General features: G+C 72.4%; 100 protein-coding genes, 3 pseudogenes and 2 riboswitches (1 of these 105 running past the window's edge). Of the genes and pseudogenes, 56 read left to right on the top strand and 47 right to left on the bottom strand.

The window, feature by feature from the left end; all coding sequences use genetic code 11:
* The 5 genes from AQJ64_RS11120 to AQJ64_RS11140 all read right to left on the bottom strand — a co-directional run.
* Positions 1-779: the 5' portion of a phosphatidylinositol-specific phospholipase C/glycerophosphodiester phosphodiesterase family protein gene (locus AQJ64_RS11120; RefSeq protein ID WP_055632976.1), read on the bottom strand. Its footprint begins 76 nt before the window's first position; the window shows 779 of its 855 coding nt (coding positions 1-779); it begins with the start codon at positions 777-779; its stop codon lies off the left edge, out of view.
* Between the two features lie 182 nt (positions 780-961).
* A complete protein-coding gene (locus AQJ64_RS11125) occupies positions 962-2,053 on the bottom strand; it encodes an acyl-CoA dehydrogenase family protein (protein WP_055632975.1) in 1,092 nt (363 codons plus the stop codon).
* Positions 2,050-3,231 (bottom strand): acyl-CoA dehydrogenase family protein, encoded by a 1,182-nt coding sequence (locus AQJ64_RS11130; protein WP_055632974.1) that lies wholly within the window; start codon positions 3,229-3,231, stop codon positions 2,050-2,052. Before AQJ64_RS11130 ends, AQJ64_RS11125 begins: the two co-directional genes overlap by 4 nt.
* On the bottom strand, positions 3,228-4,205 hold the full coding sequence (locus AQJ64_RS11135) for an NADPH:quinone oxidoreductase family protein (protein ID WP_055632973.1): 978 nt from the start codon (positions 4,203-4,205) through the stop codon (positions 3,228-3,230). Before AQJ64_RS11135 ends, AQJ64_RS11130 begins: the two co-directional genes overlap by 4 nt.
* Positions 4,206-4,293: 88 nt before the next feature.
* On the bottom strand, positions 4,294-4,869 hold the full coding sequence (locus tag AQJ64_RS11140) for a helix-turn-helix domain-containing protein (RefSeq protein ID WP_055632972.1): 576 nt from the start codon (positions 4,867-4,869) through the stop codon (positions 4,294-4,296).
* Between the two features lie 78 nt (positions 4,870-4,947).
* Between AQJ64_RS11140 and AQJ64_RS11145 the strand changes: the two genes are divergently transcribed.
* The 5 genes from AQJ64_RS11145 (at position 4,948) to AQJ64_RS11165 (ending at position 9,632) form a co-directional block, all read left to right on the top strand.
* Entirely contained in the window at positions 4,948-5,889 is a 942-nt protein-coding gene (locus AQJ64_RS11145) for an NAD(P)/FAD-dependent oxidoreductase (protein ID WP_055632971.1), read from the top strand.
* A gap of 29 nt (positions 5,890-5,918) precedes the next feature.
* Positions 5,919-7,457 carry an ATP-dependent DNA ligase gene (locus AQJ64_RS11150; protein WP_055632970.1) on the top strand — a complete coding sequence of 513 codons (1,539 nt, stop codon included), beginning with the start codon at positions 5,919-5,921 and terminating at the stop codon, positions 7,455-7,457.
* Positions 7,454-7,918: an NUDIX hydrolase gene (locus tag AQJ64_RS11155; RefSeq protein ID WP_055632969.1), complete on the top strand. Its 465-nt coding sequence runs from the start codon at positions 7,454-7,456 to the stop codon at positions 7,916-7,918. Before AQJ64_RS11150 ends, AQJ64_RS11155 begins: the two co-directional genes overlap by 4 nt.
* A gap of 69 nt (positions 7,919-7,987) precedes the next feature.
* Positions 7,988-9,373, top strand: coding sequence for an NADP-dependent succinic semialdehyde dehydrogenase (locus tag AQJ64_RS11160; RefSeq protein ID WP_055632968.1), 1,386 nt, complete (start codon positions 7,988-7,990; stop codon positions 9,371-9,373).
* Between the two features lie 25 nt (positions 9,374-9,398).
* Positions 9,399-9,632, top strand: a complete 234-nt coding sequence (locus AQJ64_RS11165) for a DUF6213 family protein (RefSeq protein WP_055632967.1) — start codon at positions 9,399-9,401, stop codon at positions 9,630-9,632.
* 65 nt (positions 9,633-9,697) lie between these two features.
* Here the strand turns inward: AQJ64_RS11165 and AQJ64_RS11170 are convergent, their stop codons facing one another.
* Positions 9,698-10,924 carry an acyl-CoA dehydrogenase family protein gene (locus AQJ64_RS11170; protein WP_055632966.1) on the bottom strand — a complete coding sequence of 409 codons (1,227 nt, stop codon included), beginning with the start codon at positions 10,922-10,924 and terminating at the stop codon, positions 9,698-9,700.
* Positions 10,925-11,102: 178 nt separating this feature from the next.
* On the opposite strand from AQJ64_RS11170, the gene AQJ64_RS11175 reads away from it, so the two are divergent.
* The gene (locus AQJ64_RS11175; RefSeq protein WP_055632965.1) at positions 11,103-11,747 is read left to right on the top strand and encodes a TetR/AcrR family transcriptional regulator; all 645 of its coding nucleotides are present in this window, start codon (positions 11,103-11,105) and stop codon (positions 11,745-11,747) included.
* 53 nt (positions 11,748-11,800) lie between these two features.
* On the opposite strand, the gene def is transcribed toward AQJ64_RS11175, so the two are convergent.
* Positions 11,801-12,346 (bottom strand): peptide deformylase, encoded by a 546-nt coding sequence (gene def, locus AQJ64_RS11180; RefSeq protein ID WP_055632964.1) that lies wholly within the window; start codon positions 12,344-12,346, stop codon positions 11,801-11,803.
* 156 nt (positions 12,347-12,502) lie between these two features.
* Between def and AQJ64_RS11185 the strand changes: the two genes are divergently transcribed.
* The 5 genes from AQJ64_RS11185 to AQJ64_RS47910 all read left to right on the top strand — a co-directional run bounded on the left by AQJ64_RS11185 (position 12,503) and on the right by AQJ64_RS47910 (position 17,052).
* On the top strand, positions 12,503-13,741 hold the full coding sequence (locus AQJ64_RS11185) for a MurT ligase domain-containing protein (RefSeq protein WP_055632963.1): 1,239 nt from the start codon (positions 12,503-12,505) through the stop codon (positions 13,739-13,741).
* Positions 13,742-13,761: 20 nt separating this feature from the next.
* Positions 13,762-14,490, top strand: a complete 729-nt coding sequence (locus AQJ64_RS11190; RefSeq protein WP_055632962.1) for a type 1 glutamine amidotransferase — start codon at positions 13,762-13,764, stop codon at positions 14,488-14,490.
* Positions 14,491-14,679: 189 nt separating this feature from the next.
* Positions 14,680-15,705 carry a 6-phosphofructokinase gene (locus tag AQJ64_RS11195; RefSeq protein WP_055632961.1) on the top strand — a complete coding sequence of 342 codons (1,026 nt, stop codon included), beginning with the start codon at positions 14,680-14,682 and terminating at the stop codon, positions 15,703-15,705.
* Positions 15,706-15,829: 124 nt separating this feature from the next.
* Positions 15,830-16,780 carry a cytochrome c oxidase assembly protein gene (locus AQJ64_RS11200; RefSeq protein WP_059202591.1) on the top strand — a complete coding sequence of 317 codons (951 nt, stop codon included), beginning with the start codon at positions 15,830-15,832 and terminating at the stop codon, positions 16,778-16,780.
* 101 nt (positions 16,781-16,881) lie between these two features.
* A complete protein-coding gene (locus AQJ64_RS47910) occupies positions 16,882-17,052 on the top strand; it encodes a hypothetical protein (RefSeq protein WP_107103440.1) in 171 nt (56 codons plus the stop codon).
* Here AQJ64_RS47910 and AQJ64_RS11205 read toward each other — a convergent pair whose 3' ends face one another.
* Genes AQJ64_RS11205 through AQJ64_RS11220 form a run of 4 tightly spaced genes read right to left on the bottom strand, consistent with a single transcriptional unit; the run spans position 17,053 to position 21,264 of the window.
* A complete protein-coding gene (locus AQJ64_RS11205) occupies positions 17,053-18,258 on the bottom strand; it encodes a sensor histidine kinase (RefSeq protein WP_055638738.1) in 1,206 nt (401 codons plus the stop codon).
* Complete coding sequence (locus AQJ64_RS11210; protein ID WP_079061586.1) at positions 18,255-20,090, bottom strand: sodium/solute symporter; 1,836 nt, start codon at positions 20,088-20,090, stop codon at positions 18,255-18,257. The genes AQJ64_RS11205 and AQJ64_RS11210 overlap by 4 nt, the downstream gene beginning before the upstream one ends.
* 11 nt (positions 20,091-20,101) lie before the next feature.
* On the bottom strand, positions 20,102-20,506 hold the full coding sequence (locus tag AQJ64_RS11215) for a hypothetical protein (RefSeq protein WP_059202592.1): 405 nt from the start codon (positions 20,504-20,506) through the stop codon (positions 20,102-20,104).
* A 2-nt stretch (positions 20,507-20,508) separates the two neighbouring features.
* Positions 20,509-21,264, bottom strand: a complete 756-nt coding sequence (locus tag AQJ64_RS11220) for a LytR/AlgR family response regulator transcription factor (RefSeq protein WP_055637307.1) — start codon at positions 21,262-21,264, stop codon at positions 20,509-20,511.
* A gap of 78 nt (positions 21,265-21,342) precedes the next feature.
* Here AQJ64_RS11220 and AQJ64_RS11225 point away from each other — a divergent pair, with 78 nt between their 5' ends.
* The 6 genes from AQJ64_RS11225 to AQJ64_RS11250 all read left to right on the top strand — a co-directional run bounded on the left by AQJ64_RS11225 (position 21,343) and on the right by AQJ64_RS11250 (position 28,840).
* Positions 21,343-21,855: an Lrp/AsnC family transcriptional regulator gene (locus AQJ64_RS11225; RefSeq protein ID WP_055637308.1), complete on the top strand. Its 513-nt coding sequence runs from the start codon at positions 21,343-21,345 to the stop codon at positions 21,853-21,855.
* A 75-nt stretch (positions 21,856-21,930) separates the two neighbouring features.
* The gene (gene ddaH, locus AQJ64_RS11230; RefSeq protein WP_099054088.1) at positions 21,931-22,755 is read left to right on the top strand and encodes a dimethylargininase; all 825 of its coding nucleotides are present in this window, start codon (positions 21,931-21,933) and stop codon (positions 22,753-22,755) included.
* Positions 22,752-24,029 (top strand): ornithine--oxo-acid transaminase, encoded by a 1,278-nt coding sequence (rocD, locus tag AQJ64_RS11235; RefSeq protein ID WP_240512873.1) that lies wholly within the window; start codon positions 22,752-22,754, stop codon positions 24,027-24,029. Before ddaH ends, rocD begins: the two co-directional genes overlap by 4 nt.
* A 146-nt stretch (positions 24,030-24,175) precedes the next feature.
* A complete protein-coding gene (locus tag AQJ64_RS11240) occupies positions 24,176-26,668 on the top strand; it encodes a SpoIIE family protein phosphatase (protein ID WP_059202593.1) in 2,493 nt (830 codons plus the stop codon).
* Between the two features lie 101 nt (positions 26,669-26,769).
* On the top strand, positions 26,770-28,011 hold the full coding sequence (locus AQJ64_RS11245; protein ID WP_055633922.1) for a PP2C family protein-serine/threonine phosphatase: 1,242 nt from the start codon (positions 26,770-26,772) through the stop codon (positions 28,009-28,011).
* Between the two features lie 106 nt (positions 28,012-28,117).
* Positions 28,118-28,840: a lysophospholipid acyltransferase family protein gene (locus tag AQJ64_RS11250; protein WP_055633921.1), complete on the top strand. Its 723-nt coding sequence runs from the start codon at positions 28,118-28,120 to the stop codon at positions 28,838-28,840.
* 93 nt (positions 28,841-28,933) lie between these two features.
* Here the strand turns inward: AQJ64_RS11250 and AQJ64_RS11255 are convergent, their stop codons facing one another.
* From AQJ64_RS11255 to AQJ64_RS11290, 8 genes are all read right to left on the bottom strand, one after another.
* Entirely contained in the window at positions 28,934-30,532 is a 1,599-nt protein-coding gene (locus tag AQJ64_RS11255) for an alpha/beta hydrolase (RefSeq protein ID WP_055633920.1), read from the bottom strand.
* 134 nt (positions 30,533-30,666) lie between these two features.
* Entirely contained in the window at positions 30,667-31,425 is a 759-nt protein-coding gene (locus AQJ64_RS11260; protein WP_055633919.1) for an urease accessory protein UreD, read from the bottom strand.
* 1 nt (position 31,426) lies between these two features.
* Positions 31,427-32,104, bottom strand: a complete 678-nt coding sequence (ureG, locus tag AQJ64_RS11265) for an urease accessory protein UreG (RefSeq protein WP_055633918.1) — start codon at positions 32,102-32,104, stop codon at positions 31,427-31,429.
* A 48-nt stretch (positions 32,105-32,152) separates the two neighbouring features.
* On the bottom strand, positions 32,153-32,827 hold the full coding sequence (locus AQJ64_RS11270) for an urease accessory protein UreF (RefSeq protein WP_055633917.1): 675 nt from the start codon (positions 32,825-32,827) through the stop codon (positions 32,153-32,155).
* 27 nt (positions 32,828-32,854) lie between these two features.
* Positions 32,855-34,576 carry an urease subunit alpha gene (locus tag AQJ64_RS11275; RefSeq protein ID WP_055633916.1) on the bottom strand — a complete coding sequence of 574 codons (1,722 nt, stop codon included), beginning with the start codon at positions 34,574-34,576 and terminating at the stop codon, positions 32,855-32,857.
* The gene (locus tag AQJ64_RS11280; protein ID WP_055633915.1) at positions 34,569-34,880 is read right to left on the bottom strand and encodes an urease subunit beta; all 312 of its coding nucleotides are present in this window, start codon (positions 34,878-34,880) and stop codon (positions 34,569-34,571) included. The genes AQJ64_RS11275 and AQJ64_RS11280 overlap by 8 nt, the downstream gene beginning before the upstream one ends.
* Before the next feature lie 14 nt (positions 34,881-34,894).
* Complete coding sequence (locus AQJ64_RS11285) at positions 34,895-35,197, bottom strand: urease subunit gamma (RefSeq protein WP_048819736.1); 303 nt, start codon at positions 35,195-35,197, stop codon at positions 34,895-34,897.
* A gap of 111 nt (positions 35,198-35,308) precedes the next feature.
* Complete coding sequence (locus tag AQJ64_RS11290; RefSeq protein WP_398683823.1) at positions 35,309-35,611, bottom strand: TetR family transcriptional regulator C-terminal domain-containing protein; 303 nt, start codon at positions 35,609-35,611, stop codon at positions 35,309-35,311.
* 248 nt (positions 35,612-35,859) lie between these two features.
* On the opposite strand from AQJ64_RS11290, the pseudogene AQJ64_RS50685 reads away from it, so the two are divergent.
* Positions 35,860-36,723, top strand: a pseudogene (locus AQJ64_RS50685) (ABC transporter permease); the annotation flags it as partial.
* 6 nt (positions 36,724-36,729) lie between these two features.
* Here the strand turns inward: AQJ64_RS50685 and AQJ64_RS11305 are convergent.
* Entirely contained in the window at positions 36,730-37,032 is a 303-nt protein-coding gene (locus tag AQJ64_RS11305; RefSeq protein ID WP_055633912.1) for a type II toxin-antitoxin system Phd/YefM family antitoxin, read from the bottom strand.
* Between the two features lie 73 nt (positions 37,033-37,105).
* Here AQJ64_RS11305 and AQJ64_RS11310 point away from each other — a divergent pair, with 73 nt between their 5' ends.
* The 3 genes from AQJ64_RS11310 to AQJ64_RS11320 all read left to right on the top strand — a co-directional run bounded on the left by AQJ64_RS11310 (position 37,106) and on the right by AQJ64_RS11320 (position 39,073).
* A complete protein-coding gene (locus tag AQJ64_RS11310) occupies positions 37,106-37,732 on the top strand; it encodes an ATP-dependent Clp protease proteolytic subunit (RefSeq protein WP_055633911.1) in 627 nt (208 codons plus the stop codon).
* A gap of 6 nt (positions 37,733-37,738) precedes the next feature.
* Positions 37,739-38,044, top strand: coding sequence for a hypothetical protein (locus tag AQJ64_RS11315; RefSeq protein WP_055633910.1), 306 nt, complete (start codon positions 37,739-37,741; stop codon positions 38,042-38,044).
* 372 nt (positions 38,045-38,416) lie between these two features.
* Positions 38,417-38,596, top strand: a riboswitch (cyclic di-AMP (ydaO/yuaA leader).
* A 3-nt stretch (positions 38,597-38,599) separates the two neighbouring features.
* The gene (locus AQJ64_RS11320) at positions 38,600-39,073 is read left to right on the top strand and encodes a C40 family peptidase (RefSeq protein WP_055633909.1); all 474 of its coding nucleotides are present in this window, start codon (positions 38,600-38,602) and stop codon (positions 39,071-39,073) included.
* Positions 39,074-39,132: 59 nt separating this feature from the next.
* On the opposite strand, the gene AQJ64_RS11325 is transcribed toward AQJ64_RS11320, so the two are convergent.
* Positions 39,133-39,612 carry an ATP-binding protein gene (locus tag AQJ64_RS11325; protein WP_055633908.1) on the bottom strand — a complete coding sequence of 160 codons (480 nt, stop codon included), beginning with the start codon at positions 39,610-39,612 and terminating at the stop codon, positions 39,133-39,135.
* Positions 39,613-39,825: 213 nt separating this feature from the next.
* On the opposite strand from AQJ64_RS11325, the gene AQJ64_RS11330 reads away from it, so the two are divergent.
* Both AQJ64_RS11330 and AQJ64_RS11335 read left to right on the top strand, forming a co-directional pair.
* Entirely contained in the window at positions 39,826-40,686 is an 861-nt protein-coding gene (locus AQJ64_RS11330) for a helix-turn-helix domain-containing protein (RefSeq protein ID WP_055633907.1), read from the top strand.
* 9 nt (positions 40,687-40,695) lie between these two features.
* Positions 40,696-40,929, top strand: coding sequence for a DUF397 domain-containing protein (locus tag AQJ64_RS11335; RefSeq protein ID WP_055633906.1), 234 nt, complete (start codon positions 40,696-40,698; stop codon positions 40,927-40,929).
* Between the two features lie 35 nt (positions 40,930-40,964).
* On the opposite strand, the gene AQJ64_RS11340 is transcribed toward AQJ64_RS11335, so the two are convergent.
* Positions 40,965-42,092 carry an 8-amino-7-oxononanoate synthase gene (locus AQJ64_RS11340; protein WP_055633905.1) on the bottom strand — a complete coding sequence of 376 codons (1,128 nt, stop codon included), beginning with the start codon at positions 42,090-42,092 and terminating at the stop codon, positions 40,965-40,967.
* A gap of 148 nt (positions 42,093-42,240) precedes the next feature.
* Between AQJ64_RS11340 and bioB the strand changes: the two genes are divergently transcribed.
* The 3 genes from bioB to bioD are packed head-to-tail and all read left to right on the top strand — an operon-like array spanning position 42,241 to position 45,459.
* A complete protein-coding gene (bioB, locus tag AQJ64_RS11345; RefSeq protein ID WP_055633904.1) occupies positions 42,241-43,452 on the top strand; it encodes a biotin synthase BioB in 1,212 nt (403 codons plus the stop codon).
* Positions 43,445-44,734: an adenosylmethionine--8-amino-7-oxononanoate transaminase gene (locus AQJ64_RS11350; protein WP_055633903.1), complete on the top strand. Its 1,290-nt coding sequence runs from the start codon at positions 43,445-43,447 to the stop codon at positions 44,732-44,734. The genes bioB and AQJ64_RS11350 overlap by 8 nt, the downstream gene beginning before the upstream one ends.
* A 2-nt stretch (positions 44,735-44,736) precedes the next feature.
* Positions 44,737-45,459, top strand: a complete 723-nt coding sequence (gene bioD / locus AQJ64_RS11355; protein WP_055633902.1) for a dethiobiotin synthase — start codon at positions 44,737-44,739, stop codon at positions 45,457-45,459.
* Between the two features lie 62 nt (positions 45,460-45,521).
* On the opposite strand, the gene AQJ64_RS11360 is transcribed toward bioD, so the two are convergent.
* Entirely contained in the window at positions 45,522-47,612 is a 2,091-nt protein-coding gene (locus AQJ64_RS11360; protein ID WP_059202594.1) for a helix-turn-helix transcriptional regulator, read from the bottom strand.
* Positions 47,613-47,808: 196 nt separating this feature from the next.
* Here AQJ64_RS11360 and AQJ64_RS11365 point away from each other — a divergent pair, with 196 nt between their 5' ends.
* Entirely contained in the window at positions 47,809-48,495 is a 687-nt protein-coding gene (locus tag AQJ64_RS11365; RefSeq protein WP_055636088.1) for an esterase/lipase family protein, read from the top strand.
* Positions 48,496-48,607: 112 nt separating this feature from the next.
* The gene (locus AQJ64_RS11370; protein WP_055636089.1) at positions 48,608-49,282 is read left to right on the top strand and encodes a class I SAM-dependent methyltransferase; all 675 of its coding nucleotides are present in this window, start codon (positions 48,608-48,610) and stop codon (positions 49,280-49,282) included.
* Between the two features lie 13 nt (positions 49,283-49,295).
* Here the strand turns inward: AQJ64_RS11370 and AQJ64_RS11375 are convergent, their stop codons facing one another.
* Together AQJ64_RS11375 and AQJ64_RS11380 are read right to left on the bottom strand one after the other, a co-directional pair.
* A complete protein-coding gene (locus AQJ64_RS11375) occupies positions 49,296-49,670 on the bottom strand; it encodes a hypothetical protein (protein ID WP_055636090.1) in 375 nt (124 codons plus the stop codon).
* A gap of 4 nt (positions 49,671-49,674) precedes the next feature.
* Positions 49,675-49,917: a hypothetical protein gene (locus tag AQJ64_RS11380; protein ID WP_055636091.1), complete on the bottom strand. Its 243-nt coding sequence runs from the start codon at positions 49,915-49,917 to the stop codon at positions 49,675-49,677.
* A gap of 121 nt (positions 49,918-50,038) precedes the next feature.
* Between AQJ64_RS11380 and AQJ64_RS11385 the strand changes: the two genes are divergently transcribed.
* The 9 genes and pseudogenes from AQJ64_RS11385 to AQJ64_RS11420 all read left to right on the top strand — a co-directional run bounded on the left by AQJ64_RS11385 (position 50,039) and on the right by AQJ64_RS11420 (position 60,295).
* On the top strand, positions 50,039-50,830 hold the full coding sequence (locus AQJ64_RS11385; RefSeq protein WP_055636092.1) for an ABC transporter ATP-binding protein: 792 nt from the start codon (positions 50,039-50,041) through the stop codon (positions 50,828-50,830).
* 4 nt (positions 50,831-50,834) lie between these two features.
* Positions 50,835-53,402 (top strand): ABC transporter permease, encoded by a 2,568-nt coding sequence (locus tag AQJ64_RS11390; protein WP_055636093.1) that lies wholly within the window; start codon positions 50,835-50,837, stop codon positions 53,400-53,402.
* 203 nt (positions 53,403-53,605) lie between these two features.
* Positions 53,606-54,031, top strand: a complete 426-nt coding sequence (locus AQJ64_RS11395; protein WP_055636094.1) for a GNAT family N-acetyltransferase — start codon at positions 53,606-53,608, stop codon at positions 54,029-54,031.
* A gap of 197 nt (positions 54,032-54,228) precedes the next feature.
* Entirely contained in the window at positions 54,229-55,563 is a 1,335-nt protein-coding gene (locus AQJ64_RS11400; protein ID WP_055636095.1) for a hemolysin family protein, read from the top strand.
* Positions 55,560-56,573: a hemolysin family protein gene (locus tag AQJ64_RS11405; RefSeq protein ID WP_055636096.1), complete on the top strand. Its 1,014-nt coding sequence runs from the start codon at positions 55,560-55,562 to the stop codon at positions 56,571-56,573. The genes AQJ64_RS11400 and AQJ64_RS11405 overlap by 4 nt, the downstream gene beginning before the upstream one ends.
* Before the next feature lie 81 nt (positions 56,574-56,654).
* Positions 56,655-57,434: an SGNH/GDSL hydrolase family protein gene (locus AQJ64_RS11410; RefSeq protein ID WP_055636097.1), complete on the top strand. Its 780-nt coding sequence runs from the start codon at positions 56,655-56,657 to the stop codon at positions 57,432-57,434.
* A gap of 124 nt (positions 57,435-57,558) precedes the next feature.
* The gene (gene purB / locus AQJ64_RS11415; protein WP_055636098.1) at positions 57,559-59,001 is read left to right on the top strand and encodes an adenylosuccinate lyase; all 1,443 of its coding nucleotides are present in this window, start codon (positions 57,559-57,561) and stop codon (positions 58,999-59,001) included.
* Positions 58,998-59,174: pseudogene (locus AQJ64_RS50690) on the top strand (uracil-DNA glycosylase family protein); the annotation flags it as partial. The gene purB and the pseudogene AQJ64_RS50690, both read left to right, overlap by 4 nt.
* Positions 59,175-59,455: 281 nt before the next feature.
* On the top strand, positions 59,456-60,295 hold the full coding sequence (locus AQJ64_RS11420; protein ID WP_055636099.1) for a class I SAM-dependent methyltransferase: 840 nt from the start codon (positions 59,456-59,458) through the stop codon (positions 60,293-60,295).
* Positions 60,296-60,413: 118 nt separating this feature from the next.
* Here the strand turns inward: AQJ64_RS11420 and AQJ64_RS11425 are convergent, their stop codons facing one another.
* The gene (locus AQJ64_RS11425) at positions 60,414-60,620 is read right to left on the bottom strand and encodes a hypothetical protein (RefSeq protein WP_055636100.1); all 207 of its coding nucleotides are present in this window, start codon (positions 60,618-60,620) and stop codon (positions 60,414-60,416) included.
* 191 nt (positions 60,621-60,811) lie between these two features.
* A riboswitch (ZMP/ZTP riboswitch) is annotated at positions 60,812-60,897 on the top strand.
* A gap of 22 nt (positions 60,898-60,919) precedes the next feature.
* Here AQJ64_RS11425 and AQJ64_RS11430 point away from each other — a divergent pair.
* A complete protein-coding gene (locus AQJ64_RS11430; RefSeq protein WP_055636101.1) occupies positions 60,920-61,786 on the top strand; it encodes a bifunctional 5,10-methylenetetrahydrofolate dehydrogenase/5,10-methenyltetrahydrofolate cyclohydrolase in 867 nt (288 codons plus the stop codon).
* A 62-nt stretch (positions 61,787-61,848) separates the two neighbouring features.
* A complete protein-coding gene (locus tag AQJ64_RS49605) occupies positions 61,849-62,286 on the top strand; it encodes a hypothetical protein (protein WP_055636102.1) in 438 nt (145 codons plus the stop codon).
* Between the two features lie 72 nt (positions 62,287-62,358).
* On the opposite strand, the gene AQJ64_RS11440 is transcribed toward AQJ64_RS49605, so the two are convergent.
* From AQJ64_RS11440 to AQJ64_RS11470, 7 genes are all read right to left on the bottom strand, one after another.
* Positions 62,359-62,862 (bottom strand): hypothetical protein, encoded by a 504-nt coding sequence (locus AQJ64_RS11440; RefSeq protein ID WP_059202595.1) that lies wholly within the window; start codon positions 62,860-62,862, stop codon positions 62,359-62,361.
* Positions 62,859-65,315, bottom strand: a complete 2,457-nt coding sequence (locus tag AQJ64_RS11445; protein ID WP_059202596.1) for a site-specific integrase — start codon at positions 65,313-65,315, stop codon at positions 62,859-62,861. The genes AQJ64_RS11440 and AQJ64_RS11445 overlap by 4 nt, the downstream gene beginning before the upstream one ends.
* Positions 65,312-65,656 carry a helix-turn-helix domain-containing protein gene (locus AQJ64_RS11450; protein WP_055633898.1) on the bottom strand — a complete coding sequence of 115 codons (345 nt, stop codon included), beginning with the start codon at positions 65,654-65,656 and terminating at the stop codon, positions 65,312-65,314. Before AQJ64_RS11450 ends, AQJ64_RS11445 begins: the two co-directional genes overlap by 4 nt.
* 394 nt (positions 65,657-66,050) lie before the next feature.
* Positions 66,051-66,596, bottom strand: coding sequence for a helix-turn-helix domain-containing protein (locus AQJ64_RS11455; protein WP_055633896.1), 546 nt, complete (start codon positions 66,594-66,596; stop codon positions 66,051-66,053).
* A 31-nt stretch (positions 66,597-66,627) separates the two neighbouring features.
* Positions 66,628-67,716 carry a phage integrase N-terminal SAM-like domain-containing protein gene (locus tag AQJ64_RS50695; RefSeq protein ID WP_240512607.1) on the bottom strand — a complete coding sequence of 363 codons (1,089 nt, stop codon included), beginning with the start codon at positions 67,714-67,716 and terminating at the stop codon, positions 66,628-66,630.
* A gap of 116 nt (positions 67,717-67,832) precedes the next feature.
* Positions 67,833-69,698, bottom strand: a complete 1,866-nt coding sequence (locus AQJ64_RS11465; RefSeq protein WP_079061587.1) for a site-specific integrase — start codon at positions 69,696-69,698, stop codon at positions 67,833-67,835.
* Between the two features lie 193 nt (positions 69,699-69,891).
* A complete protein-coding gene (locus AQJ64_RS11470; protein ID WP_055633895.1) occupies positions 69,892-71,088 on the bottom strand; it encodes a tyrosine-type recombinase/integrase in 1,197 nt (398 codons plus the stop codon).
* Positions 71,089-71,155: 67 nt separating this feature from the next.
* Between AQJ64_RS11470 and AQJ64_RS11475 the strand changes: the two are divergent.
* Positions 71,156-71,566, top strand: a pseudogene (locus AQJ64_RS11475) (mismatch-specific DNA-glycosylase); the annotation flags it as partial.
* Positions 71,567-71,573: 7 nt separating this feature from the next.
* On the opposite strand, the gene AQJ64_RS11480 reads toward AQJ64_RS11475, so the two are convergent.
* The 3 genes from AQJ64_RS11480 to AQJ64_RS11490 are packed head-to-tail and all read right to left on the bottom strand — an operon-like array spanning position 71,574 to position 73,663.
* Entirely contained in the window at positions 71,574-71,948 is a 375-nt protein-coding gene (locus tag AQJ64_RS11480) for a hypothetical protein (RefSeq protein WP_055633894.1), read from the bottom strand.
* Positions 71,949-72,005: 57 nt separating this feature from the next.
* Positions 72,006-72,728 (bottom strand): ABC transporter permease, encoded by a 723-nt coding sequence (locus tag AQJ64_RS11485; protein ID WP_055633893.1) that lies wholly within the window; start codon positions 72,726-72,728, stop codon positions 72,006-72,008.
* Between the two features lie 2 nt (positions 72,729-72,730).
* Complete coding sequence (locus tag AQJ64_RS11490; RefSeq protein WP_055633901.1) at positions 72,731-73,663, bottom strand: ABC transporter ATP-binding protein; 933 nt, start codon at positions 73,661-73,663, stop codon at positions 72,731-72,733.
* 110 nt (positions 73,664-73,773) lie between these two features.
* Here AQJ64_RS11490 and AQJ64_RS11495 point away from each other — a divergent pair, with 110 nt between their 5' ends.
* The 3 genes from AQJ64_RS11495 (at position 73,774) to AQJ64_RS11505 (ending at position 76,861) form a co-directional block, all read left to right on the top strand.
* Positions 73,774-74,928, top strand: a complete 1,155-nt coding sequence (locus tag AQJ64_RS11495) for a sensor histidine kinase (protein ID WP_055633892.1) — start codon at positions 73,774-73,776, stop codon at positions 74,926-74,928.
* A 14-nt stretch (positions 74,929-74,942) separates the two neighbouring features.
* On the top strand, positions 74,943-75,605 hold the full coding sequence (locus tag AQJ64_RS11500) for a response regulator transcription factor (RefSeq protein ID WP_055633891.1): 663 nt from the start codon (positions 74,943-74,945) through the stop codon (positions 75,603-75,605).
* 98 nt (positions 75,606-75,703) lie between these two features.
* Entirely contained in the window at positions 75,704-76,861 is a 1,158-nt protein-coding gene (locus AQJ64_RS11505; RefSeq protein ID WP_055633890.1) for an ROK family transcriptional regulator, read from the top strand.
* A 105-nt stretch (positions 76,862-76,966) separates the two neighbouring features.
* On the opposite strand, the gene AQJ64_RS11510 is transcribed toward AQJ64_RS11505, so the two are convergent.
* Positions 76,967-77,734, bottom strand: a complete 768-nt coding sequence (locus AQJ64_RS11510) for a GntR family transcriptional regulator (RefSeq protein WP_055633889.1) — start codon at positions 77,732-77,734, stop codon at positions 76,967-76,969.
* A gap of 195 nt (positions 77,735-77,929) precedes the next feature.
* Between AQJ64_RS11510 and AQJ64_RS11515 the strand changes: the two genes are divergently transcribed.
* The 5 genes from AQJ64_RS11515 (at position 77,930) to AQJ64_RS11535 (ending at position 83,961) form a co-directional block, all read left to right on the top strand.
* Positions 77,930-78,577, top strand: a complete 648-nt coding sequence (locus tag AQJ64_RS11515; RefSeq protein ID WP_055633900.1) for an NADPH-dependent F420 reductase — start codon at positions 77,930-77,932, stop codon at positions 78,575-78,577.
* Positions 78,578-78,679: 102 nt separating this feature from the next.
* Complete coding sequence (locus tag AQJ64_RS11520) at positions 78,680-79,510, top strand: alpha/beta fold hydrolase (RefSeq protein ID WP_055633888.1); 831 nt, start codon at positions 78,680-78,682, stop codon at positions 79,508-79,510.
* Between the two features lie 464 nt (positions 79,511-79,974).
* Positions 79,975-81,561, top strand: a complete 1,587-nt coding sequence (locus AQJ64_RS11525) for an alkaline phosphatase D family protein (RefSeq protein ID WP_059202597.1) — start codon at positions 79,975-79,977, stop codon at positions 81,559-81,561.
* Positions 81,562-81,670: 109 nt separating this feature from the next.
* Complete coding sequence (locus tag AQJ64_RS11530) at positions 81,671-82,939, top strand: GNAT family N-acetyltransferase (protein WP_079061589.1); 1,269 nt, start codon at positions 81,671-81,673, stop codon at positions 82,937-82,939.
* 365 nt (positions 82,940-83,304) lie between these two features.
* Entirely contained in the window at positions 83,305-83,961 is a 657-nt protein-coding gene (locus AQJ64_RS11535; protein WP_055638405.1) for a hypothetical protein, read from the top strand.
* Here the strand turns inward: AQJ64_RS11535 and AQJ64_RS11540 are convergent.
* Entirely contained in the window at positions 83,933-85,153 is a 1,221-nt protein-coding gene (locus tag AQJ64_RS11540; RefSeq protein ID WP_055638415.1) for a trans-sulfuration enzyme family protein, read from the bottom strand. The two genes, AQJ64_RS11535 and AQJ64_RS11540, sit on opposite strands and share 29 nt — an antisense overlap.
* Positions 85,154-85,213: 60 nt before the next feature.
* Between AQJ64_RS11540 and AQJ64_RS11545 the strand changes: the two genes are divergently transcribed.
* Both AQJ64_RS11545 and AQJ64_RS11550 read left to right on the top strand, forming a co-directional pair.
* On the top strand, positions 85,214-85,717 hold the full coding sequence (locus tag AQJ64_RS11545; RefSeq protein WP_055638406.1) for an Lrp/AsnC family transcriptional regulator: 504 nt from the start codon (positions 85,214-85,216) through the stop codon (positions 85,715-85,717).
* 121 nt (positions 85,718-85,838) lie between these two features.
* Entirely contained in the window at positions 85,839-87,542 is a 1,704-nt protein-coding gene (locus AQJ64_RS11550; protein WP_055638407.1) for a DUF885 domain-containing protein, read from the top strand.
* A 176-nt stretch (positions 87,543-87,718) separates the two neighbouring features.
* On the opposite strand, the gene AQJ64_RS11555 is transcribed toward AQJ64_RS11550, so the two are convergent.
* The 3 genes from AQJ64_RS11555 to AQJ64_RS11565 form a co-directional block, all read right to left on the bottom strand.
* Positions 87,719-88,201, bottom strand: coding sequence for a rhodanese-like domain-containing protein (locus tag AQJ64_RS11555; protein ID WP_055638408.1), 483 nt, complete (start codon positions 88,199-88,201; stop codon positions 87,719-87,721).
* Positions 88,202-88,350: 149 nt separating this feature from the next.
* A complete protein-coding gene (locus AQJ64_RS11560) occupies positions 88,351-91,395 on the bottom strand; it encodes an AAA family ATPase (RefSeq protein ID WP_055638409.1) in 3,045 nt (1,014 codons plus the stop codon).
* Positions 91,392-92,555: an exonuclease SbcCD subunit D gene (locus tag AQJ64_RS11565; RefSeq protein ID WP_055638410.1), complete on the bottom strand. Its 1,164-nt coding sequence runs from the start codon at positions 92,553-92,555 to the stop codon at positions 91,392-91,394. The genes AQJ64_RS11560 and AQJ64_RS11565 overlap by 4 nt, the downstream gene beginning before the upstream one ends.
* Before the next feature lie 187 nt (positions 92,556-92,742).
* Between AQJ64_RS11565 and AQJ64_RS11570 the strand changes: the two genes are divergently transcribed.
* Positions 92,743-93,483 carry a class I SAM-dependent methyltransferase gene (locus tag AQJ64_RS11570; protein ID WP_055638411.1) on the top strand — a complete coding sequence of 247 codons (741 nt, stop codon included), beginning with the start codon at positions 92,743-92,745 and terminating at the stop codon, positions 93,481-93,483.
* Positions 93,484-93,492: 9 nt separating this feature from the next.
* On the opposite strand, the gene AQJ64_RS11575 is transcribed toward AQJ64_RS11570, so the two are convergent.
* Genes AQJ64_RS11575 through AQJ64_RS11585 form a run of 3 tightly spaced genes read right to left on the bottom strand, consistent with a single transcriptional unit; the run spans position 93,493 to position 95,422 of the window.
* The gene (locus AQJ64_RS11575) at positions 93,493-94,119 is read right to left on the bottom strand and encodes a YigZ family protein (RefSeq protein ID WP_055638412.1); all 627 of its coding nucleotides are present in this window, start codon (positions 94,117-94,119) and stop codon (positions 93,493-93,495) included.
* 32 nt (positions 94,120-94,151) lie between these two features.
* A complete protein-coding gene (locus tag AQJ64_RS11580; protein ID WP_059202598.1) occupies positions 94,152-94,712 on the bottom strand; it encodes a SixA phosphatase family protein in 561 nt (186 codons plus the stop codon).
* On the bottom strand, positions 94,709-95,422 hold the full coding sequence (locus tag AQJ64_RS11585; RefSeq protein ID WP_059202599.1) for a hypothetical protein: 714 nt from the start codon (positions 95,420-95,422) through the stop codon (positions 94,709-94,711). Before AQJ64_RS11585 ends, AQJ64_RS11580 begins: the two co-directional genes overlap by 4 nt.
* A gap of 116 nt (positions 95,423-95,538) precedes the next feature.
* Between AQJ64_RS11585 and AQJ64_RS11590 the strand changes: the two genes are divergently transcribed.
* From AQJ64_RS11590 to AQJ64_RS11600, 3 genes are read left to right on the top strand one after another with little or no spacing between them, the layout of a single operon-like run.
* The gene (locus AQJ64_RS11590; protein WP_055638114.1) at positions 95,539-95,946 is read left to right on the top strand and encodes a CoA-binding protein; all 408 of its coding nucleotides are present in this window, start codon (positions 95,539-95,541) and stop codon (positions 95,944-95,946) included.
* Between the two features lie 55 nt (positions 95,947-96,001).
* Positions 96,002-96,988, top strand: a complete 987-nt coding sequence (locus AQJ64_RS11595) for a formylglycine-generating enzyme family protein (RefSeq protein WP_420876580.1) — start codon at positions 96,002-96,004, stop codon at positions 96,986-96,988.
* A complete protein-coding gene (locus AQJ64_RS11600) occupies positions 96,985-98,196 on the top strand; it encodes a 4-hydroxybenzoate 3-monooxygenase (protein WP_055638113.1) in 1,212 nt (403 codons plus the stop codon). Before AQJ64_RS11595 ends, AQJ64_RS11600 begins: the two co-directional genes overlap by 4 nt.
* A 15-nt stretch (positions 98,197-98,211) precedes the next feature.
* Here AQJ64_RS11600 and AQJ64_RS11605 read toward each other — a convergent pair whose 3' ends face one another.
* A complete protein-coding gene (locus AQJ64_RS11605; protein ID WP_055638112.1) occupies positions 98,212-98,571 on the bottom strand; it encodes an ArsR/SmtB family transcription factor in 360 nt (119 codons plus the stop codon).
* A gap of 62 nt (positions 98,572-98,633) precedes the next feature.
* On the opposite strand from AQJ64_RS11605, the gene AQJ64_RS11610 reads away from it, so the two are divergent.
* Positions 98,634-99,707: a cation diffusion facilitator family transporter gene (locus AQJ64_RS11610; protein ID WP_055638111.1), complete on the top strand. Its 1,074-nt coding sequence runs from the start codon at positions 98,634-98,636 to the stop codon at positions 99,705-99,707.
* A 6-nt stretch (positions 99,708-99,713) separates the two neighbouring features.
* On the opposite strand, the gene AQJ64_RS11615 is transcribed toward AQJ64_RS11610, so the two are convergent.
* Complete coding sequence (locus AQJ64_RS11615; RefSeq protein WP_055638110.1) at positions 99,714-100,268, bottom strand: YbaK/EbsC family protein; 555 nt, start codon at positions 100,266-100,268, stop codon at positions 99,714-99,716.
* Positions 100,269-100,311: 43 nt separating this feature from the next.
* Entirely contained in the window at positions 100,312-100,884 is a 573-nt protein-coding gene (locus AQJ64_RS11620; RefSeq protein WP_055638109.1) for a helix-turn-helix domain-containing protein, read from the bottom strand.
* 105 nt (positions 100,885-100,989) lie between these two features.
* On the opposite strand from AQJ64_RS11620, the gene AQJ64_RS11625 reads away from it, so the two are divergent.
* Positions 100,990-101,781 (top strand): EamA family transporter (locus tag AQJ64_RS11625; RefSeq protein ID WP_059202600.1); only part of this gene is annotated, 792 nt, incomplete at its 3' end.

The raw sequence follows: 101,781 nt of genomic DNA on the forward strand, positions 1-101,781 counted from the left end.
AGTTCCGTCCACAGGGCGTCGCGCTCGGGTCCGGCCACGTCGGGGGTGGCCCAGAAGCGGACCTGCTGTCCGCGCGCGTGGGCCGTGTCCACCATCGCGCGCAGCCTGGTCCGCTCCGCCCCGGGGAAGGCGCCGGCACCGAGCCAGGTGAAGTTGAGGGTCCAGTTGTCGCTGATCAACGAGGCGAAGGAGGCCTCGCTGGTGCCGAGGTCGCCGAGGCGGCCGTCGTAGAAGGCGCGGCGGACGGTCTGCGCCTCCATGGGGATGCGGGCGGCCCGGTCGCCGGAGATGACGGCCGTGACGGGGCCGCGGCGGATCCGGCCGTGGGAGTACGTCGTGAACAGGTGCCGGTAGCGCCTGAGCAGCTCGTCCAGGGCGAGGTAGGTGGCGGAGCCCTCGGTCTTGATGTCGATGAGCAGCTGGAGCGGCTGGCGGTAACCCCGGTAGACGGAACCGCGGTTGGCCTTGACACGGGCGGCGAGCGGGGCGAGGTAGAGGCCTTCGAGGGTGCGGGTGGGATCGAGTTCGTCCGCCGAGTGGGCGATGAGGAGTGCGCCGTCGACGAGGAAGATGTCGGCCTCGACGCTGCCGAAGCGGTGGTCGAGCGCGTCGAAGAGGGGGCGGGGGTGCTCGTAGTCGTTGTGGGCGTGGGCGCGCCACAGCGGGCGGGGGCCGCGGTGCCGTCCGTCGGCGAACGCGCTTCCGGCGGGCGGCGCGAGGACCGCGGCGGTGGTCGCGGCGAGACCGGTGAGCACTCTGCGGCGGGTGACGTGGGCCATGGTGTTCCTCCCTGTGGGGCGGGTCCGGACCACAGGGAGTATGGAGCCGAGCGGCCCCCAAGGAACCTGTACATGCCAGGAGTTGGCCGGACCGCCGCGGTCCGTTCACTCCTTCCGCCCAGCGGCACGGAAAAGCCCGCCCCAGGTGGGGCGGGCTTCACCGGAGGGACGGCGACGGGGGGTCAGGGGGCCTGCAGATCGACCAGTTCGGCCACGGCCGACCGGTGGGCACCGGCCGTGCCGTAGGCGATCGCGTCGGACTTGGCCCGCTTGAGGTACAGGTGGATGGGGTGTTCCCAGGTCATGCCGATCCCGGCGTGCAGTTGCAGCGCCTCCTCGGCGGTGTGTACGGCGACACCCGCCGCGTAGGCCTGGGCGACGGCCACCGTGAGGTCGGCGTCCTCGCCGGTCGCGAGGGCGTCGGCGGCGCCCCGGGCGGCGGCGCGGAGGTTGACGACCTCCAGCCACAGCTGGGCCAGCCGGTGCTTGAGTGCCTGGAAGCCGCCGACGGGCCGGTTGAACTGCTTGCGCTCCTTGAGGTAGCGCACGGTCTCGGTCAACAGCCAGTCCGCGAGGCCCAGTTGCTCGGAGGCGAGCAGTCCGGCACCGGCACGCAGGGCCCGGCGGACGGCGGGTCCGGCGTCACCGATCCGGCGGCCGGGGGCACCGGTGAGGGTGACGGTGGCGAGGGGGCGGGTGAGGTCGAAGGCGATCTGCGGGGTGACGGTCACCGCGTCGGTGTCCGCGACGGAGACTGCGTACAGCCCGCCGTCCTCGGCCGGCACCAGCAGCACATCGGCGGCCGTCGCATCCGCGACACCGCTCAACTCCCCGTACAGGGCGCCCTCTTCGACGCGTACGGCGGTGAAGGCGGCGCCGGGCGCGAGGTGCAGCCCGACGGCGAGCGCGCCGATCGTGCGGCCGGACGCCAGCTTGCCGAGCAGCTCCTCGTCGCCGCAGGCCAGCAGTGCCTCGGTGGCGACCACGGCACTGGTCAGATAGGGCACGGGGGCGACCGCGCGGCCCAGCTCCTCCAGGACGACGGCGACTTCGCGGTGGGTGGCGCCCTGGCCGCCCTGTGCCTCCGGGACCAGCAGGCCCGCGAGGCCCATGCCGTCGGCGAGGGCCTTCCAGGCGGCCAGGTCGTGCGGGGCGTCCGACTCGGTGCGGGCGATCACGCCCGGCGCGTCGCAGTGGTCGGCGAGCAGGTCCCGTACGGCCGCCCTGAGCGCCTCTTCCTCCTCCGAGTACAGCAGGTCGGGCGCTTTCGTCATCGGGCCAGGTCCTTCCATGCGACGTCCTTGTCGGTGCGCGGCTCGGCGGGCAGGCCCAGGACGCGCTCGGCGACGATGTTCAGCAGGACCTCGCTGGTCCCGCCCTCGATGCTGTTGCCCTTGGAGCGCAGATAGCGGTATCCGGCGTCCCGTCCGGTGAAGTCCACCAGCTCCGGGCGGCGCATGGTCCAGTCGTCGTACAACAGGCCTTCCTCGCCCCGGAGTTCGACCTCGAGGCCGCTGATCTCCTGGTTGAGGCGGGCGAAGGCGAGCTTCATGCCGGCGCCCTCGGGGCCGGGCTGTCCGGCGACGAGCTGCTGGCGCAGCCGCTCGGCGGTGAGGCGGGCGACCTCGGACTCCACCCACAGCTTGAGCAGCCGCTGATGGAGGTCGTGGGTGCGCAGTCCGGGGCGTTCGCGCCAGGTCTTCGAGACCGGGCCGATCATGCCGCCCTCGCGGGGCAACCGCATGCCGCCGATGGCGACGCGCTCGTTGTTGAGGGTGGTCTGCGCGACGCGCCAGCCGTCGCCGATCTCGCCGAGGCGGCGGGAGTCGGGGATGCGGACGTCGGTGAGGAAGACCTCGTTGAACTCGGCCTCGCCCGTGATCTGCCGCAGCGGGCGGACGTCGACGCCGGGGTCGGTCATGTCACAGATGAAGTAGGTGATGCCGGCGTGCTTGGGCACGTCCGGGTCGGTGCGGGCGATGAGGATGGCCCAGCGCGAGTTGTGCGCCCCGGACGTCCACACCTTCTGCCCGTTGACGACCCAGTCGTCACCTTCGCGGACGGCCCGGGTGCCGAGGGCGGCCAGGTCCGAGCCGGCGCCGGGCTCGCTGAAGAGCTGGCACCAGACCTCCTCACCGATCCACAGGGGCCGCAGATAGCGCTGCTTCTGCTCCTCGGTGCCGTACTTGAGGATCGTCGGGGCGGCCATGCCGAGCCCGATGCCGTTGCGGCGCGCGTCGTTGTCGGGGGCGCCGGCCGCCTCCAGCGTGGCGTCCACGACGACCTGGAGGGAGCGCGGGACGCCGAGGCCGCCGAGGCCCTCCGGGTAGTGCACCCAGGCCAGTCCCGCGTCGAAGCGGGCCTTGAGGAAGTCGAGGCGATCGGTCGTGGCGGGCGGGTGCGCGGCCAGCAACTCGGCGGTGCGGCGCTTCAGTTCGGCTGCGTCGGTCATGCCGCGGCTCCGTTCTCCAGGGCCGGCACGACGGCGACCCGGCCGGTGGTGACCCCGTCGCCGACCCGCTGCACGGCGGCCGCCGCCCCGGCCAGCGGCACGCGCTCGCTCACCAGCGGCTTGATCGCGCCCCGGGCGGCGAGGTCGGTGAGCTGCTCGTGGCAGTGCTGGACCAGCTTCGGGTTCTTGGTGTGGTACAGGCCCCAGTGCAGGCCGAGGATCGAGTAGTTCTTGACCAGGGCGTGGTTGAGGCCCGGGCTGGGGATCGCGCCGCTCGCGAAGCCGACGACCACGATCCGGCCCTCGAAGGCGACGACCTTGGTGGACTGGGTGTAGGCGTCGCCGCCGACCGGGTCGTAGATCACGTCGGCGCCCCGGCCGCCGGTGGCCTCCTTCACGGCGGCGACGACGTCCTCGGCGCGCCGGTCGACGACCACGTCACAGCCCAGCTCACGGGCGACGGCGGCCTTGTCGGCGCCGCCCACGACACCGATGACCCGGGCGCCCGCCGCTTTGCCGAGCTGCACGGCCGCGCTGCCGACCCCTCCTGCGGCAGCGTGGACGAGCAGGGTCTCGCCGGCTTCGAGCCCGGCCCGGCGGTGCAGTCCGAACCAGCCCGTCTGGTAGCCGATGTGCAGCGCCGCGGCCTCGGCGTCGTCGAGCGCGTCCGGGGCAGGAAGCAGGGCGGCGGCGTCCGCGACGGCGTACTCGGCGAAACCGCCGTACGGCAGGGCCGGGTTGGCGATCACCCGGCGGCCGTCCTCGGTCTCGCCGCAGATCTCCACACCGGGGGTGAACGGCAGCGGCGGCCGGACCTGGTAGTGGCCGCGGCACATCAGCACGTCCGGGAAGTTGATGTTCGCGGCGCGCACCCTGAGCAGGACCTGGCCGTCGCCGGGCGTGGGCCGCTCCACCTCCTGGAGCCGCATCACCTCGCTCGGCTCACCGTTCTCGTGCACTTGCCATGCCAGCATGCGGTGCCTCCACAGACTGCTTCGTCGGGGTCCACCGCATACTAAGCGGTCGCTTGCCGCCGAGGGAACCGTGTCCGGGGTAACAGCGTCACGCCTTCCCGCGAGGCCGCGCCCGTACGTGCATCCGCTCACCCTGCGGACCGAACAGGCTGAGGAACTCCACCGGCCCCTCCCCCGTCGACCCGAACCAGTGCGGCACACGCGTGTCGAACTCGGCGGCCTCCCCCGCCGCCAGCACCACGTCGTGCTCCCCGATCACCATCCGCAGCCGCCCGGACAGCACGTACAGCCACTCGTAGCCCTCGTGGGTGCGCGGCTCCGGCTCCTCGACGCCCACCGGCACCAGCACCTTGAACGCCTGGAGACCGCCGGGCTGCCGGGTCAGCGGCCAGAAGGTGCGCCCGTGCCGGACCAGCGGCTTGGCCCGCACCCGGGGATCGGTCACCGGCGGCGCGCCGACCAGCTCGTCCAGCGGCACCTGATGGGCCTGGGCGATCGGCAGCAGCAGCTCCAGGCTGGGCTTGCGCAGCCCCGACTCCAGCCGGGACAGGGTGCTGACCGAGATCCCGGTCGCCTCGGACAGCGCCGCCAGGGTCACCTCCCGTTCCTTCCGGATCCGGCGCAGCCGGGGGCCCACTTCCGCGAGAACGTCTTCGGCACTCATACCCCGTATTGCAGAATCGGCAAAGCCGTTTGTCAATCCGGTGCCGTCCGGGTCACCTTGCCCGTGGAGGTGGTCACCATGACCGAGAAGCACCCCGCGCGGTACGAAGTGATCGTCGTCGGCGGCGGTGCCGCGGGCCTGTCCGCGGCGCTCGTCCTGGGCCGGGCCCGGCGCCGCACGCTGGTCGTCGACGCCGGCGAGCCGCGCAACGCGCCCGCCGCACATCTGCAGGGCTACCTGACCCGGGACGGCATGCCGCCCGCCGAGTTCCTCGCGAAGGGGCGGGAGGAGATCGCCCGGTACGGCGTGGAACTGGTCCGGGACCGGGCGGACGCGGCCGTCCGCAAGGAAGAGGGGTTCGCCGTGGAACTCGCGTCCGGCCGGACCGCGCACGCCCGGCAGCTGGTCCTCGCGACCGGCCTGAAGGACGAGCTGCCCCCGGTGGAGGGACTCGCGGAGCGCTTCGGCCGGGATGTGCTGCACTGCCCGTACTGCCACGGCTGGGAGGTCCGCGACCAGGCGTTCGGCGTGCTCGCCACCGGCCCGATGAGCGCGCACCAGGCACTGATGGTCACCCAGTGGTCCAAGGACGTGACGCTCTTCCTGCACCGGGTCGCCGAGGAGGAGCTGACCGAGGACGACCTGCGGCGGCTGGCGGCCGCCGGGGTCCGGGTGGTGCCGGGCGAGGTGGCGGGACTGCGGATCGAGGACGACCGGCTGACCGGGGTACGGCTCCGGGACGGGAGCACGCACGCGCGGGAGACGCTGTTCGTCGCCCCGCGCCCGGTCCCGCGCAACGACCTGCTGATCCAGCTCGGCGCGGAGCTGAAGGAGACGCCCTTCGGCGCCTACCCGGTGATCGACGAGCGGGGCCTGACGACCGTGCCGGGCCTGTGGGCCGCGGGCAACGCGAGCGGGTTCGCCGAGCAGGTCGTGAACGCGGCGAGCCGCGGGTACCGGGCCGGGGCGGCGATCAACGGCGAGCTGCTCTTCGCGGACCTGGACGCGGCCGGGGTGTAGTCCCGGGGCCGCCGTTGCACCATGGCTGCATGCTGCTGACCCGGCTCGCCGATGTGTCCCGGGAGGTCGCGGCCACCTCGGCGCGCTCCCGCAAGATCGCTCTGCTCGCCGGACTGTTCCGGGAGGCGGCGGCGGACGACGTCCCGATCGTCATCCCCTATCTGGCCGGACGGCTTCCGCAGGGCCGGCTCGGCGTCGGCTGGAAGGTGCTGAGCCACCCGGTCGACCCGGCCGGTGCCCCGGCGCTCACGGTGCGCGAGGTCGACGCGCTGCTGACGAGGCTGGGCAAGGTGTCCGGGCCCGGCTCCCAGGCCGAACGGCTGCGGCTGGTGGGCGAGTTGATGGGTGCGGCCACGGCGGACGAGCAGCGGTTCCTGCTCGGGCTGATCACCGGCGAGGTCCGCCAGGGCGCCCTGGACGCGGTGGCGGTGGAGGGCCTGGCGCAGGCGACCGGGGCACCCCCGGCACACGTACGGCGGGCCGTGATGCTCGCGGGGTCCCTCCAGACGGTCGCCGCGTCCCTCCTCAGGGACGGCCCCAGGGCACTGGAGGCGTTCCGGCTGACCGTGGGCCGCCCGGTCCTGCCGATGCTGGCGCACTCCGCGTCCTCCGTCGCCGAGGCGGTCGGCAAGCTGGGCTGCTGCGCGGTGGAGGAGAAGCTGGACGGCATCCGGGTCCAGGTGCACCGGGACTGCGAGGACATCCGCCTGTACACCCGCACGCTCGACGACATCACCGACCGGCTGCCCGAAGTGACGGCGGCGGCGAGGGAGTTGACGGGCGGGCGGTTCGTCCTGGACGGCGAGGTCATCGCCTTCGACGAGGACGGCCGGCCCCGCTCCTTCCAGGAGACGGCCGGACGGGTCGGTTCCCGGGTGGACGTGGCGGCGGCCGCCGAAGCCGTCCCCGTCTCCCCGGTCTTCTTCGACGCGCTGTCCGTGGCGGACCGGGACCTGCTGGACCTGCCCTTCGCCGAACGGCACGCGGAGCTGGCCCGGCTGGTGCCGGAGCCGATGCGGGTGCGGCGGACGGTGGTGGCCGGCCCGCGGGACCTCCCGGCCGCCGAGGAGTTCCTGGCGCGGTCCCTCGGACGCGGTCATGAGGGCGTGGTCGTGAAGTCCCTCGACGCCCCCTACAGCGCGGGCCGGCGCGGGGCGTCCTGGCTGAAGGTCAAGCCCGTGCACACCCTCGACCTGGTGGTGCTGGCCGCCGAGTGGGGCCACGGCCGCCGCACCGGCAAGCTCTCCAACCTCCACCTCGGCGCCGTGACCGCCGACGGCGGCTTCGCCATGCTCGGCAAGACCTTCAAGGGCATGACCGACGCGATGCTCGGCTGGCAGACGGAACGCCTCCGGCGGCTCGCCGTGGGGGACGACGGCCGGGTGGTGACCGTACGCCCCGAACTCGTCGTCGAGATCGCCTACGACGGCCTCCAGCGCTCCACCCGCTACCCGGCCGGAGTCACCCTGCGCTTCGCCCGCGTGGTCCGCTACCGCGAGGACAAACGGCCCGCGGAGGCCGATACCGTGGAGACCCTGCTCGCCGCCCACCCGGAGGTGCACCCGTGACCCAGAAGCGCAGCGCGGGCCTGCTGCTGTTCCGGCACACCGCGGACGGCACCGAGGTGTTGCTCGGCCACATGGGCGGCCCCTACTTCGCGAAGAAGGACGCCGGGGCCTGGTCCGTCCCCAAGGGCGAGTACGAGCCCGACGAGCCCGCCTGGGACGCGGCCCGCCGCGAGTTCCGCGAGGAGCTGGGGCTGGAACCGCCCGACGGCGAGGCGATCGGGCTCGGGGAGGTCCGGCAGACCAACGGCAAGATCGTCACCGTATGGGCGATCGAGGCGGACCTGGACCCGGCGGCCGTCGAGCCGGGCACCTTCACCATGGAGTGGCCGCCGCGCTCCGGGCGGATCCAGGAGTTCCCGGAGCTGGACCGGGTGGCCTGGTACACCCTGGCGCGCGCCCGCGCACTGATCGTCCCGGCCCAGGCCGCGTTTCTCGACCGCCTGCCGGAGCACTCGCCCTGACGTGCACGCGTTGCGCGGTCCGGTGCGGCGCGGGAAGGTCGAAGCAGGCAGCTCTCCAGGAGGTCGGCCATGCCCATCGCGACGGTGAACCCGGCGGACGGCGAGACGCTCAAGACGTACGAGCCCATGGGCGAGGAGGAGCTGGAACGCCGGCTCCAGCTCGCGGAGGCCACCTTCCGTACGTACCGGCTGAGCAGCTTCACCGACCGCTCACGCCTGCTGCTCCAGGCGGCGAACCTGCTGGAGGAGGACCAGCGGGACATCGCGCGGGTGATGACCACCGAGATGGGCAAGCCGATCAGGCAGGCACGCGCCGAGGCCGCGAAGTGCGCCAGGGCGATGCGCTGGTACGCCGAGCGCGCGGAGGAGCTGCTGGCCGACGAGCGGCCGGCCGACGCCGACGTGGCGGACTCCGGGGGCACACGGGCCCTGGTCCGCTACCGCCCGCTGGGCCCGGTGCTCGCCGTGATGCCGTGGAACTTCCCCCTCTGGCAGGTCATCCGGTTCGCCGCGCCCGCGCTGATGGCGGGCAACGTGGGCCTGCTCAAGCACGCCTCCAACGTCCCGCAGACCGCCCTGTACCTGGAGGACCTCTTCCACCGCGCGGGCTTCACCGAGGGCTGCTTCCAGACCCTGCTGGTCGGGTCGGGCGCGGTGGACGAGATCCTGCGCGACGAGCGGGTGAAGGCCGCGACCCTGACGGGCAGCGAACCGGCCGGCCGGGCCGTCGCCTCCACCTCCGGGGAGATGGTCAAGAAGACGGTCCTGGAGCTGGGCGGCAGCGACCCGTTCGTCGTCATGCCCTCCGCCGACCTCGACCGGGCCGCGCGGGTCGCGGTGACGGCCCGGGTGCAGAACAACGGCCAGTCCTGCATCGCCGCCAAGCGGTTCATCGTCCACTCGGACGTGTACGACGTCTTCGCGGAGCGCTTCACCGAAGGGATGAAGGCGCTGAAGGTCGGCGACCCGCTGGAGGAGGACACCGACGTCGGCCCGCTGGCGAGCGAACAGGGCCGGGCCGACCTCGAGGAGCTGGTCGACGACGCGCGGCGCGGCGGCGCCGGGGTGCTGTGCGGCGGCGAACGCCCCGACGGGCCCGGCTGGTACTACCCGCCGACCGTCCTCACGGGCCTCACCCGCGAGATGCGCATCCACCGCGAGGAGGCGTTCGGCCCGGTCGCGACGCTGTACCGGGCGGCCGACCTGGACGAGGCGGTGCTCATCGCCAACGACTCGCCGTTCGGCCTGAGTTCGAACGTATGGACGCAGGACGAGGCCGAAGTGGACCGTTTCGCCCGGGACCTGGAGGCCGGCGGTGTGTTCGTGAACGGGATGACCGCGTCCCATCCGGCGTTCCCGTTCGGCGGGGTGAAGCGGTCCGGGTACGGACGTGAGCTGTCCGGGCACGGAATCCGCGAGTTCTGCAACATCACCACGGTTTGGCACGGTGCCTGAGCGCCGCGCGGTTACGATCCCGGATGTGAACCGCGAAGTGACCCTGCCCCTGATCGTCGACGACCGCGGGACCCTGCACGTGGCTGCCGCCGAGGTGAGCAAGCTGCTCCGCACCTTGGGCGGCAGGTGGCTGCACCTCGTCGAGGCGGGGGCGGAGGATCTCGACGAGGACACGGTGGCCGCGCTGACCATCGAGCTGGCCAAGCTGGCGGACAGGATCGACGTGGCGTGCATCGCGCACAGCAGCGGGACGCCGTAGGGGTTCGCCCCTGAAGGGGCGCGGGGAACCGCGCGACCAGCCCCCGCGCACCCGCGGACCGCGTCCTACCGAATGGACATCCCCGAGAGCGTCCTCGCGATCACCAACCGCTGGATCTCGCTCGTCCCCTCGAAGATCGTGTAGATCGCGGCATCGCGATGCATCCGCTCGACCGGATACTCCCGCGTGTACCCGTTCCCACCGAGAATCTGGATCGCCTGCGCGGTCACCTTCTTCGCCGTCTCACTCGCGAACAGCTTCGACATCGAGCCCTCCGCCGCCGTGAACGGCTTCCCGCTGATCGCCATCCAGGACGCGCGCCAGACGAGCAGGCGGGCCGCGTCGATCTGCGTGCGCATGTCCGCCAGCTGGAAGGCGACGCCCTGGTTGTCGATGATCGGCCGCCCGAACTGCTCCCGGGTCATGGCGTAGTCGAGGGCGACCTCGTACGCGGCGCGGGCGGTGCCCACGGCCATCGCACCGACCGCCGGGCGCGAGGCCTCGAACGTGGCCATCGCCGCGTTCTTCACGCGCTCGCCGCCCGTCTTCGCCCGCTCCCGGGCCCGTGCGAGCCGCTCGTCCAGCTTCTCCTTGCCGCCGAGCAGGCAGGAGCCCGGGACGCGCACGCCGTCGAGGACGACCTCGGCGGTGTGCGAGGCACGGATGCCGTGCTTCTTGAACTTCTGGCCCTGGGCGAGACCGGGCGTGCCCGCCGGGACGATGAAGGAGGCATGGCCCTTGGAGCCCAGCTCCGGGTCGACGACGGCCACCACGACATGCACGTTGGCGATGCCGCCGTTGGTCGCCCAGGTCTTGGTGCCGTTGATCACCCACTCGTCCTTGGCCTCGTCGTACACGGCACGCGTGCGCATCGAGGCGACGTCGGAGCCGGCGTCGGGCTCGGAGGAGCAGAACGCGGCGACCTTGACGTCGTTGGCGTCACCGTACATCTGGGGGATCCAGGTGCCGATCTGTTCCTCGGTTCCGTTCGCGAGGACTCCCACGGCGGCCAGACCCGTGCCTACGATCGACAGGGCGATGCCCGCGTCGCCCCAGAACAGCTCCTCCATGGCCATCGGGATACCGAGGCCGGTGGGGTCGAAGTACTGCTGCGCATAGAAGTCGAGGGAGTAGATGCCGACCTTCGCGGCCTCCTGGATGACCGGCCAGGGAGTCTCCTCACGCTCGTCCCATTCGGCAGCCGCGGGACGGATGACGTCTGCGGCGAAACCGTGCAGCCAGTCCCGGACCTCCTTCTGTTCGTCGTTGAGCTCCATGGTGAACTCGGCCATGTCCCCTCCAGCGGCGGGCGTGCGTGTTACTAGCGGTAACCCCGAGTCTGTTACTCGCGGGTAGGAAAAGTCAACTCCTGACGACGACCAGGGAGCCCTCAGGCCCGTTCGCTGTCAGGCTGCTGTCAGGTGTTAGTTTGCGCAGGCGTCACCGAAACATCACGGGTGGGGAGAGCACATGGACACCACGCAGCGGACCGAGCAGCAGCGGTCCGCGGACCGCCGACGGCGCGAGTTGCTGGAGGCCGCGGACCGGGTGGTGCTCCGGGACGGCCCCCAGGCGTCGATGAATGCGATCGCCGCCGAGGCCGGCATCACCAAGCCGATCCTCTACCGGCACTTCGGCGACAAGGGCGGACTGTACGCGGCCCTGGCCAAGCGGCACACGGACGCGCTGCTGGACTCCCTGCGGGCCGCGCTGGACGCCCCCGCGGAGCGGCGGGAGCGGGTGGAGGCGACCCTCGACACCTACCTCGCCGCCATCGAGGCACGGCCTCAGGTGTACCGGTTCCTGATGCATCCCTCCGAGGGCGGACAGGGCGTGGACCAGGGGTTCGACGTGGGCAAGCACAGCGCGCCGCTGCTCCGCAGGATGGGCGAGGAACTGGCTCAGGTGATCGAGGACCGGCTGGACCTCGGGCCCGAGAGCCAGCGGCTGGCCCGGGTGTGGGGACACGGGATCGTCGGGATGATGCATGCGGCCGGGGACTGGTGGCTCGGGGAACGGCCGTGTTCCCGGGCGGAGCTGGTGCGGAGTCTGGCCGATCTGTTGTGGGGCCGTCTCGCAGCCGCGGGGGACAAGATCGGGGGTCCGGGGTTCTGAGGGTCGCGCCCGGCAGAGCCGCGGAGTGACACGGCCCCGCGCCCCCGGGTGGGTCAGGCCTCCCTGTGCCAAGAGGCTCGCCCGACCTGGCGCAGCAGTCTTCGCCTGCGCCAGCCCTGCACGCGGTCCGCGTACACCATGCCCTCCACGTGGTCGCACTCGTGCTGCAAGCATCTGGCAAAGAATCCCGTGCCGTGGACCGTGATCGGCTCGCCGGTCACGGTGAAGCCCTCGACGACCGCGTGGTCGTGGCGTTCCGTTCCCGCTTCCAGGCCCGGGAGGGAGAGACAGCCCTCCGGGCCGCGCAGCACGATCCCGTCCGCCTCCACCAGCCTCGGGTTCACGACATGGCCCAGATGGCGGACGTCCTCGTCGTCGGGGCAGTCGTAGACGAAGACCCGCAGGGGTTCGCCGACCTGGTTGGCGGCGAGGCCGACGCCCTGGGCCGCGTACATCGTGGCGAACATGTCCTCGACCAGCCGGGCGAGTCCGGGGCCGAAGTCGGTGACCTCCCGGCAGGGCTGTGCCAGGACGGGATCGCCGAGGAGGATGAGGGGCCGGACGCGTCCGTGCGCGCCCTGGATGGAGCCGTGTCGCATGGCGGCAAGGGTACGGTCCCTTCTGACACGCGCATGCCGTACGGGCGTGAGGTGGTGCCGCGATTCGGGCCTGCGAATGGATCTCGATAGGCTGACCCCCTACCACGTTGCCGTACGGCAGAGGCGCGGCGCGTACGCAAGGAGGATCGAGAACTGATGGCAGGCAACTCGGACCCGCTCACGCCGCGGGCCAAGATCGCCGTGACCGCGGGCAAGGCGGTCGCTGCGGCATCGCGCGCGGCCGGACGCGGCAGCGGATCGGTGATCGGTGGCCGGGTGGCACTCAAACTCGACCCCGATCTCCTCGCCCGGCTCGCCCAGAACCTGGACGTCATCCTGGTGTCGGCGACCAACGGCAAGACCACCACGACCCGGCTGATCGCCGAGGCCCTGCGGGCCGCGGGGCCGGTCGTGTCCAACGCGCTCGGCGCCAACATGCCGGCCGGCATCACCTCGGCGCTCGCGGGCGGCTCGGACTCCAAGTACGGCGTCATCGAGGTCGACGAGAAGTACCTCGCCGGCGTCGCCCGGGACACCGCCCCGAAGTGCATCGCCCTGCTGAACCTCTCCCGCGACCAGCTGGACCGCGCCGCCGAGACCCGGATGCTCGCGGAGAACTGGCGCGAGGGACTCGCCGGTTCCAAGGCCGTCATCGTCGCCAACGCCGACGACCCGCTGGTGGTGTGGGCCGCGTCCTCCTCCCCCAACGTGGTGTGGGTCGCCGCCGGGCAGATGTGGAAGGACGACGCCTGGTCGTGCCCGTCCTGCGGCGGTGTCATGCAGCGCCCCGGCGACGACTGGTTCTGCGGCGAGTGCGGGTTCCGCCGGCCGCAGCCGAGCTGGGCACTGTCCGGGGACCACGTGCTCGACCCGCACGGGTCCGCCTGGCCCATCCACCTCCAGCTGCCGGGGCGGGCCAACAAGGCCAACGCCGCCTCCTCCGCCGCCGTCGCCGCCGTGTTCGGCGTGCCGCCGCAGGTCGCGCTGGAGCGCATGTACCAGGTGCAGGCCGTCGCCGGACGCTACGACGTCGTCCAGTTCCAGGGCCGTGACCTCAGGCTGCTGCTCGCCAAGAACCCGGCGGGCTGGCTCGAGACGTTCAGCCTGATCGATCCTGCACCGGCCCCGGTGATCCTCTCGGTGAACGCGCGCGGCGCCGACGGCACCGACACCTCCTGGCTGTGGGACGTCGACTACACGCGGCTGACCGGCCACCCGATCTTCGTCATCGGTGACCGCAAGCTGGACCTCGCGGTGCGCCTCGAGGTGGCGAACCAGCACTTCCAGGTGTGCGACAGCGTCGACCAGGCCGTGCAGCAGTGCCCGCCGGGCCGGATCGAGGTCATCGCGAACTACACCGCGTTCCAGGACCTGCGCCGCCGCGTCGGCAACTGACCACGAAGGACGACCAGTTCATGAGCGACAACCAACTGCGGATCGTCTGGGTCTACCCGGACCTGCTGAGCACCTACGGCGACCAGGGCAACGTCCTGGTCGTGGAGCGCCGGGCCCGCCAGCGGGGCCTCGACGTGGCCCGCCTCGACGTGCGCAGCGACCAGCCGATCCCCACCTCCGGCGACATCTACCTCATCGGCGGCGGCGAGGACCGGCCCCAGCGGCTCGCGGCGGAGCGGCTGCTGCGCGACGGGCATCTGTTCCAGGCGGTGAACAACGGCGCGATCGTCTTCGCGGTCTGCGCCGGCTACCAGATCCTCGGCCACGAGTTCGTCAACGACGTCGGCCAGCGCCAGCCGGGCCTCGGCCTCCTCGACGTCACCACGGTGCGCGGCGAGGGCGAGCGGTGCGTCGGTGACGTCCTCGCCGACATCGACCCCCGGCTCGGGCTGCCGGCCCTGACCGGCTTCGAGAACCACCAGGGCGTCACCCACCTCGGCCCGACCGCCCGCCCGTTCGCCCGCGTCCAGCTCGGCAAGGGCAACGGCACCGGCGACGGCACGGAGGGGGCGTACAACGACACCGTGTTCGGCACGTACATGCACGGGCCGGTGCTCGCCCGCAACCCGCTCATCGCGGACCTGCTGCTGAAGCTGGCCCTCGACGTGAACGCGCTGCCGCCGACCGACGACCGCTGGTACGAGGCACTCCGCAACGAGCGCATCTCGGCAGCGCAGCAGCCTGCGTGAGTTGTCCGTTCACCTGCTTTTCAGAGCACCGTCAGCAGCCCGTCTGACCGTGCGTCCGCACAGGTGAGCAGGCACGTCCAGCAGGCGGACGCATGCTTCGGCCCCGCCCCCTCCTGCCGCTAGGGTGGCGGGGATCGAGCCGGACGACGGGGTCCGGATCCGGCCCTCGTGGAGAAGGTTTTTCGGGCTATGCGCATTGGTGTCCTCACGTCCGGCGGCGACTGCCCCGGCCTGAACGCCGTCATCCGGTCCGTCGTGCACCGTGCCGTCGCCGACCACGGCGACGAGGTCATCGGCTTCCGGGACGGCTGGAAGGGCCTCCTGGAGTGCGACTACCTCAAGCTCGACCTCGACGCGGTGGCCGGGATCCTGGCCCGCGGCGGCACCATCCTCGGTTCCTCCCGGGTCCAGCCCTCGCATCTGCGGGACGGCGTGGAGCGGGCCCGGGGCCATGTCGAGGAGCTCGGGCTCGACGCGATCATCCCCATCGGCGGTGAGGGCACCCTCAAGGCGGCCCGGCTGATGTCCGACGCCGGACTGCCGATCGTCGGCGTGCCGAAGACCATCGACAACGACATCGCCGTCACCGACGTCACCTTCGGCTTCGACACGGCCGTCGGGGTGGCGACCGAGGCGCTCGACCGGCTGAAGACCACCGCCGAGTCCCACCAGCGGGTGCTGGTCGTCGAGGTCATGGGGCGCCACACCGGCTGGATAGCGCTTCAGTCCGGCATGGCGGCGGGCGCCCACGCCATCGTCGTACCGGAGCGGCCGTTCGACATCGAGGAGCTGGCCCGGCGGGTCGGCGAGCGGTTCGAGGCGGGCAAGCGGTTCGCGATCGTCGTCGCCGCGGAGGGCGCGAAGCCTCGCGCCGGGACCATGGACTTCGACGAGGGCGCCAAGGACATCTACGGGCACGAGCGGTTCGCCGGGATCGCCCGTCAGCTGTCCATCGAGCTGGAGGACCGGCTCGGCAAGGAGGCCCGTCCGGTGATCCTCGGGCATGTGCAGCGGGGCGGTACGCCCACCGCGTACGACCGTGTTCTCGCCACCCGGTTCGGGTGGCATGCGGTGGAGGCGGCGCATCGGGCGGAGTTCGGGAAGATGACGGCCCTGCGGGGGACGGACATCGTGATGGTGCCGCTGGCCGAGGCCGTGGAGACGCTCAAGACCGTGCCGGCCGAGCGGTACGCCGAGGCGGAGACGGTGCTTTAGCCGTCCTCCCCGCACCCCTCCAGGTAGGACCAGCTGCCCCCGGTCGCAAGAGCGACCGGGGGCGGTTCTACTCTGGTGCGCGGCAGGAAACGTACAACCCCCCACGAATCAGGAGCCGCCCACCATGGATCACAGCGGGCACGGCACGCATATGGATCTACTGCCGTTCACGCTGGGGCGGGGGCTTCAGTGGTCGGCGGATCCGTTCTTCCTGGTCGCCTGTCTCGCCGGGCTGGGGCTGTACGCATGGGGTGTGGTGCGGCTGCGGCGGCGGGGGGACGCGTGGCCGGTCGGGCGGACGGTGTCGTTCGCCGTCGGCGTGCTGACCGTGATGCTGATGATGTGCACCGCGCTGAACGACTACGGGATGGTCATGTTCAGCGTGCACATGGTGCAGCACATGGTGATCAGCATGCTGTCGCCCATCCTGGTGCTGCTCGGCGCGCCCGTCACGCTCGCGCTGCGGGCCCTGCCGACCGCCGGATCGGGGCGCAAGGGGCCGCGTGAGCTGCTGCTGACGCTGCTGCACAGCCGGTACATGCGGATCATCACGCATCCGGCGTTCACCATCCCGATGTTCATCGCCTCGCTGTACGCGCTGTACTTCACACCGCTGTTCGACTTCCTGATGGGCTCCAAGGCGGGGCACATCGCGATGATGGTGCACTTCTTCGCGGTCGGTGTGGTGTTCTTCTGGCCGATCATCGGGGTGGACCCGGGGCCGCGGCGGCCCGGGTATCTGATGCGGATGCTGGAGCTGTTCGCCGGGATGCCGTTCCACGCGTTCTTCGGGATCGCGCTGATGATGGCGTCCGAGCCGATGGTCGACACCTTCCGCAACCCGCCCGCCTCGCTCGGGATCGACGCGCTGTCCGACCAGAGCGTCGCGGGCGGCATCGCGTGGGCGTTCAGTGAGATTCCGTCCGTGCTGGTGCTGATCGCGCTGCTGTTCCAGTGGTACGGCTCCGAGCAGCGGCAGGCCAAGCGCCAGGACCGCGCCGCCGACCGGGACGGCGACAAGGAGCTGGAGGCGTACAACGCCTATCTCGCCTCGCTCAGCGCCCGGGAACGCTGAGGCGGGGGCCGCGGGCGGGGAATTCGGGGCGGTCTCGGGTGCGGCGGGGCACCATGGAGGTGGACGCGCCCGGTGGAGGGCGGCCCTAGGAGGGTGTCGCGATGGCAGGTTCCACGGACAGTTCCACGAAGACCATGGGGGTGCTCACCGTCGGCGCGCTGGTCGCGGTGACCGCCTACACGGTGGCGCTCGGCAGCAACGGCTGGCTGTGGTTCGGCTGGGTCGTGCTCGGGCTGATCACGCTGGCGATGATCGTGCTGAAGACCGGCTGATCAGCCCGGGCCCAGGCGGGCCGCCGAGTGGACGCCCGGCTGGTACTTCGGCAGCCGGGCGGTGATCTTCATGCCCGCCCCCACGGCCGTCTCGATGACGAGGCCGTAGTCGTCGCCGTACACCTGGCGGAGCCGGTCGTCGACGTTGGACAGGCCGATGCCGCCGGAGGGGCTGACCTCACCGGCCAGGATGCGGCGCAGCAGGACCGGGTCCATGCCGGCGCCGTCGTCCTCGATGACGACCAGGGCCTCGGCGCCGGCGTCCTGGGCGGTGATCTGGATGTGGCACTTCTCCGCCTTGCCCTCCAGGCCGTGCTTGACGGCGTTCTCCACCAGGGGCTGGAGGCAGAGGAAGGGCAGGGCGACCGGGAGGACCTCGGGGGCGATCTGGAGGGTGACGGCCAGGCGGTCGCCGAAGCGCGCGCGGACCAGGGCCAGGTAGTGGTCGATGGCGTGGAGCTCGTCGGCGAGGGTGGTGAAGTCGCCGTGCCGGCGGAACGAGTAGCGGGTGAAGTCGGCGAACTCCAGGAGCAGCTCGCGGGCGCGTTCGGGGTCGGTGCGGACGAAGGACGCGATCACGGCGAGCGAGTTGAAGACGAAGTGCGGGGAGATCTGGGCGCGCAGGGCCTTGATCTCCGCCTCGATCAGTTTCGTACGGGACTGGTCGAGATCGGCGAGTTCCAGCTGGACGCTGACCCAGCGGGCCACCTCTCCCGCCGCGCGGACCAGGACGGCCGACTCGCGGGGCGCGCAGGCGACGAGGGCGCCGTGCACCCGGTCGTCGACGGTGAGGGGGGCGACCACGGCCCAGCGGACCGGGCAGTCGGCGTGGTCGCAGGTGAGGCGGAAGGCCTCGCCCCGGCCGCTGTCCAGGGGGGCGGCGAGGCGTTCCATGATCTCGGTGCGGTGGTGGGCGCCCACGCCGTCCCAGGCGAGGACCTGCTCGCGGTCGGTGAGGCAGAGGGCGTCCGTGCCGAGGAGGGTGCGCAGTCTGCGGGCGGACTTGCGGGCCGTCTCCTCGGTGAGGCCCGCCCGCAGCGGGGGTGCGGCGAGCGAGGCGGTGTGCAGGGTCTGGAAGGTGGCGTGCTCGACGGGGGTACCGAGGCCGCCCTGGCGGTCGGGGCGGGCGGTGCGGCGGCCGAGCCAGAGCCCGAGGGCCAGGAAGGGGAGGATCGCGATGCACACGCCCGCCAGGAAACCGCTCATGCCTTGGCCTCCGGCGCCCTGTGCTCCTCCGATGCCCTGCGTTCCTCCGGCGCCCTGTGCTCCTCCGATGCCCCGCGTTCCTCCGGCGCCCTGTGCTCCTCCGATGCCTTGCGTTCCTCCGTGCGCAGTTCCTCCGTGCGCAGTTCCTCCGGCAGGTGGAAGCGGGCCAGGATCGCCGCCGTGCCGGCCGGGACGCGGCCCGGGGTGGCCAGGGAGACCAGGATCATGGTGAGGAAGCCCAGCGGCACCGACCACAGCGCAGGCCAGGCGAGGAGCGCGTGCAGACCGCCGGTGGCCGGCAGGCCCGCCATGGTCACGGCGACCGCGAGGAACGCCGATCCGCCACCGACCACCATCCCGGCGACCGCCCCCGGCGGGGTCAGCCGGCGCCACCAGATGCCGAGGACGAGCAGGGGGCAGAAGGAGGACGCCGACACCGCGAAGGCGAGGCCCACCGCGTCGGCCACCGGCAGCCCGCCCACCAGCAGGCTCGCGGCGAGGGGTACGGCCATGGCGAGCACGGTGCCCAGCCGGAAGTGCCGTACGCCCCGGGTCGGCAGCACGTCCTGGGTGAGGACGCCCGCGACGGCCATGGTCAGCCCGGACGCCGTGGACAGGAACGCGGCGAAGGCGCCCCCGGCGACCAGCGCGCCCAGCAGGTCGCCGCCGACGCCGCCGATCATCCGGTCCGGCAGCAGCAGGACGGCCGCGTCGGCGTCGCCGGTGAGGGCGAGCTCCGGGGCGTACAGCCGGCCGAGGGCGCCGTAGAGGGGCGGGAGCAGGTAGAAGACGCCGATCAGGGCGAGGACGGCGACCGTGGTGCGGCGGGCGGCGACTCCGTGCGGGCTGGTGTAGAAGCGGACGACGACGTGCGGCAGGCCCATCGTGCCGAGGAAGGTGGCGAGGATCAGGCCGTACGTGGCGTACAGCGGGCGTTCCTGGCGGCCCGCGGCGAGGGAGGTGGACATGCCTCCGGTGCTGCCGCGCTCGGCGGTGGGGACGGGGCTGCCCTCGGCGAAGGTGAGGCGGGTGCCGCGTTCGATGCGGTGGGTGCCGGCGGGCAGGCGCAGGGCGGTGTCCGCGTGCCGGCGGCCGTCGACCGTGCCGTCGACCGTCACGGTCAGCGGGTGGTCGAGCTTGAGGTCGAGGGTGTCGTCGACGCGGACCGCGCGCTGTTCGCGGAACGCGGCCGGTTCGGCGAAGGCGTGCCGGGGGGTGCCGTCGCCCTGCCAGGCGAGCACCAGGAAGAGGGCGGGGACGAGCAGCGCGGTGAGCTTGAGCCAGTACTGGAAGGCCTGCACGAAGGTGATGCTGCGCATACCGCCCGCGGCGACGGTCGCGGCGACGACGACCGCGACGATCAGCCCGCCGAGGGAGTCCGGCGCACCGGTGAGGACCGTCAACGTCAGCCCTGCTCCTTGGAGTTGGGGCAGGAGGTACAGCCAGCCGACGCCGACGACGAGGGTGCCCGCGAGCCGGCGGACGGTGTGGGAGGCGAGCCGGGCCTCGGCGAAGTCGGGCAGCGTGTAGGCGCCGGATCGGCGCAGCGGGGCGGCGACGAAGAGCAGCAGGACGAGGTAGCCGGCGGTGTAGCCGACCGGGTACCAGAGCATGTCCGGTCCCTGGACCAGGACCAGCCCCGCGATGCCGAGGAAGGAGGCGGCGGAGAGGTATTCGCCGCTGATGGCGGCCGCGTTGAGGCGGGGGCCGACGGTGCGCGAGGCGACGTAGAAGTCGGAGGTGGTGCGGGAGATCCTGAGGCCGAAGGCGCCGACGAGGACGGTCGCGACCACCACCAGGGCGACGGCGGGCACGGCGTACGCCGAGTTCATGTGTCCGGCCCCTATCGGTCTTCGACCAGCCGGACGAAGTCCCGTTCGTTGCGTTCGGCGCGGCGGACGTACCAGCGGGCCAGCAGGACGAGCGGGAGGTAGAGGCAGAAGCCGAGGACCGCCCATTCCAGGCGGTGGGCGTCGGGCATCGCCGCGAACAGCAGCGGCAGCGGGCCGACGAGGAGGGCGAGGACGGCGAACACCACGAGGGCGGCGCGCAGTTGGGAGCGCATGAGGGAGCGGACGTAGGTGTGGCCGAGGGTGGTCTGCTCGTCGATCTCGGTGCGCGGGCGGTAGTAGCCGGAGGCATGGGGGTACCGCCCGCGCGAGCGAAGCCGGGCGTGGGGGTGGGTGAAGCCGGTGCGGCGGGGCGGGCCGGTGACGACGACGCGCCGCTCGACGGGGTCCTGCGGCATGCTCACGGCCTCCTCATCAGCAGGTCCCGCAGCTGGCGGGCGTGGCGGCGGCTGACCTGGAGTTCCTCGCCGCCGACCAGGACGCTGACCGTGCCGGCGTCCAGGCGGAGTTCCCCTATGTGGCGCAGGGCGACGAGGTGGCGGCGGTGGATGCGGACGAATCCGCGGGCGCGCCAGCGTTCCTCCAGGGTGGACAGGGGGATGCGGACGAGGTGGTTGCCGCGGTCGGTGTGCAGCCGGGCGTAGTCGCCGTGGGCCTCGGCATGGGTGATGTCGTCCACGGCGACGAACCGGGTCACGCCGCCGAGTTCGACGGGTATGTGGTCGGGGTCGGGCTCGTGCACGGGGATGCGGGGCGCGGGCGCGGTGCCGCGCAGTTCGGTGGCCCGGCGGACGGCCTCGGCGAGGCGTTCCTTGCGGACGGGCTTGAGGACGTAGTCGACGGCCTTGAGATCGAAGGCCTGGACGGCGAAGTCCTCGTGGGCGGTGACGAACACGACCAGCGGCGGGCGGGCGAAGCCGGTCAGGAGGCGGGCCAGGTCGAGGCCGTCGAGGCCGGGCATCTGGATGTCGAGGAAGACGACGTCGATGGCCTCGGGGCCGTGCGGGCCGGACTCCAGGGCGCGGTTGATGCGGCGCAGCGCCTCGGTCGCGTCGCCGGCGCCCTCCACGCTGCCGATGCGGGGATCGGCGTTCAGCAGGTACAGCAGTTCCTCGAGCGAGGGGCGTTCGTCGTCGACGGCGAGGGCGCGCAGCATGAAGGTGGAGTGTAGGGGCGATCGGCACGGCTGGACATGTGCCGGGGTGTGGACGTATCCGCTGGATACAGTGCCCGCATGAACAGCGGCACTGCCCCTTTCGACGATCTCGACCGGAAGATCGTCACCGCTCTGATGGCGAACGCCCGGACGAGTTTCGCGGAGATCGGGTCGACGGTCGGCCTGTCGGCGACGGCCGTCAAACGCCGGGTGGACCGGTTGCGGGAGACCGGGGTGATCACGGGGTTCACGGCGACGGTGAAGCCGGCGGCGCTGGGCTGGCGCACCGAGGCGTACGTGGAGGTGTACTGCGAGGGCGCGGCCCCGCCGCGGCGGCTCGCGGAGGTGGTGCGCAACCATCCGGAGATCACGGCGGCGATGACGGTGACGGGCGGGGCGGACGCCCTGCTGCACGTGCGGGCGCGGGACGTGGAGCACTTCGAGGAGGTGCTGGAGCGGATCCGGGTGGAGCCGTTCATCCGCAAGACGATCAGCGTGATGGTGCTGTCGCATCTGCTGCCGGACAGTCCGGAGGCGGGAGCCACACAGGTAGCCCCCGATGACGCAGGGAACGTGCGCCGACCAGGCTGAATACGCAGTAATCATGCGTGAACACGCAGCGTTCGTTCCTTGTAGCGCTCCGCTGTCGGTTCTTACCTTGGGGACATGCCCGAGAGTGTGACCACCGGCCGCAGGCCGAGTGCCCGGCGCTTTCTCGTCTGTGAACCCAGACACTTCGCCGTGCAGTACGCGATCAATCCCTGGATGCGTCCCGACACTCCCGTGGACGTGGATCTCGCCCAGGAGCAGTGGCAGACGCTGATCCGCGCCTACCGCTCCCACGGGCACACCGTGGACACCGTGGATCCGGCGCCCGGTCTGCCGGACATGGTGTTCGCCGCGAACTCCGCGGTCGTCGTGGCCGGCCGGGTGTTCGGCTCGCTCTTCCACGCGCCCGAGCGGCGTCCCGAGTCCGCGCTCTACGACACCTGGTTCAAGACCGCCGGCTACGACGTGCACCGTCCGGAGCACGTCTGCGAGGGCGAGGGCGATCTGGTGTGGACCGGCCGGTACGTGCTGGCCGGCACCGGGTTCCGTACGACACGTGAGGCGCACCGCGAGGTGCAGGAGTTCTTCGGTCACCCGGTGATCAGCCTGACGCTGGTGGACCCGCACTTCTACCACCTGGACACGGCGCTGTTCGTGCTGGACGACGACAACATCTCCTACTACCCGGAGGCGTTCTCGCCGGGCAGTCGTGAGGTGCTGGCCCGGCTGTACCCGGACGCGGTGCTCGCCACCCGCGACGACGCGATGGCGTTCGGTCTGAACTCGGTCTCCGACGGCCGCCATGTGTTCATCGCGCCCCGGGCAGAGGCCCTCGCCGCCCGGCTGACCGAGCGCGGCTATGTCCCCGTCCCCGTCGACCTGTCGGAGTTCCAGAAGGCCGGCGGTGGCATCAAGTGCTGCACTCAGGAGATCCGTTCATGACCGCACCCGTCGTTCCCGCGCGTTCGCCCGAGGCAGTCGCCGCCGGCGTGTCCGAGGCCGCTCCCGCGCGGTCCTCCGCCGAGCTGATCCGCGCCGAGGAGCCCGTCCTCGCGCACAACTACCATCCGCTGCCCGTGGTCGTCGCGCGTGCGGAGGGCACCTGGGTGGAGGACGTCGAGGGCCGCCGCTACCTCGACATGCTGGCCGGCTACTCGGCCCTCAACTTCGGCCACCGGCACCCCCTGTTGATCGAGGCGGCGCACCGCCAGCTCGACCGGCTCACCCTCACCTCCCGCGCCTTCCACCACGACCGGCTCGCCGGATTCGCCGAGCGGCTCGCGGAGTTGACCGGCCTGGACATGGTGCTGCCGATGAACACCGGCGCGGAGGCGGTGGAGAGCGGCATCAAGGTGGCCCGCAAATGGGCCTACGAGGTGAAGGGCGTCCCCGCCGACCGGGCGACGATCGTGGTAGCGGCGGAGAACTTCCACGGCCGTACGACGACGATCGTGAGCTTCTCGACGGACGAGACGGCCCGGACGGGCTTCGGCCCGTTCACCCCCGGCTTCCGGATCGTGCCGTACAACGACCTGGCGGCGCTGGAGGCGGCGGTCGACGAGACCACGGCCGCGGTGCTGATCGAGCCGATCCAGGGCGAGGCCGGAGTGATCATCCCCGACGACGGCTATCTGGCCGGGGTGCGGGAGCTGACCCGGCGCACGAACACCCTCTTCATCGCCGACGAGATCCAGTCCGGGCTCGGGCGCACCGGCCGGACGCTGGCCGTGGAGCACGAGGGGGTCGTCCCCGACGTCGTCCTGCTCGGCAAGGCGCTCGGCGGCGGGATCGTACCGGTGTCGGCGGTGGTGGGGCGGCGCGAGGTGCTGTCGGTGCTGCGGCCGGGCGAGCACGGGTCGACCTTCGGCGGCAATCCGCTGGCGGCGGCGGTCGGCACGGCGGTGGTGGAGCTGCTGGCGACCGGCGAGTTCCAGCGCCGGGCGACGGAGCTGGGGACCGTGCTGCGGGACGGTCTGACCGGTCTGGTGGGCAAGGGCGTCGTCGGCTTCCGGTCCCGGGGCCTGTGGGCGGGCGTCGACATCGATCCGGCCCTGGGCACCGGCCGCGAGGTCAGCGAGCGGCTGATGCGGGAGGGTGTGCTGGTCAAGGACACCCATGGCTCCACCGTCCGGCTGGCACCGCCGCTGACGATCACCGGCGAGGAACTGGGGGCGGCGCTGGCGGCGTTGGAACGGGTGCTGACCCGGAGGGTCTGAGGCCGACGGTCACCCGTGGTCCCGTGGGCGGCTTCCCGGCCGGGGGAGGCGGCGGGGCTCCCGGGTGGCCCGGCCGGTGTCGTGCAGGCAGGGTGAAGATTGGGTCAGGAGGTGGTAGACCACTCTCAGCGACAGAGAGGTCGACCGTGGGCACACACGACGAGGACGGCGTTGCCCGCCGGCGGTTCGACGTGGCGGACGCCGCGCCCCTGCTGCTCGACGGGCGGGGCGTGGTGACGAGTTGGACCAGGGACGCCGAACGGCTGCTGGGCTACGCGGCGGCGGACGCGGTCGGCAGGGACCTGGCCGCTCTGCTGACCCACGGGGACGCCGGCCGGGTCGCGGAGATCCTCGAGCGGTGCCGTCGGGACGGCGGCTGGAGCGGGCTGCTGTCCGCCCGGCGCGGGGACGGCCGGCCGGTCCCGGTGATGGCCCGGATCACCTGTGCGGACGAGCCGGGCGGGGCCGACCGCAGGCTCGTCCTGCTGAGCGAGACGGGGGACGCCCCCGGCTGGACGATGAGCCGCTCGGTCCTGGAGCGGATGGTGTCCGGCTCGCCGATCGGCATCGCCATCGTGGACACCGATCTGCGTTTCGTGTGGTCCAACGACGCGCTCGCCCGGTTCGGCGGCGGCCGGCCCGAGGAACGGCTGGGGCTGCGGCTCGGGGATGTGCAGCCGGGGCTGGACGCCGAGGCGGCGGAGGCGCAGATGCGGCGGGTGCTGGCCGACGGCGCGACCGTCGTCGGCTTCGAGCACGTCGGGCACCTGCGGACGGCGCCGCACCGGGAGACGGCGCAGGTGCTGTCGTTCACCCGGTTGGAGGACGACCACGGCAATCCGGTGGGCGTGTACTACACGGTCGTCGACATCACCGACCACCATCGCGCCCGGCAGCGGCTCGCGCTGCTGGACCGTGCGGGCCGCTCGATGGGCAGCAGCCTGGACATCGCCCGCACCGCCCAGGAACTGGCCGACGTGGCCGTCCCCGGGTTCGCCGACGCGGTCGCCGTGGACCTGCCGGCCCCGGTCCTGCGCGGCGCGGAACCCACCCCGGACCCGATCGGCCCGGTCCCCCTGCACCGGGCGGGCGTACGCGTCAGCGGCACCGCCACACCGCCCGGCGCCGCCCCCTCGCCCGCCACCGCCACACCGCCCGCCACCGCCACACCGCCCGGCGCCGCCGCTCCGCCCCGCGCGCCGGCCCCCGCCGTCACCGTCGCCCACCCGGCCGACTCGCCCCCCGTCCGCTGTCTCCTCACCGGTCGCCCCTGGCACGGCGAGCGGCTCGATCCGTCGGCGGAGCCGTGGATGCGGAACCTGCCCGCCGCTCCCGCCCCGGGTGAGTCGGTCAGCGTGCTGATCGTCCCGGTGCGGGCCCGGGGCGCCACCCTCGGGGTCACCACGTTCCTCCGGCGCGGGCTGCGGGAACCCTTCGACGCCGATGATCTGGCGCTCGCGGAGGACCTGGTCTCGCGGGCGGCGGTGTGCGTGGACAACGCCCGCCGGTACACACGGGAGCGCGACGCGGCCCTGGTGCTCCAGCGCAATCTGCTCCCCCACCGGCTGCCCGAGCAGGACGCCGTCGAGGTGGCCGCCTGCTACCGGCCCGCCGACGAGCTGACCGGCCTCGGCGGCGACTGGTACGACCTGATCCCGCTGTCGGCGGCACGGGTGGCGCTGGTGGTGGGCGAGGTGCCCGGGCACGGCATCGACGCCGCCGCGGCGATGGGACGCGTGCGGACCGCCGTACGCACCCTCGCCGCTCTGGATCTGCCACCGGAGGAAGTCCTCGCCCATCTGGACGACCTGGTCGCCCGCATGGCCCACGAGGAGGGCCTGGACGCGGGCACCCAGGCGCAGGGGGCGGGGTGCGTGTACGTCGTGTACGACCCCGTCGACGGCCGGTGCGCGATGGCCGCCGCCGGGCATCCCGCCCCGGCGGTCGTGCTGCCCGGCGGGGAGGTCACGTTCGTGGACCTGCCGCAGGGGTCGGCGCTGGGCCTGGGCGGGCCGCCGTTCGAGTCGGCGCAGCTGACCCTGCCGGAGGGCAGCACGCTCGCGCTGCACACCGACGGCCTGCTCGCGCAGGGCGCCGAGTGGGCGCTGGACACCGACCGCACCCGGCTGCGGCGGGCCCTGGAGCAGCGGGCGGCCGACCTGGACGTGATGTGCCGGACCGTGGTCGACGCGCTCATCCCGGCACGTCCGTACGACGACGTGGCCCTGCTGATGGCCCGTACCCGCCGGCTGTCCCCGGACCGGGTCGCGGACTGGGAGCTGCCCGCCGACCCGGCCGCGGTCGCCGAGGCGCGCAGGACCGCGAGCCGGCGGCTGGCGGAGTGGGGGCTGCCGGAGCTGTCGTTCACCACCGAGCTGGTGGTCAGCGAGCTGGTCACCAACGCCATCCGGTACGCCGCCGGCCCGATCCGGCTGCGGCTGATCCGTGAGCGCTCGCTGGTCTGCGAGGTCTTCGACGGCGGCGCCACCGCCCCGCATCTGCGCCATCCGCGCACCACGGACGAGGGCGGCCGCGGGCTGCTGCTGGTCTCCCAGGTCACCGAGCGCTGGGGCACCCGCTTCCTCGGCGAGGGAAAGATCATCTGGGCCGAGCAGTCGCTCACCGACCCGGGCGCGTGACACGCGGACCCCATCCGTCACACCGCATGCGAAAATAACCCAAACCGGTGGACACAGTGCAGTACCGGCGTACCGGCATACCGGCGGATGGGGCGCGAGCCATGAACGACACGGCGATCGACTACGCGGCGGTGTTCCAGTCCCTGCCCGGCATGGTGGCGCTGCTGACGCCCGAGCTGGTGTACGCGGACGTCAATGAGGAGTACCTGCGCGGCGCGGGCCGAAGACGCGAGCAGATGATCGGCCGCCATCTCTTCGAGGTGTTCCCCGACAACCCCAACGACCCGGGCGCGAGCGGGGTCCGCAATCTGGAGGCCTCCCTGCGCCGGGTGCTGGCCACCGGCGAGCGCGACGCGATGGCCCTCCAGCGCTACGACGTGCAGGACCCCGAACGGCCCGGGGAGTGGGACGAGCGGTACTGGAGCCCGGTCAACGCGCCCGTGTTCGGGCCCGACGGGTCGGTGGGGCTCGTGGTGCACCGCGTCGAGGAGGTCACCGAGCTGATCCGGGCCCGCGGGTCGCGGGGTTCGGGAGGCCCGGGCAGCCGGACCCGGGTGCTGGAGGCCGAGCTGTACACCCGCGCCCGCGAACTCCAGGAGGTCAACGAGCGACTGCGCCAGTCGCACGCCCGGGAGCGCCAGGTGGCCCTCGCCCTGCAGGAGGCGATGCTGCCCGCCCGCCGTCAGGTCGGCCACCGTCACGTGGCGGTGCGCTACCGGCCGGCGGTCGGCGCGCTGAACGTGTGCGGGGACTGGTACGACCTGGTCGACCTGGTCGGCGGCAACCGGATCGGGGTGTCGGTCGGGGACGTCGTGGGGCACGGTCTGGAGGCGGCCGGGGTGATGGGCCAGCTGCGCAGCGCGCTCAGCGCCGCCTCCCGGGTCGCGGAGGGTCCCGCCGAGGCCCTCAACGTGCTCGGGCGGTACGCGCACGTCGTGGACGGCGCCGAATCGGCCACCGCGGTCACCACGTTCATCGACTTCGACCGGCACACCATCACCTACAGCAGCGCCGGCCATCCCCCGCCGGCGCTGGTCCACCCCGGCGGCCGGGTGGAGTTCCTCGACCGGGCCACCGACCCGCCGCTGGACGCCCGCCCGACCCCGGTGCCCCGGCCGCAGGCGTGCGCCGCCTACGACCACGGCGCCACCCTGGTGCTGTACACGGACGGGCTGGTGGAGCGGCGGCAGGAGGACATCGACACCGGTCTGAACCGGCTCGCCGAGGCCCTGGCCCGGCACCGGGACGCGGACCCGGAGACCCTCGCCGACTCCGTCCTCCTCGACCTGCTGCCGCCGGGCGGCGCGACCGACGACACGGCCCTGGTCGTCGTACGACTGTGAGGGACCGGCGACAACGCCCGCCGCGGACTTGCTGAGCGGCCACCGGCGGCAGGAACCTGGTGCCGCGGCCGCCCGTCGCGGATCCACCGGAGTGAGGAGCTACCCCTTGTTCTACTACGTGCTCAAGTACGTTTTGCTGGGCCCGTTGTTGAAGCTGGCCTTCCGCCCGCGCATCGAGGGCCTGGAGCACGTACCGGAGTCGGGGGCGGCGATCGTCGCCGGCAATCACCTGTCGTTCTCGGACCACTTCCTGATGCCCGCGGTCCTCAAGCGGCGCATCACCTTCCTCGCGAAGGCCGAGTACTTCACCGGGCCGGGGCTCAAGGGCAGACTCACGGCCTTCTTCTTCCGCAGCGCGGGGCAGATCCCGGTGGACCGTTCGGGCAAGGAGGCGGGCCAGGCGGCGATCCGCGAGGGCCTCGGCGTGCTGAGCAAGGACGAGTTGCTGGGCATCTACCCGGAGGGCACCCGTTCGCACGACGGGCGCCTGTACAAGGGCAAGGTCGGGGTCGCGGTGATGGCGCTGAAGGCCGGGGTGCCGGTGATCCCGTGCGCGATGATCGGCACCTTCGAGGCGCAGCCGCCCGGCAAGATCGTCCCCAACCTCCACCCGGTGGTGATCCGCTTCGGCAGACCGCTGGACTTCTCCCGCTATGCCGGCATGGAGAACGAGAAGGCGATCCTGCGCGCGATCACCGACGAGATCATGTACGCGATCCTGACGCTGTCCGAGCAGGAGTACGTCGACGAGTACGCGGCGGTGGTGAAGGCGCAGCAGGCCGCGGCGACGGAGAAGCAGCGCAGGTTCCCCCGGATACCACTGAGCTGACGTCACCGAGCTGACGTCTTCGAACCGACGTCATGTGACAGCGCGGAGGGGCGGCCGGTGTCGTTCCGGCCGCCCCTCGCTGTCAGCCGGTGGCTACGGCTTCGGCGTGGCGTGCGGGGCGCAGGTCACGTCCTTGGCGTCCAGCTTCCCGGTGAGCAGGTAGCTGTCCACCCGGGTGTTGATGCAGGGGTTGACGAGGCCCGTCACACCGTGGGAGCCGGCGTCCTTCTCGGTGATCAGACGGGAGCCCTTGAACCGCTTGTGCAGGGAGACGGCGCCGTCGTACGGGGTGGCCGCGTCCCGCTCGGACTGCACGATCAGCACGCCCGGCAGGCCCTTGTGGGTCTTGACCTCGACCGGGGTCTGCTGCTTGGCCGACCAGAAGGCGCACGGCAGGTTCATCCAGGCGTTGGCCCAGGTCAGGAACGGGTAGTCCTTGTTGAGCCGGGTGTTGTCGGCGTTCCACTTGCGCCAGCTGGTGGGCCACTTGGCGTCGGTGCACTCGACGGCGGTGTAGACCGCGTTGCCGTTCTCCGAGGCGATGTTGCCGGCCGTGTCGGTCAGGTCCGGGGCGGCCGCGTCGACGAGGGCCTGGGTGTCGCCGGCGAAGTACTTGCTGAAGACCGTCGCCACCGGGATCCACGAGGAGTCGTAGTACGGGGCGCCCTGGAAGAAGGAGATCAGCTCGGCCGGGCCGACCAGTCCGCCGATGGGGTGCTTCTTGGCGGTGGCGCGCAGCTCCAGCCACTTGGCCTGGACGGCGGCGCGGGTGGTGCCGAGGTGGAAGGTCGCGTCGTTGGCGGCGACCCAGTCCTGCCAGTCCTTCCAGCGGCCCTCGAACGCGACGTCCTGGTCGAGGTTGGCCTCGTACCAGATCTTCTCGCGGGAGGGGTTGACCACGCTGTCGACCACCATGCGGCGGACGTGGCCCGGGAAGAGGGTGCCGTAGACGGCGCCGATGTAGGTGCCGTAGGAGACGCCCAGGTAGTTGAGCTTCTTCTCGCCGAGGGCGGCGCGGATGACGTCCAGGTCGCGCACGGTGTTCGGCGTGGTCATGTACGGCAGCATCTCGCCGCTGCGCTCGTAGCAGCCGTCGGCGTACTCACGGGCGAGCTTGATCTGGGCGAGCTTGTCGGCCTCGTTGTCCGGGACCGGGTCGGCCTTGGGCGCCTTGACGAACTCCTGCGGGTCGGCGCAGGAGATGGGCGCGGAGTGGCCGACGCCGCGGGGGTCGAAGCCCACGAAGTCATAGGCCTTCGCGGCGTTGGCCCAGATGGCGTTCTTGGTGATGACACGGCGCGGGAAGCGCATGCCGGAGCCGCCGGGGCCGCCCGGGTTGTAGACGAGGGCGCCCTGGCGCTCCTGCGGCGTGCCCGTGTTGCCGATGCGGTCGACGGCGATCTTGATCTTCTTGCCGTTCGGGCGTGCGTAGTCGAGCGGCACCGTGACCCAGCCGCACTGGATCGGCTTCTCCAGGCCCCAGTCGGCCGGGCAGTCCTGCCAGTCGATGCCGGCCTTGGCGGCGCGCTCCGCGGCGATCGCCGCACCCCGCTGCTCCCTGTCCTGCCCCGAACGGCCGCTCGCCGCGCTCGCGGTCGGCGCCGCGACCGCACCGGCCACCAGCGTGGCGGCGACGAGCGCGCCGGCCGAACCGAGCACTGCGGTCCTTCTGTTCGGTCGTATGTCCCTCAAGTGGGCTTCTCCCCTACCTTGTTATGGCGGTACAGCGATACGGCGGTATGGGGATCCTTGCTGCTGTGAGGTGCCTGAGAACAGGTGTGGTTGACCTTCTTTGCCAATCCGATAACCGGAGAGGAAAGCTCCGTTCAGCGGAGGTGGAGGACGGTCAGGGCCTCGTCCAGCACCCGCCGCAGCCGCAGCCCGTCCGGCGCGACGGCGCTCACCAGCGCGGCGGGCCCGGCGAGCGGTACCAGGGCGGCGTGCTCGCCGAGGATCTGCGCACCGACCGGATGCGTCGCGAACTCTGGCCTTACCACGACGAGTTGGCCGACGGCGCGATGCCCGGCGAGGACGGCGGGGCCGTCCCAGCCGCCGGGGGCGCCGGGTCCGCAGGCCAGTTCCTGGTCGAGGACGGTCCGGCCGCCCACCCGGACGACGAGCCGGCTGGTGAGCCGCCCGGGCTCCTCCCCCACCCGGCCGAGGACCTGCTCCTCGCGCAGCACCAGCCGGGCACCGGGCCCGAGGTCGGCGCGGGTGGTGACATACAGGTCGCTGCCGCGCGCGGAGATCAACGGTTCGGGCAGCCAGTGCAGTTCGCCCTCGTCGGCGACGTCGAGCCGTACGTCGTAGTGGGCGGCGTCCTTGATCTGCCCGGGCAGGGCGATGGTGGCCGCGGCCGAGCCCACCCTCAGCCGGGCCCCGCTCCCGACCTCCGCCTCCACCGCGAAGCGGTCCCCGCCCAGGGGGCCGCTCATCGCGCCCACGAGCACGACCCGGGCCTCGTCGCCGACGGCCCGGGTGCGGCGCAGCGCGAGCGGCCCGTCGCTCTCCAGGACGGGCAGGGCGGTACCGCCGCGTCCGTCGGCCGTCGCCCCGATCCGGGCGACGGCACGCACTCCGCCCATCTCACGCCGTCCAGGCGCCGAGCTGTGCCCGCACCCAGGCGGCGACGTCCGCCACCCCGCTCCCGGCGCGCAGCGACTGGAACACCACCGGCAGTTCGGCGCGCTGCGCCTTGGCGTCGGCGGCCATCCGGGCGAGGTCGGAGCCGACGTACGGGGCGAGGTCGGTCTTGTTGACGACGAGCAGGTCGGCGGTGGTGACGCCCGGGCCGCCCTTCCTCGGGATGTCGTCGCCGCCCGCGACGTCGATGACGAAGATCTGCGCGTCGACGAGCCCCTTGGAGAAGGTGGCGGTGAGGTTGTCCCCACCGGACTCGACGAGCACCAGGTCCAGCGGCCCGACGGCGTCCTCGAGGTCCTCCACGGCCTCGAGATTGGCGGAGATGTCGTCCCGGATCGCGGTGTGCGGGCAGGCGCCCGTCTCCACGGCCGTGATCCGCTCGGGCGGCAGCACGGCCTCCCGCAGCAGGAACTCGGCGTCCTCGCGGGTGTAGATGTCGTTGGTGACGACGGCCAGGGACAGCTCGTCGCGCAGCGCCCGGCAGAGCGCGGCGACCGTGGCGGTCTTGCCCGATCCGACGGGTCCGCCGAGCCCGATCCTGAGGGCCCGCCGCGCACCGTCGGGCCGACGGGCATCGGCGCTGACGGCGGCGGGGCCGGGGTGGGAGTGGTCGAGGTGCACGGGGCGGCTCCTTCTCTGGGTGCTTCAGCAGGTCAGGGGGTTGAGGCCCTAGGAGGCGAAGAGGCGCACCGGCCAGGCCGCGTGTGCCTCCGCGCCGATCTCCAGCAGGGGCGCGGACGCCGCCGGCAGGGTGTCGAGGCCGGCGGTCCGTACGGCGGTCCCGGCCACCGTCGCCCGGTCGACGACCCGGTCCAGCTCAGGCGCCAGCCGGGCCAGTACGGCCGTCGCCTCGAACGGGTCCAGGCCGAGGAGCCGTACCACGGCCGTCGCCGGGCCGCTCACACTCTCGTACGCCGCGCAGTACGCCGCGTCCTCGGGCCCCAGTCCGGCCGCGCGTGCCGTCAGTCCCAGCACCACCGGCTGGTGGGCGCCCTTGGGGAACGTACCGGCCAGGGCGTCCAGTTCGGGGCTGGGCCAGGTCGCGCGGGCGGCCCGTGTCAGCTGGCGGCCCAGTCTGCGCGCGGTGAGCCGCAGTGCCGGGGACGGGGTGCGGGCGTCCGCCGCCGCGTCCAGCCCGGCGGGGTCCGCGCCGGCCGCCGCCGCGGCGGCGAGGGCGGCCGCGACGAGTCCGGCCGTGTGCAGCCGGCCCCGGCAGAAGGCCTCCAGGTCCGCCGCGCCGGTGATCCGCCCCGCCTTGACCGCCTCCTCCGCCCCGCCGGAGTGCGCGTGCCCTCCGGCGGGGAAGCGGCCGTCGGCCAGGACGAGCAGCGCTGCCCTGCCCATCAGTTGTCGTCCATCGGATGCCGCCCGTCAGAAGAGGAAGTAGCGCTGGGCCATGGGCAGCTCGGCCGCCGGGGTCGCCTCGACCAGTTCGCCGTCGATGTGCACGGCGAAGCTGTCGGGATCGACCTGGACGCGCGGCCGGGCGTCGTTCTCCCGCATGTCCGCCTTGGTCACCGAACGGGTGGACTCGATGGCGACGAACCTCTTGCCCAGCTGGAGCCGCTCCGGCAGCCCGTCCTCGATCGCGAGCGGTGCCACGAAGTTGAAGGAGTTCGAGGCCGGGGCGCGCCCGATCGCCCCGTACATCGGGCGCGGAAGGATCGGCTGCGGGGTCGGGATGGACGCGTTCGCATCACCCATCTGGGCGTACGCGATCTGGCCCCCCTTGAGGACGAGGTGCGGTTTGACACCGAAGAACGCCGGCTCCCACAGGACGAGGTCGGCGAGCTTGCCCGTCTCGACGGACCCGATCTCCCTGGCCAGCCCCTGCGCGAGCGCCGGGTTGATCGTGTACTTGGCGACATAGCGCCGTACGCGATGGTTGTCGGCGCGCCCGTCGCCCGGCAGGGCGCCCCGTCGCCGCTTCATCACATGGGCCGTCTGCCAGGTCCGCAGGATCACCTCGCCGACCCGGCCCATGGCCTGGGCGTCGGAGGAGATGATCGAGATGGCCCCGAGGTCGTGCAGTATGTCCTCCGCGCCGATGGTGGACGGCCGGATCCGCGACTCGGCGAAGGCCAGGTCCTCGGGGACCGCCGGGTTGAGGTGGTGGCACACCATGAGCATGTCGAGGTGTTCCTCGGCGGTGTTCACCGTGTACGGCCGGGTCGGGTTGGTGGAGCTGGGCAGGACGTGCGGCTCGGAGACCACCGTCATGATGTCCGGCGCGTGCCCGCCGCCCGCACCCTCGGTGTGGTAGGCGTGGATGCCGCGCCCGGCGATCGCGGCGAGCGTGTCGCCCACGAACCCGGCCTCGTTCAGGGTGTCCGTGTGGATGGCGACCTGGATGCCGGTGCGCTCCGCGACGGTCAGGGAGGCGTCGATGACGGCCGGGGTCGAGCCCCAGTCCTCGTGCAGCTTCAGGCCCAGCGCGCCGCCCCGGATCTGGGAGAGCATCGCCTCCTGCGAGACGGTGTTGCCCTTGCCGAGGAAGCCGATGTTGAGCGGGTACTGCTCCATCGCCTCCAGCATGCGGGCGAGGTGCCAGGGCCCCGGGGTCACGGTGGTGGCCTTGGAGCCCTCGGCGGGTCCGGTGCCGCCGCCGACCAGGGTGGTCACGCCCGCCGCGAGCGCCTCGTCGGCGATCTGCGGGCAGATGAAGTGGACGTGCGCGTCGACCGCGCCGGCGGTCAGGATCCGTCCGTTGCCCGCGATGACCTCGGTCTCCGGACCGAGCACCAGGTCGGGGTGGACGCCGTCCATGGTGTCGGGGTTGCCCGCCTTGCCGAGCGCGGTGATCCGCCCGTCGCGGATGCCGACGTCGGCCTTGACGATCCCCCAGTGGTCGACGACGACAGCGCCGGTGATGACGGTGTCCGGGGTGCCGTCTGCGCGCGTAGCACGCGACTGGCCCATGGACTCCCGGATGACCTTGCCGCCCCCGAAGACCGCCTCGTCACCGGCGAGCCCGGGGCCGCCCGAGCGGTCCTCCTCGATCTCGATCAGCAGATCGGTGTCGGCGAGGCGGATGCGGTCGCCGGTGGTCGGGCCGAACAGGTCGGCGTACGCGGCTCGCGAGATCTCAGGCATCGAGGGCACCTCCGGTCTCCCCGCGCAGTCCGGGCACCACCCGGGCACCGGCCAGCGGGACGAGTTCCACCGCGACGGGGATGCCGGGCTCGAAGCGCACGGCGGTGCCGGCCGCGACGTTCAGCCGCAGGCCACGTGCGGCGGCGCGGTCGAAGTCCAGGCCGGGGTTGGCCTCGGCGAAGTGGTAGTGGGAACCGACCTGGACGGGCCGGTCGGCGGCGTTGAGGACGGTGAGCCGGGTGACCTCGCGGCCCTCGTTGCAGATGATCGGGTCCTCGGCGAAGAGGATCTCTCCGGGAATCATGGCGGCCTCCCCCGTCAGACGATCGGGTCGTGGACGGTGACGAGCTTGGTGCCGTCGGGGAAGGTGGCCTCGACCTGGACGTCGTGGATCATCTCGGGGATGCCCTCCATGACGTCGTCCCGGGTGAGCAGCTTGCGCCCGGACGCCATCAGCTCGGCGACGGTACGGCCGTCTCGCGCACCCTCGAGGATGTGCGCGGTGATGAGGGCGACGGCCTCGGGGTGGTTGAGCTTCAGTCCGCGGGCCCGGCGTTTCTCGGCGACGTCGGCCGCGACATGGATCAGCAGCCTCTCCTGCTCGTGCGGGGTCAGTTGCACGTCCCACCTCACATCCTCGCTCCGGACCGTGCGGGGCCCGGTTGCCGCAGCCACGAGGAAAAGCCCTGGTGGCGTGGAGGGGCAGGCTAGTTGGGGCGCATTTCGAGCAAGTTAACCGAGCGGTGCCCCGCCCGGGACGTCCGGCCCCGGCTCCGGCACGCTCATGAGGGCGCGCAGCCCGTCGCCCAGCACCTCCACGGGCGCCGGTCCGAACAGGGACTGCCGGGCGATCAAGCCCAGGGCGGACGCGATCATCGTGCGGGCCACATGGTCCGGGTCCACGTCCGCGCGCATCGTCCCGGCGGCCTGGTACGCCTCGACGATCCGCACCCAGGCCGCGCGCACCGAGCCGTAGCCCTCGCGCAGAACGGCCGAGAGTTCCTCGTTGCGCAGCCGAAGGATTCCGGCCCTCACGGGCTGAGGTTCACGGGCGCTCGAACCCTTTCGGGCTGTCACCCCTCCGGCGTGTCCCGCCGCGACACAGGTGTTGCTCAGGTTGGCGCACGCTTGGTTATCGCTGTGCGTCGGCTTGATCGTACTGTTTGGCTCGGGTTGCGCCGAATCGCCCTCGCGGTTCATCGGTGGAAGCCGTTGCGGGCGAAGCAGACCGCGGCGCCGTCGAGGATATGTCGGCAGTGGGCGTCGAAGCGGGCCGGGAAGCCATGTCCGCCACCCGGCGCCTGATCGCCGTCGTCCTGCTCGTCCCGACCCTCGCCGCCGTCGCGCTGTGGGCCTTCGCCTGGCCCGCCGCGCGCACCGCGCCCCGCGATCTGCCGCTCGGTGTGGCGGGCCCGGCCGTCGCGACGGCCCAGGTGGAGAAGGAACTCGCCCGGCACGAGGGCGCCTTCGAGATCCACCGCTACCGGGACGAGGCCGCCGCCCGCGCCGCCGTCGAGGACCGGACCGTATACGGCGCGGTGGTCGTCGCCGCCCAGGGTCCCGAGCTGCTGACCGCCTCGGCCGCGAGCCCCGTCGTGGCCCAGCTGCTCCAGCAGGCGGTGGCCCGGCAGGCCGCAGCGGGGGGCACCCAAGTGACGACGGTGGACGTGGTGCCGGCCCCGTCGACCGACCCGCGCGGCGCCGCCCTGAACGCGAGTGTGCTGTCCCTGGCGCTGGCCGGTACGGCCGTCCCGGTCGGGCTGGTCGCGGCGGCCGTGGCGGACAGCTGGCTGGGCGTGCTGAGCGGCGACTGGTGGGCGGAGGCCTCGGTGTTCGGGCTGCCGACGCTCGCGGTGGCCGCGGCGGTGGCCGGCTGCGCGGCCCTGGTCGGCCCGGCGGGTATCGGCGCCGTGTCGTTCCTGGTGATGTTCCTCGGGAACCCGTTCTCCGGGGCGGCCTCGGCCCCGCGGATGCTGCCCGAGCCGGTCGGGACGATCGGCCAGTGGCTGCCGCCGGGCGCGGGCACCACCCTGCTGCGCTCGGTGTCGTTCTTCGACGGCGCGGCGGCGGCCGGCCCCGCCCTCACCCTGGCGGGATGGGCCGCCTTCGGTCTCGGCGCGGTGGTGCCGGGTGGTGCGCGGCCTTCGCCGTGTCTACGACGGGTTCGGCCCCCGGTGTTCCGCGGCCGCCCCGCCCCGGTGCTCCGCCGCGATGCCGAACCGGTGCCGTTCGCGGGGAGCGGAACCGACCTCGTGCACGGCGGCGACCGAGCTGATCACCTGCTCCTCCTCGGGCCGGTCCAGTTCGTCGAGTCGCTCCAGGTCGGCGGCGGAGACCAGGGCGACGAGGGGCTTGCCGTGCCGTGTCACGACGACGCGCTCACCGCCGTACACCACCCGGTTGATCAGGTCGGCGAGTTCAGCCCTGGCTTGCGTCACCGGAATCTCGTAGGCCATGACCCCATTCTAACGTCACGTACGTCCTGTACATTTTTTACAGATGCGCCAGACGCCGAAGGAGGGGTTCCCGATGACCCGACCGTCCGCCCGCCATGTCCTGCCCGAGTTCACCGAACGCACGAGCTCCGGGTACCGCACGATGGATCCGTACTCGAAGCTGCTGGAGGAGCGGATCGTCTTCCTCGGGACGCCGGTCGACGACATCGCGGCGAACGACGTGATGGCCCAGTTCATGTACCTGGAGCACAAGGACCCGGACCGGGACATCGCGCTGTACATCAACTCCCCCGGCGGTTCGTTCAGTGCGATGACCGCGCTCTACGACACCCTCCGGTACGTCACGTGCGACGTGGAGACGACCTGCCTGGGCCAGGCCGGCTCCTCGGCGGCGGTGTTGCTGGCGGCGGGCACCCCCGGCAAGCGGTTCGCGCTGCCGGGCGCCCGGGTGGTGATCCGGCAGCCGGCGCTGCCCGAACCCATCGAGGGACAGGCCGGCGACCTGGCGATCCAGGCCGAGGAGCTGGCCCGCACCCGGGACCTGCTGGAGGAGATGCTCGTACGGCACACCGGGCGCGCCCCCGAACAGGTGACCGAGGACATCGAGCGGGACCTGATCCTGACCGCGGCTCAGGCCGTGGAGTACGGCCTGGTGGACGGGGTCGTCCCGAGCCGTCGTGACATCGCCGGGGCCAGGTGAGCCGCGATGGTTCCCGACCTGCCGCCGCTGCCCGCGCTCACCCGCGCCGAGGCCGAGCTGATCGACCGATATCTGGACGTGGTGGATCTGCTCGGGCGGATCAATCCCGCGCGCGACGGTGACACCTACCGGGGCCTGCGGGCCGCCCAGGCGCTGGTGGCGAGGGCGGCGGAGCTGCGCGACGCGCTGACGCTGATGCACCAGCGGGGCGAGAGCGAACTGCACGCGCCGACCCTCGCGCGGGCGCTGCGCGTCCTGGACGGGGAGCGCCGCACGGCGCGCGTCACGGTCCCTCCGCTCTCCGACAGTTGACCGACCGCCGTCCGACCCGCCGCGCCGTCGTCGCGGCCGCGACGTCCGGGCCGGACTTGAAACGCACCAGACGGGTTACCCCCGTTCGGCGTAGCTGGGGCTCCCCTTGCGAGCGAGCGCATTGTGCCGAAGGCGCCGTTTCACGGGGCGCCACAAGGGGTAGCGGCGCAGGTCGGGAGGCCTTTTGCGGTCTTGACACCTGATAACCCATCAGGGTGTTCACCCGAACAGGTGAATGGTGAGTAACCCCACAAATAGCCGCTTCCATTGGGTATTTCGGTCAACGGTGAGTCAAGATCCGTGTCTGACGACAAGTCCCCGCCACAAGCGGCGGGGCGGTCCGGGCGGACGCCGAGTCCTGCCGCTGCCCGGATTGACCCGTCGACAGGAGTGCATCGGCAGGAGTGGAGGACCCAAGCACGACGGGTCGCCGGAACGGTCACGCCATGACCGGGCCGAGCAGCCCTTGGGGTGAAGCCGCGTCAGCGGCCGGGCACCTTTGTCAGCCCGAATCCGACAGGTCACCCTTCACAGGCGGTTGACGAAGGGTTGCGCATGACTGCGCTCAATCGTGTCCCGTCGCTCATGGCCCGGGCCGGTACGGCCTCCGCGTTCGCCATCGCCGCCGTGGGCGGCTCGATCGTGATCCCCGGGGTGGCCGCCGACGCGGCGGCCGCCACGCCGGCGACGAAGGCGCTCCAGGTCGCGGCGTCCAAGAAGGGTGCACCGTACAAGTACGGGGCCGCCGGACCGAAGAGGTTCGACTGCTCAGGTCTCACGATGTACTCGTTCAAGAAGGCGGGCAAGACCCTGCCGCGCACGGCGGCGCAGCAGTACAACAAGACGCGCCACATCTCGTCCTCCAGCCGTAAGGCCGGCGACCTGGTGTTCTTCCACTCGGGGTCGAACGTGTACCACGTCGGGATCTACGCCGGGCACGGCAAGATCTGGCACTCGCCGAAGACCGGTAGCGTGGTGAGGCTGGAGAAGATCTGGACCAAGAGCGTCTGGTACGGCCGGGTCCGCTAGGCCCCGGTCCCGGCAGAGCACCGCTTCCCGGGGTGGTGGTGGCGTCCCCTGACGCGCTCTCACCGCCCCGGGAGCTCGCCCGGCCGCGGGATCGCCGCGGCGCGTACCGTCGGCTCCGCCGGGACGGTCCACGGCAGCTCGACCGTGACCGTCTTGCCGCCCTCCCGCGTGGGGCGGACCCTGAGCTTGCCGCCGCGCTCGGCGGTCAGCCAGCGAATGATCACCATGCCTCGGCCGTTGTCCTGCTGGACGGCGGCCGGCAGTCGTTGGGGGAAGCGCGGGTGGCTGTCGGTGACGCCGATGCGCAGCCGCTCGTCGCGGTCGAGCACCAGGCCCACCGTGAAGGTGGGGGACTGGCCGAAGGTGTGCTGCACGGCGTTGGTGGCGAGTTCGGAGACGATCAGCCGGATGGTGTCGGCCGCCTCCGAGTCCGCGGGCAGTCCCCATTCGCCGAGCGTGTCGGCCACGAAGCCGCGGGCCGTGGAGACCGAGGCGGCTTCGCTCGGCAGAGTGACGGATGCTTCCAGATGGTCTGCCATGGCGACCTCGTCCCTTTCCCACGGGACCGGAGTCCGACACGCTGCGGATGGTTCGAGTACGGTCCCGGACTGGTGCTTCTTCGCCAGACTGCCATCAGCGCGCCCGTCACGGGTGGCGATCCACCAAGATATGCATATATCTGTCGCCCAATGCGGTGAACTCTGCCACGGCGGAGCGTTTTTGGACGGCCCATAAGGAGTAAGGAGGAGCCCATGCAACACGGTCCCGCGGTGCGCCGCCGGAAGCTGGGCGCCGAACTGCGCAGTCTGCGCGCCCGGGCGGGGCTCACCAGCGGCGAGGCGGCCCGGCTCGTCGGCTGGCACCAGTCCAAGGTGAGCCGTATCGAGACCGGCACCAGCGGCACGAAACCAGCCGATGTGCGGTTACTTCTCGACGTCTACGGCGTGACCGATCCGCATCTGCGGGAGCTGATGACGGCGTTGGCCGGCTCGGAGGAGAGCGGCGGCCGCGACCACTGGTGGCACGCCTACCGCGGGGTCCTGCCGGCCGCCTACCGGGACTTCATCAGCCTGGAGTCGCAGGCCGGCGCGATGCGCACCCTGGAGACGACGGTGGTCCCGGGGCTGCTCCAGACGGCCGAGTACGCCCGCGCGGTGACCCGGGCCGCGGTGGAGGGCGCGGACGAGGACCAGTTGGACACGCTGGTGGAGGTGCGGATCGCCCGCCAGGACGTGCTGCGCCGGCAACCGCCGCTCCGGCTGAGCGCGGTGCTGGACGAGGCGGTGCTGCGGCGGGAGGTGGGCGGCCCCGAGGTGATGGAGCGCCAGCTCGTCCGGCTGATGGAGGCGGCGCGACTTCCCCAAGTGCGTTTGCAGGTACTGCCGTTCGCGGCCGGCGCCCATATCGGTGTCACCGGGCCTTTCGTCATCTTCTCATTTTCGAGCGCCCCTGATCTGGATGTTGTTGTTCTCGACCACTTGACGAGTAGCCTCTACCTCGAACGGAAAGAAGACCTCGAGGCCTACACCGAGGCCTTCAACGCCCTTCGGGCACATGCCCTTTCGCCCGGGGAATCACTGGAATACATCGCCGCGACAGCTGACGGCGCGTAGGGAGGCACCATGTCTGCACTGCCTCGGAACGTACCTCGCAGCACCGATCCCCACGCTCTCCCCCAGATGCGGTGGCTGCGCAGCAGCTACAGCACGGGGGCGAACAACTGCGTGGAGACGGCCCGGCCGGCCCTGGGGCCCTTCGCCGGACTGCTCGCCGTACGCGACTCCAAGGATCCGGAGGGTCCCGCCCTGCTCTTCTCCCCCGAGAGCTGGTCGGGTTTCACCGCCGCGTTCCACTGATCAGCAGGGGCGACCCACGGCCGTGTCACGCCGACTCATGGTCGTGTCTCCCCGATGACCCGTACAGCGCGATCCAGCTCGGCCCCGGAGAGGTCGGCGCGGGCGGTCAGCCTCAGGCGTGAGATGCCGTCGGGCACGGAGGGAGGACGGAAGCAGCCCACGGCGAGCCCTGCCGACCGGCAGTCCGCCGCCCACTGCACGGCCTCCTCCGGGGAGGGCGCACGCACGGAGACGACCGCGGCGTCCGGACGTACCGCTTCCAGGCCCGCGGCCGTCAGCCGGCCGTGCAGTTCCGAAGCCACCTCACGCGCGCGTGCGGCGCGCTCGGGCTCCCGGCGCAGCAGCCGGAGCGCCGCGAGGGCCGCACCCGCCGCCGCGGGGGCGAGGCCCGTGTCGAAGATGAAGGTGCGGGCCGCGTTGACCAGATGGTCGATCACCCGCGCGGGCCCCAGCACGGCCCCGCCCTGACTGCCGAGGGACTTCGACAGCGTCACCGTCACGACGACGTCCTCGGCGCCGGCCAGCCCGACCGCGTACGGGGCGCCCCGGCCGCCGTTCCCGAGGACGCCGAGGCCGTGCGCGTCGTCCACCACCAGACCGGCACCGTGCTCCCGGCAGGCGGCGGCCAGCCCGGCCAGCGGGGCCGCGTCGCCGTCGACCGAGAAGACCGTGTCGGAGACGGCCACCGCCGGGCCGTCGTGCGTACCGAGCGCCTTCCGTACGGCGTCGGGGTCCGCGTGCGCGACCACCTGGGTGGTCCCCCGGGCCAGTCGGCAGCCGTCGATCAGCGAGGCGTGGTTGCCCGCGTCGGAGACGATCAGCGAGCCGTGCGGGGCCAGCGCGGTGACCGCGGCGAGGTTCGCGGCGTACCCGGAGGAGAAGACGAGGGCCGCTTCGAAGCCGCAGAACTCCGCCAGCTCCCGCTCCAGCTCGGTGTGCAGTTCGGTGGTACCGGTGACCAGCCGGGAGCCGGTCGATCCGCCGCCCCAGGTCCGCGCGGCCGCCGCGGCGCCCTCCGCGACCTCCGGGTGCCGGGACAGGCCCAGGTAGTCGTTGCTCGCGAGATCGAGCAGCGGCGAGTCGGCCGGACGGGGCCGCAGCGTCCGGACGAGTCCGGCCCGGCGGCGCGCCCGCGCCTGTTCGTCGATCCAGCCGAACGCCATGGCTCCTCCGGGGCTTTTGTAGGTAGCGGACAGACCCTAGCGTCACGGACCGCTACCCACGGTGTGGCAATACCCACACGTCGATCCGGGTGTGTTGTGTGATCCCTACCTTGGCCCCGGGCGGTCCCGTAGGACAGGATCGGCTCTCATGGACCTGCTGAACACGCTGGTGGACAAGGGGCTTCGGCGCGAGCTGCCGACCCGCGAGGAGGCGCTCGCCGTCCTCGCCACTTCCGACGACGACGTGCTGGACGTGGTGGCCGCGGCCGGGAAGGTGCGCCGGCACTGGTTCGGCCGGCGGGTGAAACTCAACTATCTCGTCAACCTCAAGTCGGGCCTGTGCCCCGAGGACTGCTCGTACTGCTCCCAGCGGCTCGGCTCCACGACCGGCATCCTGAAGTACTCCTGGCTCAAGCCCGACGAGGCGTCCAGGGCCGCGGCGGCCGGGCTCGCCGGCGGGGCCAAGCGGGTCTGCCTGGTGGCGTCCGGGCGCGGTCCGACCGACCGTGACGTGGACCGGGTCTCCGAGACCATCAGGGCGATCAAGGACCAGAACGAGGGCGTCGAGGTGTGCGCCTGTCTGGGGCTGCTCTCCGACGGCCAGGCCGAGCGGCTGCGCGAGGCGGGCGCGGACGCCTACAACCACAACCTGAACACCTCCGAGGCGACCTACGGGGACATCACCACCACCCACACCTACGCCGACCGGGTGGACACCGTCTCCAAGGCGCACGCGGCGGGTCTGTCGGCCTGCTCCGGGCTGATCGCCGGCATGGGCGAGAGCGACGAGGACCTGGTCGACGTGGTCTTCTCGCTGCGCGAGCTGGACCCGGACTCGGTGCCGGTCAACTTCCTCATCCCGGTCGAGGGCACCCCCCTGGGCAAGGAGTGGAACCTCACCCCGCAGCGCTGTCTGCGGATCCTGGCGATGGTCCGGTTCGTCTGCCCGGACGTCGAGGTGCGGATCGCGGGCGGCCGTGAGGTCCATCTGCGCACCCAGCAGCCGCTCGCACTGCACCTGGCCAACTCGATCTTCCTCGGCGACTACCTCACCACCGAGGGCCAGGCCGGCAAGGCCGACCTGGAGATGATCGCGGACGCCGGCTTCGAGGTGGAGGGCGCGGGCGAGATCACCCTGCCGGAGCACCGCGCGACGACGGCCGGCGGCGGCTGCGGCTCGCACGCCGAGGCGGGCTGCGGGTCCCACGCGGAGGCGGGCTGCGGTTCCGTCTGCGGGTCGCACGAGGGCGGCTCGGTGTGCGGTACGGCTGCTGCCGCCGCCCCGGCCGGTGAGCCCCGTACGGACCTGGTCGCCGTACGCCGCCGGGGCGCCGGTACCGACCTCGCGCCCAATGCCTGAGCTGCCCGCACCGCCCGTCGCCGAGCTGCTGGAACTGGACCGGCGGCACGTCTGGCATCCGTACGGTCCGATGCCCGGCCGCGTGGACCCGCTCGTCGTGGAGTCGGCGAGCGGGGTGCGGCTGCGCCTCGCGGACGGCTCGGGCGAGCTGGTGGACGGCATGTCGTCGTGGTGGTCGGCGATCCACGGCTACCGCCACCCGGTGCTCGACGAGGCGGCGCGCGAGCAGCTGGGCCGGATGAGCCACGTCATGTTCGGCGGGCTCACGCACGAACCCGCCGTCCGGCTGGCGAAGCTCCTTGTCGACATGTCTCCCGACGGCCTCGAGCACGTCTTCCTCGCCGACTCCGGTTCGGTGTCGGTCGAGGTCGCGGTGAAGATGTGCCTCCAGTACTGGCGTTCGCTCGGCCGCCCCGCCAAGCAGCGCCTGCTGACCTGGCGCGGCGGCTACCACGGCGACACCTGGCAGCCGATGTCGGTGTGCGACCCCGAGGGCGGGATGCACGAGCTGTGGACCGGGGTGCTGCCCCGTCAGGTCTTCGTGGACCCGCCGCCGGCCGAGTACGAGGAGGCGTACGCCGATCGGTTGCGCGCCGCGATCGCACGGCACGCGGACGAACTGGCCGCGGTGATCGTGGAGCCGGTGGTGCAGGGCGCGGGCGGGATGCGCTTCCACTCCCCCGCGTATCTGCGGGTGCTGCGCGAGGCGTGCGACGCGCACGACGTGCTGCTGGTGTTCGACGAGATCGCGACCGGGTTCGGGCGCACGGGCGCGCTGTTCGCGGCGGACCACGCGGCGGTGACCCCGGACGTGATGTGCGTGGGCAAGGCGCTGACCGGCGGCTATCTGACCATGGCGGCGACGCTGTGCACCTCCCGGGTGGCCGACGGGATCTCCCGGGGCGAGGTGCCGGTGCTCGCCCACGGCCCGACGTTCATGGGCAACCCGCTCGCCGCGTCCGTCGCCTGTGCCTCGATCGGGCTGCTCCTCGGGCAGGACTGGCTCGCGGAGGTCAAGCGCATCGAGACGGGACTGCGGGACGGCCTGGCGGAGGCCGCCGGGCTCCCCGGGGTGCGGGACGTGCGGGTCCTCGGCGCCATCGGGGTCGTCCAGCTGGACCGTCCGGTGGACATGAAGGCCGCCACCGCGGCGGCCGTGCGGGAGGGCGTCTGGCTGCGGCCGTTCCGCGACCTGGTCTACACGATGCCGCCGTACGTCACCGGCGACGCCGACGTGGCACGGATCGCGCGCGCGGTGTGCGCCGCGGCGCGGGAGGGATGAGCATGCCGATCGTGGTGATCACGGGGACGGGCACGGAGGTCGGCAAGACCGTCACCACGGCGGCCGTCGCCGCCTCCGCGCTCGCGGCGGGCCGCACGGTGGCCGTCCTGAAGGCCGCGCAGACGGGTGTACGGCCCGACGAGCGCGGGGACGCCGACGAGGTCGCGCGGCTCGCGGGCCAGGTCACGACGGCCGAGTGCGCGCGCTATCCCGAACCGCTCGCCCCGGCGACCGCGGCCCGGCGGGCGGGACTGCCCCCGGTGCGGCCGTACGACGTGGTGGAGGCGGCGCAGAAGCTGGCCGCGGAGCACGATCTGGTGCTGGTCGAGGGGGCGGGCGGGCTGCTCGTCCGGTTCGACGAGGCGGGCGGGACGCTGGCCGACGTGGCCCAGGCGCTGCGGGCGCCGGTACTGGTGGTGGCCTCGGCGGGCCTGGGCACCCTGAACACCACGGAACTGACGGCCCGTGAACTGCGCGCACGGGGCGTGGAGCTGCTGGGCGTGGTGATCGGCGGCTGGCCCGAAACCCCGGACCTGGCGATGCGCTGCAACGTCACGGACCTGCCGGACGTGGCCGGGGCCCCGCTGCTGGGCGCGCTGCCGATGGGCGTGGGCGCCCTGTCACCGACCGACTTCCGCACAGCGGCACCGACCTGGCTGGCCGCCCGCCTGGACGGGACCTGGGAGGCGACGACCTTCCGAGAGGCGCCGGCGGAGACGCCCTGAAGGGGCGCGGGGAACTGCGCGACCAGCCCCCACGCACCCGCGGACAAGGAACGGGCCCACCCTCATTCGACCTCCGAGAGCAACCGCACCAGCTCGATACGGGAGCGAATCCCCAGCCGGGTGAAGACCCCGCGCAGATGATGGTCGATGGTGCGCGGACTGAGCGCGAGCCGCGCGGCGATCTCCCGGTTGGTGGCACCCTCGGCGGCCATCCGGGCGACCAGGAGCTGCTGGGCGGTCAGCCGGACGGTGGGCGGCTCAGTGCCCCGGGGCGGGGTGGCCGGCGCCCCGAGCGCGCGCAACTCCGCGCGGGCCGCCTCGGCGCAGTGCGGGGCGCCGAAGGAGTCGAAGGCCTCGCGGGCGCTGTGCAGCCGGTCGCGGGCCTCCGCGCGGCGGCGCAGCCGGCGCAGGGCGCTGCCGAACAGCAGTTCCGTGCGGGCGCGTTCGAAGGCGCGGGTGCCGTCGGCGTGCAGTTCGAGGGCCGTGCGGTAGTGGTCGAGGGCTTCGGCGCCGGGGGTGAGCAGGGCCCGGCAGCGGGCGCTGAGGGCGAGGTCGTCGGGGCTGCGGACGGCGCGGGCCCAGCGGTCGTAGTCGGCGTGGGCGGCGCGGGCGATCCGGGTGTCGCCCGCGCGGACGGCGGCCTCGACGTAGTGCGGGGTGGCCAGATGACGGACGGCCCGGTGGCCGTGGCCCGGGCCGAAGGCGGCGAGGGCGCGCAGCCGGGCGGCGGCGGCGCCGTAGCGTCCGAAGCCGAGGTCGAGGAAGGCGAGCGCCCACTGGGCGAGGGCGGCGGGCAGGCCGAGGCCGTGGGCCATGGCGTAGGAGCGGGCCGCCGCGGCCCGCTCGCGGCACAGGTCGCCGTCGCCGGTGAGCGCGGCGAACATCGCGAGGGCGGCCTGGAGATGGCAGGCGCCGTTGTCCTGTCCGGTGGCGTACGACTGTCGTAGGGCGTCCAGCGCGGCGGCCTCGGCGGCGCGCGGGCGGCCGGTCCAGAAGTCGGCGTAGGCGCGGAACTCCATCGCCTGGGAGACGGTCGCGGTCAGGCCCCGGGCCCGGGCGGCGGCGGCCGCGCGGACGGTGGCGGTGGCGGCGCGGGTGTGGTCGCCGAGCATCAGGGCGGCGATGCCGGCGTGCAGGAGCCGGCTGGGGTCGCCGCCCGGCCCGCACCGGCCGGCGGTCGCCTCCAGCAGGTCGCGGGCGTCCTCGTAGCGTCCGTCGACGGCGGCGGCGAGGGCCGGGAGCACCCCCGGCGCCCGGACCCCGAGCCGCCGCGCGGCGACCACGGCGTCCCGACATCGCCGCAGGTCACCGGTGTAGATGGCGGCTTCGGTGGCGCGGGCGAGGAGCTGGACGGATTCGGTGGCCAGGGCGGCCCCGGCGACCAGCGCGTCGAACGCCTCCCCCGCCTGGCCGGTGCGCAGCGCGAGGACGCCGGTGAGGGCGTCGGTGTGGGTGCGGGCGGCGAGGGTGCGGGCGTGGTCGGCGTCGCCGGAGTGCCAGGCGTCGGCCGCCGCGCGGGCGAGGAGGCGGGACTGTTCGCGGGGGTCGGTGCCGAGCGCGGCGGCGCGTTCGGTGAGGGCGGCGGCGAGGGCGGGGTCGGCGGCCCGGCGGGCCCGGTCGGCGGCGGCCGTCAGCTCGGCCGCGAGCCGCCCGCTGGGGCCGAGCGCGGCCGCGCCCCGGTGCCAGGAGCGGCGGGGCAGTTCGGTGTCGTCGTGCAGGACGCGGGCGAGCAGCCGGTGGGCCTCGCGGCGGTCGGCGGGGGTGGCCGTCTCGTAGGCGGCGATCCGGGTCCAGGCGTCGCGGAAGCCGACCCCGCCCGCCGTGGCATGGGCGATCCCGGCGCTCTCGGCGGCTTCCAGCGGGCGGGTGTCGAGGCGGGCGGCGGCCACGGCGCGCAGGAAGGCGTGGGTGGCGACCGGGTACTGGTCGGCGGCGGCCAGGAGCAGCAGCAGCCGGGTGTCCTCGGGCAGGGCGCGGATCTCCCGGCGGTAGTCGTGCAGCAGGCCGGGGGCGAGGTCGGCGGGATCGGTGGGCAGGGGGTCCAGGCCGGCCGCCTGACGGTCGGTGAGCCGCGCCGCGAGTTCGGCGGCGGCGCGCTGATCGCCGTACACCAGTCGCAGCACGCGCACCCGGACGCCCTCGGGGAGGGACATGACCGGGCGTCGCCACGGGGCCGGGGGCGGAAGCGGTGGCGAAGTGCCGTCCAGACGTGGGGGGTTTACAGGAGTCACCACACAACTGACGTTACTGGCGGGTTACTTGAACAGTAAAGACCGGCGATTTCACCGATGCGGCGCGCGTAGACCCGACCGGACACTCCTGGCAACCCCACCCGTTTCAGGAGGCATCATGCAGCGCTCCAGGCGTCGCATCGCCACGGTCCTTACGGCCGTGGTCTCTTCGCTCCTTCTGTCACTGTCGCTCTCCGCCCCCACCGCCCAGGCGGCGACCCACCATCCGATCGTGTTCGTACACGGTCTCAGCAGCGACTCCAGCAGCTGGGACGACTGGGTCGCCGACTTCAAGGCCGACGGCTACACGGCCACCGAGCTGGACGCGGCCTCGTACAGCTGGACCAAGTCGAACGTCACCATCGCCTCGCAGGTGGCCACCCAGGTCAAGAACGTGCTGGCGAGAACCGGCGCCGACAAGGTCGACGTGGTCGTCCACTCCATGGGCGCGCTCAGCGCCCGCTACTACCTCAAGAACCTCGGCGGGACCGCCTACGTGGACGACTTCGTCTCCGTCGCGGGCGTCAACCACGGTACGTCGGTCGCCTCCTGGTGCAGCTGGCTGTACACCTCGTGCGCCGAGATGGTCACCGGCAGCTCGTTCCTCACCGCGCTCAACTCCGGTGACGAGACGCCGGGCAGCGTGAGCTACGCGACGTACTGGTCGAACTGCGACGCGGCCATCGACCCCGACTCCTCGGCGCTGCTGAGCGGGGCCACCAACGTCGGCGTCGGGTGCGTCTCGCACAACGACATGAACAACGACTACGGCATCTACGAGCAGGTGCGCGACTTCATCCAGTGACCCTGGGTGATCCGGTGGCCCCTGTGTGAACGACCGCGTGAAGGACAGCGGGGGTGCGACGGCTCCCTGCGGGGGAGAATCCGGGTAGGCCCGTCCTGCCCGGGAGGTCGTCATGCCGATACGGTCCGCCGGCTCCGGCCGGGTGCCCGGTGACCCCGTCCACCACCCGCTGTTCGCCCGCTGCTACGCCGCGTTCGGTTCGGCGGCGGAGACCCGGGCCGGTCTCGCCGGTGTGCGGGAGCGGCTGCTCGCCGGGCTCTCCGGCCGGGTCATCGAGATCGGCGCGGGCAACGGACTGAACTTCGCGCACTATCCGGCGGCCGTCTCGGAGGTCGTCGCGATCGAACCGGAGCGCCGGATGCGGACCCTGGCGCTGGAGGCGGCGCTGCGCGCCGGGGTGCCGGTGGACGTGGTGCCCGGTGTGGCGGAGGCGCTGCCGGTCAAGAGCGAGGCGTTCGACGCGGCGGTGGTCTCGCTGGTGCTGTGCAGTGTGCGGGACGTGCCGCGCGCGCTGGCCGAGCTGCGGCGTGTACTGCGGCCGGGCGGCGAACTGCGGTTCCTCGAACACGGCCCCGGTGGCGGCCGGCCGATGCGGGCCGCCCAGCGCGCCCTGGACCGCACGGTCTGGCCGTCCCTCGCGGGTGGCTGCCATCTGACCCGGGACACGGTCGGCGCGCTGCGCGAGGCCGGGTTCGAACTCGGCCCCTACCGACGGATGTTGCTGCCGGAGAAGGGGCCGAGGTTCCCCTTCTCCTACGCCGTGCTCGGCAGGGCCCGCAGGCCCTAGTCGCGGGCAGCCCTCACGCGCTCCACTCGCGCAGTTCCTGCGCGATGTCGGCGACCGACGCCTCACCCGTCTTGACCAGGCGGGCCAGATCCCGCACCTGTTCGGGTGAGGTGGCCACCTTCAGACCGCTGGCGACGAGGTAGGCGTAGGCGACCGCGCAGGCGAACAGCGCGTTGGAGCGCTCCAGCGCCGGGACGTGGATGAGGAGCTGGAGCAGTGCGGCCGCGCGGGCCGGCGGGTCGGTGTACACGGGGACGTCGAATATCTCGGCCTGATGGCGTGCCACGGCGGCGATCAGGGCGCCCCAGTCGGTGACCTGGGGGTCGCCCGGGGTCTGCTGCTCGGCGAGCATGAGGAGCCAGGCGAGATCGATACGGAGATCGCTCAAGGGATCAGCGGTGGCCTTCCGGCACGGTGCCCTCACGGTCCGCGCCGAATTCCTCGGCGAAGACGTTCTCGTACTGCTTCATGAAGTCGGCGGCGGCCTCCACGAAGGTGTGGCCCACCTCTCCGGCGTCCTGTCTGACCAGTTCCTCGATATAGCGGTTGACGCTCATGCCGCGCGCCGTGGCGCGCTCGCGGGCGGCCTGGGCCGTGCCCTCGTCGACGCGGACGTTCAGCTGGGTCTTCGCCATGCCTACGACGCTAGCGCGAGGGTGCTAGCAGCGGCAAGGGCGCGCCGGAACCGAAAAGAGATACCGACTGTGCGCCGGGTCACACTAGTCTCGGCACGTCGACGCGAGCGAGGAGGCAGTCTTGTCCACAGCGGCCTTGTCCACCCCCGACGGGATCGCGGCCCGTGCCCACGGCCTGACCAAGGCGTACGGCTCCGGCGAGACGACGGTGCTGGCCCTGGACTCCGTGGACGTGAGCATCGCGCGGGGCCGGTTCACCGCGGTCATGGGGCCCTCGGGGTCCGGGAAGTCCACGCTGATGCACTGTCTGGCCGGGCTCGACACCGTCTCGGCGGGTCAGGTCTGGCTCGGCGACACGGAGATCACGGGGCTGAAGGAGCGCGAGCTGACCCGGCTCCGGCGGGACCGGATCGGGTTCATGTTCCAGTCGTTCAACCTGATCCCGACGCTGAACGCGGCCGAGAACATCACGCTGCCCATGGACATCGCGGGCCGCAAACCCGACGAGAAGTGGCTGGACCAGGTCGTCGACGCGCTCGGGCTGCGGGAGCGGCTGGGGCACCGGCCGTCCCAGCTCTCCGGCGGTCAGCAGCAGCGGGTGGCCTGCGCCCGGGCGCTGGTCTCCCGGCCCGAGCTGATCTTCGCGGACGAACCGACCGGCAATCTGGACTCGCGGGCCGGTCTGGAGGTCCTCGCGTTCCTGCGCCAGGCGGTGGACGAGCTCGGCCAGACGGTCGTCATGGTCACCCACGACCCGAGCGCCGCCGCCCACTCCGATCTGGTCCTCTTCCTGGCGGACGGCCGGATAGTGGACGAGATGGAGCGGCCTACGGCCGATGCGGTACTCGAACGCATGAAACGGTTCGACGTCGGCCGGGCCTCCGTCGCCGACGGCGCTCCCGAGGAGGACTGACCCGGTGCTGAAGGCGACCCTCAGGAGTTTCCTGGCGCACAAGGGACGGCTGCTGCTGTCGGCCCTCGCCGTCGTGCTGTCCGTGGCGTTCGTCGCGGGCAGTCTGATCTTCTCGGACACGGTGACCCGCACCTTCGACCGGCTGTTCGCCTCCACCGCGGCGGATGTGACCGTGGAGCCGAAGGACGACCTGAACTCCAATGTGCCGAGCGGCGCGGTGCAGACGGTTCCGGCCACCCTCGCCGGCCGGGTCGCGCGGGTCGACGGGGTCGCCTCCGCGCACGCGGACGTCAGCGTCGAGAACATCACCGTGGTCGACCGCGACCACAAGTCCGTCGGCCCCACCACCGGCGCCCCCACCATCGCCACCGACTGGTACGTCACCCACCGCAGCCCCGTGAAGCTGACCTCCGGCCACGCCCCGCAGGGCGCCGGCCAGGCCATGCTGGACGCCGACACCGCCGACAAGAAGCATGTGAAGATCGGCGACACGCTCACCGTGATGGCCCAGCCGGGCTCCTTCGACGTCGAGATCGTCGGCATCGCCACCTTCACCACCACCAACCCGGGCGCGGCCCTGGTCTTCCTCGACCCCGCGGTCGCCGCGACGGAGCTGCTGGGCTCGGCGGGCAAGGCCACCAGCATCTCGGTCGACGCGGCGCCGGGCGTCTCCGACGCCGTGCTCAAGGACCGTGTCTCGGCCGCGCTGGGCTCGGGGCCGTACGACGTGAAGACCGCCGACGAGCAGGCCAAGTCCTCGGCCGCGTCGCTGGGCGGCTTCCTCGACGTGATCAAGTACGTGATGCTCGGGTTCGCCGGCATCGCCGTCCTGGTCGGTGTGTTCCTGATCGTCAACACGTTCTCGATGCTGATCGCCCAGCGCACCCGTGAGCTGGGCCTGCTGCGCGCGCTCGGCGCCGACCGCCGTCAGGTCCGGCGCTCGGTACTGACCGAGGCGGTGCTGCTGGGGCTCGTGGGCTCCACCCTGGGCCTCGCGGCCGGCATCGGTCTGGCGGCCGGGCTGATCAAACTGATGAGCGCGTTCGGCATGAACCTCAAGACCACGGAGATGGTCGTCGGCTGGGGGACCCCGGTGGCGGCGTACGTCGTCGGCGTGGGCGTCACCTTCGTGGCCGCCTACCTCCCGGCCCGGCGCGCCGCCACGGTCTCGCCCATGGCGGCCCTCGCGGACGCGGACATCGCCGGCGTGGGCCGGCCGCTGAAGGTGCGCGCGATCGTCGGGGCGGTCGTCGGGGCGCTGGGCGCGGCCGCGCTGCTGGGCTGTGTGACCGCCTCGAAGACCGCGTCCGCGGCCTCCTTCCTGGGCCTCGGCGTGGTCCTGACGCTGATCGCCACCGTGATCGCGGGACCGCTGCTGGTCCGGCCGGTGATCCGCGTCCTCGGCGGCGCCTTCCCGGCCCTGTTCGGCCCGGTCGGGCGGATGAGCCAGCGCAACGCCCTGCGCAACCCCCGCCGTACGGGAGCCACCGCCGCCGCGCTGATGGTGGGCCTGGCCCTGGTCGGCGGCATGTCGGTGGCGAGCGCCTCGATGTCGAAGTCGTTCGACGAGCAGATCGACAGAACGCTCGGCGCGGACTTCGTGATCCAGAACGCCAACTTCACCCCCTTCTCCCAGGAGGTGACGGACGCGGTCCGCGCCACCGACGGCGTCGGCCTCGTCGTACGGCAGCGGTTCGCGCCCCTCGCCGTACGGCTGCCGGACGGCAAGCGGGTCGAGACGACGGCCTCCGGGTACGGCGACCGGCTCGACGACGTCGCCCATGTCACGTACGCCCAGGGCGACTCGGCGGCGGCGCTGGCGGACGGCGCGATCGGCATGGACGTGGACTTCGCCAAGGATCACGGGGTGAAGCTGGGCAGTGTGCTCCCGGTGGAGTTCCCCGGCGACCGCACGACCTCGCTCAAGGTGGGCGCGCTCACCGACCAGGACGCCTCCGAGGGGTTCGGCATGGAGGGCGGGCTGTTCCTCGGGATGGGGACCGTCGAGAAGTACGTGCCCGACGGCCAGGACTCCGCGCTGTACGTGAACGCGGCGCCCGGCACCGGTCCCGAGCAGCTGCGCCCCCGGCTGGAGAAGACACTCGACGCGTATCCGCAGGTCCAGGTGCGCGACCAGGCCGACTACAAGAAGCTGGTCCACGACCAGATCGCCGTCCTGCTGTACCTCGTGTACGCCCTGCTCGGCCTCGCGATCGTCATCGCGGTGCTGGGCGTGGTCAACACCCTGGCGCTGTCGGTGGTGGAGCGGACCCGGGAGATCGGACTGCTGCGCGCGATCGGTCTGGGACGGCGTCAGCTCCGGCGGATGATCCGGCTCGAGTCGGTGGTGATCGCGGTGTTCGGCGCGGTCCTGGGCCTGGCGCTGGGCCTGGTGTGGGGCGTCTGCATACAGCAGGTCCTCGCCCTCCAGGGCATGAAGGCCCTCGCCGTCCCCTGGGGCACGATCGTCGCGGTCGTCATCGGCTCGGCGGTGGTCGGCGTCGTAGCCGCCCTGCTGCCCGCACTGCGGGCCTCCCGGATGAACGTACTGGCGGCCATCGCACACGAGTGAGGGGTGCTGCGCCGGAGCCGGGCCGGGGGTCGACCTGCCCTCACCGCCCCGGGGCAGGTGCTGCCGCCGGCCAGGGCCCCGGACGACGTACCGGAGCGCGCCCCGGGCGCCGAGAGCCCTCACGCCGGGCGCGCCTCCTTCACGTGACGGTCCGGATCGTGGAATTCCCCGCCCGGCCCTCGCCCCCGTGATGGGATCGCCGCATGTCTGATCTGCGCATACGGGCCGCGACGTCCGACGACCTGGACACCGTTCTCGCCTTCTGGAAGACCGCCGCCGAGGGGACGAGCATCAGCGACGACCGCGCCGGCGTCGAGCGGCTGGTCGCCCGGGACCCGGAGGCGCTGCTCCTGGCCGAGCAGGGCGGTGAGCTGGTGGGCACGGTGATCGCCGGGTTCGACGGGTGGCGGTGCCATCTGTACCGGCTGGCGGTGCACCCGGAGCGGCGCCGTCAGGGCATCGGCTCGGCACTGCTCGCCGCCGCCGAGGAGAGGTTCGTACGGCTCGGCGGGCGGCGCGGGGACGCGATGGTGCTCAACCGGAACGAGAGGGCGCATCATGCGTGGCGCGCGGCGGGGTACGCGCCGGAGGAGAAGTGGCGGCGCTGGGTGAAGCCGCTCGTCGGCTGACCGACTCCCCGGCCGACAACCCCCGACCGGGGGCACTTTGCTGATCCTTTACCATTGGGGGGCCGTACGAGAGCGTGCGGTCCCCTGCGAGTCCTCGAAAGGTGTGAGCGTCCGCCCATGGGCGAGCCTCCCAGTAGCCGTGCGCGACATCGCGCGATCCTCCCTGCCCTGCCGGACCATGGGACGGAGGTGAACCGATGACGGAAGTGCTCCTGCTGCTGGTGGCGATCCTGCTGTCCGTCGCGTGCGGTGCCTTCGTGGCCGCCGAGTTCTCGCTGACCACGGTCGAGCGCAGCGAACTGGAACGGGCGGCGGAGCGCGGTGAGCGCGGTGCCTCCGGCGCACTCAAGGCCGTACGGAATCTCACCTTCCAGCTCTCCGGCGCGCAGCTCGGCATCACCGTGACCAACCTGGTCGTCGGCATGCTCTCCGAGCCGTCGATCGCCGCGCTGATCGCGGGACCGCTGGAGTCGGCGGGCCTGTCGGGCGCGACGGCGAGCTCGGTGGCGCTCGTGCTGGGCACGGCGCTGTCGACGGTCTTCCTGATGGTCGTCGGCGAGCTGGTGCCGAAGAACTGGGCGATCTCCTCGCCGCTGCCCGTGGCCAAGACCGTGGGCAACGGGCAGCGCTGGTTCAGCTCCGCCTTCCGGCCCTTCATCACCCATCTCAACAACACCGCGAACCACATCGTGCGTCGCTTCGGTGTGGAGCCGACCGAGGAGCTGGCCGCCGCGCGCGGCCCCCAGGAGCTGGCGGCCCTGGCCCGGCACTCGGCCCGCGAGGGCGCGCTGGAGGCGGACACCGCCGAGCTGTTCGTGCGCACCCTGAACCTGGCCGACCTGACCGCGGAGAACGTGATGACCCCGCGCGTCCAGGTCATCTCCCTGGACGCCCAGGCGACCTGCGAGGACGTGGCGAACGCGACCCGGGCGACGGGACTGTCCCGCTTCCCCGTCCACCGCGGCGGCCTGGACGCGGTCGTCGGCACCGTGCACATCAAGGACGCCCTGGCGATCCCCGCCGAGCGGCGTCTGCACGTACCCGTCTCGGAGATCATGCGCGAGCCGCTGCTGGTCCCGGAGTCGCTGACCGTGGACCGGCTGCTGGACCGGCTGTCCGGCAAGCGGACGATGGCCGTGATCATCGACGAGTACGGCGGTACGGCGGGCGTGGCGACCCTGGAGGACATCGTCGAGGAGGTCGTGGGCGAGGTCCGCGACGAGCACGACCCGCACGAGACGCCCGACCTGGCCCCCGCGGGCACCGACGACGACGGCCGCGCGCTGTACTCGGCCGACGGCGCCGCCCGGATGGACCAGCTCGCGCGGGTGGGCCTCAACGCCCCCGAGGGGCCGTACGAGACGCTCGCCGGCCTCGTCGCGACGGAACTGGGCCGGATACCGGCCGTCGGTGACGGCGTCGAGGTCGCCGGCTGGCGCATGGACGTGGTCGACGCGTCCGGCCGCCGCGCCGCACGCGTGCTGCTGCACGCCCCGCTCACCGAGGACCACGTGGAAGGGGCGGACCAGTGACCGCCGTACAGCTGCTGATCGCCCTGGCGACCCTCGTCGTCAACGCGTTCTTCGTCGGCGCGGAGTTCGCGCTGATCTCCGTCCGCCGCGCCCAGATCGAGCCGTACGCCGAGCAGGGCGACCGGCGCGCCAAGAGCGTGCTGTGGGGCCTTCAGCACGTGTCCGCGCTGATGGCGGCGGCACAGCTCGGCATCACCCTGTGCACGCTGATCCTCGGTGTGGTCGCCGAACCGGCGATCGCGCATCTGCTGGAGCCGGTGTTCCACGCGGTCGGGGTACCCGAGGGCGCGGGACACGCCGTGTCCTTCGTGATCGCGCTGGTGCTGGCCACCTATCTGCACATGCTGCTCGGCGAGATGGTCCCGAAGAACATCGCGCTCGCGGAGCCGGTGCGCAGCGCGCTGGTGCTCGGTCCGCCCCTGGTCACGCTGTCCCGGGCGCTGCGCCCGGTGATCTTCGCCATCAACGCGTTCGCCAATGCCCTGCTCAAGCTGCTGCGGATCGAGACCAAGGACGAGGTCACGGCGGCCTTCTCGGACGCCCAGCTCGCCCAGATCGTCAAGGACGCGGGTGCGGCGGGGCTCATCGACGGCCGCGCCCAGGAACGTCTGCACGACGCCCTGGAGCTGGGCCGCCGCCCGGTGCGGGACGTCGTACTGCCGCTGGAACGGGTCGTCCACGCGCGCGTGGGCGTCACGCCCGAGCAGCTGGAGGGGCTGGCCGCCGAGTCGGGGTTCTCCCGGTTCCCGGTGGTGGACGAGGGGCGGCGGATCATCGGCTATCTCCATGTGAAGGACGCGCTGGACGCCTCCCCGCGGGACGAGCCGTTCCGGCTGCGGGACATGCGGCCCATCGCGCGCGTGCGGGAGGCGACGCCTCTGGACGACGTCCTCACCGCGATGCGGGGCAGCCGTACGCACCTGGCGGCCGTGCTCGGCACGGACGGACGGCTGGCCGGGCTGGTGACGATGGAGGACGTGCTGCGCGAGCTGTTCGGACAGCCGGCGTGACACTTGGGCGCCCGGGGCCGCGTACCGGACGGGGGGTGACCGACCACCAGGTATGGGCCCCGGGCTACCATCTATGTCGCCATGCAGACGAACCCCACACACACCAGCCTGGTCGCGGTCGGCGACTCCTTCACCGAGGGCATGTCGGACCTGCTGCCCGACGGCTCCTACCGGGGCTGGGCCGACCTCCTGGCGGGCCGGATGGCGGCCCGCACGCCCGGCTTCCGGTACGCCAACCTGGCGGTGCGCGGCAAGCTGATCGGGCAGATCGTCGCGGAGCAGGTCGACGTGGCGGCCGCGATGGACGCCGATGTGATCACCCTGGTCGGCGGTCTCAACGACACCCTGCGCCCCAAGTGCGACATGGGCATGGTCAAGGGACTGCTCACGGAGGCGGTGGAGCGGCTGGCCCCGTCCTGCAAGCAGCTGGTGCTGATGCGCAGCCCGGGCCGCCAGGGTCCCGTCCTGGAGCGGTTCCGGCCGCGCATGGAGGAGCTGTTCGTCTGTGTCGACGAGCTCGCCGCGCGGCACGGCGCGCTGGTCGTCGACCTGTACGGCGCCCCCTCGCTCTCCGACCCGCGGCTGTGGGACGTCGACCGGCTGCACCTGACGCCCGAGGGGCACCGCCGGGTCGCCGAGGCGGTCTGGCAGACCCTCGGCTACGACCCGGAGGACACCGAGTGGCGCACGCCGGTCCCGGCCACCGTGCCGCCCGGCTGGGCCGCCCGCCGGGCCGCCGACGCCCGCTTCGCCAAGCAGCACCTGCTCCCGTGGATCGGCCGCCGGCTGACCGGCCGCTCCTCCGGGGACGGCCGCCCCGCGAAGCGCCCCGAGCTGCTGCCGTACGAGGGTCCCGCGTAGGGAAGCCGCCGGGACGGGACCCGGACCGCGCCCGCCGACACCCCCGGGTGACGCCCGTCTCGTAGGATCCGCCGAACGGGGCCGTGGCGCTGGCCTGCGCGAATCGCCAGTAGAATCCGTACACGTGACTTCTGCGCCCGCCAAGCCCCGCATCCCGAACGTCCTCGCCGGACGGTACGCCTCCGCCGAGCTCGCCACGCTCTGGTCGCCCGAGCAGAAGGTGAAGCTGGAGCGTCAGCTCTGGCTCGCCGTGCTGCGGGCCCAGAAGGACCTCGGGATCGAGGTGCCGGACGCGGCGATCTCCGACTACGAGCGTGTCCTGGACACCGTCGACCTGGCCTCCATCGCCGACCGCGAGAAGGTCACGCGGCACGACGTGAAGGCGCGGATCGAGGAGTTCAACGACCTCGCCGGGCATGAGCAGGTCCACAAGGGCATGACGTCCCGCGACCTCACGGAGAACGTCGAGCAGCTCCAGATCCGCCTCTCGCTGGAGCTGATCCGCGACCGTACGGTGGCGGTGCTGGCGCGCCTGGGCAAGCTGGCCGGCGAGTACGGCGAGCTGGTCATGGCGGGCCGCTCGCACAACGTGGCCGCGCAGGCCACCACCCTCGGCAAGCGCTTCGCGACGGCCGCCGACGAGCTGCTCGTGGCGTACGGCCGGGTCGAGGAGCTGCTCGGCCGCTACCCGCTGCGCGGTATCAAGGGCCCCGTCGGGACGGCGCAGGACATGCTGGACCTGCTGGGCGGTGACGCGGGCAAGCTGGCCGAGCTGGAGGACCGGATCGCCGGCCACCTGGGCTTCTCGCAGGCCTTCACCTCCGTGGGCCAGGTCTACCCGCGCTCGCTGGACTACGAGGTCGTGACCGCGCTGGTCCAGCTCGCCGCCGCCCCCTCCTCGCTCGCCAAGACGATCCGGCTGATGGCGGGCCACGAGCTGGTGACCGAGGGCTTCAAGCCCGGCCAGGTCGGCTCCTCGGCGATGCCGCACAAGATGAACACCCGCTCCTGCGAGCGCGTCAACGGCCTGATGGTCATCCTGCGCGGTTACGCGTCGATGACCGGTGAGCTGGCGGGCGACCAGTGGAACGAGGGCGACGTGTCCTGCTCGGTGGTGCGCCGGGTGGCCCTGCCGGACGCGTTCTTCGCGCTGGACGGTCTGCTGGAGACGTTCCTGACGGTGCTCGACGAGTTCGGCGCCTTCCCGGCGGTCGTGGCCCGGGAGCTGGACCGCTACCTGCCGTTCCTCGCCACCACCAAGGTGCTGATGGGCGCGGTGCGCGCGGGCGTGGGCCGTGAGCTCGCGCACGAGGCGATCAAGGAGAACGCCGTCGCCTCCGCCCTCGCGATGCGCGAGCAGGGCGCCGAGCGCAACGAACTGCTGGACAAGCTGGCCGCCGACGAGCGCCTTCCGCTCGACCGCGCCCAGCTGGACGCCCTGATGGCCGACAAGCTGTCCTTCACGGGCGCTGCGGCCGCGCAGGTGGCCACGGTCGTCGGCCGGATCGAGGAGATCGTGAAGCAGCGGCCGGAGGCGGCCGGTTACACCCCCGGGGCGATCCTCTGACACCCTCGCCCCGCTTCACCCAGGCGGAACTGGAGGCCGCCCGCGACCGTCTCGTACCGGACGTCGTCGCGGGCGGTCTGCGTGTGCTGTTCTGCGGTATCAACCCGGGGCTGACGACCGCCGCGACCGGTCATCACTTCGCCCGTCCCGGCAACCGCTTCTGGCCGGTGCTGCTTCTCTGCACTTCACTCGAATGGGTGATGAGGTATGTGGTGGGCATGGCAAGGCTCCATTTCTGACGGATCGGCTCATGGGTTGCTGCAAGGGGGGAGGCGGCTGGTGCTGGGGATGTCCACTTCCACGTCGGCTGCGGGAAACGTCTGCTGGATGCGCGTGTGCTGGCTTGCCCAGGCGTTGTCGTGCTGCTGGGGCGAGACGGTGTGGCCCATGCCCCGGGCAGTTGAAGCCGTTATTTCCGCTCATGCGCGGACGGGCATCGCCTAGCCTGCTCCGCATGCCCGACAACACCACGCACGCGAAGCGTGACGACCGGCCTGAGGAATCCCGGCGAGTGCGCCTGAGCCAGACGTTCGATGAAGATGCGGAGTTGTACGACCAGACCAGGCCCGGCTACCCGTCGGAGCTGTATGACGACCTTGCGGAGTTCGCCGGTGCCTGCCCGGGTAGCCGAGTACTGGAGATCGGCTGCGGGACCGGGCAGGCCACGGTGCCGCTGGCCGGACGCGGCTGTCGGATCACGGCCGTCGAGGCAGGACCGAGTATGGCCGCAGTCGCCCGCCGTAACCTGAACGGGGCTGCGGGGGTGGAGATCGTTACGGCGGACTTCGAGAGCTGGCCTCTTCCGGAGGAGTCGTTCGATGTGGTCTTCGCCGCGACCGCTTTCCACTGGATCGACCCGGCGGTTCGAATGGCGAAGGCTGCCGAGGCGCTGCGTCCGGGCGGGGCGCTCGCCGTGGTGCGGACCCAGCATGTGAGGGGTGGTACCGAGGAGTTCTTCGTCGAGGTCCAGCGCTGCTATGAGCGGTTCGATCCGGACACACCACCTGGGTTTCGGACTCCGGAAGCCGCCGACATCGACGGCTCGGACCACGCCCAGGAGGTCGTGCAGAGCGGTGCGTTTGGTCCCACGGTCTTCCGCCGTTACGAACGGGACCTTACGTACACCACGTCGGAGTATCTGAGGTTGCTTCAGACCTACTCCGGTCACCGTGCTCTTTCAGAAACTGCCAGGAGCGGCCGGCTGGGGTGTATTGCAGGCCTGATCGACGGGCGGTACGGCGGTCGGGTGACCAGGCGGTATCTCATCGAGTTGGCGGTGTCGCGTCGGCGGTGACGCCGTTTGGCACGCCGTGGGACCCTCCGTTGGCCACAGAGCACGAGGGGCGAAAGGTCCAGTCTGTGATGGCTCCGCTCAGGAGGCGTACTGCCTGCTGGCCACAGGTGATGGAGTTTCACGGGTTCTCCCTCCCCCTGCGAGGTTTTGGGATCCCGAGGTCGACGGGCAGCCGCTGGTCTCGGCGTTGCGTTTCGTCGCGCTTGGCACGGAGGAAGGAGAGGGTGAGGTCGATGCCTTCGATGTCACCGGCCCAGCCTTCAGCTTCGGCGCGTGCTCGGCGGTCGAGGAGGTCGGTCTCCAGCTCCGCGAGGCGGGGCAGCATCTTCGGGTTGACATGCTTCTCTGCGCTTCACTCTCATGAGTGAAGGGAGGTATGTGACTTGTCAAAGCGCCTCCGAGATGGATGGGATGGGATCAGGGGTGGCGAGATGGTCGTTGACCGCCGAGCCCTGGCAAGTCGCGTCCTGGCCAAGAGTGCTGATCGGTATGGGCAAGGTGCGTCGACTACAGTGCGGTGTGGGCCGTGACTGGCGCTGAGGTGGAGTACCACCGGGGAGCGGTCTGACGAGATGTCGTTGCCGTGCGCCTGGGCGAGTGGTCAGCAACGCCTGGAGGACAATCATGTCCGCGACTCAGACGGTCCAGCTCATGGACGGCACCAGCCTTGCCAAGCGCCTCGTCAAAGAGGCTGCCGTCAAGGCGGCGGAGATTTCGCAGCGCACGGGCGCTGCCCCCTGCCTGGCGACGGTACTGGTGGGAGAGGACCCCGCGTCGGTCACGTACGTCCGTATGAAGCGGGCGCGGTGCGCGAAGGCAGGCATAAAGTCTCGGCACATCGGTCTGCCTGCCACTACCACGGCCGCTGAGCTGATCGACACGCTGGCCGGATTGTCCGGCGATCCGAAGGTGCACGGCATCCTGCTCCAGCATCCTTGCGGTCCGCACATCGACGAGCGCGCGGCGTTCGAGGCCATCGCCCCAGAGAAGGATGTGGACGGGGTCACGATGCATTCCTTCGCCGCCATGAGCTTTGGCCTGCCGGGCTTCGTGTCCTGCACACCGGGCGGGATCATGCGCCTGCTGGAGGCATACGACGTCGACCTCGCCGGCAAGCACGCCGTCGTGGTGGGCCGCAGCGCGATCCTCGGCAAGCCGGTGGGCATGCTCCTGCTCGCCAAGGACGCAACGGTGACGTACTGCCACTCGCGGACGGCGGACTTGTCGAGAATCATCCAGGAAGCGGATGTCGTGGTAGCGGCCGTGGGACGACCCCGACTGATCCGGGGTGAGGACATCAAGCCCGGCGCGGTGGTGATCGATGCCGGATACAACCCGGGCAACGTCGGCGACGTGGACTTTGACACCGCCCTCACCCGCGCCCGTCTGATCACTCCGGTGCCCGGCGGCGTCGGGCCGATGACCATCGCCGTCCTGCTCGCACAGACCGTGAACGCTGCCGCAAACCAGCTCGGAATCCAGCACCACTGACCTGGGCGCCGCCGACAATTCCGTGGCAAGTACCCAGTGAGACATCCGCCTGGCGAAGGTCATTGCGACTCCTTCGGACGGCGGGGTGTGGGGATGCCAAGATCGACAAGTGGTCGCTGGGCTCGACGTTGCGTCTCGTCGCGCTTGGAGCGGAGGAAGGTGAGCGTGAGGTTGATGCCTTCGACCTCACCAAGCCAGTTCTCGTCCTCGGCGCGCCGGAGGCGGGCAAGAAGGTCGGATTCGAGTTCTTCGAGTCGGTCGAGCATCTTCGGGTTGATGTGGAGCATCGGACAGCGGATGCAGGCGTGTTCGTGCTGGCAGGGGGTGCCGTAAGGGCGTCCACAGGAGCCGAGTTCGACCTTGCGGCGGTCGAAGTGCTCCTCGAACTCTCCCCATTCCTGATCCGTCGTGTCGCGGTACTCACCCTCGGGCCGAATCTGGCGGCGGTGGTGCAGGTGCTCCTGGTAGTGGCGGACGACATCCTCGTCGAAGACCGCTAATGGTGGAGTCGGGTATTGGAACTGTCCGAATGCCCCGCCCATGCGGGGACCTATGGGCATGGATGAGGGCTCTCAGCGGCTCGCGAAGTCCGTGACGGCTTGGTGAAGCTGTTCGAGGAAGCGGATCAGGGTTGGTGCGGACATCTCGAAGTCGTCGAACCAGGACGGCGTGGTGGACCGGTGGACCCTTCCGTCACCATCGAGGGCGAACAGGATGCCTCCGCCGTCACTGCCGAACACGACGCCAGTGGCGTGATCGGTGACGCGGACGGGACCGTACTGGGTGATGTCGTTGAGTACCTGAGCAGGTGTGTGCACGAAGTATCCGTGGTCGATATCAGGTAGCGAGAGCTCGGCGATCGTGGCATAGAGGCTGATCAGCCCTTGGGGCATGTCCACGACCTCCTTGAGCCGTGCCGCCGCGGCTCGGCTCTCCTCATCGGCCAGGAGCACCTCGTTGTCGCCTGGCGGATAGCCGAAGGTGTCCTCGAAGGTGCAAAGCGTCGTCTCGAGCGCGGCGGTGATCTCCTGCTGCCAGGCGGTGAGCCAGTCTGCGGAGAGGTTCGAGGCGGTCATCGGGAGTGCTGCTTTCTGTTGTCGGCGGGCGGAGCGGTCTGCTGGCTGGCGCGTTGACTAACGTCGGCGGCATAGGCGGCCCAGTCGCCGCCGGACGCCTTTTGCCACTGGACGGCGACTTGGATGTGGACGCCGAGCATCCGGGCGAGGATCGCGGCGGGGAGCTCGGCGGCGAGGGTGAACAGGGCGGTGGACCGGTCCTGTTGGGGCCGAATGCCGATCTTGTGCAGCCGCTGACCGATCTGGCTGTCGCTGAGAGGCCGGCCTGGCTGTCCGCCGGGGAAGAGCCATGGGACGTCGTCCGGAGTGCCGATCTTGGCCTTGCCGCGTCGGGTCGCGACGAGCTCGCGGACCAGGGCGGCCAGCGGCATCGGGAGGATGACGGGCGAGGTTCCGAAGGAGATCGCAACGGTCTCGCCGGTGATGTCGACATCGTCGACGGTGAGTTGGCTGATGGTAGCGATCTTCTGTGCGTAGAGGATCAGTAGCAGCCCGGCGGCGCGATCCGCAGTGGGCAGTGCGTCGTCGTTGAGGAGGCGGCGTGCGTCGGCCCAGCATTTCTCGCTGTCGATGGTGCCCTGCGGGCCGGTCCAGCGAACGGTGCCATAGGTCAGTCCGTGGGCATGGCGGTGCTGTACGGACCAGCGGACGAAGTGGCCGGTCTCGTCGCGGTAGGTGAAGGCGGGGTCGGTCATCCAGCGTTCGAGGTCGGCTTGTGTGCAGGTGCCCAGGGTGAGTCCCTCGGCGGCGAGCCAGGTGAGGAAGTTGTCGGCTGCGGTGACGTGGCAGCGCACGTTCATGTCCTGGAGCTGGGTGGTGTGCTGGTCACCGATGCGGCGGCGGAGTCGGCGCAGGTGGTGCCAGACCGCGTAGCCGTGCAGGATCCGGCGTTCTGCGGGGTCCGTGTGAACCTGGACCGTTTCGGTGATCCATTTCTCGAGGGCGACGAGCCGTTCGTCGCGCGGTGGCAGGGTGCCCGTGGCGACGAGGACGCTGCGAAGGTGAGCCAGCACCTTGCCCGGAGGAAGTTCGTCGAGGACCTCGTGGGTGACGGGACGTTCGTCGCGCCCTATGCGTTCCAGCAGGTCCCGGGCCCTTTCTCGGGAGATCCAGGCCAAGGCGACGTCGGGACGCTCGGCACTCGTCAATGCCGCGTGGAAGGGTGCAAGTTCGGGCCCGATGGTCCCGGTGCTGTCGCCGAGGAGGTCGCGGATCTTCTGGTCGAGGATGCATCGCTGGCAGGGACGAGGGCTGAGCTGCCAGGTGATCACGCAGACGGGGCAGCGGGCCCAGAAGCCGGAGTCGGGGTTAGTGCACTTCGCGCACAGCGGTTCTTCCCAGGTGCCGCCGCGGGCCTGGGAAACGGTGCTGCAGCCGCTGCAGGTCACCCATCGCTGCTGGCAGCGGTCGCACCAGGGCTGTCCGGTGGCCCGGGAGAGTTCGCAAGGGGCGGTGCGGCCGCAGTGCCCGCACTCCCTGATCTCCTTCGGCCTGCAGCTGGGGCAGCGGGCGCCGTCGACGAGCCGGACCGCGACCGGCTGGCGGCGACCGCAGCCGACGCAGACTTCCAGGTTGACAGGGTCACGGATGAGGCAGTTGGGACACAGCGGCTGACCGGCGGCATCTCGGGTGGCGGGTTCGCGGACGGCGCCGCAGCGTGCGCAAGAGACGGCCGCGTGCCTGGCAAAGCAGGCCCGGCAGATCCGCTGGCCGTCCAGGAGCTTCGACAGCGCCTTCACCCCGTGGCAGCGCGGGCAGGCTGGCCTGGTGACCGTAGTGGCGCCGCCGGCGACGAGTTCGCCGATGAACCGCAGCATCGCCGGGGTGGGAGCCTCGTGCCCGGCGCCGGTCAGCAGTTCGGGACGGTCGAGCACGGCCCAGGCGAGTCGCCGCTGCCCGGCGGGCCGCTTCGTGGCCCGCTCAAGAGCGGTCCGGATCGTGCCCGCGTCGAGTGCGGGGTCGAGTCCGGTGATCAGCTGGGCGAGCTCCTTGAGCGGATCGCCGTCGGTGTCGGGGCACTTGGCGCATCGGGGCTGACCGTGGCGGTCGCGGCTGACGACTCGCCGCCGCTGGTGGCAGCCCGCGCAGACGGCGGGTGTGTCGAAACAGGGTGAGCATCCCCACCGTCCGCCCGAGCGGCTGCCGACGTAGGGGCGGGGGCGTCCGCACTCGCCGCAGTGAGGCATGGCCGTGTCCTGGGCGCCCGCTTCATGCAGGGCCATCAACAGCTTGGCAACGCGGAACGGCGCGGGCGGCTTGCCGGTCCGCAGCAGCGAGGGGTCTTCGTGCAGGGCCTGGGCGAGGTTGCGGCGGCCAGCGCGTGTGCGTACGAGGTTGCAGACAATGCCGCGGATGCGGTCGGCGTCCAGGTGTCTCTCGACGTTGCCGACCAGCCGCACGATCACGCCGACCGGATCGACGAGAACCTCCTCGTCAAGGGTAGGCGCGGTCACCGGTCAACTCCGGTGATCCGAGCCCGCCTTGGCCGCAATTCCCCGACGCCTTCGGAGACGGCCGTGCCGCCTGCCACAGCCTTCTTGGGCTTCTTCGCCGCCCCGGCCGTGGCGATCGGCTCGATGAGGTCGTCCATCGTGCAGTCCAGGATGTCCAGCAGGGCCATGAGGATCTTCAGGCTGAGTCGCTCCGGTCGCTCGACGACGAGCCGGTAGACCTGGCTCGTGGACAGCGTGATGCCGCGTTCGGCGAGCGGAGGGAGGAGGTCGGTCGTGGAGAACATCCCGCGGTCTGCCATGACTTTGCGCAGGTGCCAGTGGTAGTCGAGCTTGGCGGCCATCGCCGGATCCCTCCTCATCAGGCTCCGGCGAACGCCGGGGCCAGTGCCTTGTGCAGGGAAGTGTTCATGAAGTCGTCGCTGACGTGCGTGTAGATGGCCAGGGAGCTGTCGCACTCGTGGCCGACCTGCTGCTGGATTATCTTGAGTTTGCTTGCTCGGAAGGCTGTTGACCTGAGCTTTTGTGTCGCGGTGTTTGTCCGTGACGTAGCGGGTGCGGGCACTGGAAGTCCTTTCAGCACGGACCGATCGTTACCGACCTGGGATTGCCTGCTCCTGCCCGTGGTGGGTTTGTGCGAGTCGTCGTGGCGCGTCGTTCGCCGAGCGCACGGGCGAGTTGCTCGCGAGGGGGAGGCCGCCGCCGCGTTGTGCTGGGCGGGGCGAGGCGTCGATCCGGTCAGGACGGAGGATTTTCTTGCTGTTCGGTTGGGAACAGGATCGGGCTGAGGAGGTAGCGGGCCCGTTCCGGCGTGGATTCGTTGGCGAGGAGGGGGGCGATGGCCGATTGCATCGCGCCGATCAGCCCCACGAGCTCGTCCCTGCTGAGCCAGATCGCATGTTGCCGGTAGCCGACGAGGTCGTCCACAGGATCACTGCCGTCGCGGTCCAGATAAGCGCCGAACTCCGCGACCAGGGCGGCAGCGGCGGCAGCGAATGCCCGCTCGTGGTCCTGCGCGGTGAGCGCACGCGCGGTTTCCGCGTCGATGCCCGCGTGATCCTGTCGTAGCTGGTAACGGCGTTCGACTGCACCCCGCACCCGCCGCTCGCCAGCGACATCGAGGATGCCACCGGCGGCGAGCAGGTCGACGTGCCGGTAGACCGTGGCCTTGGACGCATCCGGGATCAGGGAACACAACTGTCCGGTGGTGAGGACCCGCCCGCCCCGCAGCGCGTGGACCACACGGAGGCGGATGGGGTGCGCCAAGAGTCCCAAGGTGTCCATGACCTGAACTTTCTCACGTGTGCTACCTTTCTCAAAATTTGAGAAAGGTTACGGTATGCAGACTGTGGAGGAGACCGCCGTACTGGTGGTCGAGTGGGCGCGTGACGGCCATTTCGCGGAGATCGCGGCGCTTTTCGCCCCGCCCTTGCGTGCTGTGCTGACCGCCGAGGCGCTCCAGGCGGCCTGGCTCGCAGAAATCGCGGGAACCGGTCCGGTCACGGACCTCGGCGAACCGTCGAGCGAACCCCTGCTGCCGGACCTGATCCGCGTCAGCATCCCCGTGGCCTGCGAGCGGGGACAGTTCACCGCTGTCATGTCGGTCGACTCCGCCGGCCTGCTGAACGGACTGCGCCTCGCGCCTCCTGCCTCCGATCCTTGGGCGCCGCCTCCCTATGCGGATCCGGACGCCTTCGAGGAGCACGACGTCACGGTCGGATCCGGTGCTCTCGCCGTGGCCGGCACCGTTACCGTTCCACGCGGCAACGGCCCGTGGCCCGGGGTCGTGCTGCTGAGCGGCGGAGGGCCACAGCCCCCACCCGTAGATGACCTTGAAGAGGGTGGCGTCGCGGTAGGCGGCGAGGGCGCCTTTGCGCTTGGACTTCACGGCGCGGTCGACTTGGTCGTCGGCGTAGTCGAGGAACCGCTGCAGTTCCTCGCGGGTGAATGGCCTGGCCTCCGGGTCGCCCTCGTAGTCCTGCAGGTGAGGGAGGGTGTTCCACTCGTGGCAGATCGCCACCGGGTGGGTGCCGAAGGCTTCCTGACAGGCGGCGCCCCAGCCGTAGCGGCCGTCGATGAGGAACTCGCTGAACAGCCGGACATCGCCCTGGTAGCTGCGGATCGTCGACGGCGCCAGATGCTTCTCGCTGGTCAGCGAGGCCGACCACTCGTCCATGTGCGCCGGCGACCACTGCCACGGGTACTCGTTCGCGAACTCGAGGAACCGGCGGACCAGCCGTTCCCGCGGGTCGATCGTCTCGTCCTTCAGTCCTCGCGACTTCTGCTGGGCCCGCCAGCCCCGCAGCATCGCGTCGAACATCGCGTCCTCCGGACGCAGTTGGACCACCCCGGACACGAGCTCCATGTGAGCTGCCCCGGCCAAGCCCACCTTCTGCTGATGCACCACTCCAGACCATCCCTTCTGGAGGGCAGATCATGCATCAGACGGGATCATCTCGGCAACATGCCTGTTCAGAAGGCCAGTTCGTAGTAGCGTTGGAGTCCATGAGGCTGTCGCGCTCAGCTCGCGACCTGCGACTTCTCACCCGTCTGATGCAATTCCCGAGGGTCGACGTAACCACGGGTGGTCTGGATGTTGAGGTGACCCAACAGGGCCGCTCCAATGTGGATCGGCAGGCCGCTGTTGACGAGTTCGGTGGCGAAGATCCTTCGGAAGTCATGCGGGGTGAACTTCAATCCGCGAAAGCCGGGATGGGTTTCGGAAAGGGCCTGCCCGCGCCGACTGATCATCTCCTGGATGGTGCCCGTGCAGAACACGGCGGGCGTGGTGCCATTCTGCCGTTGGAAGAGGAACGGCATGGGGGCGCTCCACTCCTTGTCGTGCGGGTCGTACCGACTGACGAGGGGGATCGGACGGCCTGCGCGGGTGTGCCGGCGGATGATGGACGCGATGACGCGGAAGAGTTCGGCGGACATCGGAATCACGCGTTCGCGGTCGGTCTTCGACGGGGCGATCACCAGCAATGCGATGACCTCCCCGTTTGCCCGCTGGTACTGCCGAACGCTGAGATGGGTGAGCTCAATGAGTTCTTCTACCCGTACTCCGGAGTGCCTCAGGGTCTCGACCGCGGCCCACTCCCAGAAGGCTGTTTCTTCCTCGGTTCCGATGTGGATGATCTGGCCGCTGGGCTCTTCGATGATGCGAGTTGGGACCGCGTCACCGTGGCGGAGGAGCTTGCGGTCGGCTTCGGTGATGACGCGGCGGTAGTCGGTCCCGTCATGGGTGAAGACCTCGCCGTCCACTGCCTTGTTGGCCCGTTCCAGCAGCAGGCGGGCGCGGTCGTAGCGCGTCTCCACATGCTCGACTAGGACGGGCAGCAGGGGCTGGCGCTGACGGGTGCGGTTGGCTGAGCGTTCGTTGATCCGGCGTCGGCGAGTCCCGAGGCCGTGGAGTTCGCTGGGTGGAACAGGGCAAGGGGCAACCCACGCTGCCCAGCGTTCCGGTTCCTCGGCGGCCCAGGTGTGCAGGTCGAAGTAGAAGCTTCGAACCGCGATGACGATGCTGTCCTGGCCGGCACGGGGCTTGCCGTTGTCCTTGACGGTGATCATCCGGCGCCAGGTCGCGTAGTGCTCGGGGGAGATCCGCAGATCAGCCTGGGTGGGGTTGACGCGCTCGATCTTCTCCCAGAAGTGATGGGCGATCAGCAGGACGAGGTTCTTCAGCGTGGAGTAGTCGGTGTCGGCCCGGCGACGCGTGAAGTAGTCGATCAGCAGAGCCCGCACCGCCTGATTGCGGATGGGGTACTGGGCGACCATCTCCTCCACGGTGCGTTGGCCCCGCATCAGAGCGGCCCGGAGCGTGGGAGGCGTCGCGGGCGGGAAGTGCCCCATGGCATGCAGGACGTTCCACATCCCCTGGCCGACCAGCCGGTTGGCCACCTTGTTCCCCGGCTGTAGGACACTGCGGGCCCGGCGGTTCTCCTGAGTGAAGTGCAGCACCGCCTGCGCCGTCACGTCGCTCAGAGAGACTCCCTGAACCGCAAGGAGGGTGCACAGCTCGGACATTGCCTCTCGACGGTGGATGTGCCGCATCGGCTGCGCTTGAACCTGCGCGGCGTACTTGTCGAGGAGCGGGTCGCCTTGGGCCATGACGAACATCGGCGCGAAGTTGTGCAACACGTTGCGCCGAAAGGTAAGGAGAGTCGGCTGGATGACGCGCAGGCAGTAGAGCGCCCGGACCCCGGGAGTGATGGCCAAACCGGTGGAGCGTCGGGTTCCGAGCGTGTTCGCGGCGACGAGTCCTTGTCCGATCGGACTGGCGTCCCACCGTTCCTGCCATGTCTGACCGGGAAAATCTCGCATGTACTCCAGGACACACTGGGCGGCCTGTGCTCGCTGGTTTCGGGTCAGCTTGTCCGCGTCCATCCAGACCGTGGCGGCGAGCCGGGCGATGTGAGCGACGGAGGCTGTGGAGAGATCCCCATGCGGGCGGGGCGGGGCTGCGGCGACGGCTGGTTCGGGCGTGATGGCTCCCCCAACGAATCGGCTGGCGAAGTCGAGACCTTCGGTAACCGGGCCGTGCCGTCGGCTGGCCCCCGTGGTGGTGCTGAGTCGGGATTTAGGCACCGAACACCGCCGCGATGTCGTCGGCGTTGTAGTCGGTGGGGTAGCTCCGTTCGACGCGCGGAGTGTTGTAGTGCTCGGTGAGCTTGTCGAAAAGCTCCTCGACGCGCACCGCCAGATAGCGACTGGTGGTCTGGATGTTGGTGTGCCGCAGGATGGCCTGCACCTCGGGCAGCGTGAGCTTGCCACCGTTGGCCATACGGCTCGCGGCGGTGTGCCGTAGGTCGTGAAGCGTCCAGTTGGTTCCCAGCACCTCGTTGGCGCGCTGCATGATGCGCCGCATCGCCCAGTAGGACAAGGGCCGGTCTGCCCCTCGGCGAGCCCGCCACAAGGGCTCGTCCGCGGGCGGGGTGCCGACCTCGTCAAGGTAGCGGGCCAACCGCACGAACGCCTGCGGCGAGGCCGGAACAGGCTGACGCTCCCGCGACCCCTTCGAGATCACGTAGACGCGCTGGCCAGCCCAGTCCAGGTCACCGATGCCGACGCCGAGCAATTCCTCCGCGCGGGCCCCACTGGAGACGTAGAACTCCAGCAGGGCGCGGTCGCGCTCGCATCCCATGCGCTCGAACAGCTCGTCCCACAGACGATCGGGGATCGACCTCGGCGGCCGGTCTGCCACCTTCTGGCGCAGCCGTGCCCGGCCCAGCACCGGCCTCGCCTCCAGCGGGCTGCGATGGGCCAGAGCGCGGCGCCGCTGCGGGGAGACAGGGACCGGGTTGGTGACCGGCCCGTTGCCCTGGTGAGCGTGGAATTCGTAGAACCCGCTCACCACCGACAGTGCGTGGTTGATGGTCCGTGGCGCGTAGCCGGCACGCAGGACCGGCTTCCCGGTGCGCAGGTTCACCGAGCCCGGGACCGGGCCACCAGCCGACTTGCGCTGTCGTTGAGGGTTCGGCGCTGTCCGCAGCCACCCGGCCAGCACCGCGGTCTCGGCCTCGGTCGCCCTCTCCCAACCGACCCCGAGCAGCCACAGCAAGCGGAACCAGCGCAGCAGCCCGTACCCGTAGCTGCGGACCGTCAGCGGGCTGCTGTCCTGCAGGGCCAAGTCCCTCAGGTACGCCGTGGCCGGTTCGATCTCGTCGTCGTACCCGTTGAGCACGATGTACGGAGGGTGCACCCTCCTCGCCCGAACTACAGTCCCGACACGGGGGACGTCCGCTCGCCCCTCCATCAGTTCATGTCGCAGGTCCACTTGCCCTCTCCTTGTTGATCTCAGGTACCGACACCGAGACCAACGACGAGACGTAGTGCAGATAACTGTGCACCTGTCCGGGTTCACACCGAGGCTGATGAAACCGGCGGAGCAGGCGGAGCTGCCGGCGTACGGCCTCGGCATCACGAACGTCGTGGCGCGGGCGACCGCGCGGGCGGACGAGCTGAGCGCCGAGGAGTACCGCGAGGGCGGGCGGCTGCTGACGGAGAAGGTGACCCGGCTGACGCCCCGCTGGCTGGCGGTGGTCGGTGTGACGGCCTACCGGGCCGCCTTCGAGGACCGGAAGGCCTCGGTGGGGCCGCAGGAGCGGGTGATCGGGCAGACACGGGTGTGGGTGCTGCCGAATCCCAGCGGACTCAACGCCCACTGGACCGCGGCGACGATGGCGGAGGAGTTCGCCCGGCTGCGGGTGGCGGCGCAGGACCGAGCGGCGCAGGACCGAGCGGCGCAGGACTGAGCTGCGGTCAGGGCGGGTCGGTTTCGGTGACGACGAGGAGGAGTTCTATCTCGTCGTCCGGGTCGAGGTCGGCCACGCCCAGGGCGATCCAGCGGCCGTGGTCCGCGGCCTGCCAGAGGTACACGTCCGCGACGCGCAGGCTCAGTTCGGCCCAGGGCTCGGGTATCTCCTCGGTCGCGGTCCGCAGCCGTACCGTCTGCAGGCCGAGGTGCTCGGGCTCGCCCCATCTCCGCGTCAGTCTCCCGGCCAGGTCCTCCCTCTCCTCGTGGAACCGCCCCGCCTCCGCGCCCCGCACCGCGGCGTCCGCCGCCCTGAGACCATGACTGGTCGCTAAGGCGGCGGTGCGGTCGCCGGGGCCGGCGAGCAGCCTCTCGATGTCCATGGATCCAGTAAACCCGCCGCCACTGACAATTGGCGGCCCGTCAGCGGACCGGTGCGCTCAGGCGTCCCGGCGGTGCAATCGCCAGGCCCCCGCGAGGAGTGCCGCCACCGCCCAGAGCGCGGCCACGGCGAGCCCCGTCCAGGGGCCCAGGGCGCCGTCCCACGTGCTGTGGAGCACCACTTGACCGGCCCGGTCGGGCAGGAAGTCCGCCGGGTTGCCGGACAGGTCACCCAGGACGAAGGACACGATGAGGAGAAACGGGATCAGGATGCTCAGCGTGGCCACGCCACTGCGCAGGACGGTCGTGAGACCGGCGGCGAGCAGGGCCATGAGCGTCAGGTAGACGGCACAGCCCAGGGCACCCCGCAGCCCCTGCGCCGGGCTCGGACCGGAGGGTGGCAGAGCGCCGCCCAGCGCCGCCGTCACCAGGCCGGTCGCCAGTGCGACGACGAGCACCGGCAGGGCGACCACCGCCAGCTTGGCGGCGAACCAGCGGCCCCGGTGGGGCACCGAGGCCAGCGACACCCGCAGGGCACCGTTCCGGAACTCGCCGGAGACGGCGGTCGTGCCGAAGGCGATGGCCGCGATCTGCCCGAAGCTCACGCCGAAGAAGGCGGAGAAGAGCGGGTCCGAGTCCGTGCCGTCGGTGCCCGACGCGGCCAGTGCGGAGAACGCGACGGTGGTGAGCGGAATCGCGCAGAGGGCGCCGATCTGCGACCGGAGCGTACGCGTCTTGATCCATTCGGTGTGGAGTGCGGGCGTGAAGGACGAGGTGCGCACGGTCAGGCCTCCTGGTGCCGAAGGTGCTGCGGGGCCGCGAACTCCGCGTCGGCGGCGGTGAGGTCGAGGTAGGCCTGCTCCAGCGTGCCTTCCTCCGTGGTCAGTTCGAGCAGGGGGACTCCGGCCGCGGAGACCAGCGGGCCGATGTCGTCCACGCGCGCGTGGGACACGGTCCAGTGCCCCTCGGGGTGTTCCACGGCCTCGTGGCCGTGCCGGGCGAGTGCGGTCCGCAGGGCGGCGGGATCCGTCGTACGGATGCGGACGCGGGGGTGCACACGCGCGTCGATGAAGTCCCGCATCGGGGTGTCGGCCAGCAGGCGGCCCCGGCCGAGGACGACGAGGTGGTCGGCGAAGGAGGCGGTCTCGTTCATGAGGTGGCTGGAGACCAGCACGGTGCGGCCCTCGGCGGCCAGTGCGCGCAGCAGTCCGCGGATCCAGACGATGCCTTCGGGGTCGAGGCCGTTGGACGGTTCGTCGAGCAGGACCACCTCGGGGTCGCCGAGCAGGGCGGCGGCGATGCCGAGGCGCTGGCGCATGCCGAGGGAGTACGTCCTCACCCGTCGGCGGGCGGCCGGGGCGAGGCCGGTCTCCGCCAGGACCTCGTCCACCCGGTCGGCGGCGATGCGGTTGCTCACCGCGAGCGCGAGGAGGTGGTCACGGCCGGTGCGGGAGCCGTGCGCGGCCTGTGGGTCGAGCAGGGCGCCCACCCGGCGCAGGGGGTCCGCGAGGGTGACGTAGGGGCGGCCGCCGACGGTGGCGGTGCCGGAGGTCGGCCGGTCGAGGCCGAGGAGGAGGCGCAGGGTGGTGGACTTGCCGGCGCCGTTGGGGCCGAGGAAGCCCGTGACCCGGCCGGGCAGGACCTGGAAGCTGAGCCGGTCGACGGCGCGCCGGGAGCCGTACTCCTTGGTGAGGTCGTGGACGTCGATGCTGGTCATGGCCACGACTCTGGCCGCCGACCGGGGTGCCGGGCCTCCCCCGGCCGGGGAGAGCGTCTCCCCCGCTCGGGGGAGGTCCGTTGTCGGTGGGGCCTGGCAGGCTTGTCCGCATGGGCCGCTTGCCGTGCCCGCTGCTGCGGGGGACGACGTACACACGACTGCTGCACCTGTGGGTGCCGATGCTGGTCGTGAGCTTCTGGATGTTCATCGACCCGTCCCGGCCGTGGGTGCCGGCGCTGGTCCTCGTCCCGGTCGGGCTGATCCCGGGCGTGCGCAGGGGCGAGGGCGTGCAGGCCCGGCTGCTGCTCCTGCCCGGCGAGGCCGGCTCCGGCTTCTCGGTGGCCCCGTCCGCGACCTGGCGCGACCGGCTGCGCACGGTGCTGTGGCTCGAACTGCGCATGCTGCTGGGCGCGTTGACGATGTTCGCCTGCGTCTGGCTGCCCGTCCTGTGCTACGAGCTGATCCGCGCCGCCCTCGGTCACCCGGGCGGTGGCATCCCCCTCGTGCGGGACGCCCCCGGCCACTGGGCGTGGGCGCTCCTCGCTCCCCTGCCCCTCTTCGTGCTGTACGGCGTGGTGGTCGGCCTCGGCCGGCTGGTCACCGCGGCCGCCCGGGCCCTCCTCGGTCCCTCGGCCGCCGAACGGCTCGCCGCTCTGGAGGAACGGACCGAGCAGTTGCTGGAGCGCACCCGTATCGCGCGGGAACTGCACGACTCCATCGGGCACGCGCTGACGGTGGCGGTGGTGCAGGCGGGCGCGGCGCGGGCGGCCGGCGACGCGGAGTTCACCGACCGGGCGCTGGCGGCGATCGAGGACACGGGGCGGTCGGCGCTCGCGGATCTGGAGCGGGTGCTCGGGGTGCTGCGTGAGGCGGAGCGTCCGGTGAGCGCCAGGCCCACGCTCGCCGAGGCCGACCGGCTCCTGGAGTCCGCGCGGATGTCCGGAGCGCAGCTCGACGCCGAGCTGAGCGGCCCGCTGGACACCGTGCCGGGGCCGGTGTCCCGGGAGGGCTACCGGATCCTTCAGGAGGCGCTGACCAACGTGCTGCGGCACGCGGGAGCCGTCCCGGTCAGGGTCCGCGTGGGCGTCGCGGAGGACACCCTGCGTCTGGAGGTGCGCAATCCGCTGGCGGCCGGCATACCGGGCCCCGGCCGGGGCAGCGGGCTGCGCGGGATCCGTGAGCGCGCGGCCCTGCTCGGGGGACACGCCTCGACCGGGCCGGACGCGGGCGACTGGGAGGTGCGTGCGGAACTGCCGCTGCGCTGATCTACGCTGGCCGGATGGCGGTGACCGTACTCCTCGTCGACGACGAACCCCTGGTCCGTGCGGGTCTGCGGGCCGTGCTGGAGGCGCAGGGCGACATCGAGGTCGTGGGCGAGGCGGCGGACGGGGCCGCGGTGATCCCGCTGGTGCGGCGGCTGCGGCCCGACGTGGTCGCCATGGACGTCCGTATGCCGCTGATGGACGGCATCGAGGCCACCCGCGCGGTGCTGCGGACGGTGGACGGGCCGCCGAAGATCCTGGTCGTGACGACCTTCGAGAACGACGAGTACGTGTACGAGGCGCTGCGGGCGGGCGCGGACGGGTTCCTGCTGAAGCGGGCCCGGCCCGCCGAGATCGTGCACGCGGTGCGGCTGGTCGCGGAGGGCGAGTCGCTGCTGTTCCCGGCGTCGGTGCGGCGGCTGGCCGCCGAGTACGGCGAGGCGGGCGGCGACCGGGCGGCCCGGGACACCCTGGAGCGGGCCCGGCTGACCGGGCGGGAGGCCGAGGTGCTGCGGCTGATGACCCGCGGGCTGTCCAACGCGGAGATCGCCGAACAGCTGGTGGTGGGCACGGAGACGGTGAAGTCCCACGTGAGCGCGGTGCTGGCGAAGCTGGGGGCGCGGGACCGCGTCCAGGCGGTGATCACGGCGTACGAGTCGGGCTTCGTGGCGCCCGGTTGAGACGCTGTGTGACGGCGTCCGTACGGATTCCGCCCTCGCCCGGATCGTCCCCGCCGAGTACGATCCGCCCAACACGCGCACGAGCTGGAGGACGGACGTTGGGGCGGCTGACCGGCGGGGATCCCTCGCTCTTGCGCAGGATCAACTCCGCGGTGGTGCTGCACGCGCTGCGTGCCACGGACTGCGCGACGCTCACGGAGATCACCCGGGTGACCGGGCTGTCCCGGCCGACCGTCGAAGGGGTCGTCGAGGATCTCATCGGGGCGGGACTCGTCGTGGAGAAGGCGGCCGACGAGAGTGTCGCCCGGCGGCAGGGGCGGCCGGCGCGGCGGTTCCGGTTCCGTGCGGAGGCCGGGCATCTGCTGGGCCTGGAGATCGGCCCGCACCGGGTGGCGGCGCTGCTGGCCGACCTGGACGGGCGGCTGCTGGGCTCGCAGGCCAAGGACGTCGACGAGACGGCGTCCGCGGACGAGCGGCTGGAGCGGCTGCGCACCGCGGTCGCCGAACTGCTGCGCCGGGCGGGCGTGCCGCGAGACTCCCTGCGGGCGGTCGGAGTCGCCACCCCCGGCATAGTCGAGGCGGACGGGACCGTGCGGCTGGGCACGGCGCTGCCCGAGTGGACGGGACTGCGGCTGGGCGACCGGCTGAGCCGTTCCTTCAAGTGCCCGGTGCTGGTGGAGAACGACGCCAACGCGGCGGCCGTCGCCGAGCACTGGAAGGGGTCGGCCACCGAGTCCGACGACGTCGTGTTCGTGCTGGCCGGGCTGAGCCCGGGCGCCGGGTCGCTGATCGGCGGGCGGCTGCACCGGGGGTACGGCGGGGCGGCCGGGGAGATCGGGGCGCTGCATCTGCTGGGCCGGGAGGTGACCCCGGAGACGCTGCTGTCCACGACGGGTGAGCCGCTGCATCCGCTGGACGAGCAGGCGGTGGCCAAGGTGTTCGCCCGGGCCCGTGAGGGCGACGAGCAGGCGCGGGCGGCCGTGGACCGGTTCATCCAGCGGCTCGTCCACGACGTGGCGGCGCTGGTGCTCGCCCTCGATCCGGAGCTGGTCGTCGTCGGCGGCTGGGCGGCCGGGATCGACGGCGTACTGGAGCCGCTGCGGCGGGAGTTGGCGCGCTACTGTCTGCGGCCGCCGCGGGTGGCGCTGTCGATCCTGGGCGAGGCGGCGGTGGCGACGGGGGCGCTGCGGCTGGCGCTGGACCATGTCGAGGAGCAGCTGTTCGCGGTGGAGGGGACGGTGACGGCCCGGAGGTGAGGGCGTCGCCGGCGGGAACGTACCGCACCGGCGCCTCGGTGACGGGACGTCACCCGGGGAACGCGTCGCGCCCCGGAGGGAGTTCCGGGGCGCGGGCCTCGGGCGTCAGGAGGCCTGGCGTTCCGGTTCCGGGCCGTGGTGAATCTCCACCCCTCCCGAGGCGCCGAACGTCAGGCGGCACGTGTCAGCGCGGTACGTGGCGACGGAGAGGGCGGCGGTACGGCCCCCCGCGAAGAAGCGGGTGGTGACGACGAGGACGGGGGCGCCGGGCAGCCGGTCGAGTTCCCTGGCGTCGTCCGCGCGGGCCGAGCCCAGCTCCACGGCGCGGTCCTGGGCCTGGAGTTCCAGGTGCTGCAGTTCGCGCAGCACCGCACGCGCGCGTGCCGCCTCGGACGGGGTGTCGATCGCGGCCAGGTCGGGCACCGAGGCCGCCGGGACGTAGAGGAGTTCGGCGGCGACCGGCTGGCCGTGGGAGACACGCGAGCGGCGCACCACGTGTACGGCCTGCTCGCGGGGGGTCTCCAGGGCCGTGGCGACGGCGGCGGGCGGGACCGCGAGGGCGCAGTCGACGCAGCTCCAGGCGTCGTCCCCGCCGCCCGGCCAGCCCTGGCGGTCCGAGCCGACGGCGACGCCCATCCGGGGCGGTGCGACGGTCGTGCCGACGCCCCGGCGGCGCTGGAGCCGGCCTTCCAGTTCGAGCTGCTCCAGGGCCTGGCGCAGCGTCGCACGGGCGACACCGAAGCGGGCGGCCAGATCGCGCTCGTTCGGCAGGATCTCGCCGACGGAGAACTCGGAGTCGAGCGCCTCGCTGAGCACGGTCTTGAGATGCCAGTACTTCGGTTCCGGTACCGATTCCAGTTGCGTGGTCCCCACCCTGTCCTCCGCAATCGCCGTGGTCCGGCGGCGTATTTCGCGCCCTTGTTTATTAAAGGTTGTTGTACTTCTCTGCGACCATAGGGCGGCCCCCATCCATGGTCAAGACCAATCAGCGCGGTGCTGTCCGGGCGGAATCCGGGCTCCCGGCACACAATGACCGAGTCGGCAGTGGTCCGGAAACGGGAGGTCGTCATGCGGTACGGGGTGCTGGGCACGGGGCAGGTCGGTCGTACGCTCGGCGGGAAGCTGGTGGAACTGGGCCACGAGGTGACCCTGGGTTCGCGCACCAAGGACAACCCGGTGGGCCGGGAGTGGGCCGCGGGTGCGGGCGCCGCCGCCGGTACGTTCGCCGAGGCCGCCGCGGGCGCCGAGGTGGTCGTGAACGCGGTGGCGGGGCAGGTGGCGCTCGCCGCGCTGGAGGCGGCCGGGGCGGAGAACCTCGCCGGAAAGGTCGTGGTGGACGTCTCCAACCCGCTGTCGTTCGAGGACGGCGAGGTGCGGCTGTCGCCGGTGGAGTCGGACAGCGTGGGCGAGCAGATCCAGCGGGCGTTCCCGCACGCGCGCGTGGTGAAATCCCTGAACACGGTCAACTGCCAGGTGATGGTCGATCCGGGGCGCGTGCCGGGGCGGCACCAGATCTTTGTGTGTGGCGAGGACGCGGAGGCGAAGGCGCAGGTCACGGAGTTGCTCGGGGAGTTCGGGTGGCCGGCGGACCGGGTGCTCGACCTGGGCGGCATCCAGGCGGCGCGGAGTGTGGAGATGTGGCTGCCGCTGTGGCTGAACCTCATGCGCCACTTCGGGCACGCGGACTTCAATCTGGAACTGCACACCCCCCGTTGATCCCGTCCAGGGTCGCGGCACCCTTGAGGGCTACCCGTCGGTAGCAATTGCTGACAAGCTGTCTACGACGTTCGCCGGTCCGTCCAGACGAGGAGCTCCCCCATGCCCGCCACCGTCTCCTTCCCGGTCACCACACCCAGTGGCCCGCAGCCGGTCTCCGTCTCCTACGAGCGGACGGGCCGCGGCGAACCGCTTCTGCTGCTGCACGGGATCGGCCATCACCGGCAGGCCTGGGACCCGGTGGTGGACCTCCTGGCCGCCGAGCGCGACGTCATCGCCGTGGACCTGCCGGGCTTCGGCGTCTCCCCGGCGCTGCCGGACGGGCTCGCCTACGACCTGCCGACCACGACCGCCGTGTTCGCCGCCTTCTGCGAGGCGCTGGAACTCGAACGGCCGCATGTCGCGGGCAACTCCCTCGGTGGTCTGCTCGCCCTGGAACTCGGCCGCGAGAAGCTCGCGCGGTCCGTCACCGCGCTGTCCCCCGCCGGGTTCTGGTCGGAGGCCGAGCGGCGGTACGCCTTCGGCGTCCTGCTCACCATGCGTCACATCTCCCGCCGGCTGCCGCTCCCCCTGGTCGAGCGACTGTCCCGTACGGCCGCCGGACGCACGGCCCTGACCAGCACCATCTACGCCCGTCCCGCGCGGCGCGCGCCCGAGGCCGTGGTCGCGGAGACGCTCGCGCTGGCCCAGGCCACCGGCTTCGACCAGACCCTGCGGGCGGGCACCACCGTGCAGTTCACCGACGACATCCCCGGTATCCCGGTCACCGTCGGCTGGGGCACCCGCGACTGGCTGCTCGTACGCCGCCAGGGCATCCGCGCCAAGCAGATCATCCCCGCCGCCCGCCTGGTCCGCCTCCCCGGCTGCGGCCACTGCCCGATGAACGACGACCCGGCCCTGGTCGCCCGCGTCATCCTGGACGCGAGCAGCTGAGGTTGGGCCGCTCGGGTGACGGGCGGGCCGCTCGGGCCGGGCCCGGTGGGAAGCCGGAAGACCGGGTCGAGGGCGGCCGAGGTGGAACCACCGATGGACCGGGGACCGGCCCGAGACCGCGTCCGGCAGGGGCGGGGCCAGGCCGCGGGACGGGTCGAGCCGAGGGAGCGGCTCGACGCAGGGGCGGGCCGGGCTGAGGAACGGGCGCGGACGCGGGCCGGGCAGGGAACCGGGCCGGGCCCGGGGACAGTCCGGCGCGGGATTCGGCCCGCCGGGGGCAGGGGCGGCGTGGGGACGGTCGCCCCGCGGTGCACCGCCATGAGGGGAGCCCCCTGCCGGGTGTCGGTGGGGTGACTCCCCTGGGGATGCTGGGAGTTGTTCACCCGGGGTTTGCGTGCGCGCTGCGGTGCCCCAGTAGTTGTGGCGGTGCACACCGGCCGGATCCCGTCCCTGGAGGCCCTCCCATGTCCCACCTTCACCTGCCCGGGCGCCGCAGTGTCCTGCGCGGCTCGCTCGCCGCGTCCGCGGCCCTGACCCTGCCCGTCGCGGCCGGCGCGGCGCCGGCGCTGGCCCTGTCCGGACGGCCCCGGGCCGACTGGGGCGTGCAGACCGGGGACGTGACCTCGGACTCCGGTCTGGTGTGGGTGCGCGCGGACCGTCCGGCCCGGATGATCGTCGAGACGGCCGCCACCGAGTCGTTCCGGCACGCGCGGCGGTGGCACGGCCCGCTGCTGGGCGCCGGCACCGACTTCACCGGCACGACCCGGCTGCACGGCCTGCCCGCGGGCGAGCAGATCCACTACCGCGTACTGCTGGCCGACCCGGACGACCCGCGCCGTACCGGCGAGCCGGTCACCGGCACCTTCCGCACGGTGCCCGCCGGCCGCCGGCGCGGGGTGCGCTTCCTGTGGTCCGGGGACCTGGCCGGCCAGGGCTGGGGCATCAACCCCGAGTTCGGCGGCTACCGCATCTACGACGCGATGGCCGGGCTCGACCCCGACTTCTTCCTGTGCAGCGGCGACAACATCTACGCCGACGGCCCGATCACCGCGACCCAGGCCCTGCCCGACGGCTCCCTCTGGCGGAACCTCGTCACCGAGGAGAAGTCCAAGGTGGCCGAGTCCCTCGCGGAGTTCCGCGGCAACTTCCGCTACAACCTGCTGGACGAGAACCTGCGCCGGTTCAACGCCCAGGTGCCGTCGATCATCCAGTGGGACGACCACGAGGTCCGCAACAACTGGTACCCGGGCGAGGTGATCGCCGCCTCCGACACCCGCTACACCGAGAAGAGCGTCGACGTCCTCGCGGCGCGCGCCCGCCAGGCGTTCAGCGAGTACTTCCCGATCTCGACGCTCCAGCCGGGCCGCGAGGAAGGCCGTGTGCACCGCGTGCTGCGGCACGGTCCGCTGCTCGACGTGTTCGTGCTGGACATGCGGACGTACCGCAACGCCAACTCGCCCGACGACCAGACGGTGGACCCGCGGGGCATCCTCGGCCGGGAGCAGCTGGAGTGGCTCAAGCGGGAGCTGTCGCGTTCGCGCGCGGTGTGGAAGGTGATCGCCGCCGACATGCCGATCGGCCTGGTCGTGCCGGACACCACCGAGGGCCGGGCGAACATCGAGGCCGTGGCACAGGGCGACCCGGGCGCGCCGCTCGGCCGTGAGCTGCAGATCGCCGAGCTGCTGCGGTTCGTCAAGCACCGCAGGATCACCGGCACGGTGTGGCTGACCGCCGATGTGCACCACACCTCGGCCCAGCACTACCAGCCCTCGCGGGCCGCGTTCACCGACTTCGAGCCGTTCTGGGAGTTCGTCTCCGGCCCGCTCAACGCGGGCGCCTTCCTGGCCAGCGCGCTCGACGGCACCTTCGGCCCCGAGCGGGTGTTCGTGAAGGCCCCGACCGCGTCCAACGTGTCCCCGGCCGGCGGCTTCCAGTTCTTCGGCGAGGTCGACATCGACGGCGACAGCGGGGAGCTGACGGTCCGGCTGCGCGAGCAGGACGGCACCGTGCTGTTCACCCAGGTGCTCCAGCCGGGGCGCGTGGGGCAGTGAGGGCGGGGCAGTAGTCGTAGAAGAATTAACAAAACGGGCATTAGCGGCCTTTACCCGTCAGTCACAAGCCGTTCGTGATCACGCAACACCGTTCCTCCACAGTGACTGCATGAGCCGAAACCTGTCCGACGCGAAAATCGCCAAACTCGCCACGCTCTCCGCGTTCTTCAAGGCCCCGCGGAGGGCACGACGCCACGAGGACCCGCCGCCCACGAGCGATACCGGTGCCCGGCCGTCCTCCCCGGAGGAGCAGGCCGGGCCCGGCGCCGTCGGCGGGGAGAGCGCCCTGTGGCGGATGCGGACCACGGTGAAGGACGCGCCGGGATCCCTCGCCGCGCTCTGCGCCGCGCTGGCGGGGCACCGGGTGGACATCCTCAGCCTCCAGACGCATCCCCTGGGTGCGGACACCGTCGACGAGTTCCTGCTGCGCGCCCCGGCCGTACTGGCGTCGGCCGACATCACCCGCGCCGTCGCCGGAGCGGGCGGCTCGGGCACCTGGATCGAGCGGGCCGACGCCCACGACCTGGTGGACGTGCCGACCCGGGTTCTCGAGCTCGCCACCCGCACCGCGCTCGACGCGGCCGAACTGCCGCTCGCGCTGCGGCAGCTCCTCGGCCGGTGCACGATCCGCTCGCTGCCCGCCGCACCCGTCGGCGGCGGCCGGGGACCGGCCGACGTACCCGTCGAAGGGGTGCTGGAGGACACCGTGATGCGTCTGCGGGCGCCGGAAGGCGGAGTGATCACCGTGGAGCGGCCGTATCTGCCGTTCACCCCGACCGAGTTCGCCCGCGCGCGGGCCCTGGTCGAGCTGGACGCCCGGCTCGGTCCGCGGATCCCGCGCGGCCAGGACGTGCTGACGCTGCCCGAGGGCAACGACATCACCGTGCGGCGGGCCGACACCGGCGATCTGGAGGCGGCCAGGGCGATGCACGAGCGGTGCTCGGCGCGGACGCTCGGCCGGCGCTACCACGGACCCGTCGGCGACGCCGACCGTTACCTCAACCACCTGCTCAGCCCCCGGTTCGGCCGGACCCTCGCGGTGTGGACGCCCGCCGGGCGGATCGTCGGGCTGGGTCACCTCCTGTGGGACGGGGACGAGACCGAGGTGGCGCTGCTCGTGGAGGACCAGTGGCAGCGGCGCGGGGTCGGGCGTGAGCTGCTCGAGCGGCTGGTGGCGATGGCCGTCGAGGCGGGCTGCGCGAGTGTGTACGCCGTGACGCAGTCCTCCAACACCGGGATGGTCGCCGCGATGCGTGGTCTCGGGCTGCCCCTGGACTACCAGATCGAGGAGGGGACCCTGGTGATCACGGCCCGGCTGGACGCCGTGGCGGTGGTCGGGGAGCGCGGGGAGGCCGGCACTCGGCGGGCCCGCGGATAGCCGATGCCGCAGAGGCCCTCGGCCAGGTCCTCGTAGTGCTCCACGGGAAGCGCCGGGACGCCTCGGCCGACGGTCGGCCGGCGTCCCGCAGCTCGGTCACGGCGGGACACCGGTGGCCCATGTCGTGACAGCCATGGACTCATCCGTGGCCGTGGCCGCCGGTGCCGACCCGGGCGGTCGGGCCGGGGTGCTGGGGACCGCGCTCGACTCCGGTTCCTGGCAGTGGTTCCGGTGTACGCCCTCGCGCCAGCCCTCCTTGCGGCATTCGGCGCCCGGTCGGTCGGCAGGGCCGGCGCCCGGCGGACGGCACCGGGGCTGCCCTGAGCCGCGGCTGAGCGGTTTCCGGGCACGGTAGCCTCTCGGGGATGCGCGCAGAGAGGTTCGCCCCCTCGGCTGACCGTGCGGCCGTACGCCTGATCGGTGGCGTCGTCCTGGCCCTGGTCGCGCTCGGGAGCACGGCGGGACAGGGGTGGGCGCAGCCCGGGTCGGGATCGGGGACACACGGCGCCGCCGACTACACCCCTGTCACCGCAACGGTCCGGGGCAGGGTGGGGGACACGGTCGTGGTCCGCCTCGGTGTGGCGAACCTGGGCCCCGGTGCCCCCGCCGGCGGAGCCCCCGGAACCTTCGCGGTGGTGCCACCGGCGGGGACCACGATCACGTCCATTCCCTGGGAGGGGGACGACGACGATCGCCGCTACGCCTGCCGGCCGCCGCAGGACGAGGACAACCCCTTCTTCCTGTGCGACCTGTCCGAGTGGCCGGCGCCGGCGCCCGGGGCCTCGATCACCCTCGGTTTCCACATCCGCATCGACCGGCGGATTCCCGGCGCCGAGGGTTCCCTCACGGTGTACGGTCCGCACGACCCCGTGCCCGGTAACGACAGCGCCGCGATCCGCGTCCGGGCCGCCCCCGCGCCGCCCCTGCGGTGGCAGCAAGGGGCGCTGGCGGCGGGGGCGCTGGCCGCTGTGGTCACGGCCGGCGGATGGTTCGTCAGGAGACGGCGGCGGGGGATGTCCTGACCAGGGGCGTCCGCGGCGGAGCGTCCCCCAACGCCGCGTCCAGGTCGGTCCACAGGTCCTCCGGGTCCTCCAGGCCCACCGACAGGCGCAGCAGTCGGTCGCTCACCCCGGCTCCTCTGCGGTCGTCCGCGCCGACGATGCGGTGGCTGATGGACGCCGGGTGCTGGATGAGGGTGTCGACGCTGCCGAGGCTCACCGCGGGGGTGATCAGGCGGACGCCCGCGATCACCTCGTGCGGATCGCCGTGCACCTCGAAGGCGATCATCGCGCCGCCGAGGCGCGGGTAGTGGACGCGGGCGACGCGCGGGTCGGCGGTGAGCCGGCGGGCCAGTTCGGCGGCGGTCGCGGAGGCCGCCCGGACCCGGACCGGGAGGGTGGACAGGCCGCGCAGCAGGAGGTAGCCGGCCAGGGGGTGCAGGACACCGCCGGTGGCGAAGCGGACCTGCCGGAGGAGCCCCGCGAACTCCTCGTCGCAGGCGACCACGCCCCCCAGGACGTCCCCGTGCCCGCCGAGGTACTTGGTGGCGCTGTGCAGGACGAGCCGGGCGCCCTGTTCCGCGGGACGCTGGAGCACCGGGGTGGCGAAGGTGTTGTCGGCGAGCAGCGGGACCGAGCCGCAGGCGTGGGCGACGGCCCGCAGGTCGACCTCGGCGAGGGTCGGGTTGGCCGGGGACTCGACCATGACCAGTCCGGTGTCGGGGCGCAGCGCGTCCGTGATGCCGGCCGGGTCGGTCCAGGTGACCTCCGAGCCGAGGAGTCCGGCGGTCAGGAGGTGGTCGCTGCACCCGTAGAGGGGGCGTACGGCGACGACGTGACGCAGGCCCAGGGAGGCGCGGGCGAGCAGGACCGCGCTCAGGGCGGCCATCCCGCTGGCGAAGGCGACCGCGCTCCCGGTGCCCTCCAGCCGGGCGAGGGCGGTCTCGAAGCGGGCGACGGTCGGGTTGCCGAGCCGTCCGTAGACCGGTGGGCCCTCGGGTTCGGCGCCCGTCGCGGCGAACGCGTCGATCCGGGCCGCCTCGGCGCGGCTGTCGGAGGAGGGGTAGGTGGTGGACAGGTCGATCGGCGGGGCGTGCAGGCCCTGCCGGGCCAGGTCGTCCCGCCCGGCGTGCACGGCCTCGGTGGCCAGGGCGCGGGGGGCTGCGGACCGACGTACCTCGGGGTACGCGTGCGTGCTCGCTGCGGCTGAGTCCATGGACCGCAGGGTGAACAACGCACGGGTCACGGGAATCGAACACCGTGCTACGTTCGGCGGATGCCCGAATCTGTCGTACTGGACCCGGTGGACCTGCACCTGCTGCGGTTGCTGCAGAACGACGCCCGGACCACCTATCGCGATCTCGCGGCGCAGGTCGGGGTGGCGCCGTCGACGTGTCTGGACCGGGTGACGCGGCTGCGCCGCTCGGGCGTGATCCTCGGGCATCAGCTGCGGCTGGATCCGGCCAAGCTGGGGCGAGGGCTCCAGGCGCTGCTGTCGGTGCAGGTCAGACCGCATCGGCGGGAGCTGGTGGGGCCGTTCGTGGAGCGGATCCGGGCGCTGCCGGAGGCGCTGACCGTCTTCCATCTCACCGGTCCCGACGACTACCTGGTGCATGTGGCGGTCGCCGACATGGCGGATCTCCAGCGGCTGGTCCTGGACGAGTTCACCGCCCGGCGGGAGGTGGCGCGGGTCGAGACCCGGCTGATCTTCCAGCAGTGGGACTGCGGACCGCTGCTGCCGCCGGGCGAGGGCGCCGGGCGGCCGGTTCGGACACCGTGACAGGGGGCGGCTCGCCCCCCGCGAGGACGTGGCTCCTCCCGGCTCAAACCCCTCGGCACCGTCCTACGCCCACAGCTCAAACGCGGTGACGTGCGCTTCCCTCCGTACGAGGATGGTGTGCATGTCACAGACCAACAACCCGCTTCCCCGCGCGGTCGCCGACACCTACGTCGACGACCTCATCGCCCTCGACCCGGTCACCGGTACCTATCTAGGCGTGGCGGAGAGTTCGAGCCGTCTGCCCGACTTCTCGCCCGCGGGCCTTCGGACGCGGGCGCGACTGGCCCGGGACACGCTGGCCCGGCTCGACGAGGCGGAGCGGCGACCGGGCGCGGACAGTGACATCGAGCGCCGGTGTGCGCGCCTCCTGCGCGAGCGCCTGACCGCGGAGCTCGCCGTGCACGAGGCCGAGGAAGGGCTGCGCGCGGTCGGCAATCTGGGCATGCCCGCGCACCATGTGCGCGAGGTGTTCACCGTGACGCCCACGAAGACCGAGGAGGACTGGGCGGCGGTCGCCGAGCGGCTGCGGGCCGTACCGGCGGCCCTCGGCGGCTACCGCGAATCCCTGGCACTGGGGCTCGAACGCAAGCTGTACGGCTCGCCGCGCCCGACCGCCACCTTCGTCGACCAGCTCACCGAGTGGTCGGACACGGACGGCACCGGCCGCGGCTGGTTCGAGGACTTCGTGGCCACCGGGACCGAGTCGCTGCCGGAGGCGCTGCGCGCGGAGCTCCAGGAGGCGGCCCGTACCGCGACGGCGGCGGTCGTGGAGCTGCGGGACTGGATGCGCGAGGTGTACGCGCCGGCCGTCGAGGGCGCGCCGGACACGGTGGGCCGGGAGCGGTACGCCCGCTGGTCGCGCTATTACAACGGCACCGACCTGGACCTGGACGAGGCGTACGCGTACGGCTGGGCGGAGTACCACCGGCTGCTCGGCGAGATGAAGAAGGAGGCCGAGCGGATCCTGCCGGGTGCGGCCACACCCTGGGTGGCCCTCGCGCACCTCGACGAGCACGGCAAGCACATCGAGGGCGTCGACGAGGTCCGTGACTGGCTCCAGGGCCTGATGGACCAGGCGATCGAGGCGCTGGACGGCACCCATTTCGAACTCGCCGAGCGGGTGCGGCGGGTGGAGTCGCGGATCGCCCCGGCGGGCAGCGCCGCCGCCCCGTACTACACGCCTCCGACCGAGGACTTCTCGCGGCCGGGCCGCACCTGGCTGCCGACCATGGGCCAGACCCGCTTCCCGGTGTACGACCTGGTCTCCACCTGGTACCACGAGGGTGTGCCGGGCCACCATCTCCAGCTGGCGCAGTGGGCGCACGTCGCCGGTGACCTCTCCCGGTACCAGGCCGTCGTCGGCATGGTCAGCGCCAACGCCGAGGGCTGGGCGCTGTACGCGGAGCGGCTGATGGACGAACTGGGCTTCCTCACCGATCCGGAGCACCGGCTCGGCTATCTGGACGCGCAGATGATGCGGGCGGTGCGGGTCATCGTGGACATCGGTATGCATCTGGAGCTGGAGATCCCGGCGGACTCGCCGTTCCACCCGGGCGAGCGCTGGACGCCCGAGCTGGCGCAGGAGTTCTTCGGGGCGCACAGCAGCCGCCCGGCGGACTTCGTGGAGAGCGAGCTGACCCGCTATCTGACGATCCCGGGCCAGGCGATCGGCTACAAGCTCGGGGAGCGGGCCTGGCTGCTGGGCCGGGAGCGGGCGCGCGAGCGCCGGGGTGCCGCCTTCGACCTCAAGGCCTGGCACATGGCGGCGCTTTCGCAGGGGTCGCTGGGGCTCGACGACCTGGTGGACGAGCTGGCGCGGCTCTGACCCAGGTGTGGCAGCGGGCCCCGGAAAGGCGTGCGGGACGTGGAGTTCAGCACGATCGAGCGGGGGCGCGCTGGAGGTGGTGCCGCGGGCGGCCCGCCCCGAGGGGGAGTTCGGGGCGGCGGACCGCCGTTTCCTGCGGCGGCCCCGGACGTCGTACGCGACGGAGCGCAGGGCGGTCAGCAGCCGCAGTTCTCGGCGTCGACGGGGGCCGTGAGCGGGTCGGCGGCGCGGTGCTCGCGGCCCTCCCAGGTCTCGTACGCGAAACCCTCGCGCACCCAGTACTCGAAGCCGCCGAGCATCTCCTTGACCCGGTAGCCGAGTTCGGCGAGCGCGAGGGCGGCACGGGTGGCGCCGTTGCAGCCGGGGCCCCAGCAGTACGTCACCACGGGCACGTCCCGGTCGAGGAGCCGCTCGGCCTGTTCGGCGATGAGCGCGGTGGGCAGGTGGACGGCGCCGGGGATGTGGCCCTGGTCCCAGGCGTCGGTGGAGCGGGAGTCCAGGACGACGAACCCGGGGTCGCCCCCGCCGGCGAGCACGGCGGCGACGTCGGAGACGTCGGCGTGGAAGACGAGGCTCGCCCGGAAGTGGGCGGCGGCCTCGGCCGGGGCGGCGGGGGCGACACGCAGGACGGGGTTGACGGTGCCGGTCGTGGCGGTCATCGCGGGGCCTCTCTGTGGCGGTTCCGATGACCAGAAACCTACGGCCGGTGCTCATCTCCCTGAAGGGAGAATCCCCGGCGTGCGGAGCGCACCGCCGGGGAATCCCCCGCCTTCCGCGAGTGGGACCCCGCATTCCCCGGACGGCTCGGTCAGTGGGCGGGCGGGGCGGCCCGGCCCCGCTGCCGCACCTGCGAACCGGACCTCCCCTTCACGACCTCCAGCTGGGCGTGGACGCGTCGGCGCAGGTCGGCGACATGGCTGACGATGCCGACGCTGCGGTCGCGTTCCCGCAGGGAGTCCAGGACGTCGAGGACCTCGTCGAGGGTCTGGTCGTCGAGGCTGCCGAAGCCCTCGTCGATGAAGAGGGTGTCCAGCCGGACCCCGCCCGCCTCGTCGGTCACCACGTCGGCGAGGCCGAGCGCGAGGGCCAGCGAGGCGAAGAAGGTCTCGCCGCCGGAGAGTGTGGCGGTGTCCCGCTCCCGGCCGGTCCAGGCGTCGACGACATGCAGTCCGAGCCCGCTGCGGCCGCGTCCGGCGCGGTCGTCGGAGTGGACGAGGGTGTAGCGCCCGGCGGACATCTGGCGCAGCCGCGCGGTCGCGGCGGCGGCCACCTGTTCCAGCCGGGCCGCGAGGACGTACGCCTCCAGGCGCATCCTGCGTTCGTTGTCGGCCGAGGTGCCCGCGGTGAGACCGGCCATGCGGGCCACCCGGTCGTACTCCTCGCGCAGCGGCGCGAGCCGCCGAACGCCCTCGGCCGAACGGGCCGAGAGCCGGTCCAGTTCCGTGCAGCGCCGGGCCGCCGCGTCACGTGCGGAGGCGGCGTCGCGGAGGCGTCGGGCGGCGACGGCCGCCGTCTCCTGCGCCGTGCCGAGGTCGGCGGGCGGCCGCTGGGCGGCGGCCGCGGTGTCGGTCTCGGCGAGGACCGCGCGGACCGCGGCCTCCTCGGACTGCCAGGCGTCCAGCCGCTGTTGCAGCTCGCGGTGGGCACCGGCGTCGAGCAGGGCGTCGGCGGCGGCCTGCGGGGTGTCGAAACCGGCCCGGAACGCGGCGTCGGCGAGCCGGGCGTCGGCGTCCTTGAGCCGCTGGGCGGTGTCCTCGGCGACGCGCGCCGCGTCCGCGGCCTCGGTGAGCAGCGCGACCCGCCGCTCCAGCTCGGCGGCACGGGCGGCCACGGTGTCGGCCGCGCCCCGCGCCTGCGCCAACTCCACTTCCAACAAGGCCCGTTCACTGTCCAGGGCGTCCCGGCGGGCGACCCGTGCGGCGGCGCGTACGGCGGCCTCCTGCTGGGCGGAGACCCGCCGGTCGCATTCCCGCTCGGCCTGCCGCAGCCGCTCCTGCGCGGTGTGCAGCGCGGAGGCGCCGCTCCGGGCCCGGGCGTACTCCCGCTCCACCTCGTCCGCGAGGGAGGCGAGGTGTGCGGTGGGCGCGTCTCCGGCCTCGCCCTCGGCGGCGGCCAGCTCCCGCTGGACGAGCCCCAGGCGCTGTTCGGCCTCGGCGCGCTCCTCGTCGGCCCGCTGGAAGGCGGCCAGGGCACGGTCCTCGGTCTCCCGGCCGACGTGCCCGGCGTCCTTGCGCGCGGGTGCCGGATGGTCGAGGGCACCGCAGACCGCGCACGGCTCGCCGTCGCCGAGCCGCGCGGCGAGTTCGGCGGCGATGCCGTTCAGCCGCCGCTCCCTGACGTCCAGCCATGTGGCGCGCGCCTGCTGGGCCAGCCCGGTCGCGGACAGCACATGGCGGTGCGCCTCGTCCGTCTCCCGCGCGAGCCGGTCCCGTTGGCGGGCGGCGGCGAGCCGCTTGCGGGCGGGTTCCCGCTGCACCGCGAGCCGTTCGGCCCGGGTGGCGGCCTCCTGGGCGGACTCGACGGCGCCCAGCAGGCCGGCACGGGTCTCCTCCCAGCCGGCCAGCCAGGCCTCCGCCTCCTGGAGGACGTCCGCGTCGGCCCGCTCCTGGCGGTCCAGCCCGCCGCGCTCCGCGAGGAGTTCGGCCAGCCGCCGCTCGGCCCGGCGGGCCGACTCCAGGCCGCCCAGCTCCTCGGCCGCGCGCCGTGCGGCGGCGGCGAGTCCGGCGCCGCCCGCATCCGCGAGCCCTGCGGTGTCCCTGCCGTCGCCGACGGCGGGGGTGCGCAGCAACGCCCGTGCACGGGCCTGAGCCCGGGCGGCCCTGTCGTGATCCGCCTCGGCGGAGGCCCGCAGCTCCAGCGCGGGCGCGACCGCCTCGGCCTTGCGGCCCCGCTCCATACGGGCCCGGTCCTCGCGGTGCGCCCCGGCCCGCTCCTCCAGCCGCCCGGCCCGTTCCCGTGCCTCGGTGAACCGCCGCTGCAAACGGTCCAGTTCGCGTACGTCCGTCAGCGCACGCTCGGCGGCCGCCTGGGCGGACTCGGCGCCGGCGAGACGGCAGTGGGCGATCGTCAGCTGCTCACGGGCGGTGCTGCGGGCCACGGCGGCGGCGGTGACGACGGCCTCGGCGAGACCCGGCTCGCCCGGCTGGAGCTCCGGCAGCTCCATGGCGCCCCCGGCGGCCTGCTGCATCCGGTGGGCGTCGGCGACCAGCTCGGCGTCGCCCTCCCGCACCCGTGCCTCCGCCTCCCGGCGCCGCTCGGCGAGCCGCTTCTCCACCTCGGCGAACCTGCGGGTGTCGAAGAGACGGCCCAGCAGCCGCCCGCGTGCCTCGGCGTCGGCGCGCAGGAAGCGCGCGAAGTCGCCCTGGGGCAGCAGCACGACCTGGCAGAACTGCTCCCGGCTCATACCGAGCAGCTGGGTGATCTCCTCGCCGATCTCCTGGTGGGAGCGGCTGAGGTCCTTCCAGACGGCGCCGACGGGGTCGTACTCGCGCAGCCAGGTCTGGGCCTTCTCGACGGTCGTGCCGGTGCCGCGTCTCTTGGCGCGCTCATGGGGCGGCTGCCGGGTGATCTCCAACCGGCGTCCGGCGACGGTGAGTTCGAGGGTGACCTCGGTGCGGGTGCCGGGGGCGGCGTGGTCGCTGCGCAGGGTGAGGCCCTGGCCCTGGACGGACTGGCGGGCGCCCGGGACGGAGCCGTAGAGCGCGTAGCAGACGGCGTCGAGGACGGAGGTCTTGCCCGCGCCGGTCGGCCCGTGCAGCAGGAAGAGCCCGGCGGCGGACAGATCGTCGAAGTCGACGCTCTGGGCGTCGCCGAAGGGGCCGAAGGCCGTCAGGTCGAGCCGGTGCAGCCTCACCGGGCCACCTCCCGTACGACGTCGTCCGTGCGGACCGCGTCGAAGGCGTCCCGCAGCACGCCCCGTTCCCGGGCGTCGGGCCCGGCGCCGCGCACATGGGCGACGAAGTCCTCGGCGATCTGCTGATCGCTGCGGCCGGCCAGGCGGCGGGCGTAGGACGCGTCCGGGTCGTCCGGGCCCCGCTCGGGGGCGAAGACCAGGCTGAGGGTGTGCGGGAACCGCTCGGTGAGCCGGGCCATGGGCTCGGCGGGGCGGACGGCGTCGGTGAGCGTCGCCTCCACCCACGCCTCCTCGTGCCGGGCGAGCGCGGGGTCGGCGAGCAGCTCCTCCAGGGTGCCGGAGATCCGGGCCAGCGCGCGCGGCACCGGGCAGTCGATCCGCTCGGCGGTGAGGGCGCCGTCCGCGTCGAGGTCGACCAGCCACATGGTCTTGCGGTGGTCGGTCTCGGAGAAGGAGTACGGCAGCGGGGAGCCGGAGTAGCGGACGCGCTCGGTGAGGGTCTGGGAGCCGTGCAGATGCCCCAGGGCCACGTAGTCGACGCCGTCGAAGACACCGGCGGGCACGGAGGCGACCCCGCCGACGGTGATGTCCCGCTCGCTGTCGCTGGGTTCCCCGCCGGTGACGAAGGCATGGGCAAGGACGACGGACCGGGTGCCCGGCGCACGGGTCGCGAGGTCGGCGCGGACCCGGGTCATGGCGGCGGCGAGCACGCTCTCGTGCCCGGCCTTCTCCACCCCGAACTCCTCCTTCACCAGGGCGGGTTCGAGATAGGGCAGGCCGTAGAAGGCGACGTCTCCGTGGGCGTCGGCGAGCACCACGGGGGTGCCGGCGGCCGAGGGGTCGGTGCGCAGATGGATGCCCGCCCGGCCGATCAGCGCGGCCCCCACACCGAGCCGGCGGGCCGAGTCGTGGTTGCCGGAGATCATCACGGTCGGCACCCCGAGGTCCGCGAGACGGTGCAGGGCCTCGTCGAACAGCTCGACCGCGGCGAGCGGCGGCACCGCGCGGTCGTACACGTCCCCCGACACGAGCACCGCGTCGACCTCGCGCTCCCGTACGGTCGCGACGAGCCGGCCGATGAACGCGGACTGGGCCTGAAGCATGTTCACGCGGTGGAACGACCGGCCGAGGTGCCAGTCGGACGTGTGCAGCAATCTCAAGAAACCGCTCCGACGTACAGAAACCGACCGTGAACACCGACCACGCTAACGCCTTCGGCAGCCGACCCCTCACCTACCGCACCCTTTTGCCCCTATGAGACATGAAATCGCCGTAAACATGCGGAGTGCTCCGGAGTCCCGGCAAAACCGTTGGACAACTCCCGCTCCCCCGGGGACCGTTGACGGAATGGATCAGGAGCAGATCTGGGACGCGGACGCCGCCCGGCGCTACGACACCCCGGGTAAGGGGATGTTCGCGCCCGAGGTGCTCGGGCCGACCGTGGACCGGCTGGCCGCGCTCGCGGACGGTGGGGCGGCGCTGGAGTTCGCGATCGGCACCGGACGGGTGGCCGTGCCGCTCGCCGGGCGCGGCGTACCCGTGACCGGCGTAGAGCTGTCCCGTCCGATGATCGAGCAGTTGCGGACGAAGGCGGACGAAACGGCGATCCCCGTGGTCGTCGGCGACATGGCGACCACGCGGGCGCCGGGCACGTACACGCTCGTCTACCTGGTCTTCAACACGATCTCCAATCTGCTCACCCAGGCCGAACAGGTCGCGTGCTTCCGCAACGCCGCCCGGCATCTGGCGCCCGGCGGACGGTTCGTGATCGAGCTGTGGGTGCCCGAGCTGCGCAGACTGCCCCCGGGCACACCGGCGACGGTCTGGCACTCCGAGCCCGGGTACATCGGCCTGGACACCTACGACGTCCTGCGCCAGCACGTCGTCTCGCACCACTTCCGGTTCGGCGAGGAGGGCCGCGAGGCCCGGCTGGACCGCAGCCCGCACCGCTACATCTGGCCGGCCGAGCTCGACCTCATGGCCCAGCTGGCCGGGTTCGAGCCGGAGAGCCGGCACGCGGACTGGACGGGAGCGGAGTTCACCGCGCAGTCCCGCTCCCACGTGTCGGTCTACCGGCTCCCCGGATAGCCCGCGGCGTCAGGCGTCCCCGTACGCCTCGCCGCCCAGCTCCAGCAGTGCCGTCCCGGACGTCGTGTCCGCCAGCCAGGCCCGGAAGGCGTCCACCTCGGCGTCCGGGAGGCCGATCTCGATGCTCACCGCCTCGCCGTAGCGAACGTCCCGGACCTCGCGGCCGGTGGCGCGCAGATCGTTCTGGACCTTGCCTGCGCGCTGGTGGTCGAGGGTGACGGTGGCCAGGCGGAAACGGCGGCGGGTGAGGGTGCCGAGGGTGTCGAGCGCCTCGCCGACCGCGCCGCCGTAGGCCCGGATCAGTCCGCCGGCGCCGAGCTTGACGCCGCCGTAGTAGCGGGTGACCACGGCGACGACGTACCGCATGTCGCGGCGCAGCAGCATCTGGAGCATCGGGACGCCCGCAGTGCCGCCGGGTTCACCGTCGTCGCTCGCCTTCTGGACGGCTGCGTCGGCGCCGATGACGTAGGCCCAGCAGTTGTGGGTGGCGTCGGCGTGCTCCTTGCGCACGGACGCGATGAACTCCTGGGCCTCCCGCTCGGTCGCCGCCGGGGCGAGGGCGCACAGGAAGCGGGAGCGGTTGACCTCGGTCTCGTGCACGCCCTCCCGGGCCACCGTGCGGTACTCGTCCTGCATCCGGCCACCCTATGCGCTGCCCGGGGACGCCCTCAGTCCGCCTGGTGCGCCGCCTGGTGCCCCTTCTTGCCCCGGGGCACGATCACCGAGGTCAGCAGCGCGGTCCCGGGGCTCAGGGAGTGCCAGCCGGGTCCGTGCCAGGCCAGCACGGCGATCGCCGAGGTGGGGAACTTCAGCCGCACGTCGTCCAGCGCGTGACCGAGGTCGTCCCCGGCGAGCTCCAGGACCAGCTCCTCCAGGCCCGGGTTGTGGGCGACGAGCAGCAGCGTGCCGATCCCGGCGGGGGTCTCCCGGACGACGTCCAGCAGCTCCGGCACCTCGGCCGCGTACAGGCGCGGGTCGTGGCGGACCGGGGGCGGGGCGTCCCACTCGGCGGAGGCGAGCTGCCAGGTCTGGCGGGCGCGTACCGCGGTGGAGACCAGCGCGAGGTCGGGCACGCAGCCGGTCTCCGCGAGGGCGCGGCCCGCGGCGGGCGCGTCGCGGCGGCCGCGGGCCGCGAGGGGCCGCTCGTGGTCGGGGACGCCGCCCGGCCAGTCGGACTTGGCGTGGCGCAGCACCACCAGCCTGCGCGGCGGTCCGTCCTGTGGGCTCATAGCGGGGCTCCCAGATCGCGGGTCAGGTCGAGGCCGAGGAGGCGGTCGGTGTAGGCGTACGTCTCGAAGCGGGCGCCGGGCGCAAGCTCAGGGCCGGCGTCCTCCACCCACCGCAGCACCCGCAGCACCTCGGGTACGTCCAGGTCGTCCTCCCAGGCGGTACGGAGCCGTCCGCGCACCGGGTCCGGGACGGGGCGCGAGGGCCGCCTCGCCCAGTCGGCGACGGCTCTCCGCCAGCGTACGAGGGTCTCGCCGGCCTCGCCCAGCACCGCCGCGTCCAGTCGGACCGGCTCGGTGCGGGGCCGGGACAGCAGCGCGAGGCGGAGCACGGCGGGATCGTCCGGGACCGCGCCCTCGACCCCGGCCACGGCGATCCGCACCCCGTCGGGCTCCGGACCGCCCTCCCCCACCACGTGCAGGATCTGTGCCTCCCCCACCCCGGAGCCCAGGTCCTGGCCGTCCTCGAAGGGGTGCATGCCGAGCGCGGTGGCGCCGGACCGCAGCTCCGCCTGCTGGCGCCCGCCGGTGAGCAGCGCCCACACGGGCGTCCCGCCGAGCTCCAGCGCCCGCACCAGCACATCGGCGACGAGCAGGATCCGCAGCGACCCCGCCCCGTACCCGGAGGCATGCGCCTGTACCCGGGTCAGACCACGGCGGACGGGAGCGGCGACGACGGCTTCGCCGGTTCGGGCGTCGGTGATGCGCAGCACGAGGCGAGCCTAGGGGGACCGTCGGGGATTCGCAGGCAGGGGGGTGGAATCAGGGGTACTCGTGGCGCGTTGGAGTGCGTGACAGGTATGGTGCGCGACCCCACAGGAGGCCGACGGTGTACGGCGACGACGCGACGATCCGGAAGATTCTCACCGGGCTCGGTGACACCTGGGCGGTGGTGGGGCTGTCGACGAACCGGCGGCGGGCGGCGTACGGCGTCGCCGAGGTGCTGAAGCGTCACGGCAAGCGGGTCGTGCCGGTCCATCCGAAGGCGGAGACGGTGCACGGGGAGCAGGGCTACGCTTCCCTCGCGGACATCCCCTTCGAGGTGGACGTCGTGGACGTGTTCGTCAACAGCGACCTCGCCGGTGCCGTCGCCGACGAGGCGGTCGCGAAGGGCGCGCAGGCGGTGTGGTTCCAGCTGGACGTCGTCGACGAGGCGGCGTACGAGCGGACGCGCGCGGCGGGTCTGGAGATGGTGATGGACCGCTGCCCGGCGATCGAGATCCCGCGGCTGGGCTGACGCCGGACCGGGCCGCCCCGGTCCCACAGGTTCCCCGGGCATGCTGGGCGCTCGTATGCCTGAGAACGAGAACGAGCAGCGGGGCGAGAACGAGCACCGGGGCGGGGACGAGCCCGCCTCCGCCCGCTGCTGCATGCCCTCCGCGGGCGGCCGCCCCGCCGACTCCGCGCGTCCGCTGCCCCTGCCGTCGGCCCGGGCCGACGCGGACGGCATGGTGGAGCTGCCCGGCGGTGCGTTCCTGATGGGCGCGGAGGACGCGGAGGGCTTTCCGGCGGACGGGGAGGGGCCCGTACGGACCGTGCGGGTGGCGCCCTTCCGGATCGACGCGTACGCCGTCAGCAACGACCGGTTCGCCGAGTTCGTCGCGGACACCGGCCATGTGACGGACGCCGAGCGGCTGGGCTGGTCGTACGTGTTCGCCGGGTTCCTGCCGGGCGCGCTGCGCCGCGGGTCGCCGCGCCCCGAGCGGACGCCCTGGTGGTGCGCGGTCTCCGGGGCGGCCTGGAACCGGCCGGAGGGGCCCGGCAGCTCACTGCGGGCGCGCGGGGACCATCCCGTCGTGCACGTGTCGTGGTTCGACGCGGCCGCCTACGCCGCGTGGGCCGGGCGGCGGCTGCCCACCGAGGCCGAGTGGGAGTACGCGGCCCGGGGCGGGCTGGAGCGCAAGCGCTATCCCTGGGGCGACGAGCTGGATCCCGGCGGGGCGTACCGCTGCAACATCTGGCGGGGCACCTTTCCGACGAGGAACACCGCCGCCGACGGCTATCGCGCGACCGCTCCCGTCGACGCGTTCGCCCCGAACGGCTTCGGGCTGTACAACGTGTCGGGCAACGTCTGGGAGTGGTGTGCGGACGCATGGTCCGCGCGCGGTGCGGAGAAGGTGATCCGGGGCGGCTCGCACCTGTGCCACGCCTCCTACTGCAATCGCTACCGCGTGGCGGCCCGCAGTGCCAACACCCCCGACAGCTCCAGCGGACATGCGGGTTTCCGCTGCGCCCAGGACGTCCCGGGGGCGGCGGACCGGTCGATAATGACCGGGTGACCACCAACTCCCCCTCTTTCCAGCGCACTCAGGTCGTCATCGTCGGCGCGGGCCCCGCGGGGCTCACGGTCGGGAACATCCTGCGGGCCGCGTCCGTCGACTGCGTCGTCCTGGAGACGGAGAGCCGTGCGTTCATCGAGCGGCGGCCGCGGGCCGGTGTCATCGAGGAGTGGGCCGTCAACGGGCTGCGCCGACGGGGCCTGGCCGACTATCTGCTGGCGCGCGCCCAGCGCCACACCGCCTGCGAGTTCCGCTTCGGCGGCGAGCGGTACCGCTTCTCCTACGGCGATCTGACGGGCCGCCACCACTGGGTGTACCCACAGCCGTTGCTGGTGACCGACCTGGTCCGCGAGTACGTGGACGTACGCGGCGGTGACGCCCGGTTCTCGGTGCGCGACGTCGAGCTGCGCGATTTGGACAGCGGGCACCCCTCCGTGTCGTACACCTGCGGGGACTCCGGTGAACGGCGGATGCTCGCCTGTGACTTCGTGGTCGGCGCCGACGGTGCGCGCGGGGTCAGCAGGGCCGCGATGCCGCCGGGGCACGCCCGGACCGCCCGGCACGACTACGGCGTCGCCTGGCTGGCGCTGCTCGCCGAGGCCCCGCCGTCCTCCGACTGCGTGCTGTTCGGCGTGCACGAGAACGGCTTCGCCGGGCACATGGCCCGCAGCCCCGAGGTGACCCGCTACTACCTCCAGTGCCCGTCCGGCGACGACCCGGAGAACTGGCCCGACGACCGGATCTGGTCCGAGCTGCACGTCCGGCTCGCGGGCGGCGCGGACGCCCAGGCGCTCACCGAGGGCCCGCTGACCGAGAAACGGGTGCTCGCCCTGCACGACTACGTGGTCGAGCCGATGACGTACGGGCGGCTCTTCCTGGCCGGTGACGCGGCCCATCTGGTCGCGCCGATCGCCGCGAAGGGCATGAACCTCGCCCTGCACGACGCGTTCCTGCTGGGCGACGCGCTGGTGGCGTATCTCGACGGCGGGGACGGCGAGGGCCTGGACGGCTACTCGCAGGCGTGTCTGCGGCGGGTGTGGGACTACCAGGAGTTCTCGCAGTGGCTGTCGGAGGTGTACCACGGGACCTCCGCCAAGGATCCCTTCCGGGCGGGCACGACCTTCGCCCGGCTGCGCCGGCTGTTCACCTCGCCGGTGGCGGCCGCGGCCTTCGCCGAGCAGTACCTCGGGACCGCCGAGCACTACTGAGCGGTGCCCGGCCGGTCAGTCGTGCACGGGCTCGTCGCCGAGCCGGTGGTCGGCCACGTTCAGGGCCTCGCCCACCAGCCGGCGCAGATGGCCGTCGGAGAGCGAGTAGATCACCCGGCGGCCCTCCTTGCGGGTGTGCACGAGCCCGGCCAGCCGCAGCCGGGCCAGATGCTGGCTGACCGCCGGCCGGGCCGCCCCGCACACCTCCGTCAGCGTGGTCACATCGGCCTCGCCCGAGGTCAGCGCGTGCAGCAGGGTGAGCCGGGTGCGGTCGCCGAGCAGGGCGAGCAGCTCGGCGGCGAGCGCGAGCTGCTCCTCGCCGGGGGTGCGCGGATGCGCATGGTGCGCAGGTGACAGGTGCATGCGTGCGCTCATACGCACATAATGGCGGTGTGGGCGGACACGCGTCCACCCCCGGCGCAGCGGAAGGGACCGACGTGAGCGAGCAGCACGACCACGACCACGAGCACGAGCACCACCACGGACACGCGCACGAGCATCCGCACCACCACTCCCCCGGGGCATCCTCCCTCCGCCACCGCCTCTCCCATCTGCTCACCCCCCACTCGCACGAGAGCGCCGACAAGCTCGACCCGGCCCTGGAGTCCTCGGCCCGGGGCATGCGCGCGCTGTGGGTCTCGCTGGCGGTGCTGGGCGTCACGGCACTCGTCCAGGCGGCCGTGGTGGTGGTCTCGGGGTCGGTGGCTCTGCTGGGCGACACGGTGCACAACGCGGCGGACGCGCTGACCGCCGTACCGCTGGGCATCGCGTTCGTGGTGGGCCGGCGGGCGGCCACCCGCCGCTTCACCTACGGCTACGGGCGCGCGGAGGACCTGGCGGGCCTCGCGATCGTGCTGACCATCGCCGCGTCGGCGGCCTTCGCCGGGTGGACGGCGGTCGAGCGGCTGCTGGACCCCCGGCCGGTCGAACATGTCGGCGTCGTCGCGGTGGCGGCGCTGGCCGGTTTCGCGGGCAACGAGTGGGTGGCCCGGTACCGCATCCGTGTCGGCCGCTCGATCGGCTCGGCGGCACTGGTGGCGGACGGGCTGCACGCGCGCACGGACGGCTTCACCTCCCTGGCCGTGCTGCTCGGCGCGGGCGGTTCGGCGCTGGGGTGGCAGCTCGCCGACCCGGTGGTGGGGCTGGCGATCACGGTGGCGATCGCGCTGGTGCTGCGGGACGCGGCGCGGGAGGTGTTCCGGCGGGTGCTGGACGCCGTCGACCCGACGCTGGTCGACCGGGCCGAGCGCGCCCTGCTGGAGGTCGAAGGGGTGCGCGGGGTGGGCGAGTTGCGGCTGCGCTGGATCGGGCACCGACTGCGGGCCGAGGTCGCGGTCGTCGTGGACGGCGAGGCGACCGTACGCCGGGCGCACGCGATCGCCGTGCACGCGGAGCACGCGCTGCTGCACGCCGTCCCCCGGCTCACCGCGGCCCTGGTGCACGCGGATCCGGCGCCGGTGCCGGGCGAGGCGGATCCGCATCTGGCCCTCGCCCACCACACGGCGGCCTGAGGACCGTCAGACGCCGAGCCCCTCCAGCACCACCGCGCCCGGCAGTCCGGCGAACGCCTTGCCCGGGACGAGGAGCTTGCCGCGCCGGAGTCCGCTGCCCACCAGCACCCACGGCAGGTCGACGACGGCGGAGTCCACCAGGACCGGCCAGGCGGCGGGGAGCCCGATCGGGGTGATCCCGCCGTACTCCATGCCGGTCTCCCCCACCGCCGTGTCCATCGCCGCGAAGGACGCCTTGCGGGCGCCCAGCTGCCGGCGGACCACGCCGTTGACGTCGACCCGGGTGGTGGACAGGACCACACACGCGGCGAGGGTGGTGTCCCCGCCGCGCTTGCCGGCGACGACGACACAGTTCGCGGACTTCTCCAGCAGGTCCCGGCCGTAGTGCTCGACGAAGACGGCAGTGTCGGCCCACTGCGGGTCGGTCTCGACGTAGAGGATCCGGTCGGCGGGCACGCTGCCGCCCCAGTGGCGCACGGCGTCGGCGACCGGGTCGGTCAGCTCCTCGAGGCAGTCGGGAGCGGGGGTGGCGGTGCCGAAGTCTCCGATGGGTGCGCGCATACCCGCACGCTAACAAGATCCGCCCCGCCGGGGCGTCGGCGTCTCAGCGCACGGGCGGGACCGAGACGGCCAGCACCAGCTCCGCCGGGACGTCACCCCGATTGCCGTAGGAGTGGGGGGCGTTGGCCTCGAAGGTGACGCTGGATCCGGCCGGGACGCGGTACTCCTCGCCCTCGACGGTGAGGGTCAGCTCGCCCGCCGTGACATGGATGATCTCGACCGTGCCCACGGGGTGCGGGTCCGAGGCGCTGCCCTCGCCCGGCATCAGCCGCCAGTCCCACATCTCCAGCGGGCCGGGGGCCTCGGTGCCGGCGAGCAGCCGGCTGTAGCTGCCGGCGTCGGTGTGCCACAGCCGGACCACCTGGTCGGCCGGGACGACCCGCACCTTCGGCCCCTGCGCGTAGTCGAGCAGGGTGGTGACGCTGATGCCGAGCGCGTCACCGATCTTGACGACGGTCCCGATGCTCGGGTTGGTGCGGGCCTGCTCGATCTGGATGAGCATGCCCCGGCTGACCCCCGCACGGGCGGCGAGCACGTCCAGGGTGAAGCCGCGCACCGCACGCCAGTGCTTGACGTTGCGCGCCAGGGACTGGGTCAGCAGGTCGAGGTCCGCCACATTCCGTCCAATATCCTGAAGTCCAATATCTTGAATGACAGAGTTCATCGTGTTGCACTACCGTGGGTGCAGCCGATGGTGCACCGAACTGTACTGCGAGGGACCGTGACCGCACTCTTCGCCCTGGCCACCAGCCTGTTGTGGGGACTGGCCGACTTCGGCGGCGGGCTGCTGACCCGCCGGGCCCCGGCGCTGACGGTCGTCATGGTGTCCCAGTCGATCGCGACCGTCGTCCTCGGCGTGATCGTGATCGCCACCGGCGGCTGGAGCGAGGCCGGCCCCCGTCTGTGGTTCGCGGTCGCCGCCGGGCTGGTGGGCCCGGTGGCCCTGCTCTCCTTCTACCAGGCCCTGGCCCTCGGCCCGATGGGCGTGGTCTCCCCGCTGGCCACCCTGAGCGTGGCCGTCCCCGTCTCGGTCGGCCTGGTCCTCGGCGAGCGCCCCGGCCTCCTCCAGATCGCGGGCATCGCGGTCGCCGTCCTGGGCGTGGTCCTGGCGGGCGGTCCACAGCTGCGCGGCGCGCCGGTCCAGCGGCGGGCGGTCCTGCTCACGCTGGTCGCGGCACTCGGGTTCGGCACCGTGTTCGTGCTGATCACCGAGGCGTCGACGACCCCCACCGGCCTGTTCCTCGCCCTGTTCGTGCAGCGCCTGACCAATGTGGCGGCGGGCGGAGTCGCCCTGTACGCCGCCGTCCGGCGCGGTGCCCCCGCACTCCCCGAGGGCGGACTGCGTCTCTCCGCGCTGCCGGTGTACGGCTTCGTCGGGCTCGCCGACGTCGCCGCCAACGGCACCTACGCGGTCGCCGCCCAGCACGGCCCGGTCACGGTCGCCGCCGTGCTCGCCTCGCTCTACCCCGTGGTGACGGCCCTGGCCGCTCGCGGCTTCCTGCGCGAGCGGCTG

It is taken from the genome of Streptomyces griseoruber (assembly GCF_001514205.1).
Lineage (GTDB): Bacteria > Actinomycetota > Actinomycetes > Streptomycetales > Streptomycetaceae > Streptomyces > Streptomyces griseoruber.

What these genes read in the sequence shown, in the direction of transcription:
- AQJ64_RS11125 (WP_055632975.1), bottom strand. Translation starts at nt 2,053, where the DNA reads ATGACGAAAGCGCCCGACCTGCTGTACTCGGAGGAGGAAGAGGCGCTC.
- AQJ64_RS11130 (WP_055632974.1), bottom strand. Translation starts at nt 3,231, where the DNA reads ATGACCGACGCAGCCGAACTGAAGCGCCGCACCGCCGAGTTGCTGGCC.
- AQJ64_RS11135 (WP_055632973.1), bottom strand. Translation starts at nt 4,205, where the DNA reads ATGCTGGCATGGCAAGTGCACGAGAACGGTGAGCCGAGCGAGGTGATG.
- AQJ64_RS11140 (WP_055632972.1), bottom strand. Translation starts at nt 4,869, where the DNA reads ATGAGTGCCGAAGACGTTCTCGCGGAAGTGGGCCCCCGGCTGCGCCGG.
- AQJ64_RS11145 (WP_055632971.1), top strand. Translation starts at nt 4,948, where the DNA reads ATGACCGAGAAGCACCCCGCGCGGTACGAAGTGATCGTCGTCGGCGGC.
- AQJ64_RS11150 (WP_055632970.1), top strand. Translation starts at nt 5,919, where the DNA reads ATGCTGCTGACCCGGCTCGCCGATGTGTCCCGGGAGGTCGCGGCCACC.
- AQJ64_RS11160 (WP_055632968.1), top strand. Translation starts at nt 7,988, where the DNA reads ATGCCCATCGCGACGGTGAACCCGGCGGACGGCGAGACGCTCAAGACG.
- AQJ64_RS11170 (WP_055632966.1), bottom strand. Translation starts at nt 10,924, where the DNA reads ATGGCCGAGTTCACCATGGAGCTCAACGACGAACAGAAGGAGGTCCGG.
- AQJ64_RS11175 (WP_055632965.1), top strand. Translation starts at nt 11,103, where the DNA reads ATGGACACCACGCAGCGGACCGAGCAGCAGCGGTCCGCGGACCGCCGA.
- def (WP_055632964.1), bottom strand. Translation starts at nt 12,346, where the DNA reads ATGCGACACGGCTCCATCCAGGGCGCGCACGGACGCGTCCGGCCCCTC.
- AQJ64_RS11185 (WP_055632963.1), top strand. Translation starts at nt 12,503, where the DNA reads ATGGCAGGCAACTCGGACCCGCTCACGCCGCGGGCCAAGATCGCCGTG.
- AQJ64_RS11190 (WP_055632962.1), top strand. Translation starts at nt 13,762, where the DNA reads ATGAGCGACAACCAACTGCGGATCGTCTGGGTCTACCCGGACCTGCTG.
- AQJ64_RS11195 (WP_055632961.1), top strand. Translation starts at nt 14,680, where the DNA reads ATGCGCATTGGTGTCCTCACGTCCGGCGGCGACTGCCCCGGCCTGAAC.
- AQJ64_RS11200 (WP_059202591.1), top strand. Translation starts at nt 15,830, where the DNA reads ATGGATCACAGCGGGCACGGCACGCATATGGATCTACTGCCGTTCACG.
- AQJ64_RS47910 (WP_107103440.1), top strand. Translation starts at nt 16,882, where the DNA reads ATGGCAGGTTCCACGGACAGTTCCACGAAGACCATGGGGGTGCTCACC.
- AQJ64_RS11205 (WP_055638738.1), bottom strand. Translation starts at nt 18,258, where the DNA reads ATGAGCGGTTTCCTGGCGGGCGTGTGCATCGCGATCCTCCCCTTCCTG.
- AQJ64_RS11210 (WP_079061586.1), bottom strand. Translation starts at nt 20,090, where the DNA reads ATGAACTCGGCGTACGCCGTGCCCGCCGTCGCCCTGGTGGTGGTCGCG.
- AQJ64_RS11215 (WP_059202592.1), bottom strand. Translation starts at nt 20,506, where the DNA reads ATGCCGCAGGACCCCGTCGAGCGGCGCGTCGTCGTCACCGGCCCGCCC.
- AQJ64_RS11220 (WP_055637307.1), bottom strand. Translation starts at nt 21,264, where the DNA reads ATGCTGCGCGCCCTCGCCGTCGACGACGAACGCCCCTCGCTCGAGGAA.
- AQJ64_RS11225 (WP_055637308.1), top strand. Translation starts at nt 21,343, where the DNA reads ATGAACAGCGGCACTGCCCCTTTCGACGATCTCGACCGGAAGATCGTC.
- ddaH (WP_099054088.1), top strand. Translation starts at nt 21,931, where the DNA reads ATGCCCGAGAGTGTGACCACCGGCCGCAGGCCGAGTGCCCGGCGCTTT.
- rocD (WP_240512873.1), top strand. Translation starts at nt 22,752, where the DNA reads ATGACCGCACCCGTCGTTCCCGCGCGTTCGCCCGAGGCAGTCGCCGCC.
- AQJ64_RS11245 (WP_055633922.1), top strand. Translation starts at nt 26,770, where the DNA reads ATGAACGACACGGCGATCGACTACGCGGCGGTGTTCCAGTCCCTGCCC.
- AQJ64_RS11260 (WP_055633919.1), bottom strand. Translation starts at nt 31,425, where the DNA reads ATGGGCGGAGTGCGTGCCGTCGCCCGGATCGGGGCGACGGCCGACGGA.
- AQJ64_RS11270 (WP_055633917.1), bottom strand. Translation starts at nt 32,827, where the DNA reads ATGGGCAGGGCAGCGCTGCTCGTCCTGGCCGACGGCCGCTTCCCCGCC.
- AQJ64_RS11275 (WP_055633916.1), bottom strand. Translation starts at nt 34,576, where the DNA reads ATGCCTGAGATCTCGCGAGCCGCGTACGCCGACCTGTTCGGCCCGACC.
- AQJ64_RS11280 (WP_055633915.1), bottom strand. Translation starts at nt 34,880, where the DNA reads ATGATTCCCGGAGAGATCCTCTTCGCCGAGGACCCGATCATCTGCAAC.
- AQJ64_RS11305 (WP_055633912.1), bottom strand. Translation starts at nt 37,032, where the DNA reads ATGGCCTACGAGATTCCGGTGACGCAAGCCAGGGCTGAACTCGCCGAC.
- AQJ64_RS11310 (WP_055633911.1), top strand. Translation starts at nt 37,106, where the DNA reads ATGACCCGACCGTCCGCCCGCCATGTCCTGCCCGAGTTCACCGAACGC.
- AQJ64_RS11315 (WP_055633910.1), top strand. Translation starts at nt 37,739, where the DNA reads ATGGTTCCCGACCTGCCGCCGCTGCCCGCGCTCACCCGCGCCGAGGCC.
- AQJ64_RS11320 (WP_055633909.1), top strand. Translation starts at nt 38,600, where the DNA reads ATGACTGCGCTCAATCGTGTCCCGTCGCTCATGGCCCGGGCCGGTACG.
- AQJ64_RS11325 (WP_055633908.1), bottom strand. Translation starts at nt 39,612, where the DNA reads ATGGCAGACCATCTGGAAGCATCCGTCACTCTGCCGAGCGAAGCCGCC.
- AQJ64_RS11330 (WP_055633907.1), top strand. Translation starts at nt 39,826, where the DNA reads ATGCAACACGGTCCCGCGGTGCGCCGCCGGAAGCTGGGCGCCGAACTG.
- AQJ64_RS11335 (WP_055633906.1), top strand. Translation starts at nt 40,696, where the DNA reads ATGTCTGCACTGCCTCGGAACGTACCTCGCAGCACCGATCCCCACGCT.
- AQJ64_RS11340 (WP_055633905.1), bottom strand. Translation starts at nt 42,092, where the DNA reads ATGGCGTTCGGCTGGATCGACGAACAGGCGCGGGCGCGCCGCCGGGCC.
- bioB (WP_055633904.1), top strand. Translation starts at nt 42,241, where the DNA reads ATGGACCTGCTGAACACGCTGGTGGACAAGGGGCTTCGGCGCGAGCTG.
- AQJ64_RS11350 (WP_055633903.1), top strand. Translation starts at nt 43,445, where the DNA reads ATGCCTGAGCTGCCCGCACCGCCCGTCGCCGAGCTGCTGGAACTGGAC.
- bioD (WP_055633902.1), top strand. Translation starts at nt 44,737, where the DNA reads ATGCCGATCGTGGTGATCACGGGGACGGGCACGGAGGTCGGCAAGACC.
- AQJ64_RS11360 (WP_059202594.1), bottom strand. Translation starts at nt 47,612, where the DNA reads ATGTCCCTCCCCGAGGGCGTCCGGGTGCGCGTGCTGCGACTGGTGTAC.
- AQJ64_RS11365 (WP_055636088.1), top strand. Translation starts at nt 47,809, where the DNA reads ATGCAGCGCTCCAGGCGTCGCATCGCCACGGTCCTTACGGCCGTGGTC.
- AQJ64_RS11370 (WP_055636089.1), top strand. Translation starts at nt 48,608, where the DNA reads ATGCCGATACGGTCCGCCGGCTCCGGCCGGGTGCCCGGTGACCCCGTC.
- AQJ64_RS11380 (WP_055636091.1), bottom strand. Translation starts at nt 49,917, where the DNA reads ATGGCGAAGACCCAGCTGAACGTCCGCGTCGACGAGGGCACGGCCCAG.
- AQJ64_RS11395 (WP_055636094.1), top strand. Translation starts at nt 53,606, where the DNA reads ATGTCTGATCTGCGCATACGGGCCGCGACGTCCGACGACCTGGACACC.
- AQJ64_RS11400 (WP_055636095.1), top strand. Translation starts at nt 54,229, where the DNA reads ATGACGGAAGTGCTCCTGCTGCTGGTGGCGATCCTGCTGTCCGTCGCG.
- AQJ64_RS11410 (WP_055636097.1), top strand. Translation starts at nt 56,655, where the DNA reads ATGCAGACGAACCCCACACACACCAGCCTGGTCGCGGTCGGCGACTCC.
- AQJ64_RS11420 (WP_055636099.1), top strand. Translation starts at nt 59,456, where the DNA reads ATGCCCGACAACACCACGCACGCGAAGCGTGACGACCGGCCTGAGGAA.
- AQJ64_RS11425 (WP_055636100.1), bottom strand. Translation starts at nt 60,620, where the DNA reads ATGCTGCCCCGCCTCGCGGAGCTGGAGACCGACCTCCTCGACCGCCGA.
- AQJ64_RS11430 (WP_055636101.1), top strand. Translation starts at nt 60,920, where the DNA reads ATGTCCGCGACTCAGACGGTCCAGCTCATGGACGGCACCAGCCTTGCC.
- AQJ64_RS11440 (WP_059202595.1), bottom strand. Translation starts at nt 62,862, where the DNA reads ATGACCGCCTCGAACCTCTCCGCAGACTGGCTCACCGCCTGGCAGCAG.
- AQJ64_RS11450 (WP_055633898.1), bottom strand. Translation starts at nt 65,656, where the DNA reads ATGGCCGCCAAGCTCGACTACCACTGGCACCTGCGCAAAGTCATGGCA.
- AQJ64_RS11455 (WP_055633896.1), bottom strand. Translation starts at nt 66,596, where the DNA reads ATGGACACCTTGGGACTCTTGGCGCACCCCATCCGCCTCCGTGTGGTC.
- AQJ64_RS11465 (WP_079061587.1), bottom strand. Translation starts at nt 69,698, where the DNA reads ATGGACGCGGACAAGCTGACCCGAAACCAGCGAGCACAGGCCGCCCAG.
- AQJ64_RS11480 (WP_055633894.1), bottom strand. Translation starts at nt 71,948, where the DNA reads ATGGACATCGAGAGGCTGCTCGCCGGCCCCGGCGACCGCACCGCCGCC.
- AQJ64_RS11490 (WP_055633901.1), bottom strand. Translation starts at nt 73,663, where the DNA reads ATGACCAGCATCGACGTCCACGACCTCACCAAGGAGTACGGCTCCCGG.
- AQJ64_RS11495 (WP_055633892.1), top strand. Translation starts at nt 73,774, where the DNA reads ATGGGCCGCTTGCCGTGCCCGCTGCTGCGGGGGACGACGTACACACGA.
- AQJ64_RS11500 (WP_055633891.1), top strand. Translation starts at nt 74,943, where the DNA reads ATGGCGGTGACCGTACTCCTCGTCGACGACGAACCCCTGGTCCGTGCG.
- AQJ64_RS11515 (WP_055633900.1), top strand. Translation starts at nt 77,930, where the DNA reads ATGCGGTACGGGGTGCTGGGCACGGGGCAGGTCGGTCGTACGCTCGGC.
- AQJ64_RS11520 (WP_055633888.1), top strand. Translation starts at nt 78,680, where the DNA reads ATGCCCGCCACCGTCTCCTTCCCGGTCACCACACCCAGTGGCCCGCAG.
- AQJ64_RS11525 (WP_059202597.1), top strand. Translation starts at nt 79,975, where the DNA reads ATGTCCCACCTTCACCTGCCCGGGCGCCGCAGTGTCCTGCGCGGCTCG.
- AQJ64_RS11530 (WP_079061589.1), top strand. Translation starts at nt 81,671, where the DNA reads ATGAGCCGAAACCTGTCCGACGCGAAAATCGCCAAACTCGCCACGCTC.
- AQJ64_RS11535 (WP_055638405.1), top strand. Translation starts at nt 83,305, where the DNA reads ATGCGCGCAGAGAGGTTCGCCCCCTCGGCTGACCGTGCGGCCGTACGC.
- AQJ64_RS11540 (WP_055638415.1), bottom strand. Translation starts at nt 85,153, where the DNA reads ATGGACTCAGCCGCAGCGAGCACGCACGCGTACCCCGAGGTACGTCGG.
- AQJ64_RS11545 (WP_055638406.1), top strand. Translation starts at nt 85,214, where the DNA reads ATGCCCGAATCTGTCGTACTGGACCCGGTGGACCTGCACCTGCTGCGG.
- AQJ64_RS11550 (WP_055638407.1), top strand. Translation starts at nt 85,839, where the DNA reads ATGTCACAGACCAACAACCCGCTTCCCCGCGCGGTCGCCGACACCTAC.
- AQJ64_RS11555 (WP_055638408.1), bottom strand. Translation starts at nt 88,201, where the DNA reads ATGACCGCCACGACCGGCACCGTCAACCCCGTCCTGCGTGTCGCCCCC.
- AQJ64_RS11570 (WP_055638411.1), top strand. Translation starts at nt 92,743, where the DNA reads ATGGATCAGGAGCAGATCTGGGACGCGGACGCCGCCCGGCGCTACGAC.
- AQJ64_RS11575 (WP_055638412.1), bottom strand. Translation starts at nt 94,119, where the DNA reads ATGCAGGACGAGTACCGCACGGTGGCCCGGGAGGGCGTGCACGAGACC.
- AQJ64_RS11580 (WP_059202598.1), bottom strand. Translation starts at nt 94,712, where the DNA reads ATGAGCCCACAGGACGGACCGCCGCGCAGGCTGGTGGTGCTGCGCCAC.
- AQJ64_RS11595 (WP_420876580.1), top strand. Translation starts at nt 96,002, where the DNA reads ATGCCTGAGAACGAGAACGAGCAGCGGGGCGAGAACGAGCACCGGGGC.
- AQJ64_RS11605 (WP_055638112.1), bottom strand. Translation starts at nt 98,571, where the DNA reads ATGAGCGCACGCATGCACCTGTCACCTGCGCACCATGCGCATCCGCGC.
- AQJ64_RS11615 (WP_055638110.1), bottom strand. Translation starts at nt 100,268, where the DNA reads ATGCGCGCACCCATCGGAGACTTCGGCACCGCCACCCCCGCTCCCGAC.